Here is a 115,343-nt window from a genome sequence, read left to right on the forward strand (position 1 = left end):
GTCGTAGTAATAGTCCTCAATCATTAAGTCAACTTTAGTGAATTCACCCATTAGCAGAATTATTAAAGCCGAAATTACCAGCATCCACCATGCAATTTTAAAACTTATATTGGGTGGGTTCGATTTCACAAGCATGAGTTGGCTTTAAATAATTAATATTGTAAATATTGAGAACATTTGTATGTATAGTTAAAAACTATATTCTTTTTCCTTTCGGATTAATATCAAGTTTCTGATATATACAAATGTCCCTGGCAGTTGGCCTAAAATAATGACTGGCTCCACTTTATGGATACCATAAGCCAAAACAATAAGTCCTCCGGCAAGACTTAGGTACCAAAAACTCACAGGAATAACACTTTTCTGATGTCGTTCACTGTGTATCCATTGCACGACAAAGCGCATCATGAACATAGATTGACCCAGTAAGCCAACCATTAACCAAATTAATTCTATGTTATCCATTCCACCAAAGTAGTGTTGCCATTGTGATATGAGATGAGCGAGATAATATCCAAGTCCCTGATTCATTATGACTCCTCAGTAACAAATGGTTTTTTTGAACGCTTAATGAGCCAGAGCATGCCAACTAAATCAACGATGCCAACAAGTAATCTATCGATGGTGCCGTATTTAGATTGTCCATGCTCTCTGGCGCGATGACTTACAGGTACCGAGACTACACGCCCACCGCGCCGCTGAACGAGTGCAGGTAAGAAACGATGCATGTGGTCAAAGTAAGGTAGGTCGAGAAAAACATCTCGCCGGATTAGTTTGAGACCACAACCTGTATCGGGCGTTGAGTCTCTTAATAGTTTTGAACGTACAGTATTGGCTACCACTGAAGATATGCGTTTTATCCAAGTATCACGTCTTGCATGACGCCGGTTACCCCCAATGAGTTCGACTCCATTTTCAATCGCAGCAATTAACTTTTTGATGTCTTCAGGATCGTTTTGACCATCACCATCTAGCGTTGCTACCCAATCACCTCTGGCGAATTTAATTCCTGTTCGTACGGCAGTACTTTGACCACAACTAAACGCATGTGTAATCACCCTGAGTTTTGGGTGGCGTGCTTTCGCTTCAGCTAAGCGTATTTTTGTATCATCTTTACTGCCATCATTCACGTATACGATTTCAAACGCTACAAAATCAGATAGCGCATCTTCTATTTCTTGAATTAAAGGCGCTATATTTTCCGCCTCATTGTGGACTGGGACTACTACGCTGAGTAAATGTATTGGATTTTTCATTTTATGGTTAATAGTTATTTAGTTTAAGCATTCGTAACATGAAAGAGATTAAGTCTAATAATGATGTTTTAAATAATTTACTGTGATATTGAAGAGCTCTCGCAAGCAGCCCCAAATCCTAATATTGCCAAAGTGCCTTTCCTACTTAAGTAAGGTTTAAACTCTTTTAAAGTACATTGCGCTTCAGCTTTAAGTCTTACAGTGTCTGAGTCTTCAACCAGAAGTATGCTATCGCTGGTTTTTAATGACTGTAATTTTGTATCGTCAATGATTGGGATGCTACGATTGGCGTAGTAAATAAGCCGTTCATCCAGATGTTTATAACCATATATTGGCAAATGACTTGACTCTTCTGTAAACCATTTATTAATTAGTGGTATTGCCTCATAACGGTAGTGGAATACTTTAGCTTCAGCGAACGTATAAAATAAGGCATATCCAATAGGCATTAAAATTAATAAACCTAGTATTGCTTTTTTTAGCCGAGTACCGCCTTCTTGGTATAACTCACTTAGTTTGTGTCCAAGTACGATGGCGAATATTGGATAAATGGGTAATAGATATTTTGCATGTTTATCGCTAAATGCTGTGTAAATAAGAAAAGGTACCAGCAATCCAATTAATAAGCTTGAAGTGACTTCATGTTGCTTCCACCGGCGCCATGTTGTAATGGGGCTAATAAGTATCAGGAAAAAAACTGGAAAAAAATCAGCCGCTAACCATAAAACATAGTTGTAAATAGGCTCACCTGTATTGCTATATATTTTGGTCACCATATCTTTCTGAACAGTGGATTGCCATACGTCGAATCCCATTTTCCAAGTGACAGCCAAGTACCAAGATGACCCCACTAACAGAAAAATTAGCCAACCTACTGGATCACGGAGTACTTCCCACTGACGAGCTTTGCGTTGGTAGAGTGCACAAACTAACAGTGGCAATGTAACAAATAATAGAGCAATAGGACCTTTAGTAAGTACAGCCAATCCCAATAAAAGGTAGCTAAACAGAAGCCACTTTCTTCCTACTTCTTCATGCGTATAAATGAATGCGCAAATCAGTGAACTAAAGCACAGAAAAGACAAAAGCATCTCAATACCAGCTTGTCGTCCGAGCATGGAAAAACCTGCATTAGCAATGATGATTTGCAGCGCAAACAAAGCTGCCCATGCGCCATAATGACGTCTTGCATATACAAAAACTAGCATTGAAGTTGCTATGGCCGACAACGCTGATGTGAGACGCGCTGTCCATTCATTAACTATGCCAAACAGCTGAGAAATCCCTGCAGATAACCAATATAAAAGAGGTGGTTTGGTAATATAAAGTTCACCATTCAACGTTGGTATCAACCAATCATTGTCTTTAATCATATTAGCCGCGGGTATTGCTCTTCGTGCTTCATTAAATGATAGGAAAGGAATGTTACCCAATCCCAAAAGAAATACGGTTATACCTAGCAGTATTGTCGCTATCAGCAGAGCACTATATAAATTGGATTTATCTTGTTGCATTATTTAATCGCTTTAATGCATCGAGTATTCAGATCCTTGCACTCTCGTGCAATTTCATTCGATGAGACTGTTTTAGCGTGATTATCAAAAAAATCAATTTTAAGCTTATTTGCATTGGCTTTTAAACTGACGAACCCATAACCCTTATTAAAGAAACGTAAGTCTTCTGATAGCACTTTTTGTGCATATAGGCTTTTACCCCCAGCCCCATTAACGACATAATTAGGCTCACCCTCTTTCACTATTAATTGCTGATTATGATCATGTCCTGACATGTATACATCTACCTTGGCTTCTTGTAAAGCTGGTAAAAGTGTATTTTCTAGATTTGTTTTGTCTTCAAAATGCTTACCATAACTTCGAATAGTATGATGACCGGCAACAATTTTCCAGATAGGCTGTAAAGGATTTCTGATAAATTGCTCCCGTACGTAATTGGCTTGGACAGACATTTCATCCGATGATGCATTTGTATCTAGATAAACAATACGGAGCAAGGGCCTTCCATTAATGTTGCCAAAATCATTATGAAAATAATGGGCAGGCATGCGCCAACGATTTGAGCCCAGGGCCTTTTTTGAGTATTCAATTTCGGGATGAGTTTTTGGGTTTAACGATAAACTCACATCATGATTCCCAAGAATAGCATAAAAAGGAACGGTACTTAGATAGGCTCCTGAATAGACTTCTTCAAACATCGTATTCCATTCACGGCTATTTTCAGTGAGCTTAGTATCGATATAAAAATTGTCACCCAGCAACACTACAAAATCTAGTCTTTTATTCTTTCTTGCCACTTTATCCATTGCATCAGCAACTGCTCTTTGTTCTAAACTACCTGAACCCTGGTCACCTAATGCAAAGAAATTGATTTCTTGAGCATTGTCTGAATTCGATGGAATGCGGTAAATGACTGGGTGAAAATACCTGTATAGGCCAATAGCGCTGAGAGACAATACAACAAGTATGATTGACATTAGCCAGCGTTTGCTTAGCAGAGCAGATAGTCGATTTAGTGGCTGTTTCATATATTGAAATAAGTCTTATTGGTTATTGTGAATACACGCCCTCAGCGTGGTTGCGATACCATTGAACCCATTGCTTAAGACCTGTTTGTAAATTGGTACTAGGAGCGTATCCAACATCATGTTGAAGATCTTCGACATCTGCATAAGTAGCAATCACATCGCCTCGTTGCATTGGCATGAAGTTTTTGACAGCGTTGACGCCTAGCTCTTTTTCTAGGGTTTCAATAAAGAGCATCAAGTCTTCCGGTTGATGATTGCCAATGTTGTAAATTCTGTAAGGCGCAGAACTTGTGGCTGGATCTGGTAATTCAGTAAGATAATTGGGATTGGGTTGTGCAATGGTATCCAAGACTTTGACAGTTCCCTCAGCAATATCATCGATATAGGTAAAGTCCCGCTTCATCTTGCCATGATTGAATATATTGATCGGTTTACCTTCAAGTATGGCTGAAGTGAATAGCCAAGGTGACATATCCGGCCGACCCCAAGGCCCATATACGGTAAAGTAGCGCAGACCAGTGGTAGGTATGGCGTATAAATGACTGTATGCATGTGCCATCAATTCATTCGATTTTTTTGTGGCTGCATACAAGCTTAATGGATGATCTACATTGTCATGCACTGAAAATGGCATATGGCTATTGCTGCCATATACGCTGGATGAGCTGGCATATACTAAATGTTCAATTTTATGATGTCTACAAGACTCAAGAATGTTGCCAAAACCCACTAGATTGGATTGAATATACACAGAAGGATTGTTCAACGAATATCGAACACCTGCCTGTGCAGCAAGATGAATAACCCGTTGAAAGTTTTCTCGGACGAATAACTGATGTAATGCCTCACTGTCTACTATATCCATTTGAATAAATTTAAAATTTGCAAACTCTTTGATTTGGTTCAATCGGTCATGCTTGAGCTGTGTTACGTAGTAATCATTGAGATTATCTATGCCTATCACTTCATTACCACGCTCTAGTAAAATACGTGCAACATGCATTCCGATAAACCCAGCAACTCCTGTTAGTAAAATCTTCAACTAATCGCTCCCAAATAAATCACGTGTATACACTTTGTGTGACACATCGATTAACTCTTGCGTCATACGATTGCTAACAATAACATCTGATAACTGCTTAAATTGTGTCAAATCTTTGAAAATTTTTGAGTTGAAGAAATTTTGTTCCTCAAGTACTGGCTCATACACTATTACCTCGATTCCCTTAGCTTTAATTCGCTTCATAATGCCTTGTATGCTGGATGACCTGAAATTATCCGAGCCCGCTTTCATAATGAGGCGATAAATGCCTACCACTTTGGGTTTTAAATTGATAATTTCCTGAGCAATAAAATCTTTACGAGTTGAATTAGCTTCTACAATGGCACGAATTAAGTTTTGAGGTACTTTTTTGTAATTGGCTAGGAGTTGCTTTGTATCTTTGGGCAAGCAATACCCACCGTATCCAAACGATGGGTTGTTATAGAAATTGCCAATACGTGAGTCCAAACATACGCCATCTATAATCTCACGCGTGTTTAAACCATTAATTAAAGCATAAGTGTCTAATTCATTAAAAAATGCGACCCGCATTGCGAGAAATGTGTTTGAAAACAGCTTTATTGCTTCTGCTTCAGTATTATGTGAGAACAGCAAATCGACCTTTGGCTTTAATGCCCCATCCATAAGAAGCTCAGCAAACACTTTAGCTCGCTTGCTTACTTCGCCTACAACAATCCTTGATGGGTATAGATTGTCATATAAAGCCTTACCTTCGCGCAGAAACTCTGGAGAGAAAAAAATATTCTTATTTTTGAGTTCTTCTTTAATTCTCTCTGTATAGCCAACCGGTACTGTCGATTTGATCACAATCACGGCTTCAGGGTTGATACTAGCTACATCGCGAATCACAGTTTCAACTGACTCAGTGTTAAATGTATTGGTATTAGGATCATAGTCGGTCGGTGTGGCTATGATTATAAAGTCTGCATTTTGATAAGCAATTTGCTTGTCTGTCGTCGCTTTAAGTTGTAAGGACTTGTTGCGTAAATAATCTTGAATCTCAGCATCCATAATGGGGGATTGTTGATTATTAAGCATATCAACGCGGCTTTGAATGATATCAAGTGCAATGACTTCGTGACGAAGTGCAATAAGCACAGCCAGCGACAACCCTACATAACCTGTTCCAACGACTGCAACTTTCACAATATAGCTCCCATTTTTATTATTACTTCTTGGAAATGACCATGATGCCAGTGATAATCAGCATTGCACCAATGATCATTCGAAACGTCACTGCTTCTTTAAATAGCCACCATGCTAGTAATACAGATACAACCACGCTTCCTTTATCGATGAGTGCAACGGTCGCAACATCTCCCATTTTTAAAGCTTTATAATAGAAAATCCACGAACCAGCAGTAGTAATGGCAGATAAACAAAGCCATATGTAGTTAGCCTTTTGAAGCAGTTTTAACTCGGTTGGTGCAATTGTTAATAAACCAAATACGATGATAAAAAAACAGACAAAGAGAGTTCTTAGTGTGATGCCTAATTCCGCAGATATGCCAACTAACCCTTGCTTTGCTATGACAGCTGTAAAGCCGGCAAATAACATTGAGATGAATGCGTAGATGATCCAGCGTTCCATATTTATCTAATCGACGTTCTTATCCAAAGTATCTTCTGAGAGCGCATAAGATTTCAACATCTTGTTTTTTGCGAATATGGCGTTTTTTCCTGTACATATGTTTGACTCAAGCTCATAAGCTATAAGCAGTGTACAAAATAAATCATCGTGGCTAATTGCATTGTCTTTATAAGGTTTAATGTCGCTTAAGTTGTAGTCAAAGTTTTTGCCGGTCCAAGCAATCACAGGTACATGTGTTTGTTCTTTAGGAGCAATTATGTAGGGTGCGGCATGCAGGTAAAACCCATGTTCACCAAGAGATTCACCATGATCAGATACATACAACATAGCCACCTCATATTGTTCATCGTATTTTTTCAAGAAGTTAATCACTTCTGCTAAGAAATAGTCTGTATAAAGAATTGCGTTGTCGTAAGCGTTGTCAATTTCCTGTTGAGTGCAATCTCTAAGCTCACCTGTCTGGCATGCAGGTTTAAAACGTTCGAATGCTTTAGGATATCTACGATAATACTCAGGACCATGATTGCCCATTTGGTGCAACACAATCATCATATCTTTGCCTTTATTTTTTTCGATATATTCATCTAAGCCACTTAGCATGCCAACGTCTCTGCATTCGCCTTTGCAGTTTGGATTTAGAGTTGGCGTTTTGAAGTCTTCATATTTGATCCGCGTTGCTACACCTTTAGAATCAGAATTATTATCTCGCCATAAAACTTCAATGCCATTTTTTTGTAAAACATCGAGTGCGTTCTCTTGATGTAGTGCTTTTTCTTTATCATATTTTTCACGACCCAATGATGAAAACATACATGGCACAGAAACATTAGTTGACGTGCCACATGAAGTAACGTTAGTAAAACTAACGATATCTTGTTTAGACAACTCAGGGTTAGTTTCACGCTGATAGCCGTTTAATGAAAACCTATCTGCACGGGCTGTTTCACCTACTACCATAATGATTAATTCATTTTTACTGGTAGATGGGTCTAATAAAACAGCATCTTCAGCCGTCTTAGATAATATTGATTGATGAGCAGTAATATTAGATTGTTGGTTAATGTATTTAATTGCCGAATATACTGAATAGGTAGGGTTTGAATAAAACCTTACGATTCTGTGCTCACGGATGAATGATGTGTAATCTGGTGTAAACGGTATCACTAGTAACACAAGTGCCAACAGTAATAACAATAATGAGCGTAACCTAGATTTTAGTTCGATTTTAAGACTGCGAGGTTCCGGGCAATATTTGAGTATTAACCAAGCGGGAATAACACCAAAAAAGAATGTTCTCAATATTAAGGTGGAGGTGATTAAACTTGAAAACTCGCTTTTGTTAGTTTGTACGACATTGTCAATCATGACGGTATCAATAATGACACCTAAATGATCCATGTAATAGGCAGATTGAGATGTAATTAACAGAAAGCCAGCAAGAATCCAGCGTGTACACTTACCATGACTGATTACTAAGAAAAAAATTGCTGTCAATGACGTGAAAAACAAGGCAAGGGAAATGAGAAATGGCAAGTTTCCGAAAGTGAGTGGATAGATATTTAAAATGCCATGGAACAGTGAAAAATTTCCTGTCACCATTATCAAAATGACAACTAAAAATATAGCAGCGGTCTGGGAGTTAACCATATCCCTTCTATTTGCTAGGCTTCCATATTTATTTAATAACTTAGATTGCATGTTTCCTCTAAAGCCTTTTATGAACATCTTTAACACCAAAAGCAACTTACATGCCTACTATCTATCTACATGATTTTAATAATTAAAATATTTTATTTAGCATTAGTACTGCAATATTTGCAGGGATGTAAATTATTACTAGTTTTAAATCATGCAAATTTTGCAGTTTTAATTCACAAAATTCAGGTTTTGATTTTTCCAAACTTTAAGAAAATACTCGGTAATAAAATAAGGTTAAGTAATGTTGAAGTAAGCAATCCAGTCACCACCACTACTGCTAACGGATATTCAATTTCATAGCCAGAAATCGGCCCTTTAAAAATGATAGGAAGTAAAGCAAGCGAGGTGGCAAGTGCCGTCATTAGTATTGGAACTAAACGCTCTTGTGAGCCACGCTTAACAACGTCCAATCCAAACTGATAGCCCTCACTTGCAATTAAGTGCCTGTAGTGGCTAATTAACAAAATACCGTTTCTGGATGCAATGCCTAATACAGCAATAAATCCGACCATAGAGCCAAGAGAAATAATTCCGCCAGATAAAAACACCCCAATAACACCACCCATGAGTGCAAACGGTAATGACGCCAAAAAGATAAGCGTATGTTGATGAGATTTGAAATCTATATACACTATCAAGATAATTGCAAATATCATCAATAATGTGAGGCCAAGCAGTTTCTGAGTGGCTGCTTTCTGGGCACTATACTCACCTAAAAACTGTGGGTAATACCCAGCAGGTAAAGTCATTGCAGATACTTTGCTTTCGACTTCCGATGCCACAGATCCTAAGTCACGATTTTTGGCATTTGCAACAATATCGATTCGTCTTGATACTGCCTCGCGTTTTATCTCATTAGGCATACCAATAAAGTAAACATCTGCTACATCCTTTATTCTCAGCTGTGGCCCAAATGCCGAATCTATTGGTAACTCTTGTATTGCACGTAAGTCTGATTTACTTTCAGGAGCACCGATGACCACTACATCTACTTTTTGCTGTGCTTCATATACTTCACCAACCTTTGTACCTTTCAGTACCATGCTTGTCACTTTACGAATGTCATTGGTGTTGATGCCGTAATGTTTTGCAGCGTCTTTTTTTAGGCGAATCTCAATTTGAGGGATTAGTACTTGTGGCTCTACTTTTAAATCCGCAATACCATCCACAGTTTGCATGGTTTGTTTAATGAGTTCTGCATGCTCGCGCAACACAGCTAAATCTGGACCAAATAAACGCACTACTATGCTAGAGCTTGTGCCAGAGAGTACCTCTTTGCTACGTTCTTTTAAGTAGGTTTGCACATCGGTAAAAATACCTGAGTAGCCATGCATGGTTTTTTGAATGGCAGAGACTGTTTCTTCGTAATTTATATCAGGATCTATGCTCACCCATAGCTCAGTAAAATTAGGCCCAACTACCTCATCAGCCACTTCTGCACGACCGATATGTGCTCCAAAGTTTCTTACCCCTGGAATCGCTAGTAAGTCATGACTTGCCAACATACTGATTTTTTTCATTTGTTGAATTGATGCACCTGGACGCTCAAGAAAGTGCATCAAAAAATCCGTCTCTTTAAATTCTGGTAAAAATTCTGAACCTAAATAAAATGAGCCTACACCTGTCGCAGTAAATGCAATCGCCGCTGCTACAAAAATCTTTTTGGGTCTAGCTAAAATGGTGTCTAGTAACCTAGAGTATTTACTCTGTAACCAGTTGACGATAGCAATATCGTCTTCTTCATGTTCTACATCTAACAACATAAAAGATATCGCAGGTGTTACAACAAGTGCAACAATCAAAGAAGCCAAGATGGCTAACAAATAAGCCATGGCTAGAGGTTGAAAGAAAGCACCTGCAATACCGTCTAAAAAGAATACTGGCAGGAAAACCACCATCACAATCATGGTGGCATAGACCACTGCACTCCGGACTTCTAACGACGCATTTACGATGACGTTAAGTTTCGATTTTGGAACGTCTAATAGTTGGTTTAATTTCAATCGCCGTATGATGTTTTCTACATCAATAATTGCATCATCCACGACTTCGCCCAATGCGATCACTAGACCCGCAATAACCATGGTATTCATACCGACATTAAGTGCAGTAAGCACTAATACAGCGCTAAGTAATGAAAGAGGAATCGCACATATACTAATCAATGCTGCACGTTTGTTGCGCAAAAATACCATGAGAATGAGCGCAACCAAAAGCGCACCAAGCACTAATGCATTTTGCAAGTTATCAATCGCACGCTCAATAAATGTGGCTGGCCTAAATATGGTGGAATCAATCTCTAACTCTTTAATCGCAGGTTTGAGTTCTGCAAGGGCTGCCTCAACATTCTTAGTGACCTGAATCGTATTAGCGTTGGGGTGCTTTTCTACAATCAGTAACAAACCATCTCCGTGGTTGATGACAGCATCACCAATGGCCGGCGGTTCTCCAATCTCAATATCCGCAATATCTCCTAAACGAATAGGTGCTCCGTTTTTAAAGTCCACAACTGTATTTGCTAACTCTTCAGGCTTGGTAGTTAAGTTTTTATAACGTACAGCAATCCGTTGATTGGGTGAATCAACAAATCCACCAGACTCAATACTTGCTGCATCGCTAGAAGCTAGCATGACTTGTTGTAGGGTGATGCCAGAAGCACGTAACCGATCTGGGTCTATCACAATCTGTAACTGCTTATCGCGTTGTCCCCAAACCGCAACGTTTGCCACCCCAGGTATAGACATTAGGCGTGGACGTATTGTCCACATGGTCAATGTGCTGATATCCATTTGGGAGAGTGTTTTGGAAGAAACACCAACTTTAAGTACACGTGATAACGATGACAATGGAGGCATCATCACTGGAGGCTTAGCGACAACTGGCAAGCGGCCAGCCACTAAACCTAGGCGCTCTTGCACATACTGCCTTGCTTGAAAAAGATCAGTTCCTTCCTCAAACAACAGAACAACTGAAGATAACCCTAACACTGACTTTGAACGTAAGGTTTTAAGTTGAGGTGTACCATTAAGCGCCTGCTCAAGAGGCATGCTAATCAGGTGCTCAGTCTCCTCTGTAGAAAGTCCTGGTGCTTCTGTTTGGATTTCAACCTTAATAGGTGCAAATTCAGGAAATACATCCAGGGGCGCCTGCTTGATGGTATTGAAACCAAATAATATGAGCGTTAACGAGATGATCATGACGACCATGCGGCCTTTTACAGCAGAATAAATGATTTTTTTTAACATATAGTGACCTATGTGGTTTAGTGAGCGAAGCCAGTTTCAACGCCGAATAGCTCTAATGCGCCATTCACTACAACCATTGAACCTTCAGGAGGCCCTTCACTAATAATTGCTTGATGACCACTTACATAATCTAAAAATATTCTTTTACGCTCATATGTATATTTAGACTTCTGTGTGTAAACCCAACTTCCTCCATAAATATCAAATACAACTGCTGACCATGGAAGTGTTAAAGCATGAGTGGATTGGTTCTGTGTATTAAGCGTGACAGTTACACGCTGCATAGGACTTAACGCTAAGTGGTCATTTTGTATGGCGTAATACAGATGCGTGGTGCTCGTAAGTGGATCGGCTGTAGGCGGCGCATTAATGGGTTTTGCCACAAGACTGGAAATGCTGGGACTGGTTGAAGATGGCTGGATTTTGGCATCAGCCTGTTGATCTATGCTTTCTAAATCACCCGTTGGAATTGGCACGCGTACCCATAATGAATTGAGAGATGAAATCTCCATAATGGGGTTACCAGCAGGCACCAGTTGATCGCTCACTGCAAATATATTGCTGACAATGCCTGCTTGGGGTGATTTGATTTCAATGGGTTCAATCGTACCTAGATTGACCATTTGATGTAGTGCATTTCTTTTGACATGTGCAGCTTCTAAGTTCTTAAGTGCAATTTCATGTGCCGCATTGGCTTCATCGACATTACGTTGACTGCCAACTAAGTCTTGTAACAATTTCTCTGCACGATTTAGCGCGATTTCTGTTGCATTCACTTGCGACTTTGCAACGTTTACAAAGCTTTCAGCATCAGCAAGTGCATTAACCAAATTAGCACGTGCATCTGCAGTAATTATCGGTTGAATACGATAGAGTAATTGTCCCGATTTTATTTGCGCACCTGGTTTTAAGGGTGTTTTATCAACAGACATTAACTTACCAGAGATAGGTGCTGAAACGCTTACCATGCTGCCAGGTGGCGCCACAATTTCGCTGCCATATGTTTTATTTGCAACTAGTTGTTCACGCTTTATCATTGCTGTTTCTATGCCAAGTTTGCGATATGCATCATCGTTGAGATAGACAGTATTTAATGAATTCTCTGCTACAACAGTCTGTGCTGGTTGATGTTGCGCTTTAACCTCTTTACTAGGGCCTGGTATCAAAATGATAGAACCTAATAAAATAGTGATTGAGACTAAAGCTATCGCAATCCACATTTTTTTCTGTGTCATGGTCAACATCAATAGAAATTGTTTTACATTCAGCATGTTCATTTGTCTTTTATCCATTATTTAGCAACACTTATATTGCTGCTGTTTCGCATTAATTCCGCATACTTAGCAATGAGGTCTGCCTTTAGTTTTACTTCTCTCATTTGTGTATCTATAAATTGACGATTTGCCTCAAGCGTTTGCAAGTAAGCAATATCTCCTTTTTGATAAGCATGCTCTGTGAGTTGAATCATTTGCTTCATGGAAGGTATGAGTGAGTCTTGCAAGACATTCCAGTCATGGCAAGATTGTTGATATTGAAGATGAGCGGTTCTTATTTCTAAAACAGCTTGTTGCTTCAGTGATTCTAGATTCAATTCTGCTTTTTCCACATCGGCTTCTGCTCTGCTGATAGCGCCTTGATTCTGATTAACAATAGGAATTGTGGAGCGGATTGCTGGGCCTAGCGTGTGTCCAGTCACCTGACCACTAGTGGCATCGGCAGTACCAGTAAACCTAAACCAACTAAGCTTTGATAATTTAGCCTTCTCTTTTGTAGCATTGATTGAATATTGCGCAGCCAGAACATCTGGGCGATGAGTTAAAGATTGTGCGAGTAAGTTGTCAACATCATTTATATGGCAAGCAGGGGTAAGATTAGGTGACAACACTACATATGGATATTTTTGTCCAATACCCAGCAAATAGAGAAGACCTTGCATCTTAATGTTTACATCATATTGCGCAAGTTCCAAGTCACGTTTTGCAATAGCCGCATCATTTTGGGCAAGTAAAATATCATTACCATTGATATCGCCAGCTTCAAGACGCTTCCGTGATAGTGTGTAAATAGTATTGCGTAAATGGTAGGATACTTCCGTTACCTTCAATTGCTCTTGTGCTAACACTGCTTGTGCATAAGCAATCCGTACATCTTTAATAAGATTGAGCCCCGACTGTGTTAGGCGATGGGCTACAGCATCGGCTTCATGCTTCATTGTGCGTAATCTAATTGGCCTTAACCAAAGCGCCTCGATTGGTAGATCAATCGCATAACGGTAAGGTTTATTTGCTACACCAAATGCAAAGAGTAACTCAGGGTTTGGAAGTAAGCCTGCATTTACTAAATCAGCCTTTGCAAGCTTTAGGTCAATTAGCAAAGACTTAAATGCTGCATTATTATTTAGTGCATATATTACTGCTTCTGATTCACTCAGTATCGTGCTCTCTTTTAGCTTAATTTCTATCTGCTGAACAACATCAGCTTTGTTACTAGATAGTTGCTGATCATAAGCAACCACATTTTGAATGACACTTGCTCTATCTGCCGTATCGGGTATAGATTGACAACCACTACTGAACATAAGAATGGATAGAATAATCAAGTAGCAATAGATTTTATTTATCAAGCCTGAAGGCATAATTAGTCACATACTGAAGAAAAGTTGTGAGCACTGTAATGACTTAAACTTAATGGAAACTTAACAGTTGAATCCAATCTTTTAAGTTTCCATTAAGAAATACGTGGCAACATGAATTCATGTAATTGGAGGCTAAGTAGCTTTTGCCAATTAGAATTAAGGAATAGATTGTGCGGATATTACTAATTGAAGATGATGAAATGATTGGCCAAAGCCTTCAAAAGGCCTTGAAGAGCCATGCCGTAAACTGGGTAAAAGATACTTTTGCTGGTGAGCACACTTTAAACCTTGAGACATATGACTTGATTTTGTTAGATCTTGGCCTACCCAAGCGATCAGGACTTGAATACTTGATTCAATTACGTGAGAAAGGTATGTCAACACCTGTGTTAATTATTACTGCACGCGATAGCATTGAAGACCGTGTGAAAGGTCTAGATTGCGGTGCAGATGATTATCTGCTTAAGCCATTTGCTATAGAGGAGTTGGAGGCAAGGATTCGTGTGCTAACTAGACGAAAGCAGGATCGCGCTGACCCTATCATTAGTTACGGTGATGCAAGTTTAAACCCAGCCACTTTTACATTGAGTTATCAAGGTAAAACTGAAAGGCTGTCAGTCAAAGCATTTAATATTATGCAAACGCTACTAGAAAACCCTGGTGTGATTTACTCCAGAGGTCAATTAGAGGAGAAAATATATGGTTGGAATGAAGAGGTTGAAAGCAACGCTGTAGAAGTTCACATTCATACCATCAGGCGAAAGTTTGGTGCGAACATTATTCTCAACGTGAGAGGTGTTGGTTACACCTTTCCGAAAGCGAGAGCCAATATATGAATCATTCTATTAAACGATTTTTGCTAATTTACATCACGCTAGCGATCTTACTGATATATTGCCTAATCAGTTTAGCTTCATATTGGGTAAGTAAAGAAGAGTTAGATGAACTATATGATGCAAACCTGGAACAGGTAGGTAGTGCAATTGCTGCACAACACCTTGCGATTCATGATGTGACACATCTGTACAGTAATACTCAAGTGGGTAAAGGCTCGACAATACAAGGTGAGGAAGAGTTTTACGTGCGTGTGTTGGCTAAAGATGGAACGGTACTCTATGTGTCGCATCCCGATATTAAAGTGCCACTTCCCTCAACATTAGGCTTTTCCACACAAAAATATCTGAATAAACAATGGCGATTTTTTGCAATTAAGGTTAATCAAGAAACCATCCAAGTGGCACAGTCTCTTCGATTAAGAAAAAATACAATTAAAGAGACTGCTATTAGTTTAATGGCTTCTCAGTTGTTGTTTATTCCATTTTTAGTGCTATTGATATTTTTAGCAATCAGAAAAGCGCTTTCCCCACTATCTATATTGTCAGATGAAATTCAACACCGGCATAGCACCGATCTGAAACCTTTTCCAGATCATCAGTTGCCAGTTGAAATTAAGCCTTTAGTACAATCTCTTAACATTTTTATGGGGAAATTGTCTGACATGGTGGGAGTGCTGAAAAGATTTACATCAGATGCAGCGCATGAGTTGAGAACACCAATCACAGCACTTAAATTACAACTTTCTTTGCTTGAACAAGCTGAAACAAAGGATGAACAAGAACTAGCAATTCAAAGTTTAAAAATAGGTGTTGGTAGGACGGAGCAGCTAATTAGTCAATTATTAACTTTGGCGCGTATTGAGCCAAATAATCGATTAAGAGAAATTCAGCGGCTCAATCTACTTCAGTTAGTCAAAGAGTCCATCGAAGAATTATTACCCTTAGCTCATGAAAAAGGTATTGACTTGGGATTAACAAATGGAGAGGTTGCCATGATAGATGGAGTTCAACACGAAATTAAAGTACTAATTAACAATATTCTAGATAATGCAATTCGCTACACACCTAATTACGGGAGTGTGAATATTTCTTTATCTAACGACTCTGAACACGCTATTTTAGAAGTTAATGACACTGGACCCGGTATTGCAATAGATGATTTTGAACGAGTGTTTGAAAGGTTTTACAGAGGGGAAAACAAAGACACTTGTGGATCAGGTTTAGGTCTTTCAATCGTGAGAGAAATTGTCTCACAGCATGGTGCAATAATTAAGTTGTCTAACCTCAATCATGGCTTTTCATTTAAAATTACTTTTGTTAGATAAATAGATTATCTTAATGACAGCTTTGTTCCGCTTAGATGTCATGAATTAAACTATGAAGGACGAAAATTGGGAGCAGGTAAGACTGAATACTTTAAGATCAATAAAGGCGAGCTCTCGCCTAATATTGATCTTAATAGTTTTCAACTATTACTCTGAAATTTTCTTTAAGTTATCTAGTCCGCCACGATAAACGCTAGTGATAACTTTGACTGCCGTAGCATCATCTTGACCTTCAGCTGGAGTCGCAGATGTATCCTTGAATCGCCACTAGTTTACTAGACACCTTGGAGCCGTAATAATGGCAACTAAAGAAAGGCGACAAATGAGCGGTAAACGTTATCCAGAAGAATTCAAACTAGCAGCAGTCCGCCAAATTACAGAAGGTGGATATGCAGTCTCCGATGTGGCAAAACGACTCGATGTCACTGTAGACAGCCTCTATGCCTGGGTCAGGAAGTATGGCCCCTACGCAGCGATCCACCAAACCAAACACACAGAGCAAGCTGAACTCAATCGTTTACGCAAAGAGTTAAAGCGTGTCACAGAAGAACGTGATTTGCTAAAAAAAGCCGCGGCATACTTCGCGAAGCAGTCCGACTAAGATATGCCTTTATCAACGAACATCAGGACTGTTGGCCAACAAGATGGCTGTGCCAGATGCTAGAAGTTCATCCCAGCGGCTTTTATGCCTGGTTAAAGCAGCCACATTCAGTAAGCTATAGAAATGACCAGCGCCAAACGGGATTGATTAAGCAATGCTGGCTGGAATCTGGTGGCGTGTATGGCTATCGTAAAGTGCATAGCGATATGCGTGCTTTGGGTGAGCATATCGGCATTAATCGTGTCTATCGCTTGATGCATACACATGGCTTAAAAGCACAGGTCGGTTACCGTAAGCCAAGGCATTATGGTGGCAAGCCTTACTTGACCAGTCCCAACACGTTAAACAGGCAGTTCAATCCCATTCATCCAGACCAATCATGGGTGACGGATATTACCTATATCCGCACCCATGAAGGCTGGCTATATCTTGCAGTGGTGATGGACTTATTCTCTAGGCGAATTGTGGGTTGGTCTATGCAGTCAAGGATTACTAAAGAGCTGGTATTAGATGCGTTGCTGATGGCGGTATGGCGCAGGAAACCTAAAAGCAAGGTGTTAATACATTCTGATCAAGGTAGCCAGTACACCAGTGAGGATTGGGATATATTCTTAAAAGCCCACAATCTGGAGTCGAGCATGAGTCGCCGTGGCAACTGCCATGATAATGCTGTGGCTGAAAGCTTCTTTCAATTACTCAAACGTGAAAGGATTAAACGAAAAATATACAACCATCGAGATGAAGCAAGGCAAGATATCTTTGACTACATAGAGTTGTTCTACAACCCAAAACGACGTCATAATTCCAATAACTTGTTATCTCCGATAGACTACGAAAATCAATTCAGAAAAACGGCTGATTAGTGTCTATAAAATTGGTGGCGATTCAATTAAAGATTTTTTGAATGGAATGGACTGGTAATCCCCCCAGCAAAAAGTAACGATTAAAAGTAGAATTTCCACTAATGGGAGATTTACGAAATGAAGCACTCGAAATTTACAGACAGTCAGATTATTGATGCATTAAAACGTGTGGAGGGTGGTTTACCTGTTCCTGAGCTATGTAGAGAGGTTGGTATAAGCTCAGCTACTTTTTACAAATGGCGTGCAAAATATGGCGGGATGGAAGTATCCATGATGTCGCGCATGAAAGAGCTTGAACTTGAGAATGCTCGGTTGAAGAAGATGTACGCTGAAGAAAGATTAAAGTCAGAGATTCTGCAAGAAGCCATCACAAAAAAGTGGTAAAGCCATCTCTGCGTCGTGAGATGGCAGTTAAAGCGGTCACAGAAAAGACGGTATCCATTCGATTGGCTTGTGCGATGTTTAATATCAGCGTGAACTGCTACCGTTATCAACCAAAGCTTTCTGCTGAGAACCAGTACATCAGCGACTGGCTGCTAAAGTTAACTGACAATAATCGCAACTGGGGCTTTGGTCTGTGTTTTTTATATCTACGTAACGTCAAGGGATACAGCTGGAATCATAAGCGCGTTTATCGCATTTACAAGACGTTGGAGCTTAATTTACGTATCAAGCCAAGAAAGCGCCTCAAGCGCGAGAAACCAGATGCGCTGATTGTACCGATGGGCATGAATCAGGTATGGTCGATGGATTTCATGCACGACCAATTGCAAGATGGCAGGAGCTTTAGATTGTTCAATGTGATTGATGATTTCAATCGGGAGTCACTGGGTATTGAAATTGACCTATCCTTACCTTCTGAAAGAGTCATTCGCGCATTAAATCAGATCATTGAATGGCGGGGTAAGCCAAGTACGTTGCGCTGTGATAACGGCCCTGAGAATATCAGTGGTGTTATTCAAGCTTGGGCTGCAAGACGTGGGATTGAAATTAGTTATATCCAACCAGGCAAGCCACAACAGAATGCTTATATTGAACGATTTAACCGTACAGTGCGTTATGAATGGCTATCGCAATATCACTGGCAAGATTTAGATGAGGTAAGACTATACGCCACTCAATGGATGTGGCGTTACAATCACGAACGTCCAAACATGGCCTTGGGCGGGATAACACCAATACAGCGGTTGGCTATGGCCGCTTAACTCTACTTTTAGTCAATGCTAAAAATGGGGGGATTACCGACTCTTCAAGCTCTTTAAAATATTTCTGCACAGCGTCAGTTTCGTAGCCTAAGAAGTTATCAATTGCGTCAGAAAATCTTGAGTCACTTATCCAATGAGCAGAGTATGTTTTTGTTGGTAGCAATCCTCTAGCGATTTTATGTTCGCCTTGAGCACCGCCTTCAAAGAATCCCATTTTATTTTGAATGCAATATTCAATTGCTTGAAGATAACAAGTCTCAAAATGTAATCCGCTGATAAATTCTGAACAACCCCAATATCGACCATACAAAACGCCATCTCCAATTACATTTAAAGCGCTTGCTATCAACTCATTTTCTCTTTGAGCAACAATCAATAAAAACGATTCTGGTGATCTTTGAATTACTGTCTTGAAAAACTCAATAGAAAGGTAGGGGTTTGATCTATGCTCGTAGTATGTTTTTGAATAACAATAATAAAAAAAATCTAAGTAGGAATTAGTAATTTCAGTTCCAAGCAGCCACTTAAAGGTTAAGTTTGATTTTGAAATGAAGTTTCTAGACTGCCGAATCTTTTTTCTCTTATCATGTTTCATAGAGTTTAAAAACTCATTAAAGTCTTGATATTTATTGTTACGCCAATGAAATTGAATTCCCTCTCTAATTGAAAATCCAGCCTCTTTAAGTGAGGTTAAATCTGTATAGTTTGGAAATAACACATGAATGGAAGATATTCCAACTTTTGAAGTGTATTGAATTGCTGCCTTTGCAACGGTTAACTTATCATTCGTTGATTTTCCGAGAAGTCTCTGACCAGTTACAGGCGTGAATGGAACTGCAATTACTGCTTTAGGATAGTATTGCAAGCCATGCTTTTCGAAAGCGTCAGCCCAAGCAAAATCAAAAACAAACTCACCTCTTGAATGTGTTTTTAGGTACATTGGTGCAGCAGCAACAAGTTTGTCATCTCTATATAAAAGGATGTATTGTAGAACCCAGCCAGTATTCCTAGCTGCGCATCCTGTTTCCTCAAGAGCACTTAAAAAGTAATATTGAAGAAATGGGTTTGACCCCGAAATTGAATCCCATTCCAATTCACGAACATCTTTTAATGAGTCAGCTATGAGTATTTTTTCCATTCGCTAATTCTTAGGAAAGTTACTAGTAAAAGATTTTAGTGTAACTATAAGTGAGTGCATAAGTAATATTAATCCATAATTTTAAAATAATGCGCAATCAACTGTTATATCACTAATGGACAGTATTTATTAATTAAGAACAATTTAATCTTACAAAGTTTTATGAAAAGATTTAAGACTTCAAGTGTTGTTCTTACTCAGAATTAGCCACTAATTCTACTTGGACAAATATTCTTGTTTTATAGGTATTGACACAAGTGTTTGATTGGGCATGGGCCGAGGCATATGAACGCAACGGTTTATCCTACTACCCTAAGCTTGTTTCAGCCATTCCATTTACGCCAATCACTAGCTCGCGGCTTCTCACAAACCATCCTGATACTAAGGCGTTGATTGTCAATGCCTTGTCGCAAATAATGCGACAAAACAAAATGTCATCAGCGCACGTATTGTTTCCCGATGATGATTCTGCAGAGTGGTTTAAACAAGCCGGATGGATGCAGAGGCAAGGCGTGCAGTTCCGTTGGCAAAATCTGGATTACTCTGATTTTGACGAATTCTTAAGTCAATTAAGTCACGATAAGCGTAAAAAGATTAGGCAAGAAAGGAAAAAAGTCACAGACTCAGGCGTGATATGTCTGCAAGTTAAGGGGGGTGAAATTACTCCCGAACAGTGGAATTTTTTCTATCAATGCTATGAAAATACGTATCGAGAGCACCGATCTACGCCATATCTGACAAGGGAGTTTTTCACAACAATCGGTAATAGTATGCCGCAGAATATCTTGTTGATACTGGCGTATCTAGACGAGAAGCCAATCGCAGCTGCATTAAATATTTACGATGAAGTAACGCTGTACGGTCGATACTGGGGATCGATGCAATATGTTCCCAATCTTCACTTTGAGCTTTGCTATTATCAAGCACAGATATTTTGTATTGCAGAGAAAATTGAATTTTTTGAAGGTGGTGCGCAAGGTGAGCATAAGCTTGCGCGTGGATTTAAGGCTAGGCCCACTTGTTCTTTTCACCAAATTGCAAACCCAGACTTTGCCGTTGCTATTGAAGATTTTGTAGTGCAGGAATCAAAAGGAGTTGCAGCCTATGCTAACGAGCTTGATGAGCGTGCGCCATTTAAGTCCAAAGACTAGGGGCATGAATAAATACTGGTTCATCATTGATGAACAGTCCAGATAGACCAGTATCTATTCGAAATGAGCTTTTTACATGTAGTTTGTTATTACGGCTTTTTCTCATCTTTTGAGTGGTGATGACCTGCACCTTGATGCGCTGCTTTACGTTCCGCACTGTCAATCTTACCGTCTTTATTTGCATCTAATTTTGTGAACATTTTTTCAGCACGGGCTTGATGTTTAGCCATAAATTCGTCACGCGATATTGCGCCATCATTATTGGTATCTGCTTTATGACAGCCCTGTTTTCCATCTTCGCCACCATGATGATCAGCGTAAGCCGTTTGTGTAAGACCGAGTAGCAAAGTAGTTGTGAGTAAAATCTGTGTCATTTTCATAAAAAATTCCTTTTAAATTACAAATAAGCGACTGCTGGCTTAATTAACGTTACAGTCAGTATACTGTTGACACGCGATTGATAGAAAGATTTTTTGAGGGTGTATTAATTTAAGATTAGTGCATTCACGATTGTTAGTCGCTAGTATTTTGTATTCAAACTAGAGTGCCATTCGATACAAGGTATGAATGATAAAGCAGGAGTTTTATGATTAGATTGTTATACAGCAGCCAAGCAACACAAAATATTACAGAGCAGGATATTGCTGAAATATTAGAAAAGTCTCAGAAAAATAATCAAGAGGTTGGTATCACAGGCGTTTTGTTATATGGAGGTCATTTATTTATGCAGGTGCTAGAGGGTCCTGAACAGGCAGTGCTTAAAAAATATATCACCATTTGTGAGGACAAACGTAACAGCCTCAATAAGATTATTTATATTTCATATGCTGATAAAAGAATGTTTGGTGATTGGTCAATGGCGACCATTCAGTGTGATCAAATCGGCTTTCAAAAGATATTTGATTTAAACTCAAGAGCAACAGAAACCATCGCGCCTGAAAGTTTTAGGGAAACAATGCGTGACTTTTTGCGTAGACTAAATAGTGCAAAAAAAGATCATTAGATATTCTCATAATGCCCCATCATGAATGCTGATCTCAAATAAAAACGGCTCCCATGATATGGAGCCGTTTTTTATTTGAGATATATGACAATTGTTAAACCATTGCGCTAGTGCTGTATAGCATATCAATATCCATAATAGGCGTGCTCTTGCTATTTAAACGTTGAGCAATTTGTTTAAAGGCATTAGAAGCTGGTGTGAGCGGGAATGCCTCAATGACAGGACGACCAAGTTTCGCAGCTTTCCCTAAATGTACATCTGCTGGAATCGCACCAAAGAACTCTAGTTCAATTTGCATAAAACGTTTAGCAACTTGCGCGATGTTCTTAAAAACTACTTCTGCTTGTGCATCATTGGCGTCATCCACAATAATCCCAAAAGAGCGCCTGCCAAGTTGGCTACAAATACGTTTAATGAGGGTGTATGCGTCTTTAATTGACTCTGGTTCACGTGTGAGTTGAATCAAAATGTCGCTGTCATTCAGCGTTTTTAATGGCAGTAAGTCATCGTTATTTAGTGTTGCATCTACTAATACAATTTCGTATTGCAGTACTAACTCATCAAATAACTGATTCAATACTTGGCCGGCATTGCTGTTAAGCGGAGTGCTTATCTGGTTTTTAGGTAATAGTTTCGCAACAGCAAACTCTTGCTTAGTGTTTTTGATTGCTGTAGATAGTGATGCAGATGTCTTAGCAATTTCGTATAGTGTGGATGTTTTATCTACTTCATAGCTAGCTTCACGCGTAGTTTTAGATGCATGTACAATTAGTACATCATTGCCCTGAGCGCGGATAGATGCAGCTAAGTTAATCATCATGCGTGATTGATCTGTGGCAGATGCCGAAATAATAGAGACGACACGTGGTTTTGGTGCAGCCATAATGCGGCGTAAACCTGCCGCTTGGTCATTCTTAAAACTAACCACGGCTTGTCTCTGTAGATAAAGTATTTACAGATTTTCTTGTGTTACCCATGATAAAAGGCAACTCTTCATTTTTGAATTGCAACGAGCGACCGTCTGCACCTATTTTTAGTGCTTTCTGAATCAGATAGCTCTTATTCGCAAGATGGATATCTTCAGGCACACGCTGACCATTCGCTAAGTAATAAAGCTTTAACTTACCTCTGATAATAACGTCTAGTACTCCACCAATTGTCACTGCTTCATCAAGCTTCGTGATAATCGTACCATCCAAACCTTTACCTTTATAAGCTCTAATCACATCGGTTAATGTTTCACCAGTGCTAGTTGCGTTGAGGCATAGCAGCTTTTTGATGCGAGCATTGGTATTGGATAACATGGCAATTTGTTCTGTCACCATTGTGTCGCGCTGACTCACACCGACTGTATCAATTAAAATAGTACGTTTGTTTTTTAGCTCGTTTAAAGCAATCTTAAGGTCGGCTTCATCTTTAACTGCATGCACCATCACACCAAGAATTTTTCCGTATATTCTTAATTGCTCATGACCACCAATACGATACGCATCAGTTGTAATTAAGCCTAAGCTCTCCGTACCGTGTTTCATGACATAGCGCGCAGCAAGTTTAGCAGTTGTGGTTGTTTTGCCAACCCCAGTTGGACCAATTAATGCAAAGATGCCGCCTTGATCTAGCATGCCAATTTCATTTGGAATGCTATCTAGATTTTTGCTCAGAATAGATTTAACCCAGGCTAGTGCTTTTGCTTCATCAAGATTCGCCGGTAATTTTTCCGACAACATTCTAGCTAAAGCTGCACTGAACCCAGAAGACAGCAATATATTCATGATTTGTGTTTTTGTTGGGTACTGCTGTTGCACATTGCTCCAAGCAATAGTGGTCAACTGTGATTCAAACACATCGCGCATACTGCGCATTTCGTTCAAAATCTCAGTCATTTTTTGGCTAGCATCTAACATGGATGCTTGTATAAACGTATCTGGTGCTGAGGGGGCGTTTGTTGGTGTAACTTGTATTTGGGCTACTGGTGCCTCTGGCTCCATCATGTTTGGTACAAAAGGCTGTGCCTGATTAGTATGAAAGCCTTCAACCTTTTTATTAATAACAGAGATTAATGCCGATGGGTTATCTTCACCAAAACCCTCTGTATGGTTGCGATAAGATGCCTCCATGATGGCAGCATTATCAACAATCGCGTCTAGATCTTCTTCCTTCAACGCAGTGATTCTATTTCCGCCCTCTACGGCACGGTTAGATAGAATAATGGCATCCTCGCCAAGTTCCATGCGCACTTGTTTAAGTGCTTCGCGAGAGTTTATACCAAAAAATTGCTTAATATTCATACTAAATTCTAACTAGGAAATTTGTTCAGCCGATTGACTAGCCAGCAGAACAGATGTGTGTAAATGCGCCTGATCGCGATCTTTTGAATAGTTGGTCAACATACCCAGCACTGCACTGTCATCAAATCGGAAGCGTGTCAGCATCATATTCGTGCTGCTCAGCTTCACAACCTGCATATTGCTTAAGCTTTCCAGCAAATCGGCAATCTCTTTACTGATGCCTAAAAGGAACATGGCGGTCGCTTTATCTGAACTGATGAGTTGTTTAGCCATCATCAAATAGTTGAGATTTGCGTCCTTAATTTCAGACATCATATCCTTTACATTCATTTTGCTTCCTAATTCGTTGTTTCTATTAAAAAAACCGTATTGCAATTGGCTTGGTGAAATGTAACTCTTTAGTCTGATTCAACCAATGGGCAGTTGTCTATTTGTTTTGTAGGTTTTTGTCTTACATCTATGTGCTGTGCGATGTTCACCCAGAAGCTATTTATAAATAACCTTAGATGAACAACCGACATAAATATGCTATACATCTGAGTTATCGGTACACGTATCAATGCACTGGTTTAATTGATGTTTGTATCGATACTATAAAGGATAGTAATTAAGATAATGAATATTTGAATTTAGCAGAGTGATACAGTCCAAGTAGTAAGCGTTAATCACAAATGCCGGGCAAAAAAATAGCGCTTCTGCAAAAAAGCGCTACTAAACTTTGAGAGAGTATATATTGCTAAACAACATATGCTTGCATATTACAAGGCAATAATTAATGAAGTATTTCATATGGTTAACGAATTGTTTCATTGTGAAATAATTCGTTAGCGAGGTTGTTGGGTAGTGGTCAGCTCTAGTAAAAAAGAAAAACGCCCCATTCTTTCGAATGAGGCGTCTTTATTGGTGGTGAAAGAGGGACTTGAACCCTCGACCCCAGGATTATGAATTTGAGCTGTAAGTTATTGTTTATTATTGAAATTGTACTAATTTCTTTTAAGAAACAAGAATTTAGTAGCCAGATGATTGCTACCAATTTTTACATAGATATACTGCGTTTTAAGTACTTTTTCTCGATTTGGGCTACTAGGTGGCTACTAATTTTTTAACGAGAAAATAGTAGAACGGAGTATAAAATGTTGCACAAATTAACTAAATCGTTTGTAGATAAAGTTTCATTTGAACAATCAAGTCAAATTTTTTATCGTGATTCTGAATTATTGGGTTTTGGTTTACGCGTAGGTAAATCAGCAAAAGTTTATTATGCTGAAGCTAAGCTTCACGGAAAAACTGTCAGAAAATCTATTGCAAGACATAACGTTGTTTCATTAGATGAAGCACGCTCACAAGCTAAATCTTACTTGGCTGAAATCTCCCGTGGTAAAAATCCACATGATGAAGAAAAAGCCAGGAAAGCAAAATTAGTTACCTTATCCGAAGTGCTAGAGAATTATATTGAAGCTCGCGGCAATTTGCAGCGCAGCACCATTCAAGATTATCGACATACCTTTGATGCATATCTACATGATTGGTTAAAAAAACCTGCCATTGAAATATCAAAAGACATGGTAGAGCTTAAATTTCGAAAGATCAGCCAAACGAGCCCATCGCAAGCAAATAAAACTATGCGTAACTTTAGAGCGGTCATGAATTACGCCATTATGAAATATGAAGATAGTAACGGTGATTCCATCTTTAGGCATAACCCTGTTATCAGAATTACACAGTTACGTGCTTGGCATCGTGCAGTCAGAAGAGACACATTAATCAAGCATTATGATCTTGCTCCCTGGTATCAGGCTGTTATGAACTTATCCAATGATTCAATCGCACCCAATAGAGAAGTTGTTAAAGACTTTCTGCTGGTTGTTTTGTTTACAGGATTAAGACGAAATGAAGCTGCAAAACTCACTTGGAACCGTGTAGATCTTAAAGATAAAACAATCGTGATTAAAGACACCAAAAATCATACTGATCATATCTTGCCACTCACGGACTTTTTACATGATTTACTGACTAAAAGAAAAGCTGAAGCAAAAACCAAATATGTTTTTCCGAATGAAACAAATACTGGATACATGACGGATCCTAAAAAGCAGATCGCCAATGTGATAAAAGAAAGTGGCGTCAACTTTAGCACCCATGATTTAAGGCGTACATTTATCACGATTGCAGAAAGTTTAGATATCTCAGCTTATGCTCTAAAGCGGCTGCTCAATCATAAAATGACCAATGATGTGACTGCTGGCTATATTATTTCAGATGTTGAGCGTTTGAGAGTGCCTATGCAAAAAATTACAGATTACATTTTGTATAAAATTGGTCAAAAAGAAAAAGCTGATGTAATCCCGATTCATATGTTGCAAGCTAGCGCATAATACACATTGACATCTGTAACGTTACGCATTACATTGTGAAGCAAATACCATAAAATATGATTAAAACATTCAAACATAAAGGACTCAAAGATTTCTTTGAGAGTGGAAGCAAGGCAGGGATTAGACCCGATCACGCTTCTAAACTAAAGCGCCAGTTAGTGCGTTTAGATATAGCTAAAGTACCTGCTGATATGAATCTACCAGGATGGAGACTTCATCCATTAGAAGGTGAATTAGCAGGGCATTATTCAGTCACTGTCAACGGTAACTGGCGCATGACTTTTATGTTTGATGGTGAAGATGCAATCCTGGTTGATTATCAGGACTATCACTAGAAAGGAATTGATATGAGCAGAATACATAACCCACCACACCCTGGTGAAACATTGAGAGAAGATATTCTTCCTGCGCTCGGCTTGAGTGTTACCGAGGCTGCCGAACAGTTAGGCGTAGCACGCCCTTCTTTATCGCGTGTACTAAACGGTCATGCAGCGATTTCGCCTGAGATGGCGTTACGCATTGAAAAGTGGTTAGGTGTCGAGAATGGCGGTCGTGCTGACTTATGGATATCTGAGCAAGCCTCATATGATCTTTGGCAAGCAAGAAGCAAATTTAATGCAAAAGTAACACCAGCAGAACTTTTAGTCGCCTGAATGCTAAAAACACTTTGAACTAGACCAGCTTGTATTTAAGGTTGGTCTGGTTCATATCAACAAATATATGGTTTATATAAACCATCACCCCAAAGAAAACCAATTAAATTCACGATGGATTAATTGCTATCCGTTTGAATCATATAATAAATTCATCATAGATGAAGGCTGTGAAATCTAGGAATGATTCTTGCAATCTCAGTTTGGATAAAATTTACAGGTATCTAAAATAAGGATATTCAATAAGTAAATTTCAACGCTGAGAAATAGAGGCAAGAGTGCGCTATAAGAAAAAGAAAACTTCACTTTTAGAGCAAGTGTTAAGTTCCGATTGGAAGTTCTCGGCAGTATTGGCTGCAATCATTCTCGGATTTTCGTTTGTGATACTTCCAATAGTTGGACTTTCAAACAAAATTATCAAAACGCTGATACCGTTCATTCAATCGCTTTCAGTGTTGGTGATTGTATTCTTATCAATGGTTGCAATCGTCAAAGTGTTAGTCGCCATCATCTTAAAAAACAAAGAGAAAAGAAGTACTGATTTTCTTAATCCACGCTTGGCAAGATTTAGTGATCAAGATAAAGACAACAAAAGCTTTGATCGTGTAGCGCCATTCATTACGCATCAAGAAGAATCAAATAGCTCTGATCAGCCCTCATCCTCATCTTCTGATGTAAAGAAAAGCCACCAGTATGGTTACGCACCTGTCGTCAATCCAAGTTTAAATCGAACCAATACGCGAGTAGAACCGTTTATTGCAGAACAAAATAAAGCTACCTATGACACACCGAAAGTAGAAGATGTTCGGGATAAGTGGACGCTGGACTTTATCAACTCACTTGAGTGGAAAAGGTTTGAAGATATCACTAGTGCATATTTTCATGAGATCGGGATTAAAAATAAACAAACTGGTCTTGGCGCGGATGGCGGTATTGATCTACTGTTGTATGAAACAAATGCAGAGCTACCTGTGGCGATTGTGCAATGTAAGAAATGGTCAAATGTAGTAGGAATAAAACTCTTAAGAGAGTTTTTAGGCGTGATGTCGCATCAAGGCGTTACTAAAGGATATTTCTTTACGACTGATAAATTTAACCAGGAAGCAATCAAGTTTGCCAAAGAGCACAACATAGAGTTGGTAGATGGTAAAACACTCATCGCTAAGTTGCAGCGATTATCTCCTGAGTCGCAATATCGAGTTTACACAAACATCACAAGCGGTGATTACACTACGCCAACTTGCGTGCGATGTGGCGCTAAGATGGTATTAAGAAAAACAGAAGAAAAAGAATTTTGGGGATGCAAAAACTTTCCTAAGTGTAGAACAGTAATTAATATTAAAACACCACCTAAACCTAAGCCACCAAGAAAGTTTGGTTTTAGATTAAAGAAAGTTAGGTAAGATTTCAGGAGTTGTTCAGTGGCGAAGATGCAAGATTTTTCTAAGATAAGTTTGTGGGACATATGTCACTATTGGCATGGATACAATCCACAAACGACTCTACCTTCGAGGCTACCAACGAAGGTTCAAATGTCTATTAGATCACTGTCGCTTAAACTTTCAAAAACGCTATATTTTAGGATTAATGTAAACACTATTCCATATCGAGTGTTCTATGAGGAACCTACACCAGTTAGATATATCGCGCGTATCTATCAACGTGAATTAGAAAATGCCTATACGGGAAAACGGTATAAGAAAAAATTTCTACAAAGCATTGAAATCGGTCGATTAAGTCTACTTAAATGGTGCCAAGAGACAAACACGCCAGCCCCCAGTTTTTGGTTTGATGAAAATGATCCAATACTAGCCAAACCTGTAGAAAGTCCATTCTTTGATTGGTCTGAAGATGAAAAAAGAAAACATGGCTATTTTGCACTTTTTGAGACCGCTGAATCTGATCCTAAAGTAAAGGCGAGCAGTCAATATCCCGATATTAACCCATCGTCTTTTGATAGCACTGAATTTAAAGAAAAAGATAACATCATCAAGAAAGCATTGAGCGAGCTAAATTCGAAAAATGCAAAATCACGTTATGTAGCGGCAGATAAAATTAAAAGTGACTACAAAGATTTTTTTAGAGCGAATGAATCTAAATATAAATACAAAAGCCATGCTGCGCGAGACTTCTTTAATAATCTAAACGAAAAAGATAAAAAAGAGATTGTTCCTACATATTTTGAAAAGAACCATGAGCGCTGCCTAGAAAAGGCTGTCCTTAACCTGAATAAGGTATTGAAAGACTAGTTCGTTATATATCTGCGCGCACACGTATATACCTATGCGCGCAGATGTAATTTCAACACTATTCAATAGCCAGCAAACTGTGTCCTCCATTTACCAAATAAAGGACACAACAAAATGCAAATTCAAACTGAACTGCTGCATACCAAAGATGCAGCAAAATTTCTTAATGTCAGCGTGGCTTTCTTAGAGCGAGATCGCTGGGCTGGTGCAAGAATCCCATTTGTCAAAGTGGGATCGCGTGCCGTGCGTTATCGCTTAGATGATCTACAAGCGTATATCAATAATCAACGCCAAGACTCTGTATTGGAGTCTCGCCATGATTAATTTGGATAAATTTATCATTGGTGGCGAGGTGGTGCATGAAACCTTGCCCTCTGACCATCCTTTGGTGAGAGGGCAGCCAATCAATACGCCTATCTACGAACAAGACTATCAATGGCGTTTAAAAATACAAGCATTTACCCAAGGCGGATTTGAAGCTAAAGCGGTATTAGTCAACCGCAACCACTTAAACCGTTTGGTCAATCTCAATCGAGAGCGCGGTAAGCGACCAGCACCTAAAGAGAAAGACGAAGAGGCAATCAAAAGAGATTTAGAAAAGTGTGCTTACCGTGCTGCTAGAAGAGTACGCCATCTTTGTTTAGAAATACGTGCAGATCGCTTACTGACGCTGACTAGTCGCAAATTACTGACTGACTATGATCAGCTCACGGCTACCTGGAAACGTTTTATGCGCTTATTAGAAAGTGCTGGCGAGTCGTTTGAATATGTCGCTGTGCCAGAGCTACATAAAAACGGGGAACATTACCATATTCATGCTGCGATTAATGGCTTTGCTCGCGTCGAACTGCTGCGTAAATGCTGGCAGATTGCGCTAGGTGGAAAAGGTGACGAAAGGGGAGTAAACGCGCTTGGCAATGTTGATATTAAATCGACAAGGCGTAAGGGTCAGCACAAAAGTAAACAAGCCATAGGCGTTGCAAAATACATCTCTAAGTACATTACCAAAAGCTACATTGAACATCATCAATTCAACCGAAAACGCTACTGGGCGCCACGCTCTATTAAGCTGCCAGAGACTACTGCAGAGTGGATGCAAGCTGAGTATTTAGCTGACGCTGTGCAAGAGCTTTATTCACGGTTTGATACTGTCATTATGGTTGAAGCAGTAAAAGACAGAAGCTTATACATCACAGAAGCAAACGTACCAATGATTTTCATGCGTTATTTACCAAACGAAGAAAAACCTTTACCAACGCCATTTTAGGCATCGGTCGCACGCACCGCGCGCCACGCGTCGGCGTGCCGCACGGAGCGGAGCGACGGTGTCCTTTAGACTAGATATAAAGGACATTTAAGTACATAACTTATGAATAGCCTTTATTATTTAGATAAACTCTGAAGATACTATGTACTATTAGGTTGTAATCTTCATTGAAATTATATGTATCTCTGCTTGGCTCTCTGAATTTAAAGTATATGTGATTGTTGTTTGGATTAATGTTGCCCAATATAGATCTGTTAAAAAGATCTACTATTAACTCATCTGCATTCATATCTTTACAATACTCATTTATTCTTACTTTAGCTTCAGTAACGCTGCAAGAGTAATTTGACGATGTTCTGCAAACCCTTTCAATTGAACCTAACGCACTCATGATCGAAATTATTTGAACGTTGTTATAAAAGCATGAAAGTTCATTTTTAAATTCAGTTACCAATTCATCTGCATACATACCTAATAAATGGTTAGCATCGTGCTTTGATAAGGGTATTCGATATTCATGAGTACTGAGGGGTTTGAATAACAGGATTAAATCTCTAGGACGTAGGAATGTGTGATCAAGTAAATACTTGAAACTTGTTTTTGGAGAGTTAGCTGCTTCTGCGAAAGGTTCTTGTACTAGTGATAGCCATGGGTCACTTTGATCAACGGGTAATCCATTTCTTTCTAGAGCAATTTTTATTCTTTTATTAATAAACTCTCGGATATGAAGGTCAGTTTCTTTATTGTTTTGGTTGTATTCATCTTGATACCAATTGATTAGTGTTGAATAAGATGAAAAGACTTTTCCAGTGTCTGTGGCGCAAGTTGAGATTAGTTTTCCAATATCATCTCTAATGAAAAGAATGGCTTTCGATTTTAAATTATTCTTTGCAAACAATTCGTTATTAATTGTCTTGGTAACTCTAATAAGACTGATTATGGAGTCAATACTGTTTGGATCGTGTGAGTTGAAGGATATATCTAGATCATCAAACAATAAAAAATAAGTATTATCGTTAGCTCGCTCCTCTGGGCTCGTTAAAACTCTGAGTACGACATCTTCTAGATCAGGGAGTAATTTATAGAATGGTGCTTTTTCTCTATGAATGGTGAGCTCTTTTTTAAATTTACCTTTCATGAATCTTTTAAAATATTCAACACTTATTTCAAAGCCATTGGTTTCAACAAGCTCTTTAATCTGATCTCCTTTAATGTTGATATAGCCTGAGTTTTTCCTTAGAAATTGAGAAAGTAAAGAATAGTCTTTGTTGTTTTTTATTGCTTGATTGTCTGCAAATAGCTGTAATATATTTGTCAGTACTATCCATTTATATAGACTGTCTCTTTCAATCGTATTACCGGACTTTTGCCCTATTTGCACAATTTGTTCTAAATTTGCCTCGCCTTGTCTAATAAATTTACAAAATATGTTGGGCTCATCCTTTGAGATTGCACATAAATATTCAGCAAAAGCACTTTTCCCACTACCTTTTCTACCCAGAACAATAAATTTCTCATTATCTAACTCATGAAATAAATTGTGGAAGTCTTCATAAACACTTCTTAGTGATAAGGATGATGTGCTTAAAGCCTCAGCTTCTGCTTCTGCAGCTCCTAAAAATATTAAATTTTTTTTATTCTCGAAACCGAGCTTTTTTGCTAAATCTTTAAGAGCCATACATTACCTCCGCAGTTGTAAGAATTCGAGAACGTCCAATATATAGCTAAGAGTTGATCGCAGCAAATAAATGTTTATATATCTTAGTTACTAGGGTTTATAATCTAAATCTGGCTACTACATGGCTACTAATCGAGAAAATTAGACAAAGAAAAACGCCCCATTCTTTCGAATGAGGCGTCCTTATTGGTGGTGAAAGAGGGACTTGAACCCTCGACCCCAGGATTATGAATCCTGTGCTCTAACCAGCTGAGCTACATCACCTTTTAAATCGGTTGCTAAAAACTTAGCAAGGGCGCAATTCTAGTGTTTTAGTCGTGAATTGTCAAAAAAAGTTTGGTAAAAAATGCGGTTATTTTCATTAAATCGCACATTTTTTTTAAGCGTTACCAAACTGGGTGTTTAAAGTCTTATAAAGCTATGATTTTTGCATCAAAGTGGTATTCACTAGTTAGGCTTAGACGTTAAATCTAAAGTGCATTACATCGCCATCTTGCACAATGTATTCTTTGCCTTCTAAGCGCATCTTTCCAGCTTCTTTTGAACCTTGCTCGCCTTTGTTTTTTACATATTCATCATAGGCAATCACTTCTGCACGAATAAAACCACGCTCAAAGTCTGTATGAATCACGCCGGCCGCTTGTGGTGCCGTAGCGCCTTTTTTAACGGTCCAAGCACGCACTTCTTGCACGCCAGCGGTGAAGTAGGTTTGTAGGCCTAGTAAATCATACGCTGCGCGGATGACACGGTTTAAGCCTGGTTCATCTTGGCCTAGCTCAGCTAAAAACACAGCTTTATCTTCATCATCTAGTTCTGAAATTTCACCTTCGATTTTTGCGCAAATGCAAACCACTGGAGCGCCTTCAGTTTTACCTAGTGCTACTACTTTGTCTAAGTATGGATTATTTTCAAAGCCTTTTTCATCCACGTTGGCAATGTACATCACAGGTTTCACTGTAATCAGGCATAGTGGTTTGATGATATTGAGTTCATCAGCATCTAGGCCAAGTGTGCGCACTGGCGCGCCTGTATCTAAATGTTTTTGGATTCTTTCGCAAAGGCCTGCAAGTGCAATAGCGTCTTTATCGCCGGATTTAGCTTTTTTGCTTTCGCGTTGTAGTGTTTTTTCAACTGTTTCCATATCAGCTAGCGCAAGTTCGGTGTTAATCACTTCAATATCTGAAAGTGGGTCTACTTTGCCAGCCACGTGCACAACGTTGCCATCGTCAAAGCAGCGTACTACGTGAGAAATCGCATCCGTTTCACGAATGTTAGCTAGAAACTTGTTACCTAAACCTTCACCTTTTGATGCGCCAGCCACTAGGCCAGCAATATCAACAAACTCTACAATAGCTGGTTGTACACGTTGTGGTTTTACAATATCAATCAACGGTTGCATGCGTGTATCTGGTACCTCAACAATGCCTACGTTTGGTTCAATCGTGCAGAATGGGTAATTTTCAGCAGCAATTCCTGCTTTGGTAATTGCATTAAATAAAGTTGATTTTCCTACGTTAGGTAGGCCCACGATTCCACATTTCATATTTTCCCAATCATCTTTAACGCAATCATTGCGTTATGTTCGTCTTCATTGATTCCCCATACTATTAGTGCTGTTTTCATCTTTTCATCCTAAACGTTTTATTTTTGCGTTGAATCTGAATGGAAAACAGCCTCTTAATGTACGGTTATTTATTTCTTTGTATGCAATTTTAACATGGCACTATCAAATTCGCCTGCGAGCAATAAATCTACTAATTTAGTGCTATCAATAATGTTATCTTCAATCGCGGCTTGTTCATCTTTGGTAGGTGCTTTGAGCACAAAGTTAACTACTTCAGTTTTTGATCCGGGGTGGCCAATACCCACTCGCATGCGCCAGTAGTCTGGCGTACCTAGTGCGGCATGAATATCACGCAAGCCATTATGGCCACCATGCCCACCGCCAAATTTCATTTTAGTGCTACCAGCAGGTAGGTCTAGCTCATCATGAATCACCAAGATTTCTTTGGGCGATATTTTGTAGTAGTTGGCTAAGGCTGCAACAGCTTTGCCACTTGCGTTCATAAAGGTGGTTGGTTTAATCAACCAAGTGTCTGAGGTTGGGTTTAATTTACCTGTAAATCCAAAAAACTTAGCATCAATTGCCAACTTGCTATTAGTGGCCGCAGCAAGTTGATCTATCCACCAAAAACCTGCGTTATGGCGCGTGGCTGCATATTTTTCGCCAGGGTTGCCTAAGCCTACAAATAATTTAATTCCGCTCATGTTGTCACTTTAGTTAATATATTTTTTGAGTGCACACGTTTCAACTAACACCTAAAAAAAACGCGCACTTTAGTCAAAAAGTGCGCGCTATTTAACTAGCTTACGTAATTAATACTTAAGCCGCTGGAGTTTCAGCTGCTGCATCAGCAACGCTACCGCGTGTTTTAGCGATAGAAGCAACTGCTGCGTCATCACCGTGCGCCAATTGTACAAATTCAACACCTTTTGGTAGTTTGATTTGTGACAAGTGGATTGAGTGACCAATTTCCAATGATGCAACGTCAACTTCGATAAACTCTGGCAAGTCTTTTGCCAAGCAGCTTACGTCAGCTTCTGTTAGTACGTGAGCAACAATACCACCACCTAATTTAACTCCAGGCGCGACATCAGCGTTGATGAAGTGGAATGGCACTTTAACGTGGATTTTTTCAGTTGCGCTAACGCGTTGAAAGTCAACGTGTTGAATAGTGTTACGCACTGGGTGCATTTGGAAGTCGCGTAATAATACGCTTTCTTTTTTACCATCAAGAATCAGCGTTAATACTGAAGCGTGGAAAGCTTCGTGACGGAATTGTAAGAACAATTCTTTAGCGTTGATTTCTAGCGGGAATGCTTCTTTACCACCACCATATACTACACCAGGCACAGAGCCAGCATGACGTAGGCGGCGGCTCGCACCCGTACCTTTAGCGTCACGTTTTACTGCATTGATTTCAATAGCCATTTTACTACTCCTAAATTTACTGCTTTACTACAATGAATCTGCCTTCCGCGACCAGAAGGCAGGGTGAAAAACTTTAGTCCATAAATAATGAGCTGACAGAATCTTCACAGCTAATTCTGCGAATGGTTTCTGCTAGCAATGCTGCTGCGCTCAATTGACGGATTTTTTTACAGTTTGCTGAGTCATCTTGCAACTGAATTGTGTTCGTAACGACTAGTTCATCAAGCTCAGAGTTCATGATGCGCTCTGCAGCGCCACCTGACAATACGGGGTGAGTTGCATAAGCGACTACTTTTACTGCGCCATGTTTTTTTAATGCTGCCGCTGCTTCACATAGTGTGTTTGCAGTGTCTACCATGTCATCCATAATGACACAGGTGCGGCCAGCAACATCACCAATGATATTCATGACTTTAGCTACGTTTGGTTTTGGACGACGTTTATCAATAATCGCAAGATCAGAGCTGAGTTGTTTCGCACATGCACGCGCACGCACTACACCGCCAACATCAGGAGAAACCACCACAAGATTTTCATGTTTTTGTTCTAGCAAGTCTGCCAATAAAATTGGAGTTGCATAGATGTTATCCACTGGGATATCAAAGAAACCTTGAATTTGATCTGAGTGCAAATCCATCGTTAATACACGATTAACACCAACGCCAGTGAGCATGTTAGCCACTACTTTAGCGGTAATGGCAACACGTGCTGAACGTGGGCGACGATCTTGGCGTGAGTAACCAAAGTATGGGATAGCAGCAGTAATGCGGCCAGCAGATGAGCGACGAAGCGCATCCACCATGACCATTACTTCCATTAGGCTATCGTTGGTAGGGTGGCTGGTGGATTGCAAAACAAACACATCACGACCACGCACGTTTTCAAGTAATTCAACCATGACTTCGCCATCGCTAAATTTACCTACATGCGCTTGACCAAGTTCAATACCTAAGTGTTTTGCAACTTGCTGCGCGAGCACTGGGTTGGCGTTGCCAGTAAAGACCATCATGTTGCCGTTAGACGCCATTCGATTTCCTATCGTGCCGGCTCATCAAGATTGACCAGCTAACTAATAAAAAAAACTCACTAAAAAATAAAAGCGTGTAAATCAAATAATCTACACGCTTCTACAAAATTTGGCTGAGGAGGAAGGATTCGAACCTTCGCATGCCGGAATCAAAATCCGGTGCCTTAACCAGCTTGGCGACTCCCCAATATATAATCAGCTATTTACTTAATAAAAGGGTGCTGATTCAACCCTTTTGCAACAAACCCAAAATACTCTTTCGGTTTTTGTTGGTAAATACTATTTGCAACTTCCTGATCAGCCACTTCTAAAAAGACCGAAGCACCTGAGCCGCTCATTCTAGCATCTCCGTACTGTTTTAGCCAGTCCAAGCATGCTTTTACTTCAGGATAAATACTACAAACTACTTTTTCCAGTTGATTTGTAAACCCATCGCGGATGTTTCCTAACGCTAAGTTTTCAGTGCTTAATTTCGCTATCTCGGAAAAGGCGGCTATTTTCTTAGGAATCGTATTCTTTGTCAATTGATTATTAGAAAATATTTGTGCTGTTGATACGTGAACGTTTGGAGTTAACACTACATAATAGGCATCATGTAAGGTAATCGCTTGTAATTGCTCGCCAATTCCTTCAGCCCAAGCATTGCTGCCGTAGATGAAAAACGGTACGTCCGCACCTAGTTGCAATCCGAGTGCTAATAATTCCTCTCTTGGTAGGTCTAGTTGCCAGCGTTGATTGAGTGCGAGTAAGACGGTTGCAGCATCTGAGCTGCCACCGCCAAGTCCACCACCCATCGGAATTTTTTTATCCACTAAAATTTCTGCGCCAAGTTGGCAGCCTGTGTGTCTCTGAAGCAGTTGGGCTGCACGTACACATAAATCATTTTCTTCTGGAACACCTGCAATCTCATTCACACGTTTAATTGCGCTGGTGTTGGTGGTTTTTAGATAAATGGTGTCGTAGTAGTCAAGTAATCTAAAGACCGTTTGTAATAAGTGATACCCATCTTCACGTTGCCCAGTGATGTGTAGGAATAAATTGATTTTGGCGGGTGCTAAAAAAGCTTCGAAGTCATGCATAGCTTGCTAAGTTAGTTCTATTAAGTGTTTGTCAGTGTTGATTGAGTGAATCTCTAGCGCTGAATGTTATCCCAATTTTCCACCAATAGTTTAAGGTTAACTTTGTCACTTTTGAGAAAGATTTTGCCTGGTACCCAGTATCCATTTAGTTCCGCGTAGTTTGAGAACTCAATTTTCCAGCCATCTTGACTAAGTGTAGTTAGTAAGCCTTGTTCATTCCATGTGCTTGCTAAAACAGGCCCTCTTGTTGGGCGACCTAGCGACCAGTCGGCAAGGCCGGTCAATGGGAGTGACCAGCCAAGCGTATTGTGCGTCAGTGTTTCTGCGTTTGCAGCAGAAACAGCTTTGCCATTTGCATCGGTAAGTGTGATTTGGTTGTTGGATTTTGTAATTTGCGCGACTTGGCTACCAAGTGGTGAGAATAATGCAATATTGTCATCACCCAATGAATGGAGCCACTTTAAGCCACCTGAAAACCCTTTGCTGTCGGTTTGTACGCCGATTCTGCCTTGAAGCGTGAATTGCCGTATTTCTGCATTGGTTTGCAAATGTTTTTGATGGCGGAACGTTGAGTCAGCGCTCATCTGCACTTGATTGGGCGTGATTGCACAAGCTGTCAATAAAGTGACCAAGCTTAAGGTTAGAAAACGACGCGTCAATTGTATTGATCTGACTAAAATAGATTGAGTGCTGTTGAGTATGGTTGCTAAAACACTCAAGATTTAAATTTATTTGCAGTGATTAACAGGATTTCATTCTCAGGATCTGCAGTCAACGCATCATTCCATATTTTTTTAGCTTTTTCATACTCGCCTTTTTGCCAGAGAACTTCCCCTAGATGTGCTGCAATTTCAGGGTCTGGATTAATATTGAATGCTTGTTCTAGATATTGAATTGCTTTATCTAAGTTGCCTTTGCGGTAATGTGCCCAACCCAAGCTATCTAGCATGTAATGGTCGTTAGGGGATAGTGTTAATGCCTTTTCAATGAGGCTGATAGCTTCTTTAAGTCTGATGTTGCGATCAGCAAATGAGTAGCCAAGTGCATTGTACGCAGCAGCAAAGTCTGGTTTTTCAGCAATTGCTCTGCGTAACTCTAGCTCCATGAGGTCAAACTTTCCTACTCGCTCTGCAGCAAGTGCGTAGTCGTAAACGAGCTCTGGAGTGTTCGGCAGATTTTTTACGGCCTTATTTAGTAGTTCAAAAGCATCTTGATGGCGCTTTTCTTTGGAGAGCAAAGCTGCTTGCGCTTTAATGACTAGGATTTGTTGTTCAACATTTAAGTCTTCTAAATTGTCCAGTAATTCTATGGCTTTGTCAGTTGACTGTGTGCGAGCAATCACATTGGCTAAGTTAAATTGTGCCTCAAGGTGGCGTGGTCCTGCCGGAACTTTGTTGTACCAAGACATTGCGGCGACATCATGCTTTTGTTTTTCAGCAGTTTGACCAAGGTACAGATAAATTTGGTCTGTATCTTTGAAGTTATTGTCAATTGCTTGTTTGAAGTACTTCTCAGCTTCGTTGTAGTCATTTGCTTGGAATGAAAGTAATCCAATAATGGCATAAATTTCGGCAGTGTTGTTCTCTTGAGAGTTTTTAGCATGGTCGAGTATGGCTGGGAACTCAGCTTTTGCAGCAGCGTATTGTTTCTGATTAACTAAAATTTTTGCTAGATTGATGCGAATCTCATTTGCATCAGGTTGTACTTTTAAATATTCATAGTAAAAAGCAATCGCTTTGTTTGGTGATTGACGAAAGAGAACTTGGCCTTTCAGTAACGCTGCGATTACCCAGTTAGGGCGAATATCTTCTGCTTTTGAGAGCGCATTAAGCGCTACCGTATCTTGGTTAGCAATGTATGCTGCCTGTGCAACTGCGAAATTAGCTTCGGCTAGGGTAGGGTAGGGTTTGGCTAGAGATTGCACTAGTTTTAATACAGCATTTTTGTCAGGGCTTCTATTAAGTAGTGAGTTAATAAATAAAAAACCACCAGCTCTAGACTCTTCTTTTACTAATAATTGTGCTAGGTAAGGTTCTGCTTCATTTAGTCTACCGGTTGCAATCAGCATTTCTGTCATTGCTTGCTGAGCTTCTGTTGAAGTTGGATCTAGTTCTGCCCATAATTTGACGGCTGGAACTGTTAAATTTGGAATATTTGCATAGGCTGCAATTTTTGCTGCACGCTCGGCTAAGCGAGGATCTTGTTCTGCACGAGCTAAATCGTAAAAAATAGCGCCTGCTGTACCAATTTCGCCACGCTGCCCTGCAACTTCACCAACTAGGTATTTATAAACAAATTCCGCAGTCAGTGTTTTCTCATGAGGTGAAGCTGGCTCATTAGCACTTGCTAATGTATCTGAATGATAACGGTTTGGATGATTGCTTGCGCAACTAGCCAGACCTAGCATTAGCATGCATAAGGCAACGTTCACCGCGGTTGTAATTGGGGCGGCTTTTTTAAGCGGTGTGTTCAAATCTAGTTTTTTTGTCATCAGGGTATGTGAAACCATTTTATAAAGTTGATTGTTTACGCTATATAGTAAATTACGCGTTTATAGTTTGCATTAGTTTTAATGGGTTTAAACTAAATATTTACCCAGAATTACTTTTATATTTGCGATGCATCACTGAATGTGTCTATCTAATCATTAGGTTAACACTGTATCATGCCTCGTTGCTTCTTAGTCCGTGACAGCGGCTGCAAGTTCCGACATAATTATAGATTGACTATAGCGCAAGTGAAATGAACTGTCGCCTGTAGATTTGAATCTATAGATTTGTTTTATCTGGGTCAGGCTTTTTATAATATTTTTATAAAATTGGTAATAACCGTCTGTATTTAAACGAATGTTTTAATTGAGTACCTATGAATAATTTTACAGTTGAGGCAATTGAGCTTACGCGGCTTTACGGAGGTCGCGAAGCAGTAAGTAATGTTAATTTCACCTTAAGTAAAGGCGAGGTTTTGGGGTTTCTAGGCCCTAACGGAGCTGGTAAATCTACCACCATGAAAATGCTCACTGGCAATTTGGCGCCGAGCCATGGCAGTGTCAAGATTTGTGGTATCGATATGATAGAAAACCCAAAAGAGGCCAAGGCGCTGATTGGGTACCTGCCAGAAATGCGTCCTTTATATAAAGAGTTGACTGTAGATGAGTATTTGACGATGGCAGCCAGACTGCATCGTGTGAGTGCTAAGCACATTAAAAAAGCAGTCGAAAATGCTAAAGAGCGTTGTGGTTTAACGCATATGAGCAAACGATTGATTGAAAACTTATCAAACGGTTATCAACAACGTGTTGGTATTGCACAAGCGATTATTCATAGCCCAATGGTGGTGATTCTTGATGAACCAACTGTGGGCCTAGATCCAATTCAGATTCGTGATATTCGTACATTAATTCGTGAAGTTGGCACGGATCATAGCGTGATTATCTCTACACACATTCTGCCTGAGGTAGAAATGGTGTGTGATCAGGTACAAATTATCGACAAAGGCAAGCTTGTTTTTAATGGTTCGATTGATGTGCTTAAACGTCAACGTGTTGGTAATAAACTACTTATCGGTTTACGTAACCCACCAGCGATTGAAGAAATTCTCAGAATATCTGGTGTTTCAGAGGCTGAAAGCTTAGCTAATGGCTTGATTCGTGTGCGTTATGCAGAAAATGCAGAACCAGCAGAGGCGATTGTGCAGGCAGCTGTTCAGCAAGGTTGGGGTTTGCATCAAATTGCACCAGACCAAACCAGTTTGGAAGACGTGTTTATGCAACTGACTTATCAAGAGCAAGTTGCTGTTTAGTTTGGTTCAGTTGAGTCACTTTTCAGTATAACAATCGGTTATTTAAGGTTTTATTTATGATTATTAATGTCGCAAGAAAAGAACTTAAAAGTGTATTTGCCTCGCCGATGGGGTGGGTGATTTTGTCGTTGTTAATGTTCGCATTTGGTACGCAATACCTGAATGCAGTGAATGACTATTTTGCCGTAATGTCAGGAGCGATGCGTCCAGCTGAGCGTACTGGTGTTACCCAGTTTGTGGGTCAGTCTGTTTATGGCTTAGCTTCATTTATTATGTTGTTCGCGGTGCCGTTATTGTCGATGAGACTTATTTCTGAAGAGCGCCGTAGCCAAACGCTTCCGTTCTTATTCAGTGCGCCTATTTCATTGACTGAAATTGTGGTGGGTAAGTTTGTTGGTCTAGTGGCATTCTTGAGTATCTTGATTTTGTTTATTGGTGCAATGCTGTCGACGCTTAATATTTGGGCTGATATTGATTTTGGCTTTTTATTTACTAACTCGCTTGGTTTGTTGCTAATGGTGGCGGGCTTCTCTGCTTTAGGTATTTACTTTTCTAGCTTAACGCAACAGCCTGTTATTGCTGCCATTTTAACGTTCATCGCACTATTTGCATTGATGATGTTAGACCGCTTTTTTGGGGATGACCCAACCAACGTTTTAGGTAGCTTATCACTCACACGTCACTTTCAGTCATTTGCTAGCGGTTTGATAGATAGTGCAGATATCGTCTATTTTATTTTATTCGCAGTGACATTTTTAACCTTAACAGTGCGTCGCTTAGATGCTGACCGCTTACGTGGTTAATTGGAATTTTTGATATGAACATTAATCGTAAATTACGTTTTCAGCTATTAGTACAAAATTGGTTTTTTGTCGTATTGTTTTTAATGCTTGTTGTGTTGCTAGGCTATTTTGCTAGCGAGTATCGCGTAGCAAAAGATATTACACAAGCGAATCGCAATATTTTGACGCAGGGCAGTGTGAACGTGCTCAAGCAGATGAAAGCACCAGTTAATATTACTGTGTACGCGACTAAAGATGACGCCTCAAGCGGTGATGTGTTCCGTAAAGGGATTGTGGACTTTGTGGCGCGCTACCAACGTGATAAAAAAGATATTAGACTCAAATTTATTAACCCTTCTGAAGAGCCAAAACTAGCACAAGATGCTGGTGTAAAAGTGGATGGTGAAGTGGTGGTCGAGTATCAAAAGCGCGTTGAACATATTACACCACCATTTGCAGAGCAAGAGTTTACTAACTTGTTAGTCAGACTATCTCGTACTAATCAGCAAGCTGTTATGTATTTAGATGGTCATGGTGAGCGCAACTTGATTGGTGTTAAGAATCATGATTTAGGCGAGTTTGGTAAACAGTTAGAAACCAAAGGGTTTAAATTTGCTAACCCAGATTTAACGATTGCACAGGCTGTACCTAGTAATGGTGCGATGTTAGTAGTAGCAAGCCCACAAGTCGATATCAGTGAGATTGAGGCGCAAAAAATTAAAGCTTATCTTGAAGCTGGTGGTAATTTGCTTTGGTTGCTAGATGATAATGACTTTAAAGGTATGCAGAACATTGCTGACTACTTAGGTCTGCAAGTATCCCCTGGTGTCGTGTTAGATATGGCCTCTGCTCAGTATGGTGCAGATGCGCGCGTTGCGTTTGCGAGTTTATATGGTGAGCATCCAATTACGACTAACTTTATGTTGCGTACTTTGTTCCCAGAGTCTCATGAAGTGAGCGCGGTAGGTACTGATGAAAACGGATGGAAAGTAAGCAAGTTAGTTGAAGTGGCGCCTAACGGCTGGTTGTCCTCTGCGAAGTTGGCAAAAGGTGCAAAACCTGTTTTTAATGAAAAGACAGATAAGCGTGGCCCAATCAATATTGGTGTTGCACTAGAGCGTATCTATGGCAAAAAAGGTCAGCGTGTAGTGGTGATGGGCAATGCTAACTTCTTATCTAACACCTTCATTACTAATGGCGGCAATTTGGATTTAGGCGTGAATATCGTTAACTGGTTAGCAGGTGATGACAACCTGATTACGATACAGCCGATGCCTTTGAAAGACATCAATGTTTCAATTCCCGATACTGATCAAGGTCGTTTAGTTGCTTGGACTGTATTCCATAGCTTCCAATATTTTATTCCGCTTGGATTCATGATTGCAGGATTATATTTCTGGTGGAAGCGCAGAAGGGCTTAGTAATAGAGAGCTTTAATCTAGTGTTGTAATAAGTGGTTGAGGGAGTGGCATGAAAAAACGTTGGTTATTAAATCTAATTTTACTTGCGGTGGTGGCGAGCCTAGTAACATTTTTGTATGTTCGTCCTAAAACAGAGGCCAATAAAGGGGCTGAGTACGAAGTTTCAACGTACAAACTGGCTGAGTTTAATGCCATTGCGATTGAGTTTCCAGCTAAGGCTGCTGTCACTTTTGAAAAAATAGATGGATACTGGCGTTTGACTGCACCCTATAAAACACGTGCTGACCAGTTGTCTGTGCAGCGTATTCTGGCCATTATTGCGGCTAAAAGTCGTGAAAAAATTGTTTCAGATGATATGGCTAAGTTTGGATTGGTGAACCCTGCACTTAAATTAAAGTTATTTAGAGATGCAAATAGTGCTGAAGAGTTTTTATTTGGTACTTATAACCCACTTACTGACGAGCAATATATTCTGCATAAGAATACGGTTTACTTAGTATCCAACACTTATGCTGAGGCAGCTTCTACTCAGGTGATTGAAATGGTGGATAAAGCGCCATTAAAACCTACAGAGAAAGTGGCAGGTTTTGATTTTAGCCGACTTGAACAATGGGAAGCCTCTAGGCTAAATGTAGATTTGGTGGACGGTCAGTGGAAAGTTTCTATTAAAGAAGCTAAGCCATTACAAAATGAAATGAACGAGTGGGTAGATTACTCATGGATACACACGCTAGCTAAATCCGTTGAGTTATATACTCCTGACCGTAAAACCGTTTATCCTTCATTTGAAATCAAATTGGCAGATGGCAGTAAAGTGCATTTTGATAAGATTCAAGAGTCGCCAGATTTGCTTTTGGGGCGCCCGGATGAAGGCATCATGTATACATTCCCATCTGACTCGGGTTTTGTGATGTTAAACCCGCCAATTAATGTACCAAGTAAGTAATGTGTTATTCATTCACTTAACTTTTCTCATTTAAAAAATCCCTCACTGTACTGTCGTATCGTGAGGGATTTTTTCTAGGAAATTACAGTTATGCCAGAGTTACCAGAAGTTGAGACGACAAGGCTGGGATTGCTGTCGCTTTTAGATCAGGCTGTAGCCTCGATTGTGATTCGCAATCCATCGCTACGCTGGCCTATTCCAGCAAACCTACCAGAGTTGTTGCATGGGAAAACCTTACGCGCGTTAACGCGCCGAGCTAAGTATATTCTTGCACATTTTGATCATGGTGTTCTATTACTGCATTTAGGTATGTCTGGACGTATTTGTTTACTGGCCAATAACGAGCCAGCGCAAAAGCATGATCACTTTGATATTGCATTTAATGATGGGCAAGTGCTACGCCTACGTGACCCTAGGCGATTTGGTGCGGTGCTATGGGCTGGTGAGCAATATGAGCAACATAAGCTACTCAGTGTATTAGGCCCTGAGCCTTTGGATGATGTGTTTACAGGTAAGTATTTGCAGCAACACATGCACACACGCACGGCAGCCATTAAAACTACGATAATGGACAGCCATTTGGTGGTAGGGGTAGGTAATATTTACGCAAGCGAGTCTTTATTCCGTGCAGGGATTGATCCTGCAACACCTGCGAATAGGCTAAGTTTGAAGCAATGTGAAAAACTCGTGAGTGAAATAAAGGCGACATTAAGCGATGCGCTTAAAGTCGGCGGTAGCAGCTTGCGGGACTTTTTTGGCACTGATGGCAACCCAGGATATTTTCAGCAACAGTATTTTGTTTACGGTAGAACTGATGAGCCATGCAGAGTATGCGGCAAGCCAATTTTAAATATTCGCCAAGGGCAGCGCTCCACGTTTTATTGTGGAGTTTGCCAAAAGCGCTGAGGTATCATTAGATTTATAAAAACGGGTCAGCGTTGATGTGACCTTGCCGCATGCTCATGTAAATATCCAGCTGGTTTTTCTGGGCTGCCACCGATTTTCTGAGGAAGTAGTGAGCCTAGGATCATCGCAATAATACTTACTCCCAAGCCGATGAGTTGCGGTGGAATTAAGCATTCTTCACCTACTAAGACTTCAATCAATACCCAAGTACTAATACCCCCAATGATGGCAGCTAGTGCGCCTTGTGAGGTGGATTTTTTCCAGAATGCGCCGAACACGAGTGGCACAAATGCCCCAGCCAACGTAATTTTGTAAGCGGACTCTACCATCCCAAAGATTGAACGTTCAGAATTGAGGGCGTAGATTAACACGCATAAACCAAAGCTTAATAGGCAAATACGCATGACTTTAAGAAAGCCTCTGTCACTTAAATTGGGCATGTAACCTTTGACGATATTTTCTGCGAAGGATACTGATGGTGCTAATAGTGTTGCTGATGAACAACTCATAATGGCAGAAAGTACCGCACCAAAGAAAATGACTTGTGCAAATAGCGGCGTGTGTTCTAACACTAAATAAGGGAGCACGCGCTGAGAGTCTTCTACGACCAGCGCACCAAAGTGTGCTGGATCAATTAACGTGGCTGCATAAGCAATGAACATTGGTACAAAGGTAAAGCAGAAGTAGACCGTAGCGCCTAGAAGAGAGCCCCATAATGCGATGTTTGCACTTTTTGCAGAAGTAATACGTTGGAATACATCTTGTTGAGGAATAGAGCCTAGCATCATGGTCAGCCAGCCACCAAGAAATGTCATCCACACCCAAATATCTGCACCTTTGGGGAAAAAGTCTAGTTTCCCCGCTGCACGTGCGTGTTCTACCACTGGTGCAACACCGCCTGTCATGCCAGAAACGATACTACCTATATAAAGCAGCCCGCCAATCACTACAATCATTTGTACAAAGTCTAGCACTGCTACTGATAGCATACCGCCGAATGTTGTATAGGTGAGGACGATAGCTGTGCCTAATATCATCCCAGTTTCTTCACTTACCGCACCATCGGTAATGATATTAAAAATAAGGCCTAGTGCTTTGATTTGTGCAGCCACCCAGCCTAAATATGAAATGACAATGGCAATGGTTGTTAGTACTTCAACTGAGCGGTTGTAACGCATGCGGTAAAAATCACCGAGGGTGATAATGTTGAGTTTATAAAGCTGGGTAGAAAAGAAAAAGCCTGCAATCACTAGGCACATGCTGGAGCCGAAAGGGTCTGCAGCAACACCGTTTAAACCGTCTGTGACAAAGGTAGCAGATACGCCGAATATTGCCTCAGCACCAAACCATGTGGCAAATACAGTCGCCATAACAACGGGTAGTGGCAGATGGCGCCCCGCAACTGCGTAGTCTTTAGTGTTTTTTACACGTGTGGCGGCAACTAATCCTATCGTAATCGAGATCAATAAGTAGAAGACGACAAACCAAATCAGCATAGCAGGATCCTACAGTTTAATATTTATGTGTCTAAAATTGAGGAGCGGTTAAGTAAATAGGTGCGTATCTTTAAAACCTTAAGTCCTTACATTTAAAATGACTCAGGGTTAGTGAATAAAGTAAGTGCCTGCAATTAATAAGACCTCTACAAGCGCCAAAGCTACAATAGCAATCACTAGCCGCTTTTGCCATGTTGCTTGTTGTTGCTGTGCTTTGATCAGTTGTTCTATCGATGTTCGCAATGGTACTTCTTGCTCAGCTTGGTTGGTTTGCATTAAAAACTGATGCGCTAGTCTAGGCATTTGCGGCATCGTCTTAATGATGTGTGGCAGTTCATTTTTAAAGTTTTTGAACATAGAGCGCCATCCAATTTGCTCATTCATCCAACGGGTTAAAAAGGGCTGTGCACTTTTCCATAGATCTAAATTAGGGTCTAGTTCTCTTCCTAAGCCTTCGATATTGAGGAGGGTCTTTTGCAACATAATCAGCTGCGGTTGAATGATGACACCAAAGCGACGTGCCATTTGAAATAAGCTCAGTAGCGTACGTGCAAAAGAAATGTCTTTTAGTGGTTTGTTGAAGATGGGTTCACAGATCGCTCGGACTGCGGTTTCTAGCTCTTCACGCTTGGTGTCTGCTGGCACCCAGCCAGAGTCAATATGAGCCTGCGCAACATCACGATAATCTCGGTTAAAAAAGGCTAAGAAATTGCGTGCAAGGTAATATTTATCTACATCATTGAGCGATCCCATAATGCCAAAATCAAGCGCGATGTATTTGCCATCATCTGCGACCTGTATGTTGCCTGGGTGCATATCCGCATGAAAAAAACCATCGCGAAACACTTGCGTGAAAAATATTTCAACTCCATCTCTCGCTAGTTTCGAAATATCAATTCCTTTTGCAATTAACTGGTCGCGCTGGCTAATTTGCGTGCCATGCATACGTTGCATGACCATCACCTCTTTACGGCACCAATCCCAATGCACATCTGGCACAATTAATGTGGATTTATCTGCAAAGTTACGACCAAGCAGGCTACAGTTTGCTGCCTCAAGTGTTAAATCTAATTCACTTTCGGTATGTCTTGCAAACTCTGCAACAATTTCGCGAGGCTTTAGTCGTCTAAACTCAGATGAGATACTTTGTAACAACAAAGCCACGGTATCCATGAGCAGTAGGTCGTGCGCGATGGTTTTCTCAATATTTGGCCTTAATACTTTGACGGCAACTGGTTCACCATGTGGTAAGTGAGCAAAGTGCACTTGCGCCACTGATGCGCTTGCAACAGGAGTTTCATCAAACTGTGAAAAACGCTGTGCTAAAGGCTCATTAAACGCTTGTGTAATGATGGCTTCTACTTCTGCAAAACTAAATGGTGGAACTTGGTCTTGTAGTTTTGCTAACTCATCAGCAATGTCTGCGGGAATTAAATCGCGGCGAGTCGATAGCATTTGCCCAAATTTAACAAAAATAGGGCCTAGTGTTTCTAAGGCCAATCTAAGGCGAGCGCCGCGCGGGGTTTTTGTATTTCGCCAAAACAATAAGATGCCGATGACGGATTGCAGAAGTTTTAGTTTGCTGTGATTCAGTATGAGCTCATCTAAACTGAAACGCAGGGTAATGAAAATAATATAAAAAAGCCGAAAAATCCGCATAAATTATTTAGCGCTATCTGTAACTTGGTTGTGTGGGGTGGGGCTGATTTCGTTCATGTGGATTTCGTTTGCTTTGGAACTGTTTAGTTTTGTGTCACTAATTTTGGCAAGCTTTTGTAATCTTTTTTCAAAACGCTCAACATCAGAGCGCAAACGATCGACTTCACTATTAAATTGGTCAACATGTCTTTTCTTAGCGAGCATCGGCTTTTCTTCTTGCCAATATTCGCTGAGCATACTGGCAATGTTAAAACCAGCATCTTTAAGATTTTGCACAGAGCTTCTTGCGAATGATCCGATTTTATTGGCAGGTACATCACCCACCAGTTTGCTTAAGTCATCTTCATAATCCCAGCGTAAATGAGAAAATACTTTGGCTAATGCAGTTGCAAGATGGGTGTCGCCAGTAATCTCAATTTTTAATTTAGCCGCTTCATCTTTAGCAAGCAGTCTTAGTAGCAAGCTAGGTACTATGTTAATGCATGCATCAGGAACATTCGTCTCACCAGCCACGGCTAGGCTACCATCTTCTAAAATGACTAGGACGCTACTGACGGGTGCAATCGTGATGCGTACAGATTTACCCGTGAATGGTTGCAGCAAACTACAAGCCCAAGTGTTTTGTGCTATCAGATGCTGCAGAACGTGAGTACTCATGCTTTTAAACATCAGGTTTTATAGCCTTTATGTAGCGCCACTACACCAGCGGCCAAGTTGTAGTAATCTACTTTGCTAAGACCTGCATCCACCATCATTTGTTTAAGCGTTTCTTGATCAGGATGCATACGAATAGATTCAGCAAGGTATTGATAGCTATCTGCATCTTTTGCAAGTAATTTGCCCATCAGCGGTAACAGCTTAAACGAGTAAACATCATAAGCTTTAGATAAGGGCTGCCATACTTTTGAGAACTCAAGTACCAGTAAGCGACCACCCACTTTCAGTACGCGTTGCATTTCGGCAAGCGCTTTATCTTTATGCGTCATGTTGCGCAAACCAAAAGCAACAATCACACAGTCAAAGTATTGATCTGGAAACGGTAGTTTTTCTGCATCACATTGCATGGCAGGTACATTTAGACCAGCATCTAGCATACGATCGCGACCAACACCTAACATAGACGCGTTAATGTCTGTCAGAATTACTTGTCCCTCAGGCCCTACTTTTTGCGCGAACAGTTTAGATAGATCGCCGCTCCCGCCTGCAATATCGAGCACTTTGTCGCCGGGGCTGACGCCACTGATGCTGACTGCAAAACGTTTCCAGCTACGGTGTAAGCCCGCAGACATCACGTCATTCATCAAGTCATACTTATTGGCGACAGAGTGGAATACTTCAGCGACCTTTTTTGCTTTTTCAGTCTCTGCAACTGTTTTAAAGCCGAAATGTGTATTTTGTTCTGTTGTCATCACAGTATTCTCTTAAGATAAGTTTTTGCGAGCATGCCCAGCGGCACTTAATTTGCCCAAATACTCTAACCAGAGTGACTCGTAATTCCGTGCCAAATCATATAGGTAATCCCATGAGTACAAGCCTGTATCATGGCCGTCAGTAAACACTAGTTTGACTGCGTAGTTCCCAACAGGGTGAATAGCTGAAATGTTGACATCTTCTTTCCCGATTTGCAGTACTTCTTGTCCATGCCCGTGGCCACGCACTTCAGCAGATGGTGAGTAAACACGTAAGAACTCGCAAGACAACATACATTCAGTATTGTTATCAAATTTAATCTCCAGCAAACGAGATGTTTGGTGAAGTTTAATATCAATTGGGCGAGGCGCGTTTTGTGTGTTTTCGCTCATGGTATGCTTAACTTCGTTAAAAAATAAGATGATAACAGAATGAGTTAGTTTGCTGATAATCTAGTACGTAACCGTTCATATTTAATAATTAACCGCCTGTCCGAATTCTATTCAGTAATGTAGACAATAGTGCATGCTTTTATTTGCATATTGAATTAACAGTGATAAAGTAACACTACCTAAAAATGGTTTGAGGACCATCATGGCAGATAATAAATTAGCACATCATTTTGAAGTATATTCCCAGTGGCGAAAGGCGCTTGTCGACACGATTTGTGACTATCGTAGCTGGCTAAACGAGCAAGAGCTCAATGATGCGCAGGTCGATCAGAGAATTCAACAGTTGTTGGACAGGCTACGCGAAGATAAGTTGAACGTTGCATTCGTTGCAGAGTTTTCACGCGGCAAGTCCGAACTGATTAATGCAATATTCTTTGCAGGGTACGGCACGCGCCTGTTGCCCTCAAGCGCAGGTCGTACGACCATGTGCCCAACAGAATTGCTGTACGATAAGTCTAAGCCAACCTCAATTATGATGTTGCCGATTGAGACGCGTCTTTCTGATGCAACAACCTCTGAATACAAACGCTATCCGGATGAATGGAAAACCGTTACTTTTGATGTTGACTCTAACGAGAGCATGGTCAGTGCCTTTAAAGAGGTGAGTAGCACCAAAGCTGTTTCGTTAGTAGAGGCCGAGAAATATGGACTGTATGATCCAAACAGTGCAGATGACGCTCTAAATATCAATAAAGATGGCACAATTGATGTGCCATGCTGGCGTTATGCCATGATTAACTTCCCGCATCCACTCCTAGAACAAGGTTTGGTTATTTTAGATACGCCTGGTTTAAATGCGATTGGTACCGAACCTGAGTTGACATTAAACATGTTGCCAAATGCGCATGCCGTATTATTTATACTGGCTGCAGACACAGGTGTCACTAAATCGGAAATAGATGTTTGGCGTCAATACATCAGCGGCACGCGTTGGAAACAAAAAGGACGTATAGCCGTATTAAATAAAATTGACGGCCTGTGGGACGAGTTAAAAGACGAAGAGGAAATTCAAACAGAGCTTGCTAAACAAGTAAAAACCAGTGCAGAGTTATTGGGTTTGGAGCCGAGTCATATTTACCCAGTATCTGCTCAAAAGGGCTTGCTTGCTAAAGTGAATAGCGATGAAGCTTTGCTTGTTAAAAGCCGTGTTTTAGAACTGGAAAAAGCGTTATCGAATGAGTTGATTCCGGCTAAAAAGGAAATTGTGCGTGACAATACTCAAAATGAAATTGAGGACTTGATTACCAATTCTCATGTGATTTTAGACGCAAGATTTTCTGGTGTTAATGATCAGTTACTTGAGTTGCGCGGACTGCGCGGTAAAAATGAAGACGTAGTCGAGCACATGATGAACAAGGTCAAAGTTGACAAGGAAAACTTTGAGCAAGGTCTGCAACGCTTTCAGGCATTGCGTAGTATCTTTTCGCAGCATACTAATCGTTTGTTTACCTTGTTGGGCATGGAGTCGCTAAAAGTACACGTGCACTCCACTCGTCAAACCATGATTGAAGCAAGTTTTACTAAAACCATTCGCGTGGCGATGGATAACTTTTTTAGTGAGCTTAAAACGAGATTGATCTCATCTGATGTGCAAATTGATGAGATTAAGCAGATGATGGACGTCATGTATGAAAAGTTTTCAAAAGAGCATGGTTTACGTAAGTCTGAGCCACCAACTTTTACTACTTTACGCTACCAAAAAGAGCTATCTAAATTAGAGCGTGCTTATAAAGAGCAATTTAATACTGCATTTAATATGATCGCTAATGAGAAGATGACGCTCACTAGCAAGTTCTTTGAAACACTAGCGAGTCGTGTTATTCATGTGTTTGAAGTGGCTAACCGTGACATTGAAAATTGGTTGAAAGCAGTGATTGCACCGATGGAGTCTCAAGTGCGTGAGCATCAGTTGCAACTGCGTAGGCGTTTAGAGAGTATCAAGCGTATTTATAAAGCGACTGATACTTTAGAAGATCGTATTGCGGAATTAGAGGCGATTGAGCGCAGTATCCAAGCGCAACTAGATGACTTGAATGTGTTGCGTATGCATATGCGCAATGCACTTGCATTTCAGCCAGAGCAAGAAGATGCAGCGGTTGCTGCATAAGTAATTGAAAAGATAAGATTTAGACAATAAAAAAGGCTGCATTCGCAGCCTTTTTTATTGCTTGAACCTTTTGGGTTCGCGCTATCTGACTTAGCGATTAGCTAGCATCAGCGTTTTCATTTTTAGCATCGCTTTTTGCTCAATTTGGCGAATGCGCTCTGCGGATACACCAAACTCATCAGCAAGTTCGTGCAGAGTTTTACTGTCTTTTTCTTGTAACCAGCGTGCTTCTACTACACGACGGCTACGTTCATCTAAATGATTAAGTGCAGATGCTAAGCCTGTGGTTTCTGCCATTTCAAATTGTTTAGCTTCTAGTGCTTCAGGTGGTGTTAAGCTCTCATCTTGCAAGTAAGCAATAGGGCTGTAATGTTCTTCGCTGTCATCATCAATATTGGTCTCTAGTGAGATTTCATGACCATTCAGACGAGATTCCATTTCAAGCACTTCTTCAGGCTTTACATTCAGCTCGTGTGCAATATGTGCAATCTCGTTAGGCTGCATGGTGTTGATGCCAGTTTTCATGCTGCGTAAGTTAAAAAATAGCTTGCGCTGTGCTTTAGTGGTGGCGATTTTAACTAAACGCCAGTTGCGCACGATATATTCGTGGATTTCTGCTTTGATCCAATGCATCGCAAATGAAACTAAGCGTACACCACGCTCAGGGTCAAAGCGCTTGACGGCTTTCATTAGCCCGATATTACCTTCTTGAATTAGGTCGGCTTGGGGTAAGCCATAGCCCATGTATCCACGTGCGATACTCGCTACTAAACGTAGATGCGAAACAATCAACTGACGTGCAGCCTCAAGATCGTTTTCTTTTTTGAACCTTACCGCGAGTGAAAGCTCTTCTTCCGCAGATAGAATTGGATAGGCTTTAATCGCTCTAGAGTACTGTTCTAGGCTGTCAGTTGCTAATAATGCAGGTACTGTTAAAGCATTGGTCATTAGTTGGTAACCCTCCTTGATTAAGTTATTTTAGCACTCCCTGTTTGAGAGTGCTAGTGTCAGAAAGTTCAAACCAAGTATTTGTTGTGTTTTGTGACATTGAAGTTGGTAACCGTTAAGAATGTATAAAGTTGGTAACTAAATATGATTTTTTTTGATTGGTATATTCAGACAATATTGATGCTAATACTGGAATTTTGTATCAATATATTGATTTTTGCATTTGCGAATGACGAAGTACGCATTTGTAATTATTCAAAGAGGATTACAAAAATGAAACTAACATTTTTATACTCAGTACCAAACAAATGATAGCGAAGACTTTTTTCAATGAAGCTTCAGGCATGTTATGAGCACAACGAGCACCAATAGGCGCAGCTATAGCGCTAGCAATTGATATTGTTAAGAATGCTGGAATATAAATATAGCCAAAGGTGTAGGGTTTATCTAACGTTATAGCCCAGCCGTTAATCATATAGCCAATAGTACCTGTGATCGCTATGGGGAAACCAATTGCAGCAGAAGTTCCTATAGCTCTTTTAATATCTACATTCTTGTACCCCAGATACACGACTGTCAGAAAACCACCTCCCACCGCTGCTACGGCGGATACAGATCCGATTCCCATCCCGGCCAAAATTAATCCAAGCAAGGTCCTTGGACTTTTACTGGGCTTTGGTTGCCATTTAAGAAATGTCTGCAATGCCACAAGTGCCATGAACAAAGCAAAGAATATAGCAATATAGGCGGAGTTGACTCTACTAGCGATTTGAGTCGCGAAAAATGCTCCAACAATAATGCCTGGCGCCATACCCATAACGACCACCCACATTACAGCGTCCTTAGAAGCATGTGAGCGCATACTAGAGGATGAAGTAATGATCATGCAAGCCAATGAAGTTGCTAATGCCATATGAGCAACGCTATCGGCACTAAACCCCTGATAGATAAAAATTGATGCAAGCAGAGGAACTAGTAATCCACCCCCACCAACCCCTAGTAATCCAGACATGAATCCAACAAATGCACCCAATGCTAGGTATAGTAAAATCCATTCAATATTCAACATATAAACTCCTTCAGCTATTAAAAAAACAATAATATGCAGCTAATTTCATTGCAAAATTGTTGTATTAAGTCATGCGTTAATAGTAGGATAAAAGTTCAAGTCAACTTGAAGTCAAGCGTTAATTTTGATAGGTGGAATAATGGATATTGCTGAGGTTGCAAAAGTGTCAGGGTTGCCCGCTTCAACCCTGAGATATTATGAAGAGAAAGGCTTAATCAAATCTTATGGCCGAAATGGTTTACGCCGCTTGTTCAGTGCTAATGTTGTAGAGCGACTAGCGTTAATATCGCTGGGGCGAAATGCAGGGTTTTCGTTAGAAGAAATCTATGAGATGTTTACCCCTGATGGGCCAGTGATAAACCGTGAGCTACTGTTAGCTAAGGCTGATGAGCTAGAAAATAAAATTGCAGAACTGACAGCAATGCGAGATGGGCTAAACCATGCGGCAGTATGCAAAGCCCCCAATCATTTTGAATGCCCTAAGTTTCTTCGATTTCTCAGGATTGCAGGGAAAAATAAAGTTAGGCAACCTAGTAAGTTGAAGAAAGGTGACTTATAAATGAAATACGTCAATGTTTGTCTAGCTAGAAAATGAAAGTAAAAAACATCTACTTAAGCGGGTTAACTCCAAAGGTGTCTAGTAAACTAGTGGTAATTAAGTCTTATAGTTTGGCATGTGGAAGGTGCTAGTTGCTGAGAACTCATGCAAAGCCTATGCTCTAATAGCGCGGAGTTAATTACAACGTTATGCGGAAATCATCCCACAACCACTAAAAACTGAAAGATAGAACTCATTTTGAAAACGTTATCGATAGTCATATTTTTACTGGCTTTGTCAGGTTGTACTAGTATTCCAACGGGTGTTCGAGACAATTGGATAGGATATAACGAATCGGGAGAGGCTTCTTTTTACGATGATAAATTTCAGAATCGAAAAACTGCCAGCGGAGAGCGGTATCACCATACTTTAAAAACAGCAGCTCATAACAAAATCCCTTTCGGTTCAAGTGTAAAAGTAACGAATAAGAGTAATGGCAAAAGTATCGTTGTGAAAGTGAATGATCGTGGTCCTTTCGCAAAAGGTCGAATTATTGATCTTTCAAAATCTGCATTCAGTAGTATTGGCAATACCTCTTCTGGTGTGATGAACGTTAGTATAGAGGTTGTTCAGTAGCACCTGACAATTGTTTCAAGCGTGACGCCGTTTCGCGGATTTGTCGGCCTGATGATTAATCAACCAACTTTCGCCCCTCATCATTTAATTGGTGTAAAACTGCCGTTTACCTTTAATTTTTTGACTTCAACTATCGTTACTAAAGTTTCTAGTAAACTAGTGGCGATTCAGAGTAGAAGTAAGTAAGAAAATCAAAAGGAATTGATTGACGTATGAAACAATTAAAAAAATGAGAGTTTTTATCAGTTCATTATTTTTCACTTTCAGCGCGATAGTGCACGCTAGTGAAGAACATCAACCAATCAATCCAACGCCTAATCAAGCCAGTCAGGAAGCGCAGAGTGATTTTCGTATTAGCGGATACTTAGAAACCTATTACCTGCATGATTTTAATCACCCGACAGGTGACGTTAGACCTGGTTTTACTTATAGCCATAATGTCACAGATAAACCCAGTATTAATGAACTGCACCCAAAAATTTAGACATTATGCCTAACTTATTAAGGTGCAGTTTTTTATGGCTAAATATTCGTATGAATTTAAACTGTCTGTTGTTGAGTATTACCTTCTAAACAAAGTGGGCTACAGAGTAACTTCAAATAAATTCCAAGTTGAAGAGAGTACAGTTCGCAATTGGATAGCGCTGCACAATCATCATGGCGCTGAGGCGCTAATCAAGAAACCCAATCCCAACTATTCTCTAGCATTTAAATGTTCTGTCATTGAGCATATGCGAGCAGAGAAGCTGTCAATCAGACAAACTGCTGCACACTTTAACATTCCGGCATTGACCACTGTTGCCCGCTGGAAAATGCTTTATGAAAGCGGTAGGATAGCAATTTCTATCAAGCCCAGGGGGCGAGCTAAGGCGATGTCCAAACCACCCACACCGCCAGAGAAACCTCTGGAAGAAATGACGCATCAAGAACTATTGGCAGAAGTACGTTATTTACGTACGGAGCATGCTTATCTAAAAAAGCTCGATGCCTTGATTCAGCGCAAGCAATTGGAAGAAAAGAACAAGCAGAAATAATTGCTGAATTAAGGCCACATCATATGGCTCAGGATTTGATACGTGCAACTGGTACACCTAAGAGCTCGTTCTATTATGGACAGCAGCGTGTTAACTTACCGGAGCGTTACTGTGCTGAGAAATCCAGGATTCAAGAAATCTACCACCAACATAAAGGTCGTTACGGGTATCGCCGTATTTGCTTGGTATTGAAGCAGATGGGGTATGGGATTAATCACAAGACTGTCCTAAAGTTGATGAAAGAGCTGAAGCTTAAATCGATTGTGCGCGTAAAGAAATATCAGTCTTATCGTGGGCGGGTTGGATTGGTTTCACCTAATCAGTTAGCGCGGCAGTTCCAGGCTTCGACACCCAATGAAAAATGGGTTACCGATGTGACGGAGTTCAACATCTTGGGTAACAAGGTATATCTCTCCCCTATACTGGACTTGTATAACGGAGAGATTGTGTCCTATGCCGTGGCGCAACGGCCGCAATATAGTTTGGTGGGCATCATGCTTCATCAGGCCATCAGCAGACTAGAGCCACATGAAAAACCAATGGTACATTCGGATCAGGGCTGGCAGTATCAGATGTCTTGCTATCAAGCAGCGTTACAAGCACGCGGGTTAAGTCAAAGCATGTCAAGAAAAGGTAACTGCTTAGATAATGCTGCAATGGAAAGTTTCTTTGGAGTGCTTAAATCTGAGTTTTACTACACCAAGAAATTTACAGATGCAGATGATTTCATTAAAGAGCTAAAGGAATATATCTGGTATTACAATCACGAAAGAATTAAGACAAAATTAAAAGGACTGAGTCCTGTGCAATACAGAAATCAGTCCTTATTTTTAACCCAAGCTTAATGTCCAACTTTTAGGGGTCAGATCATTAATCTAGGGTTTATCAAAGCTAGTCTAACCAATGAACGGATGCGTGCCAATTTAGCTTTAGGTTCTGGCACCTACATGCGTGCCAATTATGCGTTAGAGCCTCAAAATTTACAGAAGCTATTTGAAGCGAATGTTGGGTTAAAGCTTGCAGATAACCTGTGGATTGATGCTGGCGTGATGCCGTCTCATATTGGATTTGAAAGTGCTATTGGATTAGACAATTGGACAGTTACTAGAAGTATGCTGGCTGATAATTCACCTTATTTTGAAACAGGGCTAAGGCTTTCTTATACATCAGATGATGGCAAATGGTATGCCAGTGGGCTGGTCTTGAATGGCTGGCAGCGCATTCAAAGACCAGACGGCAATACAAGCCCCTCAGTCGGCCATCAACTTACTTATAAACCTAACTCAAAGGTCACCTTGAATAGTAGCTCTTATATCGGTAACGATAAATCAGATAAAGACAGAAAAGTGCGTTACTTCCATCATTTTTATGGGCAATATCAGTTAAATGATCAATGGGGTCTCATCACAGGTTTTGATATTGGAGCAGAGCAAAAAGAAAGAAACAGTAGTCGTTATAACGTTTGGTTTACACCTATACTGATTGCTAAATATAGCTACTCAGATAAACTGAGTTTTGCTGCAAGAGCCGAATACTATCAAGACAAAGACGGAGTGATTGTGACGACTGATACGCCAAATGGCTTTAGAACATTTAGTTATTCAGCCAATATGGATTGGCGGCTATCAAATCACTTTGCAGTAAGGGCAGAGTTAAGAAAATTTCAAAGTAAAGATAAAATATTCGAAGACAACGATAAATTTTCTGATGAAAGCCTGACCGCTACAACAGCAATGATTTTTAATTTCTAGAGGGTGTCCCGAATTTTGTGTAAACGTCGGTTGATTACTGCTGAGGCATCCTCTCTTCAAATTGAATAGTAAACCTATTTAAAGCAGGTTTCCAATCACGTAGTGGCATCGTCCATTTCTTGCTGATGTTTTGCAGCGCCAAGTAGAACAATTTCATCACAGCTTCATCATTTGGAAATGAACCACGGCTCTTCGTCACTTTACGTAAACTCATATTCACCGATTCAATCGCATTGGTGGTGTAGATGATTTTGCGTATTTCTGGTGGGTAATCAAAGAACGGTATGATACGCGCCCAGTTGCTGCGCCAGGATTGTGCAATCGGTGGGTAGGCATCATCCCATCTTACTTCAAACTCAGACAGATATTGTTCTGCTTCATCAATCGTTGACGCGGTATAAACGCGCTTTAAATCAGCAGCCACAAGCTTACGCTTCTGCCAGCCCACGTAATTCAAGCTGTTACGCACCATATGCACAATACACAATTGAACCGTTGCCTTGGGATAGACAGTTTCGATCGCCTCAGGAAAGCCCTTTAGACCATCCACACAGGCAATGAAAATGTCCTGTACCCCTCGATTCTTGAGTTCAGTCACAACACTTAGCCAGAACTTGGCACCTTCGGTCTGGGCGATCCACAACCCCAATACTTCTTTCTCTCCCTGAATGTTGATGCCGATGGCAAGATAGACTGCCTTAGACCTGACCGCACCGGTATCTCGTACTTTGGCATGGATGCAATCCAGATACACCACTGGGTAAATAGCATCCAATGGGCGAGACTGCCATTGCTTCACATCTTCAACCACAGCATCAGTGACCGATGAAATGAGCGTAGGTGACACTTCAGTGCCATACATTTCAGCCAAGTGGCCTTGAATCTCACGCACCGTCATGCCACGCGAGTACAGGGAGATGATCTTGTCATCAAAGCCTGTCCAGCGTGTTTGATGTTTAGGAATCAGTTGCGGTTCAAAACTGGCATCACGATCACGGGGAATCTCAATAGGCAATTCACCGAATTCACCCTTGAGCGTCTTACGGCTTTTACCGTTACGGGCATTGCCAGTGCCATTCATTACTGCTTCGTGTTTGTCATGGCCAAGGTGTTCAGCCATCTCAGCTTGCAGCGCACGTTCAACCAGTGCTTTGGTGAGTTGCTTGAGAAGACCATTCTCACCAATCAGGTCTTCTGGTTTTTTATAGTTAGCTAATAAGCTATCAATTAGATCATTGGGTAATACTTTTGGTATCGTCATTTTTATTCCATTCCTGAAAATAGCAGTTTCCTGCAAAATGACGTTTACACAAAATTATTTACACCCCCAATTTCTAGTCTACACAGTCTCACTTGATGGAATTATTCAGGGCGCAAACATTAATTCCAACTCTAAAGACGGTTTTGGTAGCGATATTCAGGCATAAATGGCAATTGTGATTCTGTTTGGTTTGTTATCTTCAATGTTGTGAACCGCAACTAAATTTTATGTAATCAACTTTAATGTCAAAAAGCAGGTGGCAATTGTAAACATAAAGCACCTGAAAGCTTTCTATCAATCACTATTTAAATTTAAACACTATTTCTAGGTGTGCTTAAAGCATGTTGGTGTGAAATTTAATGTTGTTTATTGATGATGCTCTGTTGTTTATATGGCCTATATACTTACAAATATTAAATTTTTATGACAATCGTCATAATCTCCCAATAAATTTTTTATTTGAACGATAATCATCTAAAGTTGCTATCTATTTAAGTAAAGCTTTTGTAGATGCATATGTCATGCAAATAGTTACTTTGAACATTTTAGGTCAGTAAATTTTGTGTTTCAATAAACTAGCGTTCAAAATAAATTCTATGTGTTATGTAAAGGCTATCTAATGTATTCATTTTTTATGAATTTGAGTGTCAGATCTAGATTGGGATTTAGCTATGCACTCATTATTGGCTTAACAATTTTAATATCGCTACTTTCTTATCAAGGTTTGAAAGGTGTGGAATCTACATGGTCTGATTTTGAGTCCGTCACTTTGCAAAAGCGAGATTACATTGAGAACGCATCAAGTAGGCTTGGTAGTGGTGTCCAGAATTTTAAAAACTTTATCCTTCGTGGCGGGGATTATGAACAAAAATTTAATCATGATATGGATGCAATTGTTGAGTCTGTTAATCAATACAAAGCAGTCGGTCATTTAACAAAAGATGAAACTAGTCCACTAGATAATATTGTTGCAGGTGTTGAAAACTACAAGCGATCAATTAGTGAAGCCGCACAACTTAAAAATAATGGAGTATCAATTGCTGAAATTGATGCCTCTATCAAAGGTGCAGATAAGCCTTTAAATCAGGCTCTTAAAGAATTATTAAAGCTTAATAGTGATAGCACCAAGTCATCGTCACTCGCGTTTTCTAGTGTGGTTAAAAGTACTATATTTCAAATTGAAATATTCGTGTTAATTGCTATTGTTGTGGGGATAGTCACTGCATTATTAATTACCTATTCTATTACCGCGCCTTTGAGTCAAGCCTTGAAAATTTCTCAGAGTATTGCAAAGGGTAATTTAGATTCAAAAATCGATGACTTTTACAATGATGAAACGGGCAAGTTACTCAAAGAAATGCAACACATGAGTCGTGTGATTCAGACAATTGTGAATGAGCTCAATCAGATGTCTAAAAAGCATGATGAAGGTGAAATTGATCATGCGCTTAATGCAGATAAGTTTGAAGGGGCATTCAATACGTTGGTGATTGGAATTAACTCGATGGTTGGTGGCCATATTGATATGAATAAGAAGGCTCTGTCTGTCGTCAATGCTTTTGGTCAGGGAAACTTTAATGCGCCGCTTGAAGTTTTTCCTGGAAAAAAAGTATTCATCAATCACACCATTGAAGACGTGAGAACAAACTTAAAGAGTTTAATTTCAGACGTTAATTTATTAACAGAGGCTGCCCTAGCGGGGAATTTAAGTGTACGTGCTGATAATAGTAAGCATGAAGGTGATTTCCGTAAAATTGTGCAGGGATTTAACGCAACGTTAGATGCTGTAGTTGGCCCTGTACGTGTTGCGGCTGATTACATTAAAAGTTTTGCTGACGGTAATATCCCTGAGCCTATTCATGAGAGCTTTAACGGTGACTTTAATCTTTTAAAGCAGAACATCAATGCGTGCGTGCAAGCATTAAAATCTCTCATTGATGATACGCAAATGTTAGCGGATGCCGCTTCTGATGGGAAACTTTCAGTCAGAGCGGACACTTCAAAACATTGGGGTGACTATAAGAAAATTGTGCAGGGTGTGAATAACACATTAGACTCTGTCATCAGCCCATTAAATGTTGCTGCGCAGTGTATGGACAGTATTGCCAATGGTAATATTCCGAACTTAATTAATGAGGATTACAAAGGTGACTTCATTAAAATTCAAAGTAACCTTAACACGTGCATTAATGCCATTAATCTTCTCATTCAGGATACTAGCAAGTTAGCTGAATCAGCAAAAGATGGAAACATTTATGTACGAGCAGATGAGAATATGCACCAAGGTGATTTTAGAAAAATTGTTGAGGGTGTTAATAATACGTTAGCGCTAATTACTGAGCCTATTATTACTATTAAGCAAGTTGCAGAGTCTGTTAATAATGCTGCTCAAGAGATTGCTTCTGGCAATAATGCCTTGTCACAACGTACCGAAGAGCAAGCGACTTCACTTGAGGAAACTGCTTCAAGCATGGAAGAGTTGGCTTCAACTGTTAAACAAAACGCGAGCAATGCAATTCAAGCTAATCAACTAGCATTAGCTGCATCGAATGTTGCAGTTAAAGGGGGGGAAGTTGTATCAGATGTCATTGATAGCATGAGTGCGATTAACAATAGCGCTAAAAAAATTGAAGATATTATTTCAGTGATTAATGGTATTGCATTTCAAACAAATATTCTTGCCCTTAATGCCGCTGTAGAAGCTGCAAGAGCTGGTGAGCAAGGTCGTGGATTTGCAGTGGTGGCAAGTGAAGTTCGCAATCTTGCTCAACGCTCTGCGAGCGCCGCTAAAGAAATTAAAGAGCTCATTGTAGATTCTGTCACAAAAACCGCGGAGGGTACAAGGCAAGTCGAAGTGGCTGCAAGTACGATGGGGGAGATCGTGGAATCAGTGAAACGAGTCTCGGTGATTATTGGTGAAATTAGTTCTGCATCTCAGGAGCAAAGCCTGGGCATAGATCAGGTAAATACAGCGATTGCAACGATGGATGAGACCACCCAACAAAATGCAGCGTTAGTGGAAGAGGCCGCTGCTACTGCTGAGTCTTTGATGGAGCAGGCGCACCAAATGGTTGAAGCTGTGAATGGCTTTAAAACCTCTGCTACTGAGTTAAGTCAAGTTAAATTAAACAACACTGCCAAAGTTAAATCTAAACAAAGTAGTTTAATCAAATTAGTCAATGTTCGTTCTGCAGTCAATGCAAATAGTCACTCTACAGAAGAGTGGGAAGCGTTTTAAGCTTTAAATTGCAGGGGTAAAGTAGAGGTAGGTTATCTCCGCTACTTTACAAATAACAAATCAGCATAAGGTGTCTGATTGATGTAGCTGTCCGTCATTCAGTCTTTAGTTAAAGCCTTTAAAACTGCACTTAAGACACCCGGATATTTTTGTTCAATTTCCTCAAGTCTTAAAGAGTTCATGTGTTCTGTGCCTTCTATTAAGGTTTGAACAAGACCTGCACCCCGAAGAATTTTGAAGTGATGCGACATGCTGGATTTCGGGCGATTTAAATTAATTTCGCCACATGTCAGTTTTTTACCGGCTTTGGCGAGCAGTGCAATAATCTCTAAGCGAGTCGGATCCGCCAGTGCATACATGATGTCCGTTAATTCGACTTGCTCGATGGTGGGATGTTTAATTTGTCGCATGTGGTAAATCTAACACATTCCCTTTGTAAATTCTATTGTTCTATATTATTCGAACAATGATACAATGCTGTTCATTGCTTCAATAAATGACTTCAGATAAACAAAGGATCACCATGGCAGATTTATTTTCTACGTATCAATTAAAAGACATTGAGTTAAAGAACAGAATTGCAATCCCTCCTATGTGCCAATACATGGCTGTTGATGGCTTGGCGAATGATTGGCATAAAGTGCATTATGCAAGTTTGGCGAGAGGGGGTAGCGGACTGGTGATTGTCGAAGCGACTGCAGTATCGCCAGAAGGACGTATCACGCCACATTGTTTAGGCTTGTGGAATGATGATCAAGCTGCTCAGTTGCGTGAAGTGGCAGCAGCAATCAAAGCGTCAGGCGCTATTCCAGGTATTCAGATTGCACATGCTGGACGTAAAGCAAGTGCCAATATCCCATGGGAAGGCGATGACCATATACCAGCAGAAAATAAGGAAGCATGGCAACCTATTGCACCATCTGCAATCGCATTCGGTGGCGATCTTCCTCGAGTACCAACGGAAATGACAGTTGCAGAAATTAAGCGTGTGCAGAATGACTTTGTTGCTGCTGCTCAACGTGCGTTTGACGCTGGGTTTGAATGGTTAGAGTTACATATGGCTCATGGATATCTGGGTCAAAGTTTTTTCTCACCTCATTCGAATACCAGGACAGACGAGTATGGCGGCAGCTATGAGAATAGAGCACGATTTAGTAAGGAAGTGCTGACTGGTGTGAGGAAGGTTTGGCCAGAAAGTTTGCCTTTAACGGCAAGATTTGGCGTTTTGGAATATGATGGAAAAGATGAAGAGACATTAAGCGAATCTATTCAACTGGTGAAAGAGTGGAAACAACTAGGCTTGGATATGTTGAGCGTGAGTGTTGGATTTACTATTCCACAAACTAACATCCCATGGGGACCGGCGTTTCTAGCACCTATTGCTCAGCGTGTAAGGAATGAAGCTAACATCGCTGTTTCATCGGCATGGGGGTTTGGTGCGCCTAAGCTTGCTGATCAGGCGATTCGTCATGAAGAATTAGATTTAGCGATGATAGGTCGCGCTCACTTGGAGAATCCAAACTGGTCTTACCAGGCAGCAAAAGAGTTAGGAAAGGAAAGTCCTGCATGGGTGCTTCCTCCACCCTATGCGCATTGGTTATCTCGATATAAAAGTCCGACAGCAGACTAAGTATTTTTTATTTAGATAGACGGGTGATTGTATTTACTCACCCCTTAAGTTTTCGACTTAAGCGTGCATTACCGTTAATTTAACGATAAGGTTGTTCATCAAAGTGTGAGAGTTCAATTTCGTACTGAAAAGGTTAACTCATTCATGATTTTAATGACTTGTCGTTCATGATGAGTAACAGCGCTGGATTTGAATGGCGGTGTAATATAGACACATCAACAAACAACTCGTTGAGTTTAAATGAATAAGGAGACTATCATGTGGACAGCACCAGCAGCGACAGAAATGCGTTTTGGATTTGAAGTAACCATGTACGTAATGAATAAATAATCATTACTTGTGTTGCGAGATCACCCAGCCTAGTGCTGGGTTTTTTTATGACTGCGCTAATTACAATTTCATTAATTCAGCATTTATTAGTGCTGTCAGTCACTTCAGATTCATATCCCCATCCATTCAACCATATCATCCACAGAAATTGTTGCGTCAACATTAAAGCACTAGTTAGCATCCGTAAAAGCGAACCAAAGACTGGGCTTCATGCTTAAATGCTAATGTTTTCAACAGTGGCAATAAGCAGGTAATCTTATTTTAATTTGCAGATAATGAGTGAGTTGAGCCTTTTTTGCTACAGTTCAAGGGTTGAGTATTGAGCGATACATTTGAAGTTAATGGGTTTATGGAAGCGGCGCTAAGTAAGTAGTGAAGGCAAAGATAAGATTTTATTTAACTTTGACTCAATCTTTCACTTTGGCATATCTGTGATATTTGTTCCAATTTATGATGAGTGGCTAGATTGCAACACGATTAATCAGTATCTTGTTAAAAAAGCGTTAGTGATTATGTTCATGCCTGTAAAAGATGGTTGCAGGAAAAGCCTGGATATTCCAGATAGAAATTTTTATGTTGTTTTAAAAAGACTTTTTAGAAATATTGTTGTCAGAATCATAGATGACAAATTCACGATTAACCTTTACTAAGTAAAGACATACTAATGCTGATTAGTGTGTGTAAAAACTTTGAAATCACTCAACCTAGAGAATTTCTTGTAATCTATGGTGTTGTGGCAGCGTAGTTAGTAGCATCATTAAAGAAAAGATGTATCACTCATGTTACCAAGTTATGTACTATTGGATTTAGAAACCACAGGCGCTACTCCATTAAAGGACCGTATTACCGAAATTGCACTGATTAAATATGAGGGCAATCAGGAAGTGGCAAGATGGCAAACGCTAGTGAATCCAGAAGTTCCAATCTCCAGCTTTATTCAGCAGCTCACAGGCATTAATAACGAAATGGTGGCTAATGCACCAACCTTTAAACAAATTGCAGGCGAGTTGCTGGATTATTTAAAAGACAGTGTGCTGTGTGCGCATAACGTTCGGTTTGATCATGGTTTTCTTAAGAATGAATTCAAGCGTGTTGGTATCGATTTAAGGCAAAAGGTACTGTGTACCGTGAAGCTCTCACGTAAGCTTTACCCTCAACATCAGAGCCATGGGCTTGATGCAATCATCGCAAGGCATGCACTTGTTTGTGAATCTAGACATCGGGCCATGGGCGATGTGGAGATGATGGTGGGTTTTTTAACAGCAGCCAACCAAGAGCTTGGTAGTGTTGCTGTTCGTCATGCAGCTGAAGCTTTGCTCAAGGGTTCTAAAAGCCTGCCGCCTCATATTGATGCCAATTTGGTTGATAGCCTTCCGGAATCACCAGGCGTTTATTTGTTCTATGGGGATACAAGCCTGCCTTTATATATTGGCAAGAGTGTCAACATTAGGGAGCGCGTGTTATCCCACTTTAGTAGTGACCATGCCTCTACAAAAGAGATGCGGATTAGTCAGGAAATTAAACATATTGAGTGGATAGAGACGGCAGGAGAGTTCAGTGCCTTATTGCTTGAGTCCAAACTCGTTAAAGCGCATCAGCCTATTTACAATCGACAGCTAAGACGAGAGCGGCAGCTTTGCTCATGGCGTATCGCTGAAGACCATACACAATTGCCGCTTGTCACTTTAGTGCAGTTGGATGAAGTTGAGCCAGTAAACTTAGGTCAATTATTTGGAACGTTTAAATCAAAGCGACAGGCGATAGAGGTGTTACGCAAAATTGCAGAGACTCATCAATTATGCCCAAGGCTGTTGGGGCTTGAATCTGGCAAAGGTGCCTGTTTTGCTTATCAGTTAAAGCGGTGTAGAGGGGTGTGTGCAGATAAGGAAACCTCAGCATTACATTTTTTACGTTTGCGACAGGCCATGACTGCACATCAACTTAAAACATGGCCGTTTAAAGGCAAGATTGGTATTCATGAAACGCATCGCTTCAATGATAAATCAGCACTACATTTATTTGAGCATTGGATTTATTTGGGGTCGGTTGAAGATGCGTCAGCATTGGACGAAATAACAACTACTAAATCAGAGATGGTCTTTGAGCTTGATACTTACAAGTTGTTATTAAAAGAGCTCAATAAGCCTAAGTCTAGGGTGAATCTTATTGAGTTTTAATCGACTAGGTTTTAGTACAAAACAGACTTTTACAATTAAAAAAATGTAAACGACTTTAATATTAAAAAATGTTTTGCGGTTCTTAATTTTAAAAGTCGTTTACGTACAAATATCACTATTTCCAATTTTATTTAGAAATTTTTAGTGCTTTAAATTTAATCTGAGTAGTCAACATTCAATGACTTTAATTTGCTCAGATAGCCTGATAAAACGCTCAACGGGTGTTACCCATACAATGCCATCCCCGACTTGTCCTGTATGGCCTACTTCTACAATAATCTGTAAGACGCCTTCGAGTAATTCATCCGGAACAATCATCTCAATATGAATTTTAGGGCTGTAATCAGTGAGTTCTTCTCTGATCCCTTGTGCTGGTTTAGCCACATGGTGGCCACACCCCTCCACTTTACTAATCGTCATTCCCGGAAAAGCCTTAATATTGCGCAGGGCTGAACGAATTTTTGGCAAGCGATGCGGCTGTATAACCGCTTTAATTTCTTTCATAACAGAAACTCCTTTATCTTTTGCATGATTATCTTGTGCATTATGCTTCGATTCTTGATTCTTCAAACCTGCGGTATAGGGTTGGCACCACAACTAGTGTAAGCAATGTGGAGCTGATTAACCCGCCAATGACTACAATAGCCAAAGGACGTTGAATTTCTGAGCCAGGGCCTGTAGCAAATAGGAATGGCACCAGTGCCAACATGGCTACCGTAGCTGTCATCATGACTGGCCTAAACCTTTGTTTGCAGCCTTCCACAATCGCTTCGATCTGACCTCTGCCTTCATCACGTAGTGAGCGTATGTAGGATACTAATACTACGCCATTGAGTACGGCAATACCCCATAAAGCAATGAAGCCAACGGATGCTGGTACAGAGAGGTACTCACCAGTAACCAGTAAAGCAAAGATTCCACCAATAGAAGCAAAAGGCAAAATCATGATAATCATCGTTGCATATCTGACAGAGTTAAACAGTAAAAACAGCAAGAAGAAGATTGCCGCAATGGTCACCGGAACGATAATCATCAGATGGTTTAATGCACGCTCCATGTTCTGGAATTGCCCACCGTATTCGAGATAATAACCGTCAGGCAGCTTGAGCTGCTTATCTAGCGTTTGCTGTAATTCTGCAACAAACCCGCCCAGATCACGATCTCTTACGTTAATTGCCACTACAATACGGCGTTTGCCTAATTCGCGACTAATTTGTGCCGGACCGTCTTTAATTTCGATATTGGCTAAGTCTCGTAATGCGACGCGTGAACCATTTGGAGAGGTGACCAATATATTGCCAATCGCCTCGGTGTTATCCCTAAAGCTTTCAGGAAAGCGAACAGCACCAGAGAATCTACGTTCACCTTCATAAATCTCGGTAGCAACTTTACCGCCAATTGCAGTTTCAATAATGTCGTGAATATCAGACGCATTGATGCCTTGGCGTGCAATTGCTTGCCGGTTGATTGTGATATTTAGGTATTGCTGTCCTGATACTTTTTCAACACGTAGATCGACAGCACCTGGCACTGTGCCAGCAATTTTGGCGATTTCATCAGCTTTATTCTTCAGTTTGGCCATATCGTCACCAAATATTTTTACGGCCACGTCTGATCTAACACCCGTCAATAATTCATCCACACGGTCTGAAATCGGCTGTGCCATGACAATTTGTACACCAGGTAGTCCTTCAGATAACACTTCAGTCATCTTGTCTGCGATATCATCCTGCGTCCAGCCTTCAGGCCATTCGTCTCTTGGCTTGAGGCTGACAATTGGTGTAGATTCGTTCTGAGCCTGAGGGTCAGCGGGGCTTTCCCCTCGTCCAATACCTGACATTGCAGATTTAACACCCGGTACTTTTTCCATAATCAGCCGCATTGCCTCATTCTCCATCTTGATAGACTCTTCAAGTGAGATATTAGGTACACGGTTAATACCCGGCACAATAGAGCCTTCTTTCATTTCAGGAATGAATGAGGTGCCAAGTAGCGGTACAACCATTAACGATACAACGAACACTGTTGTTGCCGTTGCAATGGTTTTTTTATCATTGGCTAGTGTCCAGTTAAGTAGCTTCAAGTAAGGGGTTTTAATCGATTGAATCAGCTTAGTGTCTTCACCAGATCCACCCTTAAGAATGTAAGAGCAAAGTACTGGTGACAAGGTTAGTGAGATGACGAGTGATACAAATAGAGCGATTGCAATCGTCAGTGCCAAAGGTGCAAACATTTTGCCTTCCATGCCCTCCAGTGTCATCAACGGCAGGAATACTAAAATGATAATACCTACCCCAAACAATACTGGCGTGCCGACTTCAGTGGCGGCTTCCAGCACAACACGTACTTTGCTCTCACCTTGTCTGTGCCCTAAATGGTGGAATGCATTTTCAACTACCACCACAGAGCCATCGACCATCAGACCAATCGCTATCGCCAAGCCACCCAATGACATCAAGTTTGCCGAAATGCCGTAGTGATTCATCGCCATAAACGTAATCAGCGGTGTCAGGATGAGCGTTGCAACAACAATCACGCTAGAGCGCACATCTCCCAAAAACAGGAACAGAATAAAAACGACTAGCACGATGCCTTCTATCAGTACTTTAGTGACTGTAAACAGCGCTGCATCGACTAATTCGCTGCGGTCATAGTAAGGCGCAATCTGTAAGCCATTTGGTAACATGCCTTTATCATTGATTTCTTTTACACGCTCTTTAACTCGGCTTACCACCTCTTTGGCGTTGCCTGCTCGCATCATAATGACAATGCCACCCACCGATTCGGTATAGCCATTTTTCATTACTGCACCAACGCGCACTTCATGCCCAAGCTTGACTTCTGCCACATCTCGCATAAAAACTGGGACACCGCTCTGCTCTTTTAGAACGATATTACGGATGTCATCCAGATTTTCAATCAGACCGACACCCCGAATCAGATACTGCTCGGCAAATTGTGGTAAAACACCGCCGCCACTATTGGCATTGTTTTTAGCTAATGCAGTATAAATATCTTGGAGTTTTAGGCCATAGTGATTCATGCGATCTGGGTTGACCAGTGCCTGATATTGTTTAACATATCCACCTTGTGAGTTGATTTCTGCAACCCCGGGAATGCCACGCAATAGCGGCCTGACAACCCAGTCCTGAATAGCACGACGCTCCGTTAACTCTTCAACAGAAAGCTCTTTTTCACCATCGCTAGGCTTATCCAACGTGTATTGGTAGATCTCACCCAGGCCTGTTGCTACAGGGCCAAGAATTGGAGTTACGCCCTGAGGCATTTTTTCCATCACCTCCATCAGCCTTTCCATGACCAGCTGGCGAGCAAAATAAACATCGGTGTTATCTGTAAAAACCAACGTAATTAAAGACAAGCCATTGCGATTAAGTGAGCGCATTTCTGTCAGGCCCGGTAAGCCAGTCATCGAAATTTCTAAAGGTACAGTGATAAAGCGCTCAACTTCTTCTGGTGACTTACCTGTTGCTTGTGTCGCAATCTGCACTTGTACATTAGTAACATCTGGAAATGCATCAACAGAGAGTCTTTGTAATGCGAACACACCTGCAATCATTAGTGCGACTGCAAATACCATTACAATCAGTCGCTGCTTGAGCGCAGCACGAACTAGAGATTCAATCATGCGTTACTCCAATTCTTTGCGTTTACGTTCATTGTTAACATGGAATGCGCCATCAGCAACCACGACTTCTTCCTTAGACACACCATTCACGATGGTCACCATTCCTTCATGTTCTGATCCCAGTTCAACTTCACGTAAACGGAACTTGTTTGGTGCCAGTTGCACGTAAACATAGGTGGTATCGTTTTCTCTCACAACGCTTTGTAAAGGCAATGCCAACTTTTGTTCAGGATGGGATTGAATCAGCATTGATACCAGCATGTCTGGCTTAATTTCACGATTATCGTTTGTCAGATCAGATCGTACTGTCACAGTTCTGGTTTCAGGGTTAACCACATCACCTTCGTAAATAAGCTTGGCTTTATATTGTTTATTACCCAAAGCTGGAATCTCAACCACGACTTCTTCATCAACCTGAATCAAATCTATCTGCTGTTCAGGAACTTCAGCAACTACCCAAACATGAGAAAGATCCGCGATGATAAATAGCTCCTCCGCTGGCTGAACCACTTGCCCTAAGTTAACTTTGCGGTTAATGACCGTACCAGAAATGCGTGACACCACGTTGCTGTAAGAACGAATCTGTCCTGTTTGGGTTAGTTTTTCAACCGCGGACTCGCTCATTCCCAATACCAATAACTGGTCACGTGCCGCATTGAGTTCAGCTTGTGCCGCACTCAGCTCTGCTTCTCTACGTTGTAGTTCTGCCGCGCCAATCACGTCAGCTTCTTGCAGCAAGCGTGCACGCTCTACGGCCTTAGTTTGCAAGCCAATCTGCTGAGCAGCTTTGATATACACTAGTTGGTTTTGTGCTAACTCTGTACTGTTAAGTGTTGCTAGCACTTGCCCGTTTTTAACATTTTGGCCAAGTGTGGCCTCAATATCTTTGATGCGGCCAGTCACTGACGCACCGATTCTCGCCATACGCTGTTCATCCACCTGTATTGTCCCGGGTACGCGTAAAGTCCCACGCATTTCGATATTGCCAACGGTATGTAACTGAATCTGCTTTGCTAATTGCTCTGTAATTTCCACAATATTTGGATCAACTATCGTAGCTTCAGCTGGCGTTTCTTCTTTTTTTTCATTACATCCTGCTAATAAAAAGCTAGCTGTCAATAAACTAAGAAGTAGTTTTTTTGTTGGTAAAGGGTTTGAAAACATAGATGTAGCAGTCATTAGGATTTAACCTCCAAAAGTTCGTGGCCAAGCAAACGTTCAATTTCTAGCATGGTATTAATATATTCATAACGGGCAGATAAGTAGTCTTTTCTCACAACACGTTTGGTACGCTGTGCATCAAGGTAATCAAGTATCCCGCGCTCACCAAAACGGTAAGCAGCTTCAGCCACCTTCAGTACTGACTCAGCCTGAGATAGCAGACCTTGCTCAAATGCGGTGACTTGTTGCTGTGCAATTAAATAGCGCTGATAAGCTGACTCAATATCACGTTTAATCGCTAACTCACGCTCATTTAAAACCGCATTGACTTCCCTGACCTCAGCTGCTGCCTGTGCAATAGGGCCACTACGCTGGTCCCAAACCGGCAGTGGTATTAGAATGCCCAGTCTCAATTGGCGTAAATCAGGGTCTTGTTCAATGCCTGCCCTAACTGTTAATCCAGGGTTACGTAATTGCTCCTGCAATCTCAGGTTTGCCTCAGAAGTTTTGATAGCGGCACGGATCTGCCTCAACTGCACAGCGTCATTGATTAAGTCACGAATCTCGTCAATGCTCGGCAAACTTGAGCTTAAGGGTAACCCACCACTGAGGTGATAGTCCTCTGGGACTGCTGCGCCAATTAAACCGCGAAGATAAGCTTTTGCTTCAACAACTCTTACTCTTGCAGACTGAAAGTCTCGCTCAGCCGCCAGTGCTTCAGTATCTGCTTTGATGAGTTCATATTTTGGAGATTCACCCACGTCGACACGTAATTTGACCCGCTCTCGAATATCTTTTAGTAAGTTACGATCAGCCTCAGCAATTTCTAATACTGCCTGACGTTGCAGTACATCATAAAACGAACTCTTTACACGTGTACGCACATCCATTTTTGTAAGCTCAATGCCAAGCGTGGCTACTTCAACGTTCTTCTCTGCCACCTCTCTTTTAGCATTACGCACACTTGGAAAGTCTAAAGGCTGTGATATCGCTACGCCCCAGTTACGTTTATTACCTTGACCGCCTGGCGTTATGTAATTTGAAGGGCCAGCGCCAATTTCAAATTGTGGGTTAGCATAGGTGCTTGCTGTGATAACCGATGCAGTAGCGGCGTCTTCACGAGCCTTTGAAATGTTGATGGATGGATTTTGTTCTGTAGCAATTCTTACAATCTGTTCCAAAGTGAAACTTTGTGCTGAATATGCTGTGTGGCTAAACATTAAGCCAGACAATAAAAAAATAACGGAATTTAAGTATCCCATTTTTGAGCTTTTTAATCGCTCACTTGCACTAAAACTATGCATAAACAGTTTTCCTGAATGAAAATTGGTAACCAGTTAATCGTGATTAACTGAATTACAAAAATTATTAAGATTGATTTTGCGCTGTACAACACACATGCCTGTCGAATAGGCATCGTGCTGATAAGCAACGGCAGAGTATGACTATGCCTGCAAGCCTAATGGTTAAGCTTGCAAGAATTAAGCCATCTTTAGATGAAGTGCACGGGAGGTCTTATGTGAACCAACTGGGTTGGCTCTTGATAGCTTGCGCTATCGAAGTGGTAAACAGAACTTTTTTTCAGAATTTGATGATAGATAACCCTGGAAATAGCGATGTCATCAATAGAGTCACGGCTATTATCTTTATCAAGTTGCACGACTGTTGCAAAGTCCTTGCTCTGTGTATCAAAGTGATTAACAGCCAAATGCTGATTTAAAACAGATACCAAAACTGCTATTAATCCTATGATGAGTAGCAGTTTTTTGAAAATTGTTTGAATCTTTTGCATTTGTGATTAATTTGATTTTTATCAGAAAGGTACTTTTGCACGCCTAAAGCGATCAGAAGTCATATTAAAAGCTACAACTATTGTAATGAGCCTGTATTTATTTAATAAAGATAGGTACTTCGCAGCGATTTTATTGGTTAGCTAGTAAGGTCAACAAAGGATTATATTACATTATTGCTAATTTCTTAAAACGACCAAGGGATATCATTTCAAGATGCCGTTCGAAAATTGATGCCTAGTCATTGAACTACCGCAGTATCACCATCAAGTTATTTTTAAGGCGGCCTCGCAGAATTTAGCGTCGCTATTGCTTGCTTGAGGGCGCAAGGCTATTTCAGTAGTTAGCTAGTATTTATTTCTAATGTTAAACTTTATCGGTGAGGACGACCTTGCTGTGATGACCATGAGTGGGACGACCCAGTATTTTTGTGAGGTATTGAAATGAGTTGGACTATTCTGATAGTGGCAGGGTTGTTAGAAGTAGTATGGGCTATCGGCCTAAAGTATACCGATGGATTCACAAGGCTTTGGCCAACCGTTGTGACTTTATTGGCAATGGTGTTGAGCGTTTGGTTACTTGGAATTGCAATGAAAACATTACCTGTGGGTACCGCCTATGCTGTCTGGGTTGGGATTGGCGCAATCGGCACTGCGATATTAGGAATCTTCCTGTTTTCAGAATCTGCCAGTATCGGTAGGTTGCTTAGCTTGTTACTGATTTTTGCTGGTATTGTTGGATTGAAATTATTTACGTCATAATCGGTTTAGAGAATCACCCAGTTAACGCTAAAGTTTCTGATGCGTAATGTATTTCTAGCAATAAAGTATCAGATGATGATGTTATGTTTAGCCATTGTGAACAAACACTCTTAACGCCCTTGTTGATGGCGCCTCTATTTTTAAGCTAATAGGTAAATGAGATATATCTTAAAAATGAGCTTTGAATTTGATTAGGGAAAAACTGATGATATTACCTAAAATACTAATCTTTATATGCGCTTTGGTTTTATCGATGAGCGCATATGCGGAGAAAATCAACATCGCTGCAGCGGCTGATCTTAAATTTGCCATGGATGAAATTGTGGCGAAATTTCGAGAGGTAAACGCTAAAGATGATGTTGATGTGATTTATGGTTCTTCTGGCAAGTTTTATACGCAGATTCAACAGGGAGCACCTTACGACCTATACTTTTCTGCGGACATTGCTTTTCCTCGCGAATTAGCGAAAAGTGGGTTCAGTTTTTCTGAGGTGATTCCATACGCTTTTGGGCGCATTGTGCTTTGGAGCGCCACAATGGAAGCCAATAAAATGTCGTTAGATAGCCTGACAAGCTCTAAAATTAGCCACATTGCGATTGCTAATCCCAAGCATGCACCTTACGGTAAGCGTGCTGAAGAAGCACTACGTGCCAGTCGCTTATGGGAGAGGGTTGAACCTAAATTGGTCTATGGGGAAAATATTGCCCACACTGCGCAGTTTGTGCAAACGGGCAACGCCCAAGTGGGGATCATCGCTTTATCTTTAGCGTTGAATCCAGCGCTTGCAAATAAGGGTGGGTATTGGCTAATTCCAGATACGTTGCATGCGCCACTGGAGCAAGCTTTTATCATCACCAAACGCGCACAAGGAAATGACCTCGCTAAAAAATTTGCTGATTACATGCGCAGTAGTGCAACGCGTACCATCATGACAAAATATGGCTTTGTACTGCCTAACTAAATTACTGGTCAATCAATAGAACATGATGCATCTAACACCTAGTGATATACAAGCCATATGGCTAACCATCAAGTTAGCAGGGGTTGTTACGCTGATTTTATTGTTAATCGGTACCCCTATCGCTTGGTGGTTAGCTCGCACTAAAGTGTGGTGGAAGCGACCAATCGGCGCCGTTATCGCATTGCCCTTGGTGTTGCCGCCCTCTGTGTTAGGTTTTTATTTATTACTCGCAATGGGCCCCAATGGACCAGTAGGGCAATTTACCCAAGCGCTGGGTATTGGGCATTTACCATTCACTTTTTGGGGCTTAGTGATTGCTTCTATTTTTTACTCCCTGCCTTTTATGGTTCAGCCACTGCAAAATGCTTTTGAGGCGATAGGTGAGCGCCCATTGGAAGTTGCCGCAACATTGCGCGCCTCACCGCTTGATGCATTTTTTACAGTAGCTGTACCCTTAGCACTACCGGGATTTATCACGGCCTCTATTTTGACTTTTGCGCACACCGTTGGTGAGTTTGGTGTGGTGCTGATGATAGGGGGCAATATTCCTGGTGAGACCCGCGTGGCCTCGGTGCAAATATATGACCATGTGGAAGCTTTGGAGTATATGCAGGCGCATAGCCTTTCAGCAGTAATGTTGATATTTTCTTTTGCGGTATTGCTGTGCGTATACACATGGCGGCCAAGCGTAAAGAGAGTCGGGTAGTATGCAGGGCATTGAAGCACGCTTTAAGCTAGACTGGCCGACATTCAATCTCAATGTCGATTTGCATTTACCTGCGCGCAGTGTCATTGCTTTATTCGGCGATTCTGGGTCTGGTAAAACTACATTGTTACGCTGTATTGCTGGATTGGAAAAAGCGCCCGAAGGACGCCTGATTGTGAATGGCGAAATTTGGCAAGATGAGCGGCATTGGCTGCCTACTCACAAGCGTGGCTTAGGTTATGTGTTTCAAGAGGCTAGTTTATTTACTCACCTTACCGTCATGGGCAATCTTTTATACGGCAAACGACGCATACCAGATGACCAAAAAGTGAGCTTAGATCAAGCCATTGAGCTGTTAGGTATTTCACATTTACTTGATCGAAAACCAGATCGACTTTCTGGTGGCGAGCGTAGCCGCGTGAGTATTGCGCGGGCGCTTGCGGCTAATCCTAGTATCCTGTTGATGGATGAGCCGTTAGCCGCACTAGACTTGAAGCGTAAACAGGAAATTATTCCTTATCTGGAGCGCTTGCATGAAGCGCTAAAAATACCTGTCATCTATGTTAGCCATTCCGCTGATGAGGTGGCTCGGCTAGCTGATTATCTTGTTGTGATGGAAAAAGGCCATGCGCTGGCTAGTGGTTCCTTGGCTGACACGCTGACGCGACTCGATCTGCCCATTCATTTAGGTCAAGATGCTGGTGTAGTGTTGAATGCAACAGTGGTAGAGCTCGATCAGTCGTGGCATCTAGCACGCATAGCCTTTGATGGGGGTAGCCTTTGGACGCATGATCAGGCATTCTCAATTGGTAAGCGGGTGAGAGTGCAGGTGTTGGCAAGAGACGTGAGTTTAGCCACAGAAATACCAAGCCAAAGTAGTATTCAAAATGTGCTCCAAGGCTTCGTCGATGCAATTGCTGACGACAATCACCCCAGCCTTGCGCTAGTGAGAGTGAAGGTTGGGAATGTGATGTTGCTGTCTCGTTTGACCAAGCGTGCTGTTTCGTCATTGGGAGTTGCTACTGGTCAGTCCGTATGGTTGCAAATTAAGTCAGTTGCGCTGATGGAATAGTTGGTGCTAATCATCAGTTTCAATACAAAGATTGGGATAAGCGTAACTTTATATCGGCAGCATCATCGTGGTGCCCCAATATACAAAACGACTATTCATTCAAAACCTCAGTTAGTTTTAGTGCCTCAGGGTATTTACCATCTGATGGCTTGCCCATCATAGGCAATAAATTGCCCTGTTGTGTTGAGGTTTGATTGTTCAATCACCTTGCGTAAGCCAGTAACACTTGTTTTAGTGTCGATTAATGCATTGCTACCGCCCATTTCGGTTTGCACCCAGCCCGGGTGTAAGGTGACGACGGTAATGCCTAACGGTTGTAAGTCTATCGATAAGCTTTTCATCACCATATTCACTGCCGCTTTTGAACTTCTGTAAATATAACTACCACCACTGGTATTATCATCTAGGCTACCCATTTTGCTAGACAGTGTGGCAATTTTTTTGAGCTGGCTATTGGCAAGCTGAGGCGCAAAAGCCATTGCCATTTTCAATGGCGCCATACTGTTCACCTTAAACGCATCTAGCCAATCGTTGGTATTGATATCGTCTGTGCTGCTATCTGGGTAAATACCTGCATTATTGATGAGTAAATCTATTTTTAAATCTTTTAGCTGAAGCGCTAAAACATCAATTTGAGCAAAGTCGGCAACATCCAATGGCAATATTTGTATGTTTGCATGTGTTTTTGCCAATGCTTGTAATGCACTTGCATCTCGTGGTGAGCGGCAACATGCTAATACCATCCAGCCGTCACGTGCATATTGGCTAGCGAACTCCAGGCCAATGCCACGGTTGGCGCCAGTGATGAGTACTTGATAGTTTTCTGACATAAACGACTCCTAGGTGTTAATTGATTTGATGTAAGTTACTCAAAAGTGTTTGTTGATCATGTTGCTGTGTTTGAAACTTATCTTGTTGTTTAATTCAAACTGTTTTTAAAAACGCTGTCTGTGCCTACCCAAACTTAATCTCACTGAGTGTTTTTGCTAAATAATCAAATACGACTCTCACACGCTCTGCCACAGGACCTCGCTGTGGACGGTACACATAAATACCCCATGGGGCGGGTGCTTGATCTGCTAATACAGAAACGAGCTGGCCATTTTGGATATATTTTTTACATATAGCATCAGGAAGCTGACCGTAACCGACGCCAGCAAGCACTGCCGCTAGTTCTGCCTCGATGTCATCTGAAATGAAGGCTGGCGCGCTAGGAAAACAGTCAGGCTCATTCGCAAAAGACCAAGGCCACATTCTGCCTGTATTCTGGTCAATAAGTCCTGTGTATGGCATTCCACATAAATCGTTGACTTGATTAGGAATGCCGGTTTTTTCTATCAGCGCAGGCGCGCCTACTATATGAAATTTAATCTCATTCACACGTCTTGCAACATTTCTGTTGTTGCTGAAAAAACCGATACGCACCCCAATATCCATTTGATCAGCCACGACATTATCAATTAGGTCGGAGAATCTAAGGTCTAGCTGAATGTTCGGGTACTCTTTTGCAAACGCAGTGAGGGCTGGCAGTAAATATTGGCGTCCAAATGTGCTTGGCATCGTTATTTTAACTGAGCCTTCTATTGCTTTCGGTGCATGTGTGTGCTGATTCAGCTGGAAGAGTGCATCCACTTGCTCAATCACACCTTCACTTTTTAGTGCCATTTGCTTACCAAATTCGGTAATGGTAGTGTTACGTGTGCTTCTGTAAAACAGAGGTTCACCAACGCGTTCTTCTAATTCTTTGATGGCGCGAGTGACAGATTGTGGTGAAATGCCTAGACGGACTGAGGCTTCTTTAAAATTGGCGGATTCTGCTACTGTTTTGAATATACGTAGCATTTCTAATTGATTCTGCATGAATAAGTAATCCATAATTTGGAATTATCAATTCCAAATTATTCCATATAATGATAGTTAACAGTATGAGATAGTGCTATTTTTGCATTTATTGTTATTTAGCATTAAACGATAATTGCCGTATTAAGTTTATAAAATCAATATTGAAACAACAAATTAGAGGGTAAGCCATCATGATTATTTTGAATATCAATGGTAAAGAAGAGAAGCTAGACGTGTCTGATGATATGCCGATATTGTGGGCATTAAGAGATGTCATGCATTTGACTGGTACCAAGTTTGGTTGTGGCATGGCGCAATGTGGTGCCTGTACGGTTCATTTAGATGGGGAGCCGATTCGTTCGTGTATTACGCCTATCGCTGCTGCAGTTGGTAAAAAAATTACCACGATTGAAGATATTCAAAATGATAAAGTTGGCCAAGCGGTGCAAGCAGCCTGGAGTGAAGTGGATGTGGTGCAGTGTGGATACTGTCAATCTGGCCAAATTATGGCCGCGACAGCTTTGTTGACTAACAACCAAACACCAACTGATGCCGATATTGATGCAGCCATGAGCGGAAATATCTGCCGTTGTGGAACTTATCCGCGTATCCGTGCAGCGATCCACGCTGCGGCAACTAAATTAGCTTAAGGAGATATTCATGACTGCACCTTTAAATATCTCTAGACGTACTTTTATTAAAGCCTCAGCGCTAGTCGTTGGTGGTCTTGTGATCGCGTTTTCAATTCCGCAAGCTAAACGCTTTTTACTGCCTGGCGCAGCGAAAGAAACTGGCAATGCGGGTGAGGCAAAGCTCCCAGCACCAAATGCCTTTTTACGGATTGGTACCGACAATACAATTACTGTGATGCTTGCCCATAGCGAGATGGGGCAAAGCATTTGGACAACATTGCCTATGTTGATTGCAGAGGAGTTGGATGCCGATTGGAGCAAGATTAGAGTAGAACATGCTTCTGCATCCCCTGCATATCTTCATACTGCTTACGGCATTCAAATCACGGGTGGATCTTCTACCACTTGGTCTGAGTTTGACCGCTATCGTCAAGCTGGCGCGCTGACGCGACAGTTATTAATTGGTGCGGCTGCTGAGCAATTAGGTGTTCCTGCTGCTAATCTTAAAACAGAAAATGGTTTTGTCATTAGCGGCGACACGAAAATTAGCTATGGCGATCTCGCTGAAGCTGCAGCCAAGTTAGAAACGCCGAAAGCCGTTACGCTAAAAGACCCTAAAGATTGGAAAGTGATCGGCAAGGCGACTAAACGTCTGGATGGCCCGGAAAAAATTAATGGCACTGCGGTATTTGGGCAGGATGTTCATTTCGATGGCTTGATGACTGCCATGGTGGCGCGTTCACCAGTATTTGGTGGCTCAGTAAAGTCTTTTGATGCAAGTGCTACCAAGCAAGTCAAAGGTGTTCAGCAGGTGGTGCAAGTGCCTACGGGTATTGCGGTGGTGGCTGATAATTATTGGGCAGCAAAACAAGGCCGTGAAGCACTGAAGGTCGAATGGGATTTAGGTCCCAACGCAGGCCTTGATTCAAAAGCGATGCTTGAGGACTTTAGAAGCAAAGCGGCTAATCCTGGCTTGGTCGCAGCACAATTGGGTGATAGCAAAGCTACGTTATCTAAATCTGATAAGTTAATCGAAGCTGAATACGCATTGCCATATTTAGCACATTCACCGATGGAGCCGCTCAACTGTTCAGTCCGTATTGAGAAAGATGCTTGTGAAATTTGGACAGGCACGCAAATGCAAACAACAGACCTGCAAGCTGCGGCAAAAATATTAGGACTTAAGCCTGAGCAAGTCAAAATTCATACGCTTTTCTTAGGTGGTGGTTTTGGGCGGCGTGCAAATCCAGCGGCTGACTTTGTGTCAGAGGCGGTGCAAGTGGCTAAAGCGGCAGGTGTGCCAGTGAAAACAGTGTGGAGTCGTGAGGATGATGTGCAGGGTGGTTATTATCGCCCGATGTATTTGCACAAGGCTAAAATCGGTGTGGATACCAATGGTTTTCCAGCAGCTTGGGAGCAAGTGACGGTAGGTCAGTCAATTATGTTAGGGACACCATTTGAAGCTTTTATGATTAAAGATGGCGTTGATGCTACCTCAGTAGAGGGCATTGCAGATTCACCGTATTTGAAGCAAATTCCTCACTATCATGTGAGTTTACATACCGTGAAAACTGGTATTCCTGTGCTTTGGTGGCGTTCAGTTGGTCATAGCCACTCTGCATTTGTGATGGAAAGTTTGATTGATGAGCTTGCACATAGTGCGAAAAAAGACCCATTAGATTACCGTCGTGCGCTTTTGAAAGATCACCCACGTCATTTATCTGCACTTAATTTAGCCGCTGAGAAAGCCGAGTGGGGCAAGACATTGCCTAAAGGGGTTTCAAGAGGAATTGCCGTGCATGAGTCTTTTGGCAGTTTCGTTGCGCAGGTCGCGGAAGTCTCTGTTGATCAAGGCGCAGTGAAAGTGCATCGTATGGTGTGTGCTATTGATTGCGGTCTTGCAGTAAATCCTGACTCTCTAAAAGCACAAATGGAATCTTCGATTTCTTTTGGCTTAGGAGCTGCCATGCAAAGTGAAATTACCTTTAAAGAAGGTAAGGTTCAGCAATCTAACTTTCATGACTATCTCGTGATGCGCATGAGCGATATGCCCAAGGTTGAAGTACACATCGTGCAAAGCACTGAAAAAATGGGTGGCGTTGGTGAGCCTGGCTTGCCGCCTGTTGCCCCTGCGGTGACGAATGCAATTTTTGCGGCTACAGGCAAACGCATCCGTCAATTGCCGATTGGCAATCAGCTGGCTTAATCCCTTGAAATCAGCAGACTTAGAAGTATTAGACAGAGCGCTTGATTGGCTGAATGACGGATATCAGGCGCATTTGTTTACCGTAGTAAAGACGTGGGGCTCTGCGCCACGTTTACCTGGTGCGGTGCTGGTGGTGCGAGAAGATGGGCATTTGATCGGCTCAGTTTCTGGTGGTTGTATTGAAGATGATTTAGCAGATAAAGCGCGCAATCGAACGTTGCCCACGCAACCTACAATCATGGAGTATGGCGTTAGTCGTGAAGATGCACAGCGCTTTAGAATCCCATGCGGCGGGCAATTACAGATATTTGTAGAGCCATTGAATGGCGTAGCTCAGTTGGAACCGATTATTCAGAACCTACGTCATCGTAAACTGACCAAACGCTCTGTAAACATTAGCACAGGGGAAATTAAGCTTACGGAAGTATTGCCTGAAGGAGCGCCGAGAATAGAGGACGATTGGTTTCATACCTACTTTGGTCCGCAATGGCGCTTATTGATTATCGGCGCTAATCAACTTGGCGCTACGCTAGCAAGTATGGCGCAAGCATTAGATTTTGATGTGTTGGTATGTGAGCCACGCCAAGAAATTCGCGATGAGTGGCATGTAGAAGGCGCGACTTGGGTATACGGAATGCCTGATGATGTGGTGCTCGATATTGCCCCAGATGCACATACGGCGATAGTGGCGGTGACGCATGATCCTAAGCTAGATGACATGGCGTTGCTTGAAGCATTAAAGTCTGATGCATTTTATGTAGGCGCACTTGGTTCACACAAAAATCAGGAAAAGCGCCGTGAACGTCTACGTATGTTTGATTTGAGTGAATCAGAAATTGCGACCATGCGCGGCCCAGTGGGGTTACGCATCGGTAGCCGTACACCAGCCGAAATTGCTGTTGCCATTCTTGCTGAGTTGATTCAAGTGCGGGCGCAACAGACGACGATTGGTTTGGTAAACCAAGTAAGTTGCGCAGCTTAGCGTTTTAAATCTGCGGGTATATCAATGTCCGCTAAAATTCCCGCATCCTTGCATGGCAGCATATAAACTGCATCTGGATATCGTTTGATAATAGCGCGCGCCCCTTCATCACCATGTAGATTTTCTAGTTCGCTACGATATTTGGCAGCAAAGCCAACAGGGTGGCCACGTTGGCCCTCATAGGTAGGGATGACAATCGAATGATTAGCATGATTTGATAGCTGCTCAGCAACGGCGCTAATCGTAGCAGGTTTAATATATGGCATATCTGCCAGAGCAATCACAAAACCGTCTTTTGCGGCTTCAAACTTAGATGAGAAACGAATGGCCATCGCTAGGCTATCTGCCATGTCTTGCTTATTCTCTTCACATGCCACAATGTTAAAGCCGATACTGAGTAATAATTCAGCAAGCTGAGCATTTTCTGCGCGCACCACTGCAATGCTAGTTGGCATTGCCTCAATCAGATTCTGAGCAGAGGCCACTGCGATTGGACGACCATCTGGCAAAGCTTGTAATAGCTTGTCAGACGACCCGAATCGACGTGAAAATCCAGCCGCTAGTAATATGCCTATCATTGATATCATCCTTTTCATGACTTAGGGCTTTATTGCGCTTTTAAGAGAAGGCGCAGTTAATATGACTAAAAAATATTTTACTTAAAGATTAGTGTTCTAGCATGACGTAGGTCATGCTGGCATATCGCGAGTGATAGTATAGTGTCGTTAGACGTGAATAGATTTTACGTGTTTATTAAGGGTGGATTTAAAATTTATATGGCGATAATACTCAAAAGAATTACCAATATACTTACCATTGCTGCCACCATACTGATGGTGCTTGGCTTAATTTATGTAGTGGTTAAAGATAAGCCGATTGGTGATTTTATTTCGGAAGTTGCTCTATGCTATTTAGCCATTTCTGTTTTTAATTATCTCATGTTTGGCGCTGCCACTTTGTGGCATCGAGACATTAAAGCTGCGCAGAGTGATGGCAAGTGATTTTATCGACAGCGCTTTACTCAATAAGCTTTAATATTTAGCCAAGCTTTTAACGCAGGCTTGAAGCTTTAACACAAGCTTCAAGCTTAGCTAAGCCCCATCGTTTTTAGTTTGCGATAAAGCGTGTTGCGGCTGATGCCAAGCTTGCGTGCTACCGCGGAAATATTGCCAGACTCAGCCTGCATGGCAAGTTGTATTGTGTGACTTGTTACGTCACCTAAATCTAACGATTTCGAAGGTGAGTCATTGATGTTTGCCAGAAGCGGCGTGGATATCTCATCAATAAAATCTTGAGTCAGGTGCAGTGTGCTAATAGGCAACCCATCTGCTAATGCTAATGCCGTACGCAGGACATTATGTAACTGACGGATATTGCCTGGCCATGAATGTGCTTTGAATATCTCCATGACTTCAGGGGTGATTTCTATGTTGCCAGCTTGCTCGATATGTAAAATAACATCAATCAATGCGAGTAAGTCAGAACGATCTCGTAAGGGTGGCAGTGCTACGCTCAAGCCATTAAGTCGGTAATAAAGATCGCTACGGAACGCGCCACATTCTACTTTCTCTTTTAGTTTTAAATTGGTAGCACTAATCAGCGAAAAGTTAACAGGAATCGTTCTTGTGCTGCCTAAAGGAGTAACGGTACGCTCTTGGAGCACCCTCAGTAACCTTGCTTGTAACGAGAGTGGCATATCGCCAATTTCATCCAAAAATAAAGTACCACCGTTCGCTTGCTCAATTTTGCCAGGGCTACCTTTACGCCGCGCACCCGTAAAAGCACCTTCTTCATAGCCAAACAATTCCGCTTCAATTAAGCCTTCTGGTAATGCTGCACAATTCACGGCAATCCATGGGCCTTTGTGCTGTGCGCTCGCTTCATGAATCGCACGTGCAAATAACTCTTTACCAACCCCCGTTTCGCCCTGAATCAAAATAGGGATGTCTCGAGACAGCACTTGTTTTATTTGTTGTATAGCACGTGAAATTTTAGCGTCACCACTGTCAAGCAAGTCCAAATTGGCCGCACTGGTTCTTTTGACGATAGCGGGAGGTGAGGTGCTAATCCGTTGTTTTTTATGCAGCAGCTCTACTTGTACATAGATACGTGCACCATTATTTAACCTTAATGGAACGATTAACTTATCCGCACTCCCTGTCTGTCTTAATAGGCTTGTGAATGGAATATCAAACAATTGGTCAAAATTAATTGGCGGATAAGCGCGCGCGTTGTTCGCATTAGAGGCGCCTGTATTTAAGCTGAGTTGGAATTGGCCGCTTCTATTGATTGCTACCAGTTGACCGCCTGCTGTAAAAATGGCGACACCTTCCCATAATGTGCCGATAAACTCTGGGCGAGCATGAAAATGTAGTACCACATCTCCTTGATGGCTTGCTAAAAACAGTCGATTCTCAATCATCTGCGCAGACATTTTTATCAGCGCTAAGGTATGTTGTTGAGATGTATTGGAATCGTTAGAGACATCCAATGTGGCAATCAGTTGATTCTCAGCGCCAAAAATGGGGACGGCAGAACAGCTTAATGAGTGATGGTATGCCATAAAGTGCTCTGCACCCTGTACTGTGAGCGCTGATTGTTCAATCAGTACCGTACCAATCGCATTTGTGCCTCTATGGTCCTCATGCCAAGATGCGCCAGCAGATAAAGCAACGCGTTGGTCTTCATTCATAAAATGATGCCCGCCAAGGCTATGCAGAATTACGCCTTCATCGTCCGTTAATATCACCACGTTACGCGTATGTGCGATTTGCTCGTTGAGCGTTTCCATCTCAGGTTGTGCAAGTTTAAGCAGTTGCTGATTTTGCTCACGTTTTAGTGCAAGCTCTTGCGCGGTAACAACTTCCAAACTTGGAGGTGAGTTTGTGTCGATACCATTTGCCAGACAACGCCTCCATGAGCGCTCAATCGCTTCAGCAATCGCCCCTTGTTCTACATTGCCATTGCTCAAAAACTCTTTTCTGGCTTGCAGTATGGTTGGGGTTTTATCTGTTGTGGCATTGCTCATATTGTTGGCTACTTACCTTAAATGATTGAACACCTGTCACGTGACAGATGTTCAATTTTGACACAGTGTTCAAAGTTAAATGCATTCAGCATGGAAGCAATATCTATTTCCATGAGATTTTTAGTTTATTGATTTTAAATAATTTTTTTATGAAAATTTATTTAAATAGTGGCTTTTTATTGTGTTGGCATGCCCATTGCAATATTAGCACTGTTACCAATGTCGTTTCAATGCATGAAATTAGTAATACGTAACTTAAATAATTTTTATAATTTGGGGATGCAAAATGAATCATCAATTTAAACGTAGACTTGGCTTGAGCATCGCTTTAAGCGCTGGTCTATTTGGCATGTTAAGCACACCAGCTTTTGCTGCAGATGAATTATCAACACTCATGAATGATGATAATCAGTGGGCACATCCACGTAAGGATTTTAGCAATACTGGTTATAGCCGTCTAAGCCAAATCAATAAAGGCAATGTGAAAAACATGAAACTTGCCTGGTCATTTGCAACAGGTGTTAATCGTGGTCATGAAGGTGCGCCATTGGTGATCAATGGTGTGATGTATATCCATACCGCGTTTCCTAACAACATCTACGCACTAGATTTAAATAATAATCAAAAAATTCTTTGGTCTTATTTTCCTAAACAAGATCCATCAGTACAGGCTTTACTCTGTTGCGATAACGTAAACCGTGGCTTGGGTTACGGAGATGGCAAGATTTTCTTGCAACAAAATGATGGTCTTTTAGTCGCGTTAGATGCTAAAACTGGTAAAAAAATATGGGATACGCAAGTTACCAATACTAAAGAAGGCGCATCAAATACCAATGCACCACATGTGATTAAAGACAAAGTGATTACAGGCTGTTCAGGTGGCGAGTATGGGGTGCGTTGTTATATCACGGCATATAACATTAAAGACGGTGCTTTGGTATGGCGTGCATACAGCACAGGCTCTGACCAAGATGTATTGATTGGTGATGATTTTAATAAAGATAACCCGCACTACAGCGCCTTATCACTTTATCAAGACGTTAACGGCGGCAATAAAATTGGCGGTTCATTCCAAGCTTTACCTAAAGACCAATTGAAATTCCCAGAGAAAGATCTTGGTATTAAAACGTGGCTCAAACCACAAGCAAGAAAAGATGGCTGGCAGAATGGTGGCGGCCCTACTTGGGGTTGGTACTCATATGACACGAAATTGAACTTGATGTACTACGGTACAGGTAACCCAAGTACATGGAACCCAGATGTACGCCCTGGCGATAACAAATGGTCGATGACGATTTTTGCACGCGATGTAGATACAGGTATGGCAAAATGGGGTTATCAAATGACCCCTCATGATGAGTGGGATTACGACGGTATGAATGAAATCATCCTGTGGGATTCTAAAGGTAAAAAACTTGCTAGCCACTTCGATCGTAACGGTTTTGGTTACACGTTTGACCGTACCAATGGTTCATTGCTAGTTGCTAATAAAATGCATCCGTTTGTTAACTGGGCATCAAGTGTTGACCTTAAAACTGGTACACCAATAAAAGATCCTAAATTTTCAACTCACCAAGATTACAACGCACTAGGAATTTGTCCTTCAGCGTTAGGTGTAAAAGATCAGCAACCTGCGGCATTCTCACCAAAAACTGGGATGTTCTACGTACCGCTTAACCATGTTTGTATGACTTACGAGCCAGTTGAGTCTAAATACGTTGCTGGGCAGCCTTGGGTAGGTTCAACCTTAACCATGTTCCCTGGACCAGATGGCGTAATGGGTGGATTTATGGCTTGGGATGGCTTAAAAGGTAAATCAGCTTGGTACAAAAAAGAGCAGTTCTCAGCTTGGGGTGGCGCACTCGTTACCTCTACTAACTTAGTGTTCTACGGCACATTAGATCGTTGGTTTAAAGCGGTTGATGCTAACTCAGGTAAAGAGTTATGGAAGTTCCAAGTAGGTTCTGGTGTTGTTGGTAATGCCATCACTTACGGCCATAAAGGTAAGCAGTACGTAGGTGTATTGTCTGGCATTGGTGGCTGGGCTGGTGTGGCGATGAACCTAGGGTTAACTAATGCTACTGATGGCTTGGGTGCTGCTGGTGGTTATAAAGATCTCGTTAAGTACAACGCTGCACCTGGTGGTGGTGCAATGAACGTATTTAGCCTATAACATTTAGTCATAAGGATACCATTATGTATAAATTATTAAATAAAGCAGTATTGTTGAGCGCCTTAATATTGAGTGCTCAAACGGCAAGTGCGGCGGATCCAGCAGAAAAGCTTGCACAAAAAAGTGGCTGCCTCATGTGTCACGGCATACAAAATGCCATCATTGGGCCAGCGTACAAAGATATTGCGACGAAGTACAAAGGTGATGCATCTGCTGAGGCTAAATTGATTGCCAAAGTAAAAGCTGGCGGGGGAGGCGTTTGGGGCAAAATGGCAATGCCGCCTAATAGTCCTCAAGTCAAAGATGATGACATCAAAACGATTGTGAAGTGGATTCTTACACAGGCCTAGCTGTTAAGTATCCGTCATAAGTAAAAGGGCTAACCATTAGGTTAGCCCTTTTTTTATCATCAACCATCAATCATTAATATGGTTATGCTGCTTCGTTACCTCAGACACCACGCGTTGTTAGCTTCATCTGAATAGATAGCAGCATGCATGACAAACTATTGCTGACTATTCAATATTGGTTACGGGTTGTTCTGCACCAATCACACGGTTTCTGCCGGATTGTTTTGCTAAATAAAGCGCTGCATCAGCACGCGGTAAAACACTATCTACTGATTCCCCATACAAACGCTCTGCAACCCCTGCACTAAAGGTAATCAGTACGCGCTCGTTGTTGTGCAAGAAAAAGTTTTTGGTTAAATCGCGTTGTAAGCCAGAAACAACCGTCACAGCATCTTTCTGGTTTGATCCCGGTAGTAAAATAACAAACTCTTCGCCACCGTAGCGAGCCAGTACATCAGTGCTACGTAAGATACTTTTAACCACTTTAGATAAATGAGCGAGCGCCTTATCACCAGTGGAGTGGCCCATGGTGTCATTAATTTTCTTAAAGTGGTCAACATCCAACATTGCAAGCGAAAGTGGTGTGCCGTGCCTGTCAGAGCGTTCAAATTCACGAATAAGAGCCTCATCCATACCGCGTCTGTTTAATGCCCCAGTTAAGAAGTCTTCGTGCGCTGCCTCGCTAATATAATCAAGCTTAAGTGTGAGTTCGTTGATTTTCTTTTCAGCTTCTTCTGCCTTTTTCTGTGACTCTAATAGGGTGACATGATTGGCTTTTGCTTCATTGTTCATTTCGCCAATATCACCCACTAAACTTTCCAATATAGTGTTGAGCTCAGAAATGTCTTCTACTGCATTGATTTGGGCATGGTATTGCTGAATCTTGTTTTGGTAGTTGCCTGTAGAGGTGGTAATGTCAGCTAGTCGGCTAACAAATGTGCTCACCATGCTTCTGAGCGTTTCTTTGGCTTCAATCAGACCTGGTTTAATCTGAGATTGCTTGAAAATAAGCTCTTTCAGGCTACTTTCAGCGTTGTAAACAGTATCAATTTTGAGTGGTTTGGAAACAATTTCTTTAACAATGACAATTTGAGCATGTAACCATTGATCTTCAATCGTTAAATCAGCCATGCTGGCAACAAGTAAGCGCAGTATTTCAATCAGCGCCTCCTGCATCCTACGTTGTGCATCTGTTTGCATTTCTGCTCGAAGCAGGGTTGACCGTAAAGCACCATTGAGTTGGTTAATTTGCTCAAGTGTGTGTGCGGTTTCAGCTTCTTTAATTAACTCCTCAACACGATTTGTTGCGCTTGGTGAATCTGTAAATTTTGGCAGTACAAGAATTCTAATGGTTCTGATCAATATATCGCGCCAAGCTGTTGCGACATCTGCATGATTGACATCGCTTTTATCAGTGAGGGGATCAATGGATGCAGATACATCATTATTTTTAGATGATTGGCCATTGTGGATTGGTTTTGCCGTGCTGTTAGCAGATATTTCAATATCAGCAGCTTTTCCTTCACCCCAAGACGTAATGAGTGTCTGAACTTTTTCTGCCAGTTGAGATGAATCATTTGCAAAATTCGAGATAACACGATTCAGGCTATCTTTTTTAGATGCTGCGGTTATTCCTGTGTGATTTAAGTCTAGTTGTTTGAGTAAGTAGCGTAGGAGTGTGCCCCACTGTATGTTACTTTCGTTTTCAGCATCGCTAGAGATAAGTGCACGAAGTTGTTTATCTAAATTAACAGCATCATGTTTGTCGATTAGACTTGAAATTCTTTTTGCAACTGTTGCGTATTTAGCGTTTTCTTTACTTTTTTCTAGCAATACCTTGTTGAGCGTATTGTCTAAAATTGCTTTGCTATTGGCAGAAGCCACGCCAGCAATTTCGTCATAAACTAGTCTGTAGTTCTCGGGAGTAGGCGGTCTTTGGCTTTTTGACAGCTGAATTAAAGTCTGACGAGCGATTTCAAGAGATGTGAGTTTTTGTTCCATAAGATCCGCGCTGATTAATCCTTTTGGGTGATTGTTACATGTTGTTTAACTTGTAACAAGCTGTCATCTTACTATGGTGTCAATTTAACCACAATTATTTAGCTTAACTATGATAGTTCGCCACTCAGCGCCAAGAATTAGCAAAAATATAGACAAAAAAAATGACCCGATAAAGGGTCATTTTAAATGGATTCTTTAAGTACTAAACCTTCTGAATGTTAGAAGCTTGTTTACCTTTTGGTCCGTCAGTCACGTCGAAAGATACGCGATCGTTTTCTTTCAAACTTTTGTAGCCGCTATCGTTGATAGCTGAGAAATGTGCGAATAAATCGTCACCACCTGCGTCAGGAGTAATGAAACCAAAACCTTTAGAGTCATTAAACCATTTTACTAAACCTGTTGCCATATCTTATTCCATACTTTTTAAAAAAGGGAGGCACCCTGAAAGTTCGGGTTTTTAAATACTATCAATCCACGAAAGACCAAAAAATTAAAAATTCAAACGCCTACATTGCTTTTTACGGACAATTTGGGAACCTGTCAAGCACATTTTGAAATATATTTATAGGGTAAAGCTTGATAGTGATAAAAATCAGGCACTTATTTAACTGTTTAGCTTGCTAAATTAAGCTTGTAGGGCTATAGTGCGCGTGCGTTAAGTAGTGCTTGCGTATACAATTTTTATACACACTATTCCCAATGTTTTACGATTGCATCAACTTTTGATTAGCTTGTTGCTTTAACACGGGTCTTACATGATTTTGGAGCAAAGCAATGGCAAAAGAAGAGTTAATTGAAATGAGTGGCGTGGTGATGGAAATATTGCCGGACTCACGTTATCGCGTGACCTTAGATAATGGTCACACCTTGGTTGCCTACACGGGTGGCAAAATGAAAAAGAATCATATTCGTATTTTAGCAGGCGATAAAGTCACGCTTGAGTTGTCTCCATATGATGTTAACAATGGACGCATCACATTTAGACATATTGATAGCCACCATACTTATACCCCTAGAAAAAAAACGTATTAAATACAATTCGTTTGTCATCATCCCTGATAGCTGATACATTTATCTTATGCTAAGAGGTTTAAATAAAAAGCTGTTGTGGATAGTGGTGGTTTGGTTTGCAATTCTGCAAGCATTTACCCCTTTTATTCATGCCCATGTTCAGGCAGACACCTATGCCTACGGACATGGTTTGCATATGCATGATGACGGTTTGCTTGAGCTTCACGATACTGTACACACCCTTAAAAATGTCAGCGACATAGAGACTATTGGGGTGGATAAGGCTTTGATTAAAAATATTGAGGTATTGCCTGCCCCTTTGTTTTTAATGCTTTTTATCATTCCTCTGTTAGTTTTCTCTGTACGATCCTACCGATATGAGCGCACAGCTCATGCCTGCATTCCCCCTTATTTAAAGTCTGTCGCTGGGCCACGTGCCCCACCTCTATTCTAAAAAAACTTGAGTATTAACATTCGTGTTAATCACGAATGATTTTCTGTTTTTTAGGAGTATGTCATGCCTATTTTTTGCCGATACTGGCTAGCGATAGCATTCTCTGTCGCTAATTTCAATATATCGCATGCTGAGCCAATACGTATGGAAGGTCAGTCTGCGCCTATCTCTTCAGGTTCAGATAATCTTGAGATTCGTCACCTTGATACGCTGAGTGTGAATCAAAGCTTAAGCTTATCTGAGGTGTTAGAGAAGACTTTTTTGCGTAACCCCATGCAGTCTACTTTACAGTCCAGGGACGCTTGGGTGACTTCTAAGCAAACGCTAGCGCATGCCATGCTGCCCTCAGCACCTGCGATGAGTGTAATGCATCAAAATGATGCTTTAGGCGGTAGTCGTGGTGAGCGTGAGTGGCAAGCGGAGTTGGAGTTGCCAGTGTGGATGCCAACTCAGCGTGATAAGCGTTTAAAAGTTGCTGATATGAGTGGTAGCACGTTGACGGCTAGTCGTGAAAGTTTGAAGCTACAGGTGGCTGGTTTGCTGCGTGATACGCTTTGGACGCTGGCTTTGAATGAGAGCCATTTAGTGCTTGCAAGGAGTAAGTTGGAGGTTGCTCATCAACTTCAGCAAGATGTGCAAAAAAGATTCTCAGCCGGTGAGGTACCTAAAACTGATGTGATGTTGACGCAACAAGAGTCATTGCGTGCAGAACAGGAGCACTTACGTGCTGAGGCTGAGGTGATGCATGCACGTCATCGTTATTATGTACTGACTGGATTGCGCGAGATTCCCGCCGATTTTGTAGAGCAACAATCTACGTTAAGTGACTATCAGCAATCCCCAATCTGGCTTGAAGCTCAATCTAAACTGAGTTTGGCACAAACTGAACGAGAGCTTGCACAAGTTGAGGGGCGTGAAAATCTACAGGTGCTGTTGAATATGCGTAGCATTAAGGGGGCCTTTGATGTGGCCGCTAATGAAAGTGTTGGGGTCAAATTGCGTATACCATTTGGCGGTGATGCGAGAGCTGCACCGATTAAGGCTGCGGCAGAGCAGGGCGTTGGAAATGCCTTAAGTGAGCAGGCGGCGCTTCAATACACATTAGAAACAGCGATGCATGAAGCTGAGCATAATCTAGAGGTCAGTCGTGCTGAATTAGCATTGGCGAGCAAGCAATATGTGATTGCTGATGAGAGCTTGAGGCTTGCACGCAAAGCGTTTCAATTGGGTGAGACAGATTTGGTGAGTCTGCTGAGAGTTCAAGCGCGCACTTTTGAGGCCGAGCGAATATTGACCAGTCAGAAAATACAAGTGCAGTGGGATGTTGCCCGTTATAACCAAACAGTAGGAGTGTTCCCATGAACTATTTTTTATCATTAATCAGCATGTTTGTAATTTTCATTGGCAATGTAAACGCTGCCGATGTGTTGATGAGTTTGGCGCAGCAGAAGAGTTTAGGTGTGGTGGTTGCACCTGTCGGTAAAAATAACCTATTAAGTAGCCGTCGCTTTCCCGCTGAGATTGTAATTCCTGTTGGCCAAGAGCGCATAGTGAGTGCCCCGCAGTCAGGATTGTTAGATCAGATGCACGTTGCTGCTGGACAGACCGTTAAGAAGGGGCAGGTAATTGCACATTTAATTAGCCCGGATTTGTTAGGTTTGCAGCGTGATTATTTACAAGCGTTAACACAAAAAAGACTCGCTACCAAAGCTTTAGCGCGCGACACGGAGTTGTTGAAGGATGGGATTATCGCCCAACGTCGACATCTAGAAACCGAAAGTGCGCATGATGAAGCTAGCGCTAATTTAGCTCAACGTAAGCAAGCGTTAAAGTTGGCTGGTATGAGTGATGGAGCTATCTCAAAGTTAAGCCCATCAGCAGGTATGATGAGTGGACTGAGTTTAGTGGCACCAATTTCTGGCCAAGTATTAGAGCAAATGGTGACAACGGGGCAACGTGTTGATATGGCGATGCCGATATATCGGATTGCCAAAATGTCGCCGTTGTGGCTTGAAATTCACGCCCCACTGGAAGGGTTACCGTTTGTAAAAGAAGGGATGCAAGTACAGGTGCCTAAATTGCAAGCGAGTGGACATTTGATCGCAGTGATTCGTAGTGTTAACAAAGCAGATCAGACACTGCATTTACGTGCTGAAATTACAAAAGGTGCGGAAAAGTTATCCCCGGGGCAGTTTGTTGAAGCTGAAATTAACCTAGGCGGTCAATCGCAATATTTTAGTGTGCCAAAATCAGCGCTTGCAAGACAAGGAGCGAGTGCTTTGGTCTTTGCACAGACTCAAGCCGGTTTCAAACCAATTAAAGTGACGATTATTTCTGAGCAAGGAGATGATGCTGTTGTCGATGCGCCCTTTGTTGGTACAGAGAAAATTGCAGTGAGCGGTATCGCTGCAATTAAAGGTACTTGGTTGGGATTAGGGGGTGAATGATGTTAGCTAAGCTGATTCAGTTTGCGCTGACGCAACGTTTGTTAATGATGATAGCTACAGTTGGTTTAGCCGCTGCAGGGGTGTTTGCTTATCAGTCATTACCAATTGATGCGTTTCCTGACGTTTCTTCGACACAAGTTAAAGTGATTGTTAAAGCACCTGGTATGACACCAGAGGAAGTAGAAGCGAGAATTACCGCACCCATAGAAGTTGAGATGTTAGGAGTTCCACACCAAGTAGGGCTTCGCTCAGTCGCTAAGTATGCGCTCACTGACATTACGGTAGACTTTGAGGACGGAACCGACATCTATTGGGCTCGGCAACAGGTTTCAGAGCGTTTAAGCGCAGTCTGGGCGAATTTACCTGACAACGCCTCTGGCGGTATGGCACCAATGACAACGCCTTTAGGTGAGATGTTCATGTTCACTGTGGAAAGTGATGAACTGAGTTTGCAAGAGCGTCGTAGCTTGTTGGACTGGGTGATTCGCCCACAGTTGCGCACCGTGGCGGGTGTGGCTGATGTAAACGCTTTGGGTGGATTGGTTCGTAGTTTTGAAATCGTACCAGACAACGCACGGATGTACGCACGAGGTGTGGCGATAGATCGCTTACAAGAAGTGCTTCAGACAAATAACCGAAACGGTGGTGCAGGACGTTTGAACGATGGCGAGGGTTCTTTGCTAGTGCGCTCAGAAGGTGGTTTTAAAACTATTGAGGATGTTGAAAATACTATCGTACGCACAGATCAGGGCATGTCAGTTAAAGTAGCAGACGTTGCTACTGTCCGTATTGGCTCTATTACAAGGTATGGTGCTGTCACCAGTAATGGTCATAGTGAGTCTGTTCAAGGCTTGGTATTGGGCTTGCGTGGCGCAAACGCACAAAAAGTGGTTGAAGGGGTAAAGGCCAAGTTGGCCGAAATTGCACCGCAGTTGCCTAAAAGCGTCAAGATTAATGTATTTTATGACCGAGGTAGCTTGGTTGAGCGTGCCGTTAATACGGTAACGAAAGCATTACTAGAAGCAGTTGTACTGGTGCTGATTTTGTTAGTGTTATTTTTAGGTAATTTTAGAGCTGCACTGACCATTGCTTTTATTTTGCCACTTTCTGCGTTGTTTACTTTTCTATTGATGCGTAGTTTCGGCATGTCTGCTAATTTAATGAGTTTGGGTGGGCTCGCAATTGCAATTGGCATGCTGGTAGATGCCGCCGTCGTGGTGGTAGAAAACATCGTCTCTCATTTGGCAGATAAAAAACAGGCAGGCGCTTTACCGCGCATGCATATTATTTATCGTGCGGTGCGAGAGGTCAGTGTGCCTGTTACCGCAGGTGTGCTGATTATTATTACTGTATTTTTACCACTACTCACATTGCAGGGATTAGAGGGTAAGCTATTTACACCAGTCGCGCTGACAATTATGTTCGCTCTAGCTGGCTCGCTTGTATTGTCATTGACGGTAATTCCTGTACTTTCTTCCTTTTTGTTAAAAGAAGTCAGCCATGATAATCCTTGGTTGGTGCGTAAGGCATTAGCCATTTATGAGCCAGTGTTGATTTGGTGTTTGGCACATGCAAAGGTGATTGTGATTGCTGCGCTGGTGATGCTTGCATTCAGTGGTGTCGTGTATACCCAAATAGGTAAAACTTTTATGCCTGTGATGGATGAAGGTGACATTATTATTGGGGTGGAGAAGTTGCCTTCTATCAACCTTCATCAAACCATCATCACCGATATGAATGTTCAGCGTGCAATTTTAAGCCAAGTGCCTGAGGTGAAAGGCGTGTATTCCCGTGTAGGTTCTGATGATTTGGGACTGGATCCAATGGGGCTAAATCAAACAGATAATTTCCTGGTACTAAAACCGATGAGTGAATGGCGCATGACAACAAAAGACGCGCTGATTGATGAGTTGCGTAAAGTGATGAACCAGTTACCTGGTTTGGCTTTTAGTTTTACCCAGCCTATTGATATGCGTGTGAACGAAATGATTTTAGGTGTGCGCGGTGATTTGGCGATTAAGATTTTTGGGCCAGACTTACCTATGCTTGATGCTAAAGCACAGCAGATTGTTAACATCTTATCTTCTATTCCGGGTAGTCAGGATGTATACACGCCGCAAAATAGTGGTGTGCAATATTTACAAATTAAAATTGATCGAATGGCTGCAGGTCGTCTAGGTTTGAGTGTGACTGAGATTGAATCGATATTGCTGGCGCAGCTTGAAGGTAAGCAGTTGGGTGTGGTGCAAGAGGGGCAAAGGAGAACGCCAGTGTTGATTCGCGGTAGCCAAGACTTGCGTGCATCGCCCACAGATTTTGGTAATTTAATGCTGACGCTAGCTAATGGTACGAATATACCGCTCTCGGCGGTGGCTAGAATTGAGCGCGAGGAAGGGCCTGTAAAAGTAGATAGAGAGCACGGTGCGCGCCTAGTGGTAGTGACAGCCAATGTACGCAACCGTGATTTGGTGAGCTTTGTAGAAGAAGCTAAGCAGCGTGTGCAAGCTGAGGTGAAGTTTGATGAAGGCTACGGGGTGAAGTTTGGCGGGCAGTTTGAGAATCAACAAAGAGCTTCTGCACGCTTAGCGATTGTCGTCCCAGTGGCGATTGGGTTGATATTCCTATTGTTGTTTGCAACGTTTGGGTCAGTCAAGCAGGCACTACTAATTTTATCCAATATTCCATTTGCGATGATTGGAGGCGTACTCTCGTTGTGGCTTTCAGGTGAATATTTATCCGTCCCAGCATCGGTAGGTTTTATTGCTTTATTGGGGATTGCGGTTCTTAATGGTGTTGTGATGGTTAGTTATTTTAATCAGCTACAAGCGCAAGGGATGGCAATGGTAACGATTGTGGTGGAGGGCGCAAAGCGTAGATTAAGACCTGTATTGATGACTGCGAGTATTGCTGCCTTTGGGTTGGTTCCTTTGCTGTTTGCAACAGGCCCTGGCTCTGAAATTCAACGACCTTTAGCGATTGTGGTGATTGGTGGGTTGGTTAGTTCAACACTACTGACTCTAGTGCTGTTGCCAATTTTTTATCGTAGATTTTTTAATGGGGTTGCAAAATGAATCTGGATACCATTCCACAAGGCCTGTTAATACTGATTGCTCCAGTGAGTTTAGAAGAAGTTTTAGTCGATTTGTTGTTACAAAAAAACGAGATATCAGGATTTACTTCGAGTAATGTAAGCGGGCATGGAAGACACCATGCTGAAAGCAGCTCGCAACTGAGTATGCTAGAGCAAGTTGCAGGTCGCCAAAAACGAGTGCAATTGATGATGCATGCTAGTATTTGTGAGTTACAAAGCTTAGTGGCCGAACTAAAGCAAACGTTTAGTGATGCTGGCATGCACTACATATTGATGCCAGTCACAGAAGCACAACCTATATGAAGTTTGATGTAAGATAGTCATGTGAATATGGTGGGTATTTTTTCTTTTTTATTGATTGGAAATTGTCTTACATAATAAATGAAGGCTAAGCCTGTCTTGCCTCTGCTCGTTGTTTTATATAAAAATATGACTAAGTTTTTATGGTGGCTAGATAGTCAGTTGCGGTATCCAGCAGTAAAATTGTGGTAATTATTTATAAAATCAACAATGTAGAGATTAATATGCTGACTGAAACAAAAGAAACCATACTCATTGTTGATGATGTCGCAGAGAACTTGCATATATTAAGTGAGTTATTAATGCCATCGTACCGTGTGTTAGTGGCGACCTCCGGGCTAAGTGCGTTGCGTATCTCGGAAGCAGTCCCTAAGCCTGATCTGATATTGCTAGATGTCATGATGCCAGAAGTTGATGGCTATACCGTACTGAGTCGATTAAAGCAGAATCCTGCTACCCAAGATATTCCTGTGATATTTGTCACCGCGCTATCTGAATCTGATGATGAAGAAAAAGGTTTGCGGCTTGGTGCTGTCGATTACATTGCCAAACCAATTAAGCCGGCAGTGGTATTGGCACGTGTACGCACGCAGCTAGATGTAAAGCGCGCACGTGAGTGGCTCAAGAGTGAAAATGACTTACTTGAAGCTGAAGTTGCTAAGCGCATGGCAGAAAACGACCTCACGCAACAAGTCAGTATCCGAGCACTAGCGCATCTAGCTGAAATTCGCGATCCCGAGACTGGCAATCATATTCGCCGCACACAAAGTTATGTTCACTGCCTAGCTTCAGGCTTAAAACAACGCTCACCTTATACAGAGTTGATGACAGATCGTTATATTGATCTGCTTGCACGTTCAGCCCCTTTGCATGATATTGGCAAGGTGGGTATTCCTGATTACATTTTACTTAAACCGGGCAAGTTAACAGAAGAAGAGTTCACCATCATGAAAACCCATGCTAAGTTGGGCAGTGATGCGATTCAGAAAGCGGAGGATGAAGTGAGCACACCCTTGCCATTTCTACTTTTTGCTAAGGAGATTGCACATTGGCATCATGAAAAATGGGATGGTAGTGGTTATCCAGATGGTCTTGCTGGCGAAGCAATTCCTTTGTCTGCACGTATTATGGCGTTAGCCGATGTATATGATGCTTTAACCTCAGTCCGCCCGTACAAAGTGGCGATGTCCAGTGAGGCTGCACGCGATATTATTGTGGCAGGTAAAGCTAAGCACTTTGACCCAACACTTGTTGAAATATTTCTTGAGAATCTCGATGAGTTTGTTGCCATTGGCAACCGCTTTGCTGATGTGGATTCAGGCACAGCTTAAAAATTAGTTGTTTTAAAATGTCCACTAGGCACTAGGCGATGAAAAATAAGAATAATCTACTCCCTACAAATTTCATCGAACATACTGTTCCTCGAATTAAAATTCTTAAACCAGTCATCGTTTATGCGGTTCTTGCAAGTGTATGGATACTTTTTTCTGATAAAGCCTTAATGCAGCTCTTTGAGAGCTCAGATCTTGTCGAGTTGTTTAGTATGCTAAAGGGCTGGCTATTCGTTGCGGTGACTAGCATTCTGCTTTATTTAGTTCTCGACAACCTTCAAAAATACTTGCTTCAAAAAAACGCACAAACAGGTCAGCTTGAAGTTGCCCAGATAAAAAAAGCTCGCCTTGATATCCTAAAGCCGGTCTTTGTTTATGCGCTGTTATCTGGTGTTTGGATACTTTTCTCAGATAAGTTTGTGATGAGGTTGTTTACCCAGGCGGGCCAAATAGAGTTTGCAATGAGTGTTAAAGGCTGGCTTTTTGTCGCCATTACCAGTGGGCTGTTCTATTTTCTGCTGAATGTTTGGTGTGAAAAAATAGCCATGAGGGCGATTAGCTATGAACAAAAAAGAAGTTTCTCACCAGTTAATCACATGTATTCATCTTTTGCTTTACTTACATTGATTGTTCCGTTAATTGGGATTAGTTTTTATAAATTACAAGCACCACAGCTTGAGAATGAGGCAATCAGCGATTTAAAGGTAATTGCCAACCTTAAAGCGGATCAAATTCAACATTGGATGCTAGAGCGTTCTGGTGATGTTGATATTTTATTAGCATCAGATGGTTTAATGAGACAGATTCAAAAGTTTTCACAAAGCCAATTTGATCCACAACGCGCCAACCAGATTCAGCGTAGGTTTAATACTTATATTCAATCCTATGGGTATGACAATCTTATGTTGGTTGATCAGCACGGTAAAGTTTTAGTCAATACCAACACTGAAAATCCAACGTTACACGTTAATCAAGCATTACTTACTTTGGCTCTTAAACAACAGTCAACAAAATTTAGCAATTTGATGCTTGATACTGATGGTGAGGTGTATTTAGATTGGATCGCCCCATTGCCTGCGATGTATGTGAAAGAGCAACAACATGCGGTCGCTATTGTATTAAGGGTTTCAGCTAAGCAATTTTTATATCCTTTAATTCAGACATGGCCTACAGCCAGCACAACAGCAGAAACCTTATTGGTACGTCAACAAGGTGATGAGATTATTTTTCTTAATCAGTTGAGACATCGACAAAGTACTGCACTTAAGCTCAAATTTTCAACTAAAAAAGCTCCTCTACCCGCTAAATTTTCTTTAAGTAATACTGGGGCAGGTACTGTAAAAGCCAAAGATTATCGCGCCCATAATGTCATTGCAGCCTATGTGCCAGTAAAGGGAACAGATTGGCGTCTAATCGCTAAAATAGATGAAGACGAAGTTTTTGCACAACTTTGGAACAGCTTGTATTGGATTAGTTTAATTGCTTTCGCAGGCATTTTCGCCATGATGATGACGCTGGTGATGCTTTGGAGGCAGCAACAGCGCGCTCAACAGTTGGTTATGTTGGCAGAGAAAAACCAAAGTAACCAATTGCTTGCAATGCTTGCAGAGAACTCCTCCGATTCAATTTATATTAAGGACATTGAAGGACGCTACTTACTGGTGAACCCAGAAGCTGCAAAAGCGCTTGGTGGTAGTGCTGAAGATATTATTGGTAAGACTGATGCTGAAATTCTCCCAGCTGAAGTGGCCAAAAATTTTAGAGAAAACGACTTACTCACTATAGAAAACATGGTATTGCAAACCTATGAAGAAGAGTTAGTGACGCTTCATGGTGTTCGTACTTATCTGGCTTCTAAAGGCCCTATGCGTAATGCTCAAGGTGAGGTGGTGGGTTTGTTTGGTATCTCTCGCGATATTACAGAGAGAAAAGATATTGAGGATAGTTTACGCGATAGTGAGCAATTACTAAAAGAAGCGCAAAGCATTGCTAAATTAGGTAATTGGACCTTAGATCATCACACGGGTAGGTTGTTCTGGAGTGATCAGGTGTATGCCCTATTTGAGTTAACTCCTCAGTCTTTTGATGCTACCTATGAAGCATTCTTAGCGGCAATCCATCCTGATGATAAGGAGCATGTTGATACTGTCTATCAGCACTCCATCACTCATCAAACAGGCTATGAGATCGAGCATCGGATTTTGATGCATGATGGCCGTGTTAAGTGGGTGCAAGAGCGCTGTTTTACCTTGTTTGATGAGTTAGGTAAGCCTTTAACCTCTCATGGTACCGTGCAAGATATTACTGAGCGTATCCAGGCTGAAGCCGCTGTTTCACGCGGTCGTGATTTGTTGTTCAAAGTGATTGATACTGCGCCGGTGAGAGTCTTTTGGAAAGATCGCGATTTACGTTACCTAGGATGTAATACTTTATTTGCTAAAGATTCGGGTTTAGCACATCCACAAGACTTAATTGGTAAGGATGATTATCAAATGAGTTGGGCTACCGAAGCCGCTCTGTATCGTGCAGATGATCAGGCCGTGATGGACTCAGGGGTAGCCAAGTTGTTTTATGAAGAACAACAAACGACTAAGGATGGTAATGCGCTTTGGTTACGTACCTCTAAAGTCCCTCTTAAGGACGAGGATGATCACGTTGTCGGTATTTTGGGTGTATATGAGGACATTACTCAGCAGAAGCTAGCCGAAGCAAAAATTAAGCGTTTAACACAGCTTTATGCAGTGTTAAGTTACTGCAATCAAGCCATTGTCCGTAGTGGTCATCAAGATGAGTTGTTTGAACGTATTTGTCATGACACCGTTGAGTTTGGCAGTTTAAAAATGGCATGGATAGGCTTGATCGATGACGAAAGTCAGCTGATTAAACCAGTCGCAATACATGGTGATTTACACCATTACATGGCAGACGTGCATATTTCAATAGATGCTGACAGCCCGTTCGGTAAGGGGCCGACTGGTACAGCCGTACGTGAAAATCACCCAGTTTGGATTCAGGATTTTATCAACGATCCACGTACCACTGCTTGGCATGAGCGTGGTGAGCATTCGGGCTGGAAAGCGTCTGCTGCATTACCCATTAGTTGTAACGGTATTACCATAGGTGCTTTTAATATTTACGCCGGTGAGGTCAATGCGTTTGATCATGAGGTGCAATCCTTGCTCATCGAAATGGCAAACGATATTAGTTTTGCGCTAGATGCGTTTGCCCGCGATGAAGCACGTAAAACGATTGAGCTCGCATTACAAGCATCAGAAGAGCGTTTGCAGCTGGTGTTGCGTGGCTCACGAGATGCCCCTTGGGATTGGAACCTTGCCACTAACGATTTGTATTACTCTGACCACTGGTGGTCTATGTTAGGTTATCAGCCTAATGAACTTACTGTTGGTGCAGGCTTATGGCAACAGATTGTGCATCCTGATGATTTAGACTTGGTCAATCAGGCTTTTGATGAGGTCATAAAAGGTAGTTCTAACAGCTATGAAATTGAGTTTAGAATGCGACACAAAGATGGACATTATGTGCCCGTGTTGTCTCGAGGCTTTATTTTGCGTGATGAACATGGCACACCATTGCGAGTATCAGGTACCAACTCAGACCTTACTGAACGTAAACAGGCAGAAGCCGAGCGCGAGCAAGCGGCAAGCTTGCTGAAAAAAATTACGAATCGTTTGCCAGGTATGGTGTATCAATACCGATTGCGTGCGGATGGCAGTGCATGCTTCCCATATGCAAGCGAAGGGATTCAAGAGGTTTATCGTGTGAGTGCAGAGGAGGTCATGAATGATGCATCTTCAGTGCTTTCGATCATTCATCCTGATGACTACGACGGTGTTGTCAGCTCTATTCAAGCATCAGCAAAAGCATTAACGCCATGGCGTTATGAATATCGCGTTAAATTTAGCGATCAAACCGTGCGCTGGTTATCTGGTAATGCAATGCCTGAAAATGACCTTGATGGCAGCGTACTTTGGCATGGATTTATTGCGGACGTCACCGAACGAAAGGCCAATGAAGAGCAAATTCGCAAACTTTCACAAGCGATAGAACAAAGCCCAGAAAGCGTGGTGATTTCTAATACACAAGCTCAAATCGAGTATGTGAATCAGGCATTTGTAGATGCTACGGGGTATAGCAGAGAAGACGTGATTGGAAAAAACTCTAATATATTGCACTCAGGACAAACGCCAAAAGCCACCTACGAAGAGATGTGGGCAAAGCTGAGCGAAGGATTGGCATGGAAAGGAGAGTTTGTTAATCGACGTAAGGATGGCTCTGAGTACTACGAGTTTGCGATTATTACTCCGCTACGAGCTGCAGATGGCAGCGTCATCAATTATGTCGCAGTTAAAGAAGACATTACCGAGAAAAAACGTGTTGCGGTAGAGTTAGATCAACATCGTAATCATCTAGAAGGACTCATCCAAAGTCGTACTTTTGAGCTCAGTCAGGCGCGTGAGCAGGCAGAAGCCGCTAATCACGCCAAGAGTACTTTCTTGGCAAATATGAGTCATGAGATTCGTACCCCAATGAATGCAATTATCGGGTTGACCCATTTGTTACGTCGCGCAGGGGCAACGCCGCAGCAAGTAGAGCGTTTGGATAAGATTGATGGGGCAAGCCGCCATCTACTCACGATCATTAATGACATTCTAGATCTCTCCAAAATCGAGTCTGGTAAACTGGTGCTTGAGACAACGGACTTTTATTTATCTAGCGTGTTAGATAACATTGATTCGATTATAGGCGAGAGCGCGCGTGATAAAGGCTTGCAGGTTGAAATAGACCGTGGTGACGTTCCACCACTGTTACGTGGAGATCCTACGCGTTTGCGTCAGGCACTATTGAACTACGCAGCGAATGCAATCAAGTTTACGGATCAAGGCAAGGTGAGTTTAAGCGCTAGGCTCCTAGAGGATAACGGGAACGACTTCCTCGTTCGGTTTGAAGTGCGAGATACTGGTATAGGCATTAGTCCAGAACGTGCCAATAAGTTATTTCAAGTGTTTGAGCAGGCTGATACTTCTATTACTAGGAAATATGGTGGTACTGGCTTAGGGCTTGCCATTACGCGTAAATTAGCCAATATGATGGGTGGCGAAGTTGGTGTTGATAGTGAAGTTGGCCAAGGCAGTACATTTTGGTTTACCGCAAGACTGCAACGAGGCCAAGACTCTTCAGCCTCAACATACGGCACTTCTGTACTAAGTGATGCTGAATCACAGCTCAAGCTAAATCATTCAGGAGCCAAAATATTATTAGCAGATGATAGCGCGATTAATCGAGAAGTCGCGGTAGAAATGTTACGTAATGCCGGCTTGATATTAGATACAGTGGCCGATGGTGTAGAGGCTATTGGCAGAGTAAAACAGCAAAAATATGATTTGGTATTAATGGATATGTTTATGCCGAATATGGGCGGTATAGAAGCTACGCAACTAATCCGTACATTGCCTGATTATGAAAAAACACCGATTATTGCCATGACTGCGAATGCGTTTGATGAAGATCGTAGCGCCTGTTTTAACGCCGGCATGAACGACTTTATTGCGAAACCAGTTGAGCCTAAATTGTTTTACACGACCTTGTTGAAGTGGCTACCAGTTAAGCACATAGCGAGCGGTGATGTGATTGATACAGCAGTAGATCAAGAAAGTGTAGCGACATCTGATCTATCAAGCATGGATGGTCATGTTGTGTTGCCACCTGAGCACAGTGCCGTAGCTCAGGTGGCGCTGGAGCAACTGCGCACCATGTCAGGTTTAAATATATCCAGAGTGCTTGAAGCACTGCGTGGCAATGTTGAGAAATACCTTAGCCTATTGGCGGAGTTTATCAACTCACATGCTGACGATGCCGCGCAACTAGAGCGCTTGATTAGCCAAAGTGATTACGTTGCCGCAAGGCATTCAGCACACGCGCTAAAAGGCGCTGCCGCCACATTGGGGGCAGATAGTCTAGCTTTGTGTGCGAGTGAGCTAGAGACGTTACTGCGCGAAAGCCAAGGCACCACTCTGAGTTTAGAAACTGTTGTGCCTAAAATTGAATCTCTCGGTAATGAACTCATTAAAATTGCAGCAGTATTGCCAACTATGCTTCGACCACAGCAACCTGAGGGTGTTGAATTAACCGGCGTCGAGATACCTGTCACACTCTTAAAATCGCTTGATACAATGTTAGCTGAGAATGATGCGGCAGCAGTTGTATTATATGAGCAGCATGCCGATACTTTTAAAGCCGCATTAGGTGCGTCATCTTTAAAATTAGGGCGTGAGATTAAACAGTTTTCGTTTGAAAGTGCACGTGAAATTTTAAAAGAATGGCTTTGAATCTGGGCGAGTTAATCTTATTTAAGCATTCTTTGCTTTAGTTAAAATCGCATATATCTCATCTTTAAGTTGTAACTTTTCTTTTTTCAAAGCCTCTACCGCCTCATGGCTTGCAACCTCGATAGCGGACTCAATATTTTTAATTTTTTGATCAAGTTCGTTATGGCGGTTAAATAGGGTCGTAAAATGCAAGTCGCTATGTTTTAGCGTTGAAATTAAATCGCGATATTCTGGAAACATGGTGAGGCTCCTTAATAAATACTAAAATCCAATATAGACAAGTTCATTGTAAATAAGGCTGTGATTAAGCTTATTGACTTATGTCATGAAATTGGTGACCTAGCGTAACAGCATAGGTAAATGAATATTTTTCTGTTAGTTGGAGGCTAACACGCGGGCTGCTCAAGTTGATTGAATATTAGAAGTGAGGGGTTTTTTGATTTAACTGTCTAACGACAGCTTAAACGGTGACCACACAGAAAAATATGATATTTTTATGGAGCAGAAAAGAAAAAATCCTTATAAGTTTTCACTTATAAGGATTTTAAAATATTGGCGGAGTGGACGGGACTCGAACCCGCGACCCCCGGCGTGACAGGCCGGTATTCTAACCAACTGAACTACCACTCCTTGAACTTAATGTATTAATACATATTTAAACTAAAGCTCAAATTTTCGTCAGTGCAAATTTTTGGTGGGTGCTAACGGGGTCGAACCGCTGACATTCGCCTTGTAAGGGCGACGCTCTACCAACTGAGCTAAGCACCCTGCAGCACTAACGAAGGCCGCATATTACAGACAATGCGGCATGTTTTCAACACATTTTTGAAATAATTTAAATAAAAAGGAGTTTTTTTGAATTGTCTCAATTAAGTCACGTTTGGGATGTGCGTTTTGATGCTCTTTTGTCGATTAATCGAAGTCGCTATCAAGTTTGATTTGATTTCGGCCAGCAGATTTTGCAACATACATCGCATCATCTGCACGTTTGAGTATTTCGTCCTCATTTAGCTCATGATGAATAAATACAACGACCCCAATACTAGCTGAACATAAATGTTCTATTTTAGATTTGGTATCACCTGTATTTAACGATAGTAAATATGGTTGTAATAATGCTTTACGGATTTTTTCGGCAATACGGTTGGCCTGATGTATAGATTTCTCTTTATTTTTGCTCAAGGTGTTGAGTAGGACAATAAACTCATCGCCACCAAAGCGTGACACTGTATCAACTTGGCGGACGCAATTTTTGATACGCACTGCAACCTCTAACAGTAATGCATCACCAAACGCATGACCATAGGTATCATTAATCGGTTTGAAGTTATCAAGATCTAAAAACATGAGCGCACAGTAGCGGCCATTGCGTTTGCTTGATGCCATGGTTTGGCCTAAACGGTCTTTAAGCAAGCGTCGATTTGGGAGCTTTGTCAGTGCATCATAAAACGCGAGTTGACGCACTTCGTCTTCTAGTTTCTTGCGGTCTGTAACATCTAAATTATGTCCCTGAAGGTATAAGAATTTGCCACTCTCATCCTCAATAGGCGTGACTCGACAATAAAAGTCCCGATAAACACCATCATTCCGTTTTAATCTAAAGTAATGGTCGTGGCCAGTTTTCTTTTCGAAATCAACTTGCCATATTTTTTGAGCCTCTGCGATATCTTCCGGATGCACAACGGAAGTCCATTTTTCTACGGTTAGGCTATCTTCTGGATTTTGGCCTGTAAAATCAAACCATTGCTTATTGGTATAGGTGAATGAGGTGCCGTCAAATGCCCACATGTGGATATTGGTGTTATTGAGCAGAATCGATAGTCTTTGTTCACTTTCTGCGAGCGCTTTACTTCGATTGGCTAGCTCAGAAGTGCGTTGTTTGATTCTCTCCTCAAGTGTCTCCTGATTGAGCAAAATTTCGTCAGTTGCACGCTTAAGCTTATTTATCACCACTTTAATGTGTTTGATAAACGGGTTGAAAATCAGCATGGCTTCTAGTGAAAGTAATAGCAGTGTGAGAATCCATAACGCAGTCTCTGCTTTTTCGAGCTGCTTGATGGATGCTTCGCCCTCTAGCTGATATTGGTGCACGGCTTTATCCAGTGAGGAAACTAAAGTTGTTGGTGCTGTGTTGGTAATGTAGCGTAGCGCTGCGTTGTCTGGGCTTAGCTTATCGCTATCTGTTGCGAGCAATGCACGTACGGTATTGATGTAAGTTCTTACTTGTTTGTTAAGAGAGTAATCACCTTCAAAATACATGGCGCTTACCGCTGGAGACATTGAGGATGGTAGTCCCATTACTTTATTGCCATAAAGTAATCCATGATGCGAGATTGCCATTAACTCAATAGATTCTTCCAGTTTTGTGCGAATAGACGCACGCTCACTTGCATGTGCTGTCACCAATAAATTGGCGAATAGGGCTGTGCGTTGGCTTAGCATCCGTTGACGCCCACTAATATTAACGACTGCAGCGGTACTTTCTTGTTCAGAGATGACAAGTTTGAGGCTGTACCAAGCTGCAGTGGTGAGTGCGGCAACGAGAGATAGTGCAAGTACGTAGCGCCAAGTGAGGGCTTGCGCGATACCTAAGTCATCTTTGATGTGTGTTTTTGTGAACAAGTATTTTCTCAGTTCTTGTCACTGCATATGACAATTGACTATAAGCCAAATTTGCAAGTCAAAGAGGAGATATTTGAGTATCCACCGGTGGTTTGAAATGCAGACTCTAGTACTTGGTTCAACTCTAACAAAATTGTCTATACAGGTAAAGCGACCTTATTGGGTATATGCTTGAATAAACAAAGGTTTTAGAGACATTTAGATATTAGTGCGATAGGTTTGGGTAAGTTGAGTCGAGTTTTATGTTTTCAATACTTTTTATATACTGATATGCATCAGTTAAGAGATCTGATGCATTTTTTTAAATGGCACATGTATTTTAAGCTTGATTTAAGCTTAGACGCATAAAGTGATACTCACCATTTAAACAAAGGAGTTATATCATGAAAAAATCAATGAATACATTGGCCTTAGTGTCGGTCATTTCATTTGCTTTATTATCGCCATTAGCGTTTGCGGATGATGATGCCCAAGAAATTGAAGCAATCTCAAAAGAGTTAGGTCTAATTACATTAGAGCAGGCGAAAGCAAAGGCGCTTGCTGCAAAACCTGGTGCAGTAGAAGATGCTGATCTAGAAAATAGAAAGTTTGGTAAAGGCTGGGATTATGAGTTTGAAATTGTTGATGCTGATGGGCGTGAGTGGGAAGTTTTAGTAGATGCTAAAACTGGCGCAGTTAGAGATGTCAGCCAAGAGTGGTTTTAAGTGAATAACTTGCGTGGGGTAAATCTAATTTCAACCCGTAAGCCGCCCAGTGCGGCTGAGCGGCTGAAACTTAGGTTTGCTCCATAACTGTTGGCAATGTCATAGACAATAGCAAGCCCTAAGCCACTGCCAACAACAGATTCATCTGCTCTAAAACCACGCTGAGTGAGTGCGTTTAACTCATGAACAGGGCAGCCTGGTCCGTCATCTTCAATCACAAAAATTGGTGCATCGCCACCCGTGACGGTGAGTGATACATTACGTTTACACCATTTACAGGCGTTATCTAACAAGTTGCCGAGTATCTCCATTAAGTCTTCGCCATCACCATTAAACTTTGTTCCCTCGTTGACTTCCCAAGTGATATTCACAATCTTAGTTTTATAAATCATGCGCAAGGTATGCGTCAGTTGAGCAATCTCGATTTTCAAATCTATTTGCTGCATAGGGCGGATGTCGCCCATTAAACGAGCACGTTTTAGCTCTCTCTCGATAATTTGGTCTAGCGAGTTTGTTGCTGCATAGATAGACTCACGGATTTGTGGAAGCCCTTCAATTTCTGAACGCTCTGCAGTTTGATTGAGTAGTGTTAGTTTTGTTTTGAGGGCGTGAGCCAAATTACCTAGAGACTCTCTGGAACGTTTAGATTTTTGCTGGATAGATTGAAGCAGATGATTAAGCTCTGTAATCAGTGGCGCAATCTCTACAGGGCCTTTAGAGGTGATCTGATTCGCTTCGCCACGCTCTAGTTTAGCGATGTCGCTTTGAATTATTTTTAACGGCAAGAGCGAATGCTGAATAATCAGCCGCTGTATTGCCAATAACATGATGAGACCCAGTAATGAGATTGCAGCGTATATCAACTGGAAGTGCTCAATGCTAGCTTTTAAGGGACCTAAGTTTTCAGCAACTGCAATACTAATGGCTTGTCCTTGTTTTTGATATCCAGTGGCAACAATCAGTAGTGATTGTGCTTCAGGACCTTTGCTATATAGTAGCTTTTGTTCATCTTTTGCTAGGCTTTTAATATTGAGATCAGTATCCCATAGCGACCGTGAAATGAGGCGCTGGTTACCAGTAATTACAACATAATAGTGTCCAGAGAATGGTCGCTGGTAGATAGCACTTAAGCGTTGTGGGTCAATTTCAAGTTGGTTGGATGCATTAAATTGGGCACTGGCGAGCAAGCTCTCACCCTCATGTTGCAAGCGTTTGCTTAATTGATCTTCGCTTAGTTTGTTGATTGCGTAACTTACGACTAGCCATTGTAGCGAGAGTAATAACACTAGGCTAAATGTCAGGCTCCAAGATAGTCGACCTTTGAGTGAAAGCATTACGAAGCCACTCCAAACACATAGCCTTGGCCGCGCCTGGTTTGTATTAAGTGACTACCAATTTTTTGGCGCAGACGATTGACATAGACTTCAATCACATTGCTGTCTTTATCTTCATCATATTCATAAATATGTTCAGTTAACACTGATTTAGAAAGAATGTGTCCTGAATGCAGCATAAAGTATCTTAATAATCTAAACTCAATATTCGTCAGGTTGCATTGCTCACCGTGATTGAAGATGACTGTTTGCGTTTGTTCATTTAATTTAAAGTGTGCTGTGTGTAGCGTTTCTACCGTATTACCGGTACTACGTTTTAATACCGCGCTGACTCGTGCAAGTAGTTCTTCGATCTGAAATGGCTTACTTATGTAATCATCTGCACCCGTGTTAAAGCCAGTCACTTTGTCTTGCCATCCGCCTCGAGCAGTAAGAATAATGACAGGCGTGGCCACTTGTGCACTGCGCCAGTTAGCTAGTATTTCTAGTCCGTTGCGTTTCGGTAAACCTAAATCTAGTATGACCAAGTCGTAAGGCTCTAATTTACCTTGTATTTCAGCCTCTATGCCATCAGTCGCTATGTCTGTTGCATACCCAGCACGCTGAAGACCAGCTTGAAGTTGTGGACCAAGGGTTGCGTCATCTTCAACTAAAAGTAGTCGCATCGCTTAATCCTCAAGCTCTAGCTTGATGAGTTTTCCAGTTTTTGCATCAAGTTTGATTTCCCAAACTTGGCTTTGAGCATCGAGAATTTCTATCTCGTAAATGTGTGTGCCTTTTTTTTGTTCTAGTTCAGTTTCGAGCACCTCCCCAGGTTTGATGGCTTTTGCTAACTTCGTGATTTTTTCTAGAGGGAGAATTTTTCCTGCGCTTAAGAGTTGTCGTGCCGTTTGCTGATTGATATCAGCATTTGCATCTTTGTCAGTCAATATAAGCAAGCTGGTGAACAGGCTGCCAGCTGTGATGGCTAATACAAATAGATTAAATTTTTTCATCATAATGTGTTGTTTGCATGAGGATATTACCCCTCATAGAAAAACTTCGACTGAAAGATAATGGTAACGTATTGTGCATTAGAAAGCTTAACTTAAGCTTAAATTGTGAACACCATGTTAAGCATCAATCAATATAGCTACTGGAAATACCGCTAGGTACTTAAAATAAATTAACTTAGAGACATGCGATAGTTATTGCATGCCTCTTAAGGTAACGTTTGCTGGCTGGAGGGATTAATTGATTTTGTAGCTGGCAATTGCACGTGACACAGCAATATAGGAGCCTATCCAGCCAATAGAGATTGCAGAAATAATGACTGCTAGGAATAGTTGAGTATCAAATAACGTTACGCTGAAATCATTGCTATATAAATGCGCGATTTGCGAAATGGAGAGATTAAACGCCTGAATAATACCGATGAGCATGAGTACCGCCATTAAGCCGCCAAATAGTCCATAAAGCGCACCAGCATAAAGGAATGGCATGCGAATAAAGCTACGTGTAGCCCCGATAAGGTTGCTCACTTCGATTTCATCTTTTTGCGTTAATATCTGCATACGCACCGTATTGCCAATAATCACTAAAAGTACGATAGCTAATAAGCCAGCAATCATCGAGATAAGTTTTTTCCCTAGGCTCAATAACGATGAAAGACGTTTCACCCACTCTGTATTGAGTAATGCAAGTTCTACACTCGGTAAGTTTTGTAGTGTATCTTTTAGTCGAATCAAGCTATCAGGGTCTGATGATTTTGCTTGAATAAAAAATGCGTCTGGTAACGGATTTTTACCTAATTGAGACACAGCATCGCTAATCTCTTGGTTGCTCCTTGATTTAGTTTGTAACTGCTGCCATGCCTCTTCTTTAGTGACTAAATGAAAGTTTGCAATACCCTGATTTTTTGCTAATTGGCGTTCAACTTCTTTGATTTCATCAGTATTCGCATCCACTTTTAAGAATAAGCTAATCTCGGTGTCTTTTTGCATGTGGTCAGTGAGTTTTGATAAGTTATCTACCGCCAAATAGAACAGGCTTGGCAGGCACATGGCGACACCAATCACCAAACAAATCATGAACGTTGAGAGCATGTTGTTATGCATGCGGCTAAGCACAAGTTTAAGTGTCTGTATGTGTTGATTTAGCCAGTTGTTCATGATGTGAAGCGCTCTACGGAAGATGGTGCTTGGTCTAAGTGAGGTTCTTTAAGTAAGTGCTCAGTCAGCGAGCCTTGGTTGATATGCATGACTCTATTTTGTCTTGCGCTCATACCCAATGCATCATGTGTGGACATAATGACCGTCACCCCAACCTGATTAAAGGCATAGAAAATCGCCATAATGTCAGCGGCATAACTAGCATCTAAATTGCCAGTAGGTTCATCTGCCAGTAGTATTGAGGGGCGACTGACTACTGCACGTGCGATGGCTAAGCGTTGTTGCTCGCCGCCAGACAAAGTAATTGGCATCGCCTTTTCTTTATTCAATAAACCTACTTTATCCAGTGCCGCCCTCACGCGCTTGGCCGCCTCTTGTCCAGTAACACCATTGATATGTAATGGTAAAATGACATTCTCAAAACAGTTTCTGTCATACAGCAGTTTATGATCTTGAAAAATCAACCCAAATCGACGGCGTAGAAATGGGATAGCCGATGGTTTTAGCTGGCTGACATTTTGATTTGCAATCAACACCGTACCGCTGGTAGGGCGTTCTGTTGCAGCAATCAGCTTTAACAATGTACTTTTACCAGCGCCAGAGTGCCCAGTTAGAAACACAAACTCACCAGCATCAATATTGAAACTAATGTTTTTGAGTATCTCATCGCTACCTGGGTAGCGTTTGGTGACTTTGTCAAATTGAATCATGCTGGTATTTTATTCTTAATATTGCAGTCTTTTGGAAATAGTTTTACGACTCAATCATCGCATCAATAAATTCATTGGCATTAAATGGTCTCAGGTCATCAATGGCCTCTCCAATCCCAATGTAGCGAATTGGAATAGGTCTAGCTTGTGCGATTGCAGCAATCACACCGCCTTTTGCGGTGCCATCCAGTTTACTTAAAACCAAACCAGTCACGCCGAGCGCATCATCAAAGATTTTCACTTGAGACACTGCATTTTGCCCAGTATTTGCATCAAGCACGAGTAACACTTCATGAGGTGCGCCAGGTAAGGCTTTGTCCATCACACGTTTAACTTTTGCAATTTCCTCCATCAGGTGCATTTGCGTAGGCAGGCGACCTGCGGTGTCTGCCAACACGATATCAATGTTTTTTGCACGTGCGGAGTTGATGGCATCAAACATGACTGCGGCAGGGTCACCACTGGTTTGGGCAACCACATGTACATTATTGCGCTCCCCCCAAACCTGTAATTGTTCACGCGCGGCGGCTCTAAATGTATCGCCCGCGGCAATTAGCACACTTTTTCCCTCTGATTGAAACAGCTTAGCTAGCTTACCAATAGTTGTCGTTTTGCCCGCACCATTCACGCCAGCCAGCATGATGATAAATGGTTGGTGATTGCTCGTTTCTAATGGTTTCTCTAGCGGTGAGAGTAGGTCTGATAATGATGCTTTAAGAGCAGCTTTAAGTTGCGCTGTGTCGTCTAGGCTTTGGCGTTTTACACGGCTTTTGATGTCATCAAGTAAATGTTGAGTCGCGTTAATGCCAACATCAGAAGTTAATAAGATTGTTTCAAGTTCATCATAAACATCAGCATCAATTTTCCCGCCACCAAAGAGACTGGCAAGCTGATTACCCAACTGACTTCTGGTTTTTGCTAAGCCTTGTTTTAAGCGCGTGGCCCAACTTTGGCTTGGCGTCGTATCAATAGGTTTGACTTCTGGCGTTGTGGTTGGCTTGTCTTTTTTTAAAAAATCGAACATAAATTTTTAACTGAGTTTAGTAACACTATTTTAGCTTAATTTTGCTTCAGACAAACCAGTTCATTTCATGTATGTTGATGAATTATTATCACCTTTTAATCTTACACCGCTGCTGTTTACATCGCTGATTTAGAATAATGCCAGTGAATTATCGAGATACGCGCTAGGCTGAACTAACTCAATGGTATCCTTGTCACAAAAGCTTATTCTATGAGTCGTTTGAATTTATGTCAGACTTAGTGCTTGTTTAATCATACTGATAAAAATAACTGGAGATAAATCCTGTGCGTAAAACATGTTTTTTAATACTTTTGCTAGTCATGCCAATCACTGTTTTTGCCAATCCATCTATTAAAGAGTTTAAGTTGGATAATGGCCTTAAGGTGATTGTGCAGGAAGATCACCGTGCACCAGTTGTGGTGTCGCAGGTTTGGTATCGAGCTGGCAGCTTAGATGAAGTAAACGGAAAAACCGGTGTCGCGCATGTGCTTGAGCATATGATGTTTAAGGGTACAAAAAAAGTACCCGCTGGCCAGTTCTCACGTTTAGTCGCTGCAGCAGGTGGTAAAGAGAATGCTTTTACCAGTACTGACTATACCTGTTACTTTCAACAACTTGAAAAATCACACTTACCACTTTCATTCAAACTAGAAGCTGACCGCATGGTGAATTTGCAGTTGAGTGAAGAAGAGTTTGCCAAGGAAATTAAAGTCGTAATGGAAGAGCGTCGCTGGCGTACTGATGACAAACCACAGTCACAAGTGAATGAAGCGTTTCAAGGTGTTGTGTATCGCGCACATCCATACTCGCGCCCTGTTGTTGGATTCATGAATGACTTGGAAAATATGACAGTTGAAGATGCGCGTGAGTGGTATAACAATTGGTATGCACCTAATAACGCAACATTAGTGGTGGTGGGCGATGTGAAAGCGGATGAAGTGCATCAGCTAGCAAAGCAGTATTTTGGTAAATTGAAACCTAAAGTTTTGCCAGTGCGTAAACCGCAAGTAGAGCCTGTACAACTAGGCGAGCGACGCGTAGTGGTGAAAGCGCCAGCAAAGTTACCTTACTTGTTGATGGGTTATCATGTGCCGCCAGTCTCAACCCCTGAATCAGATTGGGAACCGTATGCGCTAGAGGTGCTTGCAGGGGTGT

General features: G+C 41.5%; 102 protein-coding genes and 4 tRNA genes (2 of these 106 cut by a window edge). 49 read left to right on the top strand and 57 right to left on the bottom strand.

The genetic code is table 11. The features are described from left to right. From A391_RS0103995 to A391_RS0104050, 12 genes are all read right to left on the bottom strand, one after another. A protein-coding gene (locus tag A391_RS0103995; protein ID WP_019897511.1) for a phosphatase PAP2 family protein crosses the window boundary here: on the bottom strand, positions 1-135 show its 5' end (the start). 573 nt of this gene lie to the left of the window's left edge; 135 of the gene's 708 nt are visible here — the first part of the coding sequence; the start codon lies at positions 133-135; its stop codon lies off the left edge, out of view. Between the two features lie 54 nt (positions 136-189). After that, positions 190-531, bottom strand: coding sequence for a lipid-A-disaccharide synthase N-terminal domain-containing protein (locus A391_RS0104000; RefSeq protein WP_019897512.1), 342 nt, complete (start codon positions 529-531; stop codon positions 190-192). Next, the gene (locus A391_RS0104005; protein ID WP_019897513.1) at positions 531-1,256 is read right to left on the bottom strand and encodes a glycosyltransferase family 2 protein; all 726 of its coding nucleotides are present in this window, start codon (positions 1,254-1,256) and stop codon (positions 531-533) included. Before A391_RS0104005 ends, A391_RS0104000 begins: the two co-directional genes overlap by 1 nt. A gap of 77 nt (positions 1,257-1,333) precedes the next feature. Further along, complete coding sequence (locus A391_RS0104010; protein WP_019897516.1) at positions 1,334-2,770, bottom strand: ArnT family glycosyltransferase; 1,437 nt, start codon at positions 2,768-2,770, stop codon at positions 1,334-1,336. Next, positions 2,770-3,798 (bottom strand): metallophosphoesterase, encoded by a 1,029-nt coding sequence (locus A391_RS0104015; protein WP_019897517.1) that lies wholly within the window; start codon positions 3,796-3,798, stop codon positions 2,770-2,772. The genes A391_RS0104010 and A391_RS0104015 overlap by 1 nt, the downstream gene beginning before the upstream one ends. Before the next feature lie 22 nt (positions 3,799-3,820). Continuing rightward, positions 3,821-4,840, bottom strand: coding sequence for an NAD-dependent epimerase (locus A391_RS0104020; RefSeq protein WP_029143978.1), 1,020 nt, complete (start codon positions 4,838-4,840; stop codon positions 3,821-3,823). Beyond that, entirely contained in the window at positions 4,841-6,007 is a 1,167-nt protein-coding gene (locus A391_RS0104025) for a nucleotide sugar dehydrogenase (RefSeq protein ID WP_019897520.1), read from the bottom strand. A 22-nt stretch (positions 6,008-6,029) separates the two neighbouring features. Beyond that, positions 6,030-6,452 (bottom strand): EamA family transporter, encoded by a 423-nt coding sequence (locus A391_RS0104030; RefSeq protein WP_019897521.1) that lies wholly within the window; start codon positions 6,450-6,452, stop codon positions 6,030-6,032. A 6-nt stretch (positions 6,453-6,458) separates the two neighbouring features. Beyond that, positions 6,459-8,099 (bottom strand): phosphoethanolamine transferase, encoded by a 1,641-nt coding sequence (locus tag A391_RS0104035; RefSeq protein ID WP_029143979.1) that lies wholly within the window; start codon positions 8,097-8,099, stop codon positions 6,459-6,461. 233 nt (positions 8,100-8,332) lie between these two features. Next, the gene (locus tag A391_RS0104040; protein WP_019897524.1) at positions 8,333-11,395 is read right to left on the bottom strand and encodes an efflux RND transporter permease subunit; all 3,063 of its coding nucleotides are present in this window, start codon (positions 11,393-11,395) and stop codon (positions 8,333-8,335) included. Between the two features lie 17 nt (positions 11,396-11,412). Then, the gene (locus tag A391_RS0104045; protein ID WP_019897525.1) at positions 11,413-12,687 is read right to left on the bottom strand and encodes an efflux RND transporter periplasmic adaptor subunit; all 1,275 of its coding nucleotides are present in this window, start codon (positions 12,685-12,687) and stop codon (positions 11,413-11,415) included. Further along, positions 12,687-13,973, bottom strand: a complete 1,287-nt coding sequence (locus A391_RS0104050) for a TolC family protein (RefSeq protein WP_232416134.1) — start codon at positions 13,971-13,973, stop codon at positions 12,687-12,689. Before A391_RS0104050 ends, A391_RS0104045 begins: the two co-directional genes overlap by 1 nt. 227 nt (positions 13,974-14,200) lie before the next feature. Here A391_RS0104050 and A391_RS0104055 point away from each other — a divergent pair, with 227 nt between their 5' ends. The 4 genes from A391_RS0104055 (at position 14,201) to A391_RS0104080 (ending at position 18,860) form a co-directional block, all read left to right on the top strand. Beyond that, positions 14,201-14,866 carry a response regulator gene (locus A391_RS0104055; protein WP_019897528.1) on the top strand — a complete coding sequence of 222 codons (666 nt, stop codon included), beginning with the start codon at positions 14,201-14,203 and terminating at the stop codon, positions 14,864-14,866. Further along, positions 14,863-16,191 carry an ATP-binding protein gene (locus A391_RS0104060; protein ID WP_019897529.1) on the top strand — a complete coding sequence of 443 codons (1,329 nt, stop codon included), beginning with the start codon at positions 14,863-14,865 and terminating at the stop codon, positions 16,189-16,191. The genes A391_RS0104055 and A391_RS0104060 overlap by 4 nt, the downstream gene beginning before the upstream one ends. A 322-nt stretch (positions 16,192-16,513) precedes the next feature. Further along, positions 16,514-17,655, top strand: a protein-coding gene (locus A391_RS0104070; protein ID WP_088177634.1) for an IS3 family transposase whose coding sequence is annotated in 2 segments (ribosomal slippage) — positions 16,514-16,760 and positions 16,760-17,655 — 1,143 coding nt in all. Because the reading frame shifts where the segments join, the coding sequence is not laid out codon by codon here. Positions 17,656-17,772: 117 nt separating this feature from the next. Then, positions 17,773-18,860 (top strand): IS3 family transposase gene (locus A391_RS0104080; protein ID WP_088177624.1). Its coding sequence is split into 2 segments (ribosomal slippage): positions 17,773-18,025 and positions 18,025-18,860, totalling 1,089 coding nucleotides; the frame shifts between segments, so codons are not numbered across the junction. Here A391_RS0104080 and A391_RS0104085 read toward each other — a convergent pair. Beyond that, positions 18,847-19,998: a GNAT family N-acetyltransferase gene (locus tag A391_RS0104085; protein WP_019897534.1), complete on the bottom strand. Its 1,152-nt coding sequence runs from the start codon at positions 19,996-19,998 to the stop codon at positions 18,847-18,849. The genes A391_RS0104080 and A391_RS0104085 overlap by 14 nt on opposite strands. 257 nt (positions 19,999-20,255) lie before the next feature. Here A391_RS0104085 and A391_RS0104090 point away from each other — a divergent pair, with 257 nt between their 5' ends. Next, the gene (locus A391_RS0104090) at positions 20,256-21,149 is read left to right on the top strand and encodes a GNAT family N-acetyltransferase (protein ID WP_019897535.1); all 894 of its coding nucleotides are present in this window, start codon (positions 20,256-20,258) and stop codon (positions 21,147-21,149) included. Between the two features lie 89 nt (positions 21,150-21,238). On the opposite strand, the gene A391_RS0104095 is transcribed toward A391_RS0104090, so the two are convergent. Then, positions 21,239-21,529: an EF-hand domain-containing protein gene (locus tag A391_RS0104095; protein WP_019897537.1), complete on the bottom strand. Its 291-nt coding sequence runs from the start codon at positions 21,527-21,529 to the stop codon at positions 21,239-21,241. Between the two features lie 206 nt (positions 21,530-21,735). Here A391_RS0104095 and A391_RS0104100 point away from each other — a divergent pair, with 206 nt between their 5' ends. After that, a complete protein-coding gene (locus A391_RS0104100; protein ID WP_019897538.1) occupies positions 21,736-22,152 on the top strand; it encodes a BLUF domain-containing protein in 417 nt (138 codons plus the stop codon). A 94-nt stretch (positions 22,153-22,246) separates the two neighbouring features. Here the strand turns inward: A391_RS0104100 and A391_RS0104105 are convergent, their stop codons facing one another. From A391_RS0104105 to flhD, 3 genes are read right to left on the bottom strand one after another with little or no spacing between them, the layout of a single operon-like run. Continuing rightward, the gene (locus A391_RS0104105) at positions 22,247-23,080 is read right to left on the bottom strand and encodes a MinD/ParA family ATP-binding protein (protein WP_019897539.1); all 834 of its coding nucleotides are present in this window, start codon (positions 23,078-23,080) and stop codon (positions 22,247-22,249) included. After that, complete coding sequence (flhF, locus tag A391_RS0104110) at positions 23,073-24,440, bottom strand: flagellar biosynthesis protein FlhF (RefSeq protein WP_019897540.1); 1,368 nt, start codon at positions 24,438-24,440, stop codon at positions 23,073-23,075. The genes A391_RS0104105 and flhF overlap by 8 nt, the downstream gene beginning before the upstream one ends. 12 nt (positions 24,441-24,452) lie before the next feature. After that, on the bottom strand, positions 24,453-24,770 hold the full coding sequence (gene flhD, locus A391_RS0104115; RefSeq protein ID WP_019897544.1) for a flagellar transcriptional regulator FlhD: 318 nt from the start codon (positions 24,768-24,770) through the stop codon (positions 24,453-24,455). Positions 24,771-25,573: 803 nt separating this feature from the next. Between flhD and A391_RS0104120 the strand changes: the two genes are divergently transcribed. The 7 genes from A391_RS0104120 to A391_RS0104150 all read left to right on the top strand — a co-directional run bounded on the left by A391_RS0104120 (position 25,574) and on the right by A391_RS0104150 (position 30,984). Beyond that, the gene (locus A391_RS0104120) at positions 25,574-26,815 is read left to right on the top strand and encodes a tyrosine-type recombinase/integrase (protein WP_019897546.1); all 1,242 of its coding nucleotides are present in this window, start codon (positions 25,574-25,576) and stop codon (positions 26,813-26,815) included. 56 nt (positions 26,816-26,871) lie between these two features. Beyond that, positions 26,872-27,150: a type II toxin-antitoxin system RelE/ParE family toxin gene (locus tag A391_RS0104125; RefSeq protein ID WP_019897547.1), complete on the top strand. Its 279-nt coding sequence runs from the start codon at positions 26,872-26,874 to the stop codon at positions 27,148-27,150. Positions 27,151-27,162: 12 nt separating this feature from the next. Then, entirely contained in the window at positions 27,163-27,468 is a 306-nt protein-coding gene (locus A391_RS0104130; RefSeq protein WP_019897548.1) for a HigA family addiction module antitoxin, read from the top strand. Between the two features lie 278 nt (positions 27,469-27,746). Further along, positions 27,747-28,871 (top strand): restriction endonuclease, encoded by a 1,125-nt coding sequence (locus tag A391_RS14120; protein ID WP_019897549.1) that lies wholly within the window; start codon positions 27,747-27,749, stop codon positions 28,869-28,871. 129 nt (positions 28,872-29,000) lie between these two features. Continuing rightward, positions 29,001-29,717 carry a hypothetical protein gene (locus A391_RS0104140; protein ID WP_029143982.1) on the top strand — a complete coding sequence of 239 codons (717 nt, stop codon included), beginning with the start codon at positions 29,001-29,003 and terminating at the stop codon, positions 29,715-29,717. A gap of 114 nt (positions 29,718-29,831) precedes the next feature. Then, positions 29,832-30,041, top strand: a complete 210-nt coding sequence (locus tag A391_RS0104145; protein ID WP_019897553.1) for a helix-turn-helix transcriptional regulator — start codon at positions 29,832-29,834, stop codon at positions 30,039-30,041. After that, a complete protein-coding gene (locus tag A391_RS0104150) occupies positions 30,034-30,984 on the top strand; it encodes a rolling circle replication-associated protein (RefSeq protein WP_019897554.1) in 951 nt (316 codons plus the stop codon). Before A391_RS0104145 ends, A391_RS0104150 begins: the two co-directional genes overlap by 8 nt. Before the next feature lie 100 nt (positions 30,985-31,084). Here A391_RS0104150 and A391_RS0104155 read toward each other — a convergent pair whose 3' ends face one another. The 10 genes from A391_RS0104155 to A391_RS0104205 form a co-directional block, all read right to left on the bottom strand. Beyond that, positions 31,085-32,662 (bottom strand): P-loop ATPase, Sll1717 family, encoded by a 1,578-nt coding sequence (locus A391_RS0104155; RefSeq protein ID WP_019897555.1) that lies wholly within the window; start codon positions 32,660-32,662, stop codon positions 31,085-31,087. 187 nt (positions 32,663-32,849) lie between these two features. Next, positions 32,850-32,926, bottom strand: a tRNA-Met gene (locus A391_RS0104160). Between the two features lie 193 nt (positions 32,927-33,119). Further along, entirely contained in the window at positions 33,120-34,205 is a 1,086-nt protein-coding gene (ychF, locus tag A391_RS0104165; protein ID WP_019897556.1) for a redox-regulated ATPase YchF, read from the bottom strand. Positions 34,206-34,354: 149 nt separating this feature from the next. Next, positions 34,355-34,930, bottom strand: a complete 576-nt coding sequence (gene pth / locus A391_RS0104175; protein WP_019897557.1) for an aminoacyl-tRNA hydrolase — start codon at positions 34,928-34,930, stop codon at positions 34,355-34,357. 115 nt (positions 34,931-35,045) lie between these two features. Next, positions 35,046-35,654, bottom strand: coding sequence for a 50S ribosomal protein L25/general stress protein Ctc (locus tag A391_RS0104180; RefSeq protein WP_019897559.1), 609 nt, complete (start codon positions 35,652-35,654; stop codon positions 35,046-35,048). 73 nt (positions 35,655-35,727) lie between these two features. Beyond that, positions 35,728-36,663, bottom strand: a complete 936-nt coding sequence (locus A391_RS0104185; protein ID WP_029143984.1) for a ribose-phosphate pyrophosphokinase — start codon at positions 36,661-36,663, stop codon at positions 35,728-35,730. A gap of 128 nt (positions 36,664-36,791) precedes the next feature. Next, positions 36,792-36,868: transfer RNA gene (locus tag A391_RS0104190), tRNA-Gln, on the bottom strand. 16 nt (positions 36,869-36,884) lie between these two features. After that, a complete protein-coding gene (gene ispE / locus A391_RS0104195) occupies positions 36,885-37,760 on the bottom strand; it encodes a 4-(cytidine 5'-diphospho)-2-C-methyl-D-erythritol kinase (RefSeq protein WP_019897563.1) in 876 nt (291 codons plus the stop codon). Positions 37,761-37,813: 53 nt separating this feature from the next. Continuing rightward, positions 37,814-38,479 (bottom strand): lipoprotein insertase outer membrane protein LolB, encoded by a 666-nt coding sequence (gene lolB / locus A391_RS0104200; RefSeq protein ID WP_019897564.1) that lies wholly within the window; start codon positions 38,477-38,479, stop codon positions 37,814-37,816. Next, positions 38,476-40,251, bottom strand: coding sequence for a tetratricopeptide repeat protein (locus A391_RS0104205; protein WP_019897565.1), 1,776 nt, complete (start codon positions 40,249-40,251; stop codon positions 38,476-38,478). Before A391_RS0104205 ends, lolB begins: the two co-directional genes overlap by 4 nt. A gap of 374 nt (positions 40,252-40,625) precedes the next feature. On the opposite strand from A391_RS0104205, the gene A391_RS0104210 reads away from it, so the two are divergent. The 5 genes from A391_RS0104210 to mutM all read left to right on the top strand — a co-directional run bounded on the left by A391_RS0104210 (position 40,626) and on the right by mutM (position 45,616). Next, a complete protein-coding gene (locus A391_RS0104210; protein WP_019897566.1) occupies positions 40,626-41,561 on the top strand; it encodes an ABC transporter ATP-binding protein in 936 nt (311 codons plus the stop codon). 56 nt (positions 41,562-41,617) lie between these two features. Continuing rightward, complete coding sequence (locus tag A391_RS0104215) at positions 41,618-42,364, top strand: ABC transporter permease (RefSeq protein WP_019897567.1); 747 nt, start codon at positions 41,618-41,620, stop codon at positions 42,362-42,364. A 14-nt stretch (positions 42,365-42,378) separates the two neighbouring features. Then, complete coding sequence (locus A391_RS0104220; protein WP_019897568.1) at positions 42,379-43,764, top strand: GldG family protein; 1,386 nt, start codon at positions 42,379-42,381, stop codon at positions 43,762-43,764. Positions 43,765-43,813: 49 nt separating this feature from the next. Beyond that, complete coding sequence (locus A391_RS0104225) at positions 43,814-44,710, top strand: DUF4340 domain-containing protein (RefSeq protein ID WP_019897570.1); 897 nt, start codon at positions 43,814-43,816, stop codon at positions 44,708-44,710. Between the two features lie 90 nt (positions 44,711-44,800). Next, a complete protein-coding gene (gene mutM, locus A391_RS0104230) occupies positions 44,801-45,616 on the top strand; it encodes a bifunctional DNA-formamidopyrimidine glycosylase/DNA-(apurinic or apyrimidinic site) lyase (RefSeq protein WP_019897571.1) in 816 nt (271 codons plus the stop codon). 26 nt (positions 45,617-45,642) lie between these two features. Here mutM and A391_RS0104235 read toward each other — a convergent pair whose 3' ends face one another. The 5 genes from A391_RS0104235 to A391_RS0104255 all read right to left on the bottom strand — a co-directional run bounded on the left by A391_RS0104235 (position 45,643) and on the right by A391_RS0104255 (position 50,573). Further along, a complete protein-coding gene (locus A391_RS0104235; RefSeq protein ID WP_019897572.1) occupies positions 45,643-47,112 on the bottom strand; it encodes a sodium:solute symporter family protein in 1,470 nt (489 codons plus the stop codon). A 108-nt stretch (positions 47,113-47,220) separates the two neighbouring features. Continuing rightward, entirely contained in the window at positions 47,221-48,771 is a 1,551-nt protein-coding gene (gene ubiB, locus A391_RS0104240) for a ubiquinone biosynthesis regulatory protein kinase UbiB (RefSeq protein ID WP_019897573.1), read from the bottom strand. A 3-nt stretch (positions 48,772-48,774) separates the two neighbouring features. Further along, the gene (locus A391_RS0104245) at positions 48,775-49,428 is read right to left on the bottom strand and encodes a ubiquinone biosynthesis accessory factor UbiJ (protein WP_232416135.1); all 654 of its coding nucleotides are present in this window, start codon (positions 49,426-49,428) and stop codon (positions 48,775-48,777) included. Between the two features lie 11 nt (positions 49,429-49,439). Then, positions 49,440-50,180 carry a bifunctional demethylmenaquinone methyltransferase/2-methoxy-6-polyprenyl-1,4-benzoquinol methylase UbiE gene (gene ubiE / locus A391_RS0104250; RefSeq protein ID WP_019897575.1) on the bottom strand — a complete coding sequence of 247 codons (741 nt, stop codon included), beginning with the start codon at positions 50,178-50,180 and terminating at the stop codon, positions 49,440-49,442. 12 nt (positions 50,181-50,192) lie between these two features. Beyond that, positions 50,193-50,573, bottom strand: a complete 381-nt coding sequence (locus A391_RS0104255) for a gamma-butyrobetaine hydroxylase-like domain-containing protein (protein WP_019897576.1) — start codon at positions 50,571-50,573, stop codon at positions 50,193-50,195. A gap of 202 nt (positions 50,574-50,775) precedes the next feature. Here A391_RS0104255 and A391_RS0104260 point away from each other — a divergent pair, with 202 nt between their 5' ends. After that, entirely contained in the window at positions 50,776-52,740 is a 1,965-nt protein-coding gene (locus A391_RS0104260) for a dynamin family protein (RefSeq protein WP_019897578.1), read from the top strand. A gap of 90 nt (positions 52,741-52,830) precedes the next feature. Here A391_RS0104260 and rpoH read toward each other — a convergent pair whose 3' ends face one another. Continuing rightward, positions 52,831-53,688 carry an RNA polymerase sigma factor RpoH gene (gene rpoH, locus A391_RS0104265; RefSeq protein WP_019897580.1) on the bottom strand — a complete coding sequence of 286 codons (858 nt, stop codon included), beginning with the start codon at positions 53,686-53,688 and terminating at the stop codon, positions 52,831-52,833. A 265-nt stretch (positions 53,689-53,953) separates the two neighbouring features. Continuing rightward, positions 53,954-54,757 carry a sulfite exporter TauE/SafE family protein gene (locus tag A391_RS0104270; RefSeq protein WP_019897581.1) on the bottom strand — a complete coding sequence of 268 codons (804 nt, stop codon included), beginning with the start codon at positions 54,755-54,757 and terminating at the stop codon, positions 53,954-53,956. A 139-nt stretch (positions 54,758-54,896) separates the two neighbouring features. On the opposite strand from A391_RS0104270, the gene A391_RS0104275 reads away from it, so the two are divergent. From A391_RS0104275 to A391_RS13705, 5 genes are all read left to right on the top strand, one after another. Beyond that, positions 54,897-55,316: a helix-turn-helix domain-containing protein gene (locus tag A391_RS0104275; RefSeq protein ID WP_019897583.1), complete on the top strand. Its 420-nt coding sequence runs from the start codon at positions 54,897-54,899 to the stop codon at positions 55,314-55,316. Positions 55,317-55,553: 237 nt separating this feature from the next. After that, positions 55,554-55,931 (top strand): septal ring lytic transglycosylase RlpA family protein, encoded by a 378-nt coding sequence (locus A391_RS0104280; protein WP_019897585.1) that lies wholly within the window; start codon positions 55,554-55,556, stop codon positions 55,929-55,931. Between the two features lie 229 nt (positions 55,932-56,160). Then, complete coding sequence (locus tag A391_RS14555; RefSeq protein WP_232416136.1) at positions 56,161-56,415, top strand: porin; 255 nt, start codon at positions 56,161-56,163, stop codon at positions 56,413-56,415. A gap of 34 nt (positions 56,416-56,449) precedes the next feature. After that, positions 56,450-57,810, top strand: a protein-coding gene (locus A391_RS14400; protein WP_088177625.1) for an IS3 family transposase whose coding sequence is annotated in 2 segments (ribosomal slippage) — positions 56,450-56,903 and positions 56,903-57,810 — 1,362 coding nt in all. Because the reading frame shifts where the segments join, the coding sequence is not laid out codon by codon here. A gap of 24 nt (positions 57,811-57,834) precedes the next feature. Then, positions 57,835-58,716, top strand: coding sequence for a porin (locus A391_RS13705; RefSeq protein ID WP_272912510.1), 882 nt, complete (start codon positions 57,835-57,837; stop codon positions 58,714-58,716). A gap of 34 nt (positions 58,717-58,750) precedes the next feature. Here A391_RS13705 and A391_RS0104305 read toward each other — a convergent pair whose 3' ends face one another. Beyond that, entirely contained in the window at positions 58,751-59,977 is a 1,227-nt protein-coding gene (locus A391_RS0104305; protein WP_019897592.1) for an IS256 family transposase, read from the bottom strand. 37 nt (positions 59,978-60,014) lie between these two features. Here A391_RS0104305 and A391_RS14680 point away from each other — a divergent pair, with 37 nt between their 5' ends. Further along, positions 60,015-60,143: a hypothetical protein gene (locus A391_RS14680; RefSeq protein ID WP_272912501.1), complete on the top strand. Its 129-nt coding sequence runs from the start codon at positions 60,015-60,017 to the stop codon at positions 60,141-60,143. Positions 60,144-60,596: 453 nt separating this feature from the next. Beyond that, a complete protein-coding gene (locus tag A391_RS0104310; RefSeq protein WP_019897594.1) occupies positions 60,597-63,215 on the top strand; it encodes a methyl-accepting chemotaxis protein in 2,619 nt (872 codons plus the stop codon). A gap of 98 nt (positions 63,216-63,313) precedes the next feature. Here A391_RS0104310 and A391_RS0104315 read toward each other — a convergent pair whose 3' ends face one another. After that, entirely contained in the window at positions 63,314-63,625 is a 312-nt protein-coding gene (locus A391_RS0104315; RefSeq protein WP_019897596.1) for an ArsR/SmtB family transcription factor, read from the bottom strand. A 113-nt stretch (positions 63,626-63,738) separates the two neighbouring features. Between A391_RS0104315 and A391_RS0104320 the strand changes: the two genes are divergently transcribed. From A391_RS0104320 to A391_RS0104330, 3 genes are all read left to right on the top strand, one after another. Next, the gene (locus A391_RS0104320; RefSeq protein WP_019897601.1) at positions 63,739-64,845 is read left to right on the top strand and encodes an NADH:flavin oxidoreductase/NADH oxidase; all 1,107 of its coding nucleotides are present in this window, start codon (positions 63,739-63,741) and stop codon (positions 64,843-64,845) included. A 258-nt stretch (positions 64,846-65,103) separates the two neighbouring features. Continuing rightward, positions 65,104-65,175 (top strand): pyrroloquinoline quinone precursor peptide PqqA, encoded by a 72-nt coding sequence (gene pqqA, locus A391_RS14290; RefSeq protein WP_019899917.1) that lies wholly within the window; start codon positions 65,104-65,106, stop codon positions 65,173-65,175. Positions 65,176-65,954: 779 nt separating this feature from the next. After that, entirely contained in the window at positions 65,955-67,352 is a 1,398-nt protein-coding gene (locus A391_RS0104330; protein ID WP_019897604.1) for an exonuclease domain-containing protein, read from the top strand. A gap of 168 nt (positions 67,353-67,520) precedes the next feature. Here A391_RS0104330 and A391_RS0104335 read toward each other — a convergent pair whose 3' ends face one another. From A391_RS0104335 to A391_RS0104355, 5 genes are all read right to left on the bottom strand, one after another. Next, complete coding sequence (locus A391_RS0104335) at positions 67,521-67,856, bottom strand: P-II family nitrogen regulator (RefSeq protein WP_019897605.1); 336 nt, start codon at positions 67,854-67,856, stop codon at positions 67,521-67,523. A 40-nt stretch (positions 67,857-67,896) separates the two neighbouring features. After that, positions 67,897-70,998, bottom strand: coding sequence for an efflux RND transporter permease subunit (locus A391_RS0104340; RefSeq protein WP_019897607.1), 3,102 nt, complete (start codon positions 70,996-70,998; stop codon positions 67,897-67,899). A gap of 3 nt (positions 70,999-71,001) precedes the next feature. After that, entirely contained in the window at positions 71,002-72,177 is a 1,176-nt protein-coding gene (locus A391_RS0104345) for an efflux RND transporter periplasmic adaptor subunit (protein ID WP_019897608.1), read from the bottom strand. Beyond that, positions 72,177-73,340, bottom strand: coding sequence for a TolC family protein (locus tag A391_RS0104350; RefSeq protein ID WP_232416137.1), 1,164 nt, complete (start codon positions 73,338-73,340; stop codon positions 72,177-72,179). Before A391_RS0104350 ends, A391_RS0104345 begins: the two co-directional genes overlap by 1 nt. A gap of 311 nt (positions 73,341-73,651) precedes the next feature. Next, the gene (locus A391_RS0104355) at positions 73,652-73,951 is read right to left on the bottom strand and encodes a hypothetical protein (RefSeq protein WP_019897610.1); all 300 of its coding nucleotides are present in this window, start codon (positions 73,949-73,951) and stop codon (positions 73,652-73,654) included. A gap of 441 nt (positions 73,952-74,392) precedes the next feature. On the opposite strand from A391_RS0104355, the gene sugE reads away from it, so the two are divergent. The 4 genes from sugE to modC all read left to right on the top strand — a co-directional run bounded on the left by sugE (position 74,393) and on the right by modC (position 77,449). Next, the gene (gene sugE / locus A391_RS0104360; RefSeq protein WP_019897611.1) at positions 74,393-74,710 is read left to right on the top strand and encodes a quaternary ammonium compound efflux SMR transporter SugE; all 318 of its coding nucleotides are present in this window, start codon (positions 74,393-74,395) and stop codon (positions 74,708-74,710) included. Positions 74,711-74,963: 253 nt separating this feature from the next. Further along, positions 74,964-75,671 carry a molybdate ABC transporter substrate-binding protein gene (modA, locus tag A391_RS0104365; protein ID WP_019897613.1) on the top strand — a complete coding sequence of 236 codons (708 nt, stop codon included), beginning with the start codon at positions 74,964-74,966 and terminating at the stop codon, positions 75,669-75,671. 22 nt (positions 75,672-75,693) lie between these two features. Beyond that, positions 75,694-76,377, top strand: a complete 684-nt coding sequence (gene modB / locus A391_RS0104370; RefSeq protein ID WP_019897615.1) for a molybdate ABC transporter permease subunit — start codon at positions 75,694-75,696, stop codon at positions 76,375-76,377. 1 nt (position 76,378) lies between these two features. Beyond that, positions 76,379-77,449 carry a molybdenum ABC transporter ATP-binding protein gene (modC, locus tag A391_RS0104375; RefSeq protein ID WP_019897616.1) on the top strand — a complete coding sequence of 357 codons (1,071 nt, stop codon included), beginning with the start codon at positions 76,379-76,381 and terminating at the stop codon, positions 77,447-77,449. Between the two features lie 134 nt (positions 77,450-77,583). Here modC and A391_RS0104380 read toward each other — a convergent pair whose 3' ends face one another. Then, entirely contained in the window at positions 77,584-78,279 is a 696-nt protein-coding gene (locus A391_RS0104380) for an SDR family oxidoreductase (RefSeq protein WP_019897617.1), read from the bottom strand. A 124-nt stretch (positions 78,280-78,403) separates the two neighbouring features. Next, positions 78,404-79,309 carry a LysR family transcriptional regulator gene (locus A391_RS0104385; RefSeq protein WP_029143990.1) on the bottom strand — a complete coding sequence of 302 codons (906 nt, stop codon included), beginning with the start codon at positions 79,307-79,309 and terminating at the stop codon, positions 78,404-78,406. A gap of 173 nt (positions 79,310-79,482) precedes the next feature. On the opposite strand from A391_RS0104385, the gene A391_RS0104390 reads away from it, so the two are divergent. The 3 genes from A391_RS0104390 to A391_RS0104400 are packed head-to-tail and all read left to right on the top strand — an operon-like array spanning position 79,483 to position 83,111. Continuing rightward, positions 79,483-79,941, top strand: a complete 459-nt coding sequence (locus tag A391_RS0104390; RefSeq protein WP_019897619.1) for a (2Fe-2S)-binding protein — start codon at positions 79,483-79,485, stop codon at positions 79,939-79,941. Between the two features lie 10 nt (positions 79,942-79,951). Continuing rightward, entirely contained in the window at positions 79,952-82,129 is a 2,178-nt protein-coding gene (locus tag A391_RS0104395) for a xanthine dehydrogenase family protein molybdopterin-binding subunit (RefSeq protein WP_019897622.1), read from the top strand. Between the two features lie 4 nt (positions 82,130-82,133). Continuing rightward, on the top strand, positions 82,134-83,111 hold the full coding sequence (locus A391_RS0104400; protein ID WP_029143991.1) for an XdhC family protein: 978 nt from the start codon (positions 82,134-82,136) through the stop codon (positions 83,109-83,111). Here the strand turns inward: A391_RS0104400 and A391_RS0104405 are convergent. After that, on the bottom strand, positions 83,108-83,689 hold the full coding sequence (locus A391_RS0104405; RefSeq protein ID WP_019897625.1) for a nucleotidyltransferase family protein: 582 nt from the start codon (positions 83,687-83,689) through the stop codon (positions 83,108-83,110). The two genes, A391_RS0104400 and A391_RS0104405, sit on opposite strands and share 4 nt — an antisense overlap. A gap of 198 nt (positions 83,690-83,887) precedes the next feature. Between A391_RS0104405 and A391_RS0104410 the strand changes: the two genes are divergently transcribed. Continuing rightward, the gene (locus A391_RS0104410) at positions 83,888-84,112 is read left to right on the top strand and encodes a hypothetical protein (RefSeq protein WP_019897626.1); all 225 of its coding nucleotides are present in this window, start codon (positions 83,888-83,890) and stop codon (positions 84,110-84,112) included. A gap of 86 nt (positions 84,113-84,198) precedes the next feature. Here the strand turns inward: A391_RS0104410 and A391_RS0104415 are convergent, their stop codons facing one another. Continuing rightward, positions 84,199-86,139, bottom strand: a complete 1,941-nt coding sequence (locus tag A391_RS0104415; RefSeq protein ID WP_019897628.1) for a sigma-54-dependent Fis family transcriptional regulator — start codon at positions 86,137-86,139, stop codon at positions 84,199-84,201. A 286-nt stretch (positions 86,140-86,425) separates the two neighbouring features. Here A391_RS0104415 and A391_RS0104420 point away from each other — a divergent pair, with 286 nt between their 5' ends. Both A391_RS0104420 and A391_RS0104425 read left to right on the top strand, forming a co-directional pair. Next, on the top strand, positions 86,426-88,312 hold the full coding sequence (locus A391_RS0104420; RefSeq protein ID WP_019897629.1) for a methanol/ethanol family PQQ-dependent dehydrogenase: 1,887 nt from the start codon (positions 86,426-86,428) through the stop codon (positions 88,310-88,312). A gap of 23 nt (positions 88,313-88,335) precedes the next feature. Then, a complete protein-coding gene (locus A391_RS0104425) occupies positions 88,336-88,662 on the top strand; it encodes a c-type cytochrome (RefSeq protein WP_019897630.1) in 327 nt (108 codons plus the stop codon). Between the two features lie 165 nt (positions 88,663-88,827). On the opposite strand, the gene A391_RS0104430 is transcribed toward A391_RS0104425, so the two are convergent. Both A391_RS0104430 and A391_RS0104435 read right to left on the bottom strand, forming a co-directional pair. Beyond that, entirely contained in the window at positions 88,828-90,663 is a 1,836-nt protein-coding gene (locus A391_RS0104430) for a sensor domain-containing diguanylate cyclase (RefSeq protein WP_019897631.1), read from the bottom strand. Positions 90,664-90,865: 202 nt separating this feature from the next. Then, positions 90,866-91,069, bottom strand: coding sequence for a cold-shock protein (locus A391_RS0104435; protein ID WP_019897632.1), 204 nt, complete (start codon positions 91,067-91,069; stop codon positions 90,866-90,868). A 368-nt stretch (positions 91,070-91,437) separates the two neighbouring features. Between A391_RS0104435 and infA the strand changes: the two genes are divergently transcribed. The 8 genes from infA (at position 91,438) to A391_RS14125 (ending at position 105,644) form a co-directional block, all read left to right on the top strand. Further along, a complete protein-coding gene (gene infA, locus A391_RS0104440) occupies positions 91,438-91,695 on the top strand; it encodes a translation initiation factor IF-1 (RefSeq protein ID WP_019897633.1) in 258 nt (85 codons plus the stop codon). 46 nt (positions 91,696-91,741) lie between these two features. Continuing rightward, positions 91,742-92,128 (top strand): hypothetical protein, encoded by a 387-nt coding sequence (locus A391_RS0104445; protein WP_019897634.1) that lies wholly within the window; start codon positions 91,742-91,744, stop codon positions 92,126-92,128. Between the two features lie 63 nt (positions 92,129-92,191). Beyond that, positions 92,192-93,490, top strand: coding sequence for a TolC family protein (locus tag A391_RS0104450; RefSeq protein ID WP_019897635.1), 1,299 nt, complete (start codon positions 92,192-92,194; stop codon positions 93,488-93,490). After that, on the top strand, positions 93,487-94,575 hold the full coding sequence (locus A391_RS0104455) for an efflux RND transporter periplasmic adaptor subunit (RefSeq protein WP_019897636.1): 1,089 nt from the start codon (positions 93,487-93,489) through the stop codon (positions 94,573-94,575). Before A391_RS0104450 ends, A391_RS0104455 begins: the two co-directional genes overlap by 4 nt. Continuing rightward, positions 94,575-97,646, top strand: coding sequence for an efflux RND transporter permease subunit (locus A391_RS0104460; RefSeq protein WP_019897637.1), 3,072 nt, complete (start codon positions 94,575-94,577; stop codon positions 97,644-97,646). The genes A391_RS0104455 and A391_RS0104460 overlap by 1 nt, the downstream gene beginning before the upstream one ends. Further along, positions 97,643-97,969 carry a DUF3240 family protein gene (locus A391_RS0104465; RefSeq protein WP_019897638.1) on the top strand — a complete coding sequence of 109 codons (327 nt, stop codon included), beginning with the start codon at positions 97,643-97,645 and terminating at the stop codon, positions 97,967-97,969. The genes A391_RS0104460 and A391_RS0104465 overlap by 4 nt, the downstream gene beginning before the upstream one ends. Positions 97,970-98,151: 182 nt before the next feature. Next, positions 98,152-99,297: an HD domain-containing phosphohydrolase gene (locus A391_RS0104470; RefSeq protein WP_019897639.1), complete on the top strand. Its 1,146-nt coding sequence runs from the start codon at positions 98,152-98,154 to the stop codon at positions 99,295-99,297. A 38-nt stretch (positions 99,298-99,335) separates the two neighbouring features. Further along, positions 99,336-105,644: a PAS domain S-box protein gene (locus A391_RS14125; protein ID WP_051089069.1), complete on the top strand. Its 6,309-nt coding sequence runs from the start codon at positions 99,336-99,338 to the stop codon at positions 105,642-105,644. A 21-nt stretch (positions 105,645-105,665) separates the two neighbouring features. Here A391_RS14125 and A391_RS0104480 read toward each other — a convergent pair whose 3' ends face one another. The 4 genes from A391_RS0104480 to A391_RS0104495 form a co-directional block, all read right to left on the bottom strand. Next, positions 105,666-105,884 (bottom strand): YdcH family protein, encoded by a 219-nt coding sequence (locus A391_RS0104480; RefSeq protein ID WP_019897640.1) that lies wholly within the window; start codon positions 105,882-105,884, stop codon positions 105,666-105,668. A gap of 313 nt (positions 105,885-106,197) precedes the next feature. After that, a tRNA-Asp gene (locus A391_RS0104485) sits at positions 106,198-106,274 on the bottom strand. 62 nt (positions 106,275-106,336) lie between these two features. After that, a tRNA-Val gene (locus A391_RS0104490) sits at positions 106,337-106,412 on the bottom strand. Between the two features lie 144 nt (positions 106,413-106,556). Next, on the bottom strand, positions 106,557-108,266 hold the full coding sequence (locus A391_RS0104495; RefSeq protein ID WP_019897642.1) for a diguanylate cyclase domain-containing protein: 1,710 nt from the start codon (positions 108,264-108,266) through the stop codon (positions 106,557-106,559). 383 nt (positions 108,267-108,649) lie between these two features. Here A391_RS0104495 and A391_RS0104500 point away from each other — a divergent pair, with 383 nt between their 5' ends. Then, on the top strand, positions 108,650-108,970 hold the full coding sequence (locus tag A391_RS0104500) for a PepSY domain-containing protein (RefSeq protein ID WP_019897644.1): 321 nt from the start codon (positions 108,650-108,652) through the stop codon (positions 108,968-108,970). On the opposite strand, the gene A391_RS0104505 is transcribed toward A391_RS0104500, so the two are convergent. The 6 genes from A391_RS0104505 to ftsY form a co-directional block, all read right to left on the bottom strand. Beyond that, positions 108,967-110,304, bottom strand: a complete 1,338-nt coding sequence (locus A391_RS0104505) for a sensor histidine kinase (RefSeq protein WP_019897645.1) — start codon at positions 110,302-110,304, stop codon at positions 108,967-108,969. The genes A391_RS0104500 and A391_RS0104505 overlap by 4 nt on opposite strands. Continuing rightward, on the bottom strand, positions 110,304-110,969 hold the full coding sequence (locus A391_RS0104510) for a response regulator transcription factor (protein ID WP_019897646.1): 666 nt from the start codon (positions 110,967-110,969) through the stop codon (positions 110,304-110,306). Before A391_RS0104510 ends, A391_RS0104505 begins: the two co-directional genes overlap by 1 nt. A 3-nt stretch (positions 110,970-110,972) precedes the next feature. Continuing rightward, on the bottom strand, positions 110,973-111,302 hold the full coding sequence (locus A391_RS0104515) for a PepSY domain-containing protein (protein WP_019897647.1): 330 nt from the start codon (positions 111,300-111,302) through the stop codon (positions 110,973-110,975). 231 nt (positions 111,303-111,533) lie between these two features. After that, positions 111,534-112,454: a permease-like cell division protein FtsX gene (ftsX, locus tag A391_RS0104520; protein WP_019897648.1), complete on the bottom strand. Its 921-nt coding sequence runs from the start codon at positions 112,452-112,454 to the stop codon at positions 111,534-111,536. After that, positions 112,451-113,164, bottom strand: coding sequence for a cell division ATP-binding protein FtsE (gene ftsE / locus A391_RS0104525; protein WP_019897651.1), 714 nt, complete (start codon positions 113,162-113,164; stop codon positions 112,451-112,453). The genes ftsX and ftsE overlap by 4 nt, the downstream gene beginning before the upstream one ends. 43 nt (positions 113,165-113,207) lie before the next feature. Continuing rightward, positions 113,208-114,188 carry a signal recognition particle-docking protein FtsY gene (gene ftsY / locus A391_RS0104530; RefSeq protein ID WP_019897653.1) on the bottom strand — a complete coding sequence of 327 codons (981 nt, stop codon included), beginning with the start codon at positions 114,186-114,188 and terminating at the stop codon, positions 113,208-113,210. Between the two features lie 320 nt (positions 114,189-114,508). Between ftsY and A391_RS0104535 the strand changes: the two genes are divergently transcribed. After that, on the top strand, positions 114,509-115,343 hold the 5' portion of the coding sequence (locus A391_RS0104535) for a M16 family metallopeptidase (protein WP_051089095.1). It continues 491 nt past the right edge of the window; 835 of the gene's 1,326 nt are visible here — the first part of the coding sequence; its start codon is at positions 114,509-114,511; its stop codon lies beyond the right edge, outside the window.

Source organism: Methylotenera mobilis 13 (assembly GCF_000384255.1).
Classification (GTDB): domain Bacteria; phylum Pseudomonadota; class Gammaproteobacteria; order Burkholderiales; family Methylophilaceae; genus Methylotenera; species Methylotenera mobilis_B.

What these genes read in the sequence shown, in the direction of transcription:
- A391_RS0104185 (WP_029143984.1), bottom strand. Translation starts at nt 36,663, where the DNA reads ATGATGGTCTTTACTGGCAACGCCAACCCAGTGCTCGCGCAGCAAGTT.
- A391_RS0104260 (WP_019897578.1), top strand. Translation starts at nt 50,776, where the DNA reads ATGGCAGATAATAAATTAGCACATCATTTTGAAGTATATTCCCAGTGG.
- mutM (WP_019897571.1), top strand. Translation starts at nt 44,801, where the DNA reads ATGCCAGAGTTACCAGAAGTTGAGACGACAAGGCTGGGATTGCTGTCG.
- A391_RS0104395 (WP_019897622.1), top strand. Translation starts at nt 79,952, where the DNA reads ATGACTGCACCTTTAAATATCTCTAGACGTACTTTTATTAAAGCCTCA.
- pth (WP_019897557.1), bottom strand. Translation starts at nt 34,930, where the DNA reads ATGAGCGGAATTAAATTATTTGTAGGCTTAGGCAACCCTGGCGAAAAA.
- A391_RS0104510 (WP_019897646.1), bottom strand. Translation starts at nt 110,969, where the DNA reads ATGCGACTACTTTTAGTTGAAGATGACGCAACCCTTGGTCCACAACTT.
- A391_RS0104330 (WP_019897604.1), top strand. Translation starts at nt 65,955, where the DNA reads ATGTTACCAAGTTATGTACTATTGGATTTAGAAACCACAGGCGCTACT.
- A391_RS0104335 (WP_019897605.1), bottom strand. Translation starts at nt 67,856, where the DNA reads ATGAAAGAAATTAAAGCGGTTATACAGCCGCATCGCTTGCCAAAAATT.
- A391_RS0104155 (WP_019897555.1), bottom strand. Translation starts at nt 32,662, where the DNA reads ATGGCTCTTAAAGATTTAGCAAAAAAGCTCGGTTTCGAGAATAAAAAA.
- A391_RS0104425 (WP_019897630.1), top strand. Translation starts at nt 88,336, where the DNA reads ATGTATAAATTATTAAATAAAGCAGTATTGTTGAGCGCCTTAATATTG.
- A391_RS0104145 (WP_019897553.1), top strand. Translation starts at nt 29,832, where the DNA reads ATGCAAATTCAAACTGAACTGCTGCATACCAAAGATGCAGCAAAATTT.
- A391_RS0104305 (WP_019897592.1), bottom strand. Translation starts at nt 59,977, where the DNA reads ATGACGATACCAAAAGTATTACCCAATGATCTAATTGATAGCTTATTA.
- rpoH (WP_019897580.1), bottom strand. Translation starts at nt 53,688, where the DNA reads ATGACCAATGCTTTAACAGTACCTGCATTATTAGCAACTGACAGCCTA.
- A391_RS0104005 (WP_019897513.1), bottom strand. Translation starts at nt 1,256, where the DNA reads ATGAAAAATCCAATACATTTACTCAGCGTAGTAGTCCCAGTCCACAAT.
- sugE (WP_019897611.1), top strand. Translation starts at nt 74,393, where the DNA reads ATGAGTTGGACTATTCTGATAGTGGCAGGGTTGTTAGAAGTAGTATGG.
- ftsY (WP_019897653.1), bottom strand. Translation starts at nt 114,188, where the DNA reads ATGTTCGATTTTTTAAAAAAAGACAAGCCAACCACAACGCCAGAAGTC.
- A391_RS0104150 (WP_019897554.1), top strand. Translation starts at nt 30,034, where the DNA reads ATGATTAATTTGGATAAATTTATCATTGGTGGCGAGGTGGTGCATGAA.
- A391_RS0104410 (WP_019897626.1), top strand. Translation starts at nt 83,888, where the DNA reads ATGGCGATAATACTCAAAAGAATTACCAATATACTTACCATTGCTGCC.
- A391_RS0104465 (WP_019897638.1), top strand. Translation starts at nt 97,643, where the DNA reads ATGAATCTGGATACCATTCCACAAGGCCTGTTAATACTGATTGCTCCA.
- A391_RS0104515 (WP_019897647.1), bottom strand. Translation starts at nt 111,302, where the DNA reads ATGATGAAAAAATTTAATCTATTTGTATTAGCCATCACAGCTGGCAGC.
- ubiE (WP_019897575.1), bottom strand. Translation starts at nt 50,180, where the DNA reads ATGACAACAGAACAAAATACACATTTCGGCTTTAAAACAGTTGCAGAG.
- A391_RS0104015 (WP_019897517.1), bottom strand. Translation starts at nt 3,798, where the DNA reads ATGAAACAGCCACTAAATCGACTATCTGCTCTGCTAAGCAAACGCTGG.
- A391_RS0104435 (WP_019897632.1), bottom strand. Translation starts at nt 91,069, where the DNA reads ATGGCAACAGGTTTAGTAAAATGGTTTAATGACTCTAAAGGTTTTGGT.
- A391_RS0104420 (WP_019897629.1), top strand. Translation starts at nt 86,426, where the DNA reads ATGAATCATCAATTTAAACGTAGACTTGGCTTGAGCATCGCTTTAAGC.
- A391_RS14125 (WP_051089069.1), top strand. Translation starts at nt 99,336, where the DNA reads ATGAAAAATAAGAATAATCTACTCCCTACAAATTTCATCGAACATACT.
- A391_RS0104355 (WP_019897610.1), bottom strand. Translation starts at nt 73,951, where the DNA reads ATGCAAAAGATTCAAACAATTTTCAAAAAACTGCTACTCATCATAGGA.
- modB (WP_019897615.1), top strand. Translation starts at nt 75,694, where the DNA reads ATGATGCATCTAACACCTAGTGATATACAAGCCATATGGCTAACCATC.
- A391_RS0104450 (WP_019897635.1), top strand. Translation starts at nt 92,192, where the DNA reads ATGCCTATTTTTTGCCGATACTGGCTAGCGATAGCATTCTCTGTCGCT.
- A391_RS0104275 (WP_019897583.1), top strand. Translation starts at nt 54,897, where the DNA reads ATGGATATTGCTGAGGTTGCAAAAGTGTCAGGGTTGCCCGCTTCAACC.
- A391_RS0104050 (WP_232416134.1), bottom strand. Translation starts at nt 13,973, where the DNA reads ATGTTCAGTAGTGGTTGTCAATCTATACCCGATACGGCAGATAGAGCA.
- A391_RS0104310 (WP_019897594.1), top strand. Translation starts at nt 60,597, where the DNA reads ATGTATTCATTTTTTATGAATTTGAGTGTCAGATCTAGATTGGGATTT.
- A391_RS14555 (WP_232416136.1), top strand. Translation starts at nt 56,161, where the DNA reads ATGAGAGTTTTTATCAGTTCATTATTTTTCACTTTCAGCGCGATAGTG.
- A391_RS0104140 (WP_029143982.1), top strand. Translation starts at nt 29,001, where the DNA reads ATGTCTATTAGATCACTGTCGCTTAAACTTTCAAAAACGCTATATTTT.
- A391_RS0104030 (WP_019897521.1), bottom strand. Translation starts at nt 6,452, where the DNA reads ATGGAACGCTGGATCATCTACGCATTCATCTCAATGTTATTTGCCGGC.
- A391_RS0104245 (WP_232416135.1), bottom strand. Translation starts at nt 49,428, where the DNA reads ATGAGTACTCACGTTCTGCAGCATCTGATAGCACAAAACACTTGGGCT.
- A391_RS0104385 (WP_029143990.1), bottom strand. Translation starts at nt 79,309, where the DNA reads ATGCAGAATCAATTAGAAATGCTACGTATATTCAAAACAGTAGCAGAA.
- A391_RS0104415 (WP_019897628.1), bottom strand. Translation starts at nt 86,139, where the DNA reads ATGAGCAATGCCACAACAGATAAAACCCCAACCATACTGCAAGCCAGA.
- A391_RS0104455 (WP_019897636.1), top strand. Translation starts at nt 93,487, where the DNA reads ATGAACTATTTTTTATCATTAATCAGCATGTTTGTAATTTTCATTGGC.
- A391_RS0104235 (WP_019897572.1), bottom strand. Translation starts at nt 47,112, where the DNA reads ATGCTGATTTGGTTTGTCGTCTTCTACTTATTGATCTCGATTACGATA.
- A391_RS0104445 (WP_019897634.1), top strand. Translation starts at nt 91,742, where the DNA reads ATGCTAAGAGGTTTAAATAAAAAGCTGTTGTGGATAGTGGTGGTTTGG.
- A391_RS0104125 (WP_019897547.1), top strand. Translation starts at nt 26,872, where the DNA reads ATGATTAAAACATTCAAACATAAAGGACTCAAAGATTTCTTTGAGAGT.
- A391_RS0104405 (WP_019897625.1), bottom strand. Translation starts at nt 83,689, where the DNA reads ATGATAGGCATATTACTAGCGGCTGGATTTTCACGTCGATTCGGGTCG.
- A391_RS0104270 (WP_019897581.1), bottom strand. Translation starts at nt 54,757, where the DNA reads ATGTTGAATATTGAATGGATTTTACTATACCTAGCATTGGGTGCATTT.
- A391_RS0104045 (WP_019897525.1), bottom strand. Translation starts at nt 12,687, where the DNA reads ATGGATAAAAGACAAATGAACATGCTGAATGTAAAACAATTTCTATTG.
- A391_RS0104500 (WP_019897644.1), top strand. Translation starts at nt 108,650, where the DNA reads ATGAAAAAATCAATGAATACATTGGCCTTAGTGTCGGTCATTTCATTT.
- A391_RS0104100 (WP_019897538.1), top strand. Translation starts at nt 21,736, where the DNA reads ATGATTAGATTGTTATACAGCAGCCAAGCAACACAAAATATTACAGAG.
- A391_RS0104035 (WP_029143979.1), bottom strand. Translation starts at nt 8,099, where the DNA reads ATGGTTAACTCCCAGACCGCTGCTATATTTTTAGTTGTCATTTTGATA.
- A391_RS0104345 (WP_019897608.1), bottom strand. Translation starts at nt 72,177, where the DNA reads ATGACTGCTACATCTATGTTTTCAAACCCTTTACCAACAAAAAAACTA.
- A391_RS0104210 (WP_019897566.1), top strand. Translation starts at nt 40,626, where the DNA reads ATGAATAATTTTACAGTTGAGGCAATTGAGCTTACGCGGCTTTACGGA.
- ubiB (WP_019897573.1), bottom strand. Translation starts at nt 48,771, where the DNA reads ATGCGGATTTTTCGGCTTTTTTATATTATTTTCATTACCCTGCGTTTC.
- A391_RS0104480 (WP_019897640.1), bottom strand. Translation starts at nt 105,884, where the DNA reads ATGTTTCCAGAATATCGCGATTTAATTTCAACGCTAAAACATAGCGAC.
- A391_RS0104340 (WP_019897607.1), bottom strand. Translation starts at nt 70,998, where the DNA reads ATGATTGAATCTCTAGTTCGTGCTGCGCTCAAGCAGCGACTGATTGTA.
- A391_RS0104215 (WP_019897567.1), top strand. Translation starts at nt 41,618, where the DNA reads ATGATTATTAATGTCGCAAGAAAAGAACTTAAAAGTGTATTTGCCTCG.
- A391_RS0104205 (WP_019897565.1), bottom strand. Translation starts at nt 40,251, where the DNA reads ATGACAAAAAAACTAGATTTGAACACACCGCTTAAAAAAGCCGCCCCA.
- A391_RS0104120 (WP_019897546.1), top strand. Translation starts at nt 25,574, where the DNA reads ATGTTGCACAAATTAACTAAATCGTTTGTAGATAAAGTTTCATTTGAA.
- A391_RS0104255 (WP_019897576.1), bottom strand. Translation starts at nt 50,573, where the DNA reads ATGAGCGAAAACACACAAAACGCGCCTCGCCCAATTGATATTAAACTT.
- A391_RS0104390 (WP_019897619.1), top strand. Translation starts at nt 79,483, where the DNA reads ATGATTATTTTGAATATCAATGGTAAAGAAGAGAAGCTAGACGTGTCT.
- A391_RS0104320 (WP_019897601.1), top strand. Translation starts at nt 63,739, where the DNA reads ATGGCAGATTTATTTTCTACGTATCAATTAAAAGACATTGAGTTAAAG.
- A391_RS0104060 (WP_019897529.1), top strand. Translation starts at nt 14,863, where the DNA reads ATGAATCATTCTATTAAACGATTTTTGCTAATTTACATCACGCTAGCG.
- A391_RS0104380 (WP_019897617.1), bottom strand. Translation starts at nt 78,279, where the DNA reads ATGTCAGAAAACTATCAAGTACTCATCACTGGCGCCAACCGTGGCATT.
- A391_RS0104010 (WP_019897516.1), bottom strand. Translation starts at nt 2,770, where the DNA reads ATGCAACAAGATAAATCCAATTTATATAGTGCTCTGCTGATAGCGACA.
- A391_RS0104460 (WP_019897637.1), top strand. Translation starts at nt 94,575, where the DNA reads ATGTTAGCTAAGCTGATTCAGTTTGCGCTGACGCAACGTTTGTTAATG.
- A391_RS0104225 (WP_019897570.1), top strand. Translation starts at nt 43,814, where the DNA reads ATGAAAAAACGTTGGTTATTAAATCTAATTTTACTTGCGGTGGTGGCG.
- A391_RS0104000 (WP_019897512.1), bottom strand. Translation starts at nt 531, where the DNA reads ATGAATCAGGGACTTGGATATTATCTCGCTCATCTCATATCACAATGG.
- ftsX (WP_019897648.1), bottom strand. Translation starts at nt 112,454, where the DNA reads ATGAACAACTGGCTAAATCAACACATACAGACACTTAAACTTGTGCTT.
- A391_RS0104095 (WP_019897537.1), bottom strand. Translation starts at nt 21,529, where the DNA reads ATGAAAATGACACAGATTTTACTCACAACTACTTTGCTACTCGGTCTT.
- flhD (WP_019897544.1), bottom strand. Translation starts at nt 24,770, where the DNA reads ATGAATGTAAAGGATATGATGTCTGAAATTAAGGACGCAAATCTCAAC.
- A391_RS0104505 (WP_019897645.1), bottom strand. Translation starts at nt 110,304, where the DNA reads ATGCTTTCACTCAAAGGTCGACTATCTTGGAGCCTGACATTTAGCCTA.
- A391_RS0104085 (WP_019897534.1), bottom strand. Translation starts at nt 19,998, where the DNA reads ATGGAAAAAATACTCATAGCTGACTCATTAAAAGATGTTCGTGAATTG.
- A391_RS0104040 (WP_019897524.1), bottom strand. Translation starts at nt 11,395, where the DNA reads ATGTTAAAAAAAATCATTTATTCTGCTGTAAAAGGCCGCATGGTCGTC.
- A391_RS14680 (WP_272912501.1), top strand. Translation starts at nt 60,015, where the DNA reads ATGACGTTTACACAAAATTATTTACACCCCCAATTTCTAGTCTACACA.
- A391_RS0104130 (WP_019897548.1), top strand. Translation starts at nt 27,163, where the DNA reads ATGAGCAGAATACATAACCCACCACACCCTGGTGAAACATTGAGAGAA.
- modA (WP_019897613.1), top strand. Translation starts at nt 74,964, where the DNA reads ATGAGCGCATATGCGGAGAAAATCAACATCGCTGCAGCGGCTGATCTT.
- ispE (WP_019897563.1), bottom strand. Translation starts at nt 37,760, where the DNA reads ATGCATGACTTCGAAGCTTTTTTAGCACCCGCCAAAATCAATTTATTC.
- ychF (WP_019897556.1), bottom strand. Translation starts at nt 34,205, where the DNA reads ATGAAATGTGGAATCGTGGGCCTACCTAACGTAGGAAAATCAACTTTA.
- A391_RS0104430 (WP_019897631.1), bottom strand. Translation starts at nt 90,663, where the DNA reads ATGGAACAAAAACTCACATCTCTTGAAATCGCTCGTCAGACTTTAATT.
- infA (WP_019897633.1), top strand. Translation starts at nt 91,438, where the DNA reads ATGGCAAAAGAAGAGTTAATTGAAATGAGTGGCGTGGTGATGGAAATA.
- flhF (WP_019897540.1), bottom strand. Translation starts at nt 24,440, where the DNA reads ATGAATATTAAGCAATTTTTTGGTATAAACTCTCGCGAAGCACTTAAA.
- A391_RS0104180 (WP_019897559.1), bottom strand. Translation starts at nt 35,654, where the DNA reads ATGGCTATTGAAATCAATGCAGTAAAACGTGACGCTAAAGGTACGGGT.
- modC (WP_019897616.1), top strand. Translation starts at nt 76,379, where the DNA reads ATGCAGGGCATTGAAGCACGCTTTAAGCTAGACTGGCCGACATTCAAT.
- A391_RS0104315 (WP_019897596.1), bottom strand. Translation starts at nt 63,625, where the DNA reads ATGCGACAAATTAAACATCCCACCATCGAGCAAGTCGAATTAACGGAC.
- ftsE (WP_019897651.1), bottom strand. Translation starts at nt 113,164, where the DNA reads ATGATTCAATTTGACAAAGTCACCAAACGCTACCCAGGTAGCGATGAG.
- A391_RS0104220 (WP_019897568.1), top strand. Translation starts at nt 42,379, where the DNA reads ATGAACATTAATCGTAAATTACGTTTTCAGCTATTAGTACAAAATTGG.